We start from the raw sequence: 112,881 nt of genomic DNA on the forward strand, positions 1-112,881 counted from the left end.
GGACGGATCCGGTCCCTGAGCCTGTCGGAGCGCGTTACGCGAGCGATGCCTGTCGGGCGACGACCTGCGCGAGCACCGCGGGAGCCAGCGGGTGCTCGGGAGCGAGGCCGGTGACCTCCTCGACGAAGGTGCCCGGAGCGAGCTCGTGGAGCTTCGCCTGCAGGTGGACGCTCTGCTCGTCGTCGGCGACGTCGAACTCGAGCGCGGCGCCGATGGCCGAGACGAGGGCGTCGTGGGCCATGCCGCGCTCCGCCAGCTCTGCGGCGGGTCCGATGAACCGCTCGGTCCGGCTCAGCTTGCGCAGCGGCTGCCGACCGACGCGCTCCACGGTGTCGGGCAGGTGCACGTTCGCGAAACGACGGAGGATCGTCTCGCGGTACTCGCGTTGCGCGTCGACGTCGAGCCCGTGCTTGGCGACGAGCAGCGCGGAGGTCTCCTCCAGCACCGCGCCGACGGCCGCGGCGATCGACGGCTCGGCGAGCGCTTCGGCGATCGTCCCGATACCGGCGCGCGCACCGAAGTAGGCGACGGAGGCGTGGCCGGTGTTCACGGTGAAGAGCTTCCGCTCGATGTACGGCGCGAGCTCCTCGACGAAGTGGGCACCGGGGATCGACGGCAGCGAGCCGTTGAACGCCGGGGTCTCGATGGCCCACTCGTAGAAGGTCTCGACGGTCACGTCGATGCCCTGCCCGGCGGGCTGGCCTGGGACGATGCGGTCCACGGCCGTGTTCGCGAACACGGCCCGGGCCGACAGGGACGCCCAGGCCTCGTCGCCGACCGCCTGGCGCACCTCGGTGGCGAGGAGGTCGGTGGCGTTGATCGCGTTCTCGCAGGCCATGACGGCGAGCGGAGCGGCATCGGCCGGACGGGCGGCGATCCCTCGCGCGATGACCGGAGCGACGAAGCGCAGGATGGTCGGCCCGACGGCGGTGGTCACCACCTCGGCGGCGGCGATCTCCTGGACCAGGGCCTCCTCGTCGGTGGCGCTGTTGATCGCGCGGAACCCGGTGACGACCGTGTCCTTCGCGCCGTCGCCCACCTCGTGCACCGTGTAGCTGTCGGCCGCGGCGATCGCATCGATGAGCTCGGCGTTGACGTCCGCGAAGACGACCTCGTAGCCGCCCTCGTGGAGGAGCAGGCCGACGAAGCCGCGCCCGATGTTGCCGGCGCCGAAGTGGACGGCTCGCATCACTCGTTGACCTCGCTCAGGAGCGAGTAGAGCTCCTCAGGCGTCTCGGCTGCGAGCAGCTTGGCGACCTCGTCGTCCTCGGAGAAGATGATGGCGATCTTGGAGAGGATCTCCATGTGCCCGCCGTCCTTGCCGGCGATGCCGACGACGAAGCGGACCTCGTCGCCGTCCCAGTCGATGGGGGTCTCGTAGCGGGTGAACGACAGGGCGGAATCACGGACCGCCTCCTTCGCGTCGTTCGTCCCATGCGGGATGGCGAGGAGGTTGCCCATGTAGGTCGACACGGACTGCTCGCGGGCGAGCATGGCCTCGAAGTACTCGTCGGTCACGGCTCCGGCTGCTTCGAGGGCGTCGGCAGCGCGGCGGATGGCCTCCTCCTGCGTCACCGTCCCGGTGACGATGGTGATCCGATCCTGGGTCAGTACCTGCGACATGTCTTCCTCTGCATTCGTCGTGCGGGGCTCCGCCGGTGCGGTCCGGAGCCGGGTGAAGGGCGGTGGATGGAGGCCCGGGGCGCACGCCCTTCACGTGCGCCCCGGGATCGTTCCGTTGCTAGTGTGCTCCCTCTCCGCGGAGCAACTCCACCACTTCGTCGTACTTCGGAGAGTTCATGAAGTTGTCGACCGACATGTGCACGGCACTCGGGGTCTTCTCCTTCGCACGCTCCGTCAGCTCGCGCTGGGTGATGACGAGGTCGACGTCGTCGGCGAGGTTCGCGATCGCCTTGTTGGTGACGGTGATCTCGTCGATGCCGGCCTTCTTGATCTTGTTGCGGAGCACCGAGGCGCCCATCGCACTCGAACCCATACCGGCGTCGCACGCGAAGACGATGTTGCGGATCGGGCCGCGCTCGAGCGTCGTGACGACGCCCTCATCGACGACGTCGGCACCGGCTGCGGCGCTTCCGGCGGAGAGGTTGCCGAGCACGCTCGACTTCTTGCCCTTGGCGGCTTCGGTCGCGGCGACGGCGGCCGAGAGGTCGCCGGCGTTCTCGTTCTCGAGGTCGCGCTTCCGGCTGGCCCGCAGGATGATCGCGGAGATCGCGAACGAGACGGCTGCTGCGACGATGACCGACAGGATCACGCCGAAGTAGCTGTCGGGAGCCGTCTGGATGAGCACGGCGATGATGCTTCCGGGCGAGGCCGGGGCACGGAGACCCGTGTTGAACGCGACGTTCGTCGCGACACCGGCCATTCCGCCGCCGATCGCAGCCAGGACCAGCATCGGCTTCATGAGCACGTACGGGAAGTAGATCTCGTGGATGCCACCGAAGAACTGGATGATGACCGCGCCGGGGGCCGACGCCTTCGCGAGACCGATGCCGAAGAAGCAGAACGCGAGCAGGATGCCGAGGCCCGGGCCGGGGTTCGCCTCGAGGAGGAACAGGATCGACTTGCCGGTCTCCTCGGACTGCTGGACACCGAGCGGGGTCAGCACACCGTGGTTGATGGCGTTGTTGAGGAAGAGGATCTTGCCGGGCTCGATGAAGATGCTCGCGATCGGCAGGAGCGAGTTGGCGACGAGCCAGTCGACGATGCCCTCGAGGAAGCTGCTGAGCGCGGTGACGATCGGTGCGATACCGAAGAACCCGCCGATGGCGAGGAGGGCTCCGAGGATACCCGCGGAGAAGTTGTTGACCAGCATCTCGAAGCCGGCCTTGATCTTGCCGTCCCAGATCCGGTCCACCTGCTTCATGAGCCACGCGGCGAGCGGGCCCATGATCATCGCACCGATGAACATCGGGATCGCGCTGCCGACGATGACACCCATGGTCGCGATCGACGCGACGACGCCGCCACGCTCACCGTAGATCATGCGGCCACCGGTGTTCGCGATGAGGAGCGGGAGCAGGTACGTGATCATCGGGCCGACGAGGCCGACGTACTGCGGGAAGGTCGTACCGTCGTCGGCCTGCGCGAGCGCCGTCGCGGCACCCTGCCAGCCGATGAGGTCGGCGTTGCCGAAGCCGCCGAGGATCCCGTTCGGGAACCAGCCGGTCGCGATGAAGAACGCGGTGATGAGGCCCCAGGCGATGAAGGCCGCGATGTTCGGCATGACCATGCCGGAGAGGAAGGTGCCGAATCGCTGAACGCCGACTCGTGCACCTCCCGGCTTCTTGGGAGTAGACGTCGTTGTCATGATGATGTTGCCTCTTTCATTTCGCGAGTCGTTGCAGCGGTGGCCGCTGCCCTGGCTTCGGCCGCACCGTCGGCGGCCAGTGCTGCTGCCGCGATGCGCCGTGCATCGTCGAGCGTGTACTGCTGGAGGGAGTGACGGACGTCGGCGAGCGCCGACGGTGACATGGACAGGGTGGTGGCGCCGAGTCCGACGAGGACGACGGCGAGGAGCGGGTCGGCGGCTGCCTCACCGCAGATGCCGACCGGCTTGCCGTGGTGCTGGCCGGCTTCGCCGACGAGCTGCACGAGACGGAGGACCGCCGGGTGCCACGGGTCCTGGAACGCGCCGACGGAACCGAGCAGGCGGTCCGCGGCGAGCGTGTACTGCGTGAGGTCGTTGGTCCCGATCGACGCGAATCCGGCGTGGGCGAGGACGCGGTCGGCGAGGAGCGCGCTCGACGGCACCTCCACCATGACGCCGGGCGTCTTCAGGCCGTACTCGGCGGCGATCGCCATGAAGTACTTCGTCTCCTCGACGGTCGACACCATCGGGGCCATGACCCACAGGTCGGCGTCCGTCGCCGCGTCGGCCTGGGCGAGCGCCGTGAGCTGCTCGCGCAGGATGTCCTCGCTCGCCCGCAGCGCACGGAGGCCGCGGAGTCCGAGCGCCGGGTTGTCCTCGTGCGCGTCGTTCAGGAACGCCAACGGCTTGTCGGCACCGGCGTCGAGGACGCGCACGACGACCTTCTGGCCGGGGAAGGCGTTCAGGAGCTTCTCGTAGTGCGCACGCTGCTGCTCGACCGTCGGCGCGAGCGCCTGATCGAGGAAGAGGAACTCGGTGCGGAACAGACCGACGCCCTCGGCGCCGAGCTCTGCAGCCGCGGCGGCGTGCTCGGCGGAGCCCAGGTTCGCGAGCAGCGGCACCGCGGTGCCGTCGGCCAGCGCACCGGGGACGACAGGTGCGTTCACGAGCGCGAGGCGGTCGGCGATGCGCTGCTCCGTGGCGGCGACGAGCTCGGGCGTCGGATCGACCGTGACCTCACCGGCTGCCGCGTCGACGACGAGCGTCGTGCCGTCGGTCAGCTCGGCTGCTCCGACGACGCCGACGATCGCGACGATCGACTTCTCGCGGGCGAGGATCGCCGTGTGCGAGGTCGGGCCGCCGTCGCTCGTGACGAGGCCCAGGACCAGGTCGAGGTCGAGGAGAGCGGTGTCGGCCGGTGCGAGGTCGCGGGCGACGAGGATGAACGGGTGGCCGGGCGAGGGCACGCCGGGGGCCGGCACGCCCATGAGGTCGGCGATGACCCGCTGCGACACGTCGTCGAGGTCGGCGGCGCGCTCCCCGAGGTAGCCGCCCATCGCGGCGAGCTGGTCGCGGAACGAGGCGAACGCGGCGTGGACGGCCCACTCGGCGGTCTTGCCGTCCGCGAGCCGCGTGGCGATCTCCTCGGCGAGGGTCGGGTCCTCCGCCATCATCGCCTGGGCCTCGAGGACGTCACGAGCGGCACCACCGGCGGCGGCGCCTCGGGCCTCGAGTTCGCGGGCGACCGCGGCGAGGGAGGTGTTCGCGCGCTCGGTCTCGGTCGCGAGGTCGAGGGTGCTGGCGACGTCGGCGGGCGCGGGGAGCGGGTCGGCCATGCGGGCCACCGGGCCGACGGCGACGCCCTGGCCGATACCGATGCCCTGGAACGCGGTCATCGGACTACTGCTCGTCATGGTCGGTCACCAGGAGCTCGGAGAGCGTGTCGAGGGTGCCCTCGGCTGCGGCGCCCTCGCCGTCGACGGACAGGGTCACGTAGTCGCCGTGCTCGACGGCGAGCGCGATCACGCCGAGGATGCTCGCCGCGTTGACGGGCTTGCCGCTGCCCTTCGCGATCGTCACCGGGACCCCGGCGTCCTTCGCAGCCTGCGTGAACAGCTTCGCGGGCCTGGCATGCAGGCCGTGCGACGAGCCGATGCGGACGGTTCGAGTTGCCATGGGGTTACCTCCTGGTTGGTGATTGGATCGAGAGGACGAGTTCGAGGGCTCGCGCGCCACCCTCGACGCCGAAGACGTCGCCGGGCAGGACGGCGACGGCGGTGCCGGTGGGCTCGGCCGCTGCGCGCAGCGCGGACTCGTGGTCGGCGAGGTGGGCGCCGACGAGCAGGACGTCGACACCGTCGAGGGCGATCACGCCGCTGAGGACCTGCGATTCGGCACCGGCCGCGACGGAGACGTCGATCGATCGGTCGACTGCTGCGCGACGCAGGCGTTGGGCCATGAACGTGCTCGACGCACCCGCGCCGCAAATCACCAGGATCTTCATCGAACCTTCTCCAGAACCGCCGATTGCCTACCAACCCATCATTCCGTCGCGCCCCTCGCGGCTCCACCAGAAGCTCTTCCGCCGGGGCGGAAAGGTCGTCGAACGCGCGGAAGCAGCCGGGAAGGTGGTTGACTCGGTGGAGCGGTTCGCCCGGACCGCGCGACGGCCGACCGACGGAGAGGGCATCGTGGCACGCGAGAAACACGACCGCATGCTCGGCTACCTCGCGGGACGGGACGGCTGGACGACGGCCACGGAGGTCGCGGAGGTGCTCGGCGTCACACCGCGCAGCGTCCGCAGCTACGTCACGGCGGTCAACACCCGCACGGCACCGCACGACGTCGTCGAGTCCGGGCCGAACGGGTATCGGCTGAACGCCGACGGCTACGCGGTCTACCGGCGCCGAGCCGCATCGGCGTTCGAATCGGAGACGCCCCGGGATCGGCTGTACGGGCTCGTCCGGTTGCTCATCAGCGCCCCCTCGGGAATCGACGTGCACGAGACGGCACAGCGGCTCCACGTCAGCGAGTCGACCGTCGAGGGCGACCTGGGCCGGGTCCGCGCCATGCTCGCCGACACCGCCCTCACGCTCGACCGTTCCGGATCGACGGTGATGATGGCGGGCGGCGAGACGGAGCGGAGACGTCTCCTCAGCCGGATGTTCCGCGACGAGACCGACCGCGGCATCGTCGAACTCGAGGCGCTCCAGCGGGCGTTCGCGCCGAACGAGTTCAGCCCGTTCAAGGGCGAGCTGCTCGAGGCGTTGACCGCGCGGGGCTACTACGTGAACGAGTACGGCATCGCGAACGTCCTGCTCCACATCGCGATCGCCATCGACCGCGTCACGAAGGACCGCCCGGCGGAGCCCGCAGACCACGCTCCGCGCACCCCGGAGGTCGAGGCGGTCGCGGAGGATCTGGCGCGGCTCGTCGACGCCCACTTCCACGTCGCGCTCGGCGAGGGCGACCTCGTGTACCTCAGCTACCTGCTCGTGACACGGGTGGTGACGCCGGGCAGTGGGGCTCCCGCCGAAGTCCTCGTCGACGACTACGTCAACCAGGACGACCTCGCCGCCGTCCGTCAGGCCGTCGACCGTGCCGGCCGCGAGTACCTCGTCGACCTCTCCGACGAGGACTTCATCGTCCGGCTCACCCTCCACGTCCAGAACCTCATCCGTCGTGCACAGGACCAGTCCTACTCACGCAATCCGCTGACCCGCTCGATCAAGACCTCGTACCCGATGATCTACGAGCTCGCGGTCTTCATCGCCAGCCAACTGCAGCGGCACGGCTCGATCATCATCAACGACGACGAGATCGCCTACATCGCGATGCACGTCGGCGCTCAGCTCGAGCAGAAGGCCCGCAAGGAGGCCCTCCTCGGCTCCACGATCGTCTCCGCCGGCTACTACGACATGCACGAGGTGCTACGCCGACGCGTCGAATCGCAGCTCGGCGACGTCCTCGACGTCCGATCCGTCATCACCCGCACCGATGTCGACTGGGCCGCCATCGACACCGACCTCGTGCTCACGACGATCGAGCCACCGGCCCCTGCCGACGGCATCGTCGTCATCCAACCGTTCCTCACCGCGGCCGACGTGGAGCGCGTCCGCACCGCGGTCAGCCGCGTCCGTCGATCGTCCCGCTTGTCGGAGATCACCGACGAACTGCTGCAGTACTTCCACCCGGACCTCTTCCTCCGGAACGCGCATGCCGATGACGAGGAGGGCATGATCCGCTTGCTCGGCGAGCGCATGATCGCCCGGGGGATCATCGACGAGAGCTACCTCACCGCGGCGATCGAGCGGGAGCGCATGTCGTCGACGGCGTTCACCGACACCTTGGCCGTGCCGCACGCCATGGCGATGACCGCGTACTCGACGGCCATCGCGATCGCCGTGAACGAGACGCCGATGGAGTGGGGCGGCGCCCGCGTGAGCGTCGTCGCACTCGTGGCGTTCAGTGAATCGGGTCGCGCCGCGTTCCAGACGGTGTTCGACCAGTTCGTGGAGGTGTTCTCGGAGCGCTCGAGCGTCGCCCGGATCATCCGTCGTTCCGAGGACTTCGCCGGCTTCATCGACGAGCTCGTGCACGTCATCGACGGCTGAGCACCCGTCGCGCGGTCTCGGTCACCGAGCTTGTCGAGGTGCTCAGACGTGCTCGGTGACCACCACGGCGGTCGTGCCCGGCTCGAGTGCCTCGAAGACGTGCGGCACGTCCCCGGCGTGGGCGAGGTAGTCCCCCGGGCCGAGTTCGACCTCCTCGCCGACAGGTCCGATGGACGCGCGACCGGTGCTGAGGATCCAATGCTCGACGACGCCCGGCATGTGCGGCTCCGAGCGCCTCGGCTCCCCAGGTTCGACGACGATGCGGTAAATGTCCCGTCGGGCGTTCGGCGGGCAGGCCGACAGCACCGTCGCGACGTAGTCCGCCCCGGACGCGGCGAGGGTCGGTCCCTCACCGGCACGGATGACCTGGACCGGCCGTCGCACCGGCTCGACCAGGCGGGCGAACGGGACGTCGAGGGTGACGCTGAGTGCCCAGAGGGTCTCGAGACTCGGGTTTCCGAGCCCCGCCTCCAGCTGCGAGAGGGTCGACTTCGCGATCCCGGCTCGACGGGCCACCTCCGCGAGTGACAGGCCGGTGCGCTGCCGCTCGCGGGTCAGCGCCGCCGCGACCGCGGCGTGCGGTGCTCCATCGTCGGATGGTTCGACCTGCGTCATGCGTTCGCTCCAAAGTGTTACACGTTCGATTTGACGAACGCTCGATCGGCGTTCAATATAGTGTACGTGCGTTCGATATGGAGTCACCTCGGTCGGCCGACCACGCGGGCCATCGCGCTGGTCTGCATCGCCGACGGGCTGGTCGGCATCTCCTACGGAGCCGTCGCCGTGCACTCGGGCATCCAGCCCTGGGTCGTGCTGTCGCTCGCCCTGCTCGTCCTCGCCGGCGCATCGGAGATCCTGTTCGTGGGGATCGTCGCGGCCGGCGGGAGTCCGCTGACCGCCGCCCTGGCAGGGCTGCTCGTGAACGCCCGCCACCTGCCGTTCGGCCTCGCGATCCACGAGGTCGTCGGCACGGGCTGGCGCCGCGTGCTCGGCACACACCTCCTCAACGACGAGTCCGTCGTCTTCGCGCTCGATCAGGACACCCTGGAGCGGAAGCGCGCAGCGTTCTGGGCGTGTGGCCTCGGCATCCTCCTCTGCTGGCCGGCGGGCGCCGCACTCGGAGCCTTCGCCGGCACCGTGATCGAGGACACGGACGCCTTCGGACTCGACGTGATGTTCCCCGCCGTCCTGCTCGCCCTCATCTTCCCCGCCCTCCGCGAGCGCCGCACACGCCGAGCCGCGCTCGTCGGTGCCGTCGTCGCCGTCGCCGCGACGCCGTTCCTCCCGGCGGGGATCCCCGTCCTGTTGTCGCTCGTCGGTCTCCTGTTCGGCTTCGGCCGGAAGCAGCCGAAACCGGAGGTCACCGCGTGAACCAGTCGACGCTCGTGCTGGTCGGGATCCTGATCCTCGCGGTGGGCACCTACACGTTCCGCCTGGCCGGGCCGCTCCTGCGCACCCGCGCCGAGGTCTCGGAACGGGTCGAGACGCTGCTCGCGGACGCCGCCATCGTCCTGCTCATGGCAGTCCTCACGACCACGGCCCTGACCCAGGACCAGCAGTTCGCGGGATTCGCGCGACTCTCGGGCGTCCTGGTGGCCGGCGTCCTCGCCTGGAGGAACGCGCCATTCGTCGTCATCGTCCTCACAGCAGCCCTCACCACGGCGCTCCTCCGCCTGGCGGGCGTCGCCTGAGCCGTCAGATGCCCTGCCAGGCGGGCTTGTTGACGTACGCGTAACGGTAGTAGTCGGCGTGCTGCAACTCGGACGCCGCCGCTTCGTCGAGGACCACCGTGGCGCGCGGGTGCAGCTGCACGGCCGAACCGGGGAGGTTCGCGGAGAGCGGTCCCTCGAGCGCGGCGGCGATCGCAGCGGCCTTCCCCGCGCCGAAGGCGAGGAGGACGAGGTGTCTCGCGCGGAGGATGGTGCCGAGCCCCTGGGTGATGCAGTGCATGGGGACGTCGTCGATCGAGTCGAAGAACCGTGCGTTGTCCCGGCGGGTCTGCTCCGTCAAGGTCTTCACGCGGGTGAGCGAGGCGAACGACGAGCCCGGCTCGTTGAACCCGATGTGGCCGTCGGTCCCGATGCCGAGGATCTGCAGGTCGACGCCACCGGCGGCCTGGATCGCCGCTTCGTAGTCGGCGCCGGCGTGCTGGATGGTCTCGGCCGCACCGTTCGGCACCTGGATGCGCTCGGGCACGAGGCCGAGCGGCTCGACGACCTCACGCGTGATGACGGAACGGTACGACTCGGGGTGCCCGGCCGGCAGGCCGACGTACTCGTCGAGGGCGAACCCGCGGACCTGGGAGAGGTCGAGGCCGCGGGACCGGGTCGCGAGGGCCTCGTAGACGGGGAGCGGTGTCGAACCCGTCGCCAGCCCGAGGACGGCGTCTGGACGCTCCTCGATCAGGGCGACGATCGCCTCCGCGACGAGGGCGCCTGCGGCACCGCTGTCCCCCACGATCACGACTTCAGCCATGCGACGGTTCTCCTCTTCCCACGAGCGCTGCGCCGATCGCCGCGACGGGGGATCCCGTCGGCACGAGGCGCACACGCTGTTCCAATTGCAATGATGCGACGAATCGAGACCCGGCGGCGGATTCGGCCAGAGCCTCGCGGATGACGACGAGCAGTCGCTCGCCGAGAGCGGTGAGTCCTCCTCCGAGGACGATGTCGTCGGCGTCGACGGTGAGGGTCAGGATGCGGACGGCCGCGGCCGCACCGTGACCGAGGCGTGCGCGGAGAGCGATGGCCCGCGGGTCCCCGGCGTCGGCGTGGTCGAAGAGGTCGAGCACCGGCAGCGCCACGTCGGCTCCCCAGGCGGCGGAGACCGCGCCGCCGGCGGCCATGGTCTCGACGCACCCGCGCTGTCCGCACCCGCAGCGATCGCCGAGCGGATCGACCGACAGATGCCCGACCTCGCCGGCGACCCCGCTCGAGCCCTGCCAGAGCCGGCCGTCCGTGACGATACCGGCAGCGACGCCCGTGCCCAGATTGAGGTAGGCCATCGTGCCGGAACCGTCGAGCAGCTGCCAGGCGCCGAGGGCGGCCGCCTTCACATCGTTCTCCACGGCGACGGGGACCCTGAGTCGCTGGGCGAGGATCGCGCCGAGCTCGAGTTCCTCCACGTCGAGGTTGACGGCGTGGGTCACCCGGCCGGTGCCCGGGACGGTGAGGCCGGGGATACCGACGCCGACCGAGGTGAAGGCGTCGATCGGGCGCGCGACGGCGTCGGAGAGCCGGCTGACGGCCTCGACGGCGGTCTCGACGACCGCGTCGGGCCCGCGTCCGGTGACCAGCCTGAGCCGGTGCAGGAGCGCGCCGTCGTCCGTCACGACGACGGCATCGGTCTTCGTACCGCCGATGTCGAGTCCCACCCTCACGCGGTTCGTCTCCGGAGGGCGTCGTGGCGCGTCTGCATGCTGTGGTTCCTTCGATCCGTGGAGCGACCCGCTCGCACCACCGGTTTGTTCGCCAAGCTTACAAATAAACGGGGCTCGCGTCCATGTCGGCGACGACCGCGTCCCGGGATCAGACGGCTCACACCTGCGGGTGGCGGGCTCCACCGGGTAGCCTGGAGGCCGACCCGCAGCGCGCGGGCGGGCCCGTCACGGGCACCGAACACGGGGGAATCACACCACCATGAAGAAGAACGCAGCAGCATTCCTCGGCGCGATCGCCGTCTCGGGCCTGCTCCTCACCGGTTGTGCCGGCGGCGCCCAGAGCAAGGAGGATGCGTGCAAGCTCATCCAGTCCGAGGTGACGGAGTCGGCTTCGCAGCTGCAGTCGGGCCTGAGCTCGCTGTCCTCCGACCCCGAGGCGGCCGTCACCCAGCTCGACGACTTCTCCGGAACGTTCAAGGCTGCGGCCGACAAGGTCACGAACGACGAGGTGAAGACCGCGGCGAACGACTCGGTGAAGGCACTCAACGACTTCATCGACGTCGCGAAGACGGCTGTCGACGACCCGCAGAACGTCGACCAGACCGGGCTCACCGATTCACTCACGAAGCTCCAGGACGAGTTCACCACGCTCGGCAACACCTGCAGCCTCTAGCTCGACACGACTGACGACGGGCCCCGGATCGGCTGATCCGGGGCCCGTCGCCGTCTCCGGGCCGACGGCTACTTCACGGATCCCTCGGTGAGCCCGCCGCGCCAGAAGCGTTGCAGCACGATCATCGCGATCGCCAACGGGATGATCGACAACAACGCGCCGCCGGTCGTGAGCTCGTAGAACTCCGGCAGGCGGTCGACCTGGCTCCGCCAGTTGTTGAGGCCCAGGGTGATCGGGTACAGCGTGCTGTCGGACAGCATGACGAGTGGCAGGAAGTAGTTGTTCCAGATCCCGACGAGCTGGAAGAGGAAGACGGTCACGAGCGCGGGCGTGAGGATCTTCAGCCCCACGGTGTGGAAGATCCGCAGCTCGCTCGCGCCGTCGATCCGTGCGGCCTCGATGAGCGAGTCGTCGATCGTCGCGTCGGCGTAGATCCGGCAGAGGAACAACCCGAACGGCGAGACGAGCGACGGCAGGAGCACCGACCAGTACGTGTTCGCGAGCCCCATCTGGCTGAAGAGCAGGAACAACGGGAGCGCGGTGGCCGTCCCCGGCACGAGGACCCCGCCGAGGATGGTGCCGAAGACGAGGTTGCGCCCGCGGAACCGGTACTTCGCGAGCGCGTACCCACCTGCGGCGGCGAGGTACGTCGCGATGAGTGCTCCCACGCCCGCATAGAGCACCGAGTTGCCGAACCAGCGGACGAAGATGCCGCCGTCGTAGGTGAGCACCTCGTGGAGGTTCGACCACAACGAGAACTCGGAGCCGAGGAGGAACCCGTTGCTGCCGAACAGGTCCTCGGTGCTCTTGGTCGCAGCGATCACCACCCAGTACACCGGCACCAGGAAGTAGACCGCGACGACGACGAGGATGCCCGTCACGAGCACCCGCATCCCCCTGGACCCACCTGGGCGTCCCTGCTGATCGCTCAGCCGCTGGGCTCGCTTCGCCGAGGTCGCGGTCGTGATGCTCCGGGTCTCGCTCATGATGCCCTCCTCGACGTCAGGCGCAGGAAGATGAACGACAGCGCGAACGCGACCACGGCGATGAGCACCGCCTGCGCTGCGGCGACGTTGTAGTCGTTGTAGGCGAACGCGGTCGTGTAGGCGCTGAGGTTCGGCGTGTACTCGTTGTCGATCGCGGGCGACACGGTCTGCAGCACCTGGGGCTCGGCGAAGAGCTGGAGCGTGCCGATGATGGAGAACACGGTCGTGAGGATGAGCGCCGGCCGGATGAGCGGGAGCTGGATGCTCATCGCGACGCGGAACGGCCCGGCGCCGTCGACCTTCGCGGCTTCGTACACCTCGCCGGGGATGGCCTTCAACTGGGCGACCACGATCATCATGTTGTAGCCGGTGTAGGTCCACGTCACGATGTTGGCGATGGACCAGAGCACGGTGCCTGCGCCGAGGAAGTCGAGTTCGATCCCCATCGCGCCGGCGATGTCGATGATCGGGCTGAGTCCCGGGACGTAGAGGAACGACCAGAGGATCGTCGCGATGACGCCGGGGATGCCGTAGGGCAGGAAGTACACGGCCCGGAAGAACCCCGGCCATTTCGCGGAGGCGGACTCGAGGAGGAGCGCCAGCAGGGTGCACAGGGCGATCATGACCGTGACCTGCACGACGCCGAAGAGGAGCATCCGGCCGATCGAGGCGATGAAGTTGCCGTTCTCCAGGGCCTGGGCGTAGTTGGAGAACCACGCGAACTCGGTCGTGACGCCCTCCTCTCCGAAGACCCCCTTCCGCGAGACGCGGAGGAAGCTGCTGCCGATCGCGACGATGATCGGCAGGATGAAGGTGAGGACGAACAGCGCCAGGAACGGTCCGAGGAGGACCCACGGAGCCGCGACCGAGGTCCGGCGTCGGCGCTGCGCCCCCGACCGCGACGGGTCGTCCGCCACTCCACGCGCCGGGCGTTCCGTGACGGCGCTCACGACGCCGCCTCGATCCGGAGGCCCTTGTTGCGGAACGCGGTGATGACGTCGCGCTGACCCTGTACCACGGCGTCCACGAGGGTGCCGCCCGAGGCCTTGGCACGGAACCCGTCGGCGAGGATGTTGAAGGTCTGCTGGGTCAGTGGCCACCACTGCCACTCGTTGTTCTGTTCCTTGGCCGCCGGCACGAAGACCTCCTCGTTGTAGTTCTGGCCACCGAAGAACTCGCTCGGCTGTTGTCGGCGGGCACCGATGTAGGCGTCGTTCGGCGACCACCCGATGCCGGAGTGCTCGATCATGGCGTCGATGCCGGCGTCGCTCGTGGTCATCCACACGGCGAACTCGAGCGCCTCCCTCGGGTGGGCGCTGTTCGCCAGGACGGCAGCCGTGGACCCGCCCTGGAAGGTCGAGCCGTACCCCTCACTCCCCCACCGCGGCAACGGCGCGACCCGCCACTTGCCCTCGGCCCCTGAGACGCCCTGGAGGAGGGCGTCTCCCCAGCTGGCCCCGGCGAGCGACGCGATCGAGTCCTTCGCCGCAGCGGCGAACCAGGCCGGTGAGAACTGGCTGTAGGAGGTGGTCATGACGCCCTCGTCGATGGCCCGGTCGAAGAATCTGGCCGTCTCCAAGGTCGCGTCGTCCGTCATGTCCACGATCCACCGGTCGCCGTCGACACGGAACCAGGACGCGCCGGCCTGGGTCGCCATGGCTGCGAACCACGAGGCGTCGTCGAGGGCGAAGCAATCCAGGTACATGTCGGCCTCGCGCACCGCCCCCGCCACCTGGAACCAGTCGTCCCAGGTGGCCGGAGGCTTCGCGCCCACCCGGTCGAGCAGGTCCGGTCGGTAGTAGAGCGCCATCGGACCGGAGTCCTGCGGGATCCCGTAGACCCCGTCGACGTAGGAGACCTGGTTCCAAAGGGTCTCGTTGTACCGCGATGCGACCTCGTCCGCGCCGTAGCGCCGGAGGTCGACCAACCCGTTCACGAGCAGGAACTCAGGAAGCGTCCGCATCTCGACCTGCGCGAGGTCCGGACCGCCACCCGCGGCGAGCGCCGAGTAGAGCTTCTGATACCCACCGTCGTTGCCTCCGGGGATCCACACGGCCTCGACCTGCACGTTCGGGTGGTCGGCGTTCCAGACGTCCGCGACCTTCTGGAGGTCCTTCAACCAGGCCCAGTACGTGAGCGTGATCCGTTCCCCGGCGGCGGCCGGGGCGATCGTCGGACCGGTGTTCGGCGACACCGTCCCCGGGGTGGAACAGCCCGCCAGGAGTGCGGTCGCACCACCCGCTGCAGCCCAGGCGAGCAACTGTCTTCTCGTCATCGGTGACATCGATGGTCCTCACTTCGTCGTCGAGGTGGTCCATCGACGCTAACACGACCGTTCGCACCGGCGTCGAGACCCGAACGACGGACGGGGCCCGGGAGCGTGTGCTCCCGGACCCCGTCCGAGTGGTGCCGGTGTCGGTCAGGCCGACGTCATCAGGCCAGGCGCGCCTTGAGGTTCGCCGAGATGGTCTCGAGGAACTCCTCGGTGGTCTGGTAGGCCTGGTCGGGGCCGACGAGGAGTGCGAGGTCCTTCGTCATGGCGCCGGACTCGACCGTCTTGATGACGACGTCCTCGAGGGTCGCCGCGAACTCGATGAGCTCCTGGTTGCCGTCGAGCACGCCTCGGTGCTGCAGGCCACGGGTCCACGCGAAGATCGAGGCGATCGGGTTCGTCGACGTGGGCTTGCCCTGCTGGTGCTGGCGGTAGTGGCGCGTGACGGTGCCGTGTGCGGCCTCAGCCTCCACGATCTTGCCGTCGGGCGTGGCCAGCACGCTCGTCATGAGGCCGAGCGAGCCGAAGCCCTGGGCCACGGTGTCGGACTGGACGTCGCCGTCGTAGTTCTTGCAGGCCCAGACGTAACCGCCCTCCCACTTCATGGCCGAGGCGACCATGTCGTCGATGAGTCGGTGCTCGTAGGTGATGCCGGCAGCCTCGAACTGCTCCTTGAACTCCGCGTCGAAGATCTCCTGGAAGATGTCCTTGAACCGGCCGTCGTAGGCCTTGAGGATGGTGTTCTTCGTGGAGAGGTACACCGGGTAGTTGCGGTTCAGGCCGTAGTTGAGGCTGGCACGCGCGAAGTCGCGGATCGAGGCGTCGAGGTTGTACTGCACCTGTGCGATGCCGTCGCCGGGCGACTGGAAGACCTCGAACTTCTGCGGCTCCGAGCCGTCGTCGGGCGTGAACTCGACCGTGAGCTTGCCCTCGCCCTTGAACAGGAAGTCGGTCGCGCGGTACTGGTCGCCGAACGCGTGGCGGCCGATGATGATCGGCTTGTTCCACCCGGGCACGAGACGCGGGATGTTCGAGATGATGATGGGCTCGCGGAAGATGACGCCGCCGAGGATGTTGCGGATGGTGCCGTTCGGGCTCCGCCACATCTTCTTGAGACCGAACTCCTCGACACGGGCCTCGTCCGGGGTGATGGTCGCGCACTTGACGCCGACGCCGTGCTTCTGGATGGCGTGTGCGGCGTCGATCGTGATCTGGTCGTCCGTCTCGTCACGCTTCTCGATGCCGAGGTCGTAGTACTCGAGGTTCACATCGAGGTAGGGGTGGATGAGCGAGTCCTTGATGAACTGCCAGATGATGCGAGTCATCTCATCGCCGTCGAGTTCGACGACGGTGCCTTCGACCTTGATCTTCGACACTGGTTGTCCTTTCTGATGCCGCCCTGAGCCGAGCGGCCTACGGAGGTGCGCACGCGGTGGAGTGCTCCGCATGGCATGGAGGAGACCGCATCCGAAAGGTGGACGGCACGGCCACGCCCTAGCTTACAAGACCTGCCAGGTCTCTTGACATCGAGACAGTTGGATCCGACGGCACCCGGACGCCCCGCTCCCCGCCTGTGGGTCGGCCGTGGATGTCGCCGCGAGGAGCGTGTCGGCGGTCCGGCGGACTATCCGCGGTCCGCCGGACAGGTTAGCCTGGGCTCATGGCTGAGCTGCGTCTGGAAGAACTGTCCGCATCGACGATCGTGGCGGTCAACGCGCTCACCATGAAACCCGGGCAGGAGCAGTTCATCGCCCCGGTGTCGTACGCGGTCGCGGCCGCGGTCGTGAACCCCGCCACCTCCTGGCAGCGCGTCGTCCTCGACGGCGACGAGGTCGTCGGATTCGTCTCCGCCAACTTCGACCACGAGTCGACGCAGGAGGAGTTCCGCTCCGCCCTGTGGCGCATCAACGTCGACGCCGACGACCAGGGCCGCGGCGTCGGCCGGTTCGCGGTGGCCTCGCTCATCGAGGAGGCCAAGCAGCGCGGCTTCGACCACGTCAACGTCATCTACGAGCCTGGCGACCTCGGTCCCGAGGCGTTCTTCCTCCGCGTCGGGTTCTCCCCCGTCGGCGAGACCCAGTACGGCGAGACCATCGGCAGCATCAGCCTCTGAGACCGTGAGCGGGTCGTCTCCGACGGACTCGGCTGAGGCGTTCGCCGAGGCCGTGCTGGCCGTCGTAGCCGACATCCCCGAGGGCTGCGCCCTGAGCTACGGCCAGGTCGCGTCCATCATCGGGTCGAAGTCTGCGCGCGGCGTCGGTCGCGTGATGGCGCAGTACGGGCACGCCGTGCCCTGGTGGCGGGTCGTCCGGTCGGGCGGTCTCCCTCCGACGGGGCACGAGGATCGCGCGCTCGAGCACTACGAGGCCGAGGGCACACCGATCGTCCCGATGAGCGGCGGGCGATACCGCCTGGGCCGCGAAGCACTGCTGTACTGACCGGCTTCGCGCCCGATCAGCCGGGAAGGTGGATCGAGACGACCGTCCCGGCACCGACCGGGCTCTCGACGCGCATCGTCCCGCCGACGGCGTCGACCCGGTCAGCGAGGCCGCGCAACCCACTCCCCCGCGCAGGATCGGCACCGCCGACCCCGTCGTCCGCGACGACGACCCGGAGCCCGCCGTCGGGGTCGTCGGAGACGACCACCTCGCAGCTGGACGCCCCGGAGTACTTCGTGACGTTGGCCAGGCACTCCGAGACGACGTAGTAGACGGTCGCCTCGATGAGCTGCCCGGGCCGCTCGCGAAGCTCGACGGTGACCTTGGTGACGACGGTGCACCGGCGCCCGAGTTCGGCGATCGCCGGTACCAGTCCGCCCTCGGCCAGGAGCGCCGGATGCAGTCCTCGGGCGAGCTCGCGGAGCTCCTTGATGGCGCTCGCGAGTTGATCGATGGTGGTCTCGAGGCCGTCGGCCAGGGCGAGTTGGCCATCGGCGCGTGCCGCGTCGCTCGCCATCCGGAGCCGCAGTGCGACGGAGAACAGCTGCTGCTGCGAGCCGTCGTGCAGGTCTCGCTCCGCCCGCCGTCGCGCTTCGTCGGCCGCCTGCACGATGCGCAACCGCGACCGACTCACCTCGCGCAACGAGTGGCGGAGTTCAGCGGTGAGTCGTTCGTTGTCGATCATGATGCGCAGCGACGCCGACACCGACCGGAGCAACTGCGGGTTGTCGAGCAGTGCCGCGTCGTGCTCGATGTACACGAGCGGCGCGTCCGCATCGCCGACGCTCGACATCGCCCGACCGCGTGGGTCCCGGTCGGTGGTCCGCTGCGATCCCGGCCAGACGAGCCGGGCGGTGCGGTCGCCGAGGACGGTCTTCACGGCACCGTCCCAGCGGTCGTGGCCGGTCTCGCTCAGCTGTCCGGTCTGCACCAGGTCGACGGCCCTGGCGCGGATCGTCCGCATCCGGATGAGACCCGTCGCGTACGCCGCGGGAACGAGCACCACCGAGAACGCGTTGAGGTCCTCGACGACGAGCCGGAGGTGCTCCGGCCATCCCCCGAGGCGGACGAGGGACCACGCCACCCCGATGACGAGCCACAACACGAACGCGACCGGCATGATGAAGGCGACCTGTCTGGCCGCTCCGCTGCTCCGCGCCCACCTCAGGAGCACGACACCCGCGACCACGACCGCGAATGCCCCCATGACGCCCGCGTGGACCCGCCCGAGCACGTCGGCGACGTCTCCGGTCGCGAGGACCGCGTAGCGACTCCGCTCGTGGCTCGCGTCGAGCACGTGGTTCGGCGTCACCAGGAGCGTCACGATCGCATACGTGACGAGGTAGACAGACGCGGTGATGACGAGCCGCCGGTCGAAGCCGCGCCGCAGCCGGCCGGCGGGGAAGGCCAGCGCGAGCCACACCAGCGCGACCCCCGGGAGCACGGAGATCGACATGAGGAGCGGCCAGAGCCAGCCCGCGTCGACGCCGTACGCCCACATGTAGGCCGTCTCGGCCAGCGCGTACCCGACGATCACCCAGCCCGGAGTGGCCGTCGGAGCCAGCCACCAGATCAGCCCCGCCGCCACCAGCGCCGCGAGGTGGCCCACCAACCAGGGCAGACCGTTGCCGTCGGCGACGCCCGGCTGGACGACGCCGAACACGACCGACAGGACGCACACGAGCGCGGCGGCGAGCAGGATGCCGAGTCTCAGCGGCCACGGCAGTCGACCGCGGCCGGCCGGTGCCGGGATCGGCAGCGATGTCGCCCGTCCGTGTGGGCGACCGTCAGCCATCCGTGTGTTCCAGCCATCGCACGACGGCGAGGACGCGGCGGTGGTCCGCCGGAGAGTCCTCGAGTCCGAGCTTGGCCAGGATGCGGCTGATGTGTGCTTCGACGGTCTTCAGACTGACGACCAGCGCCTTCGCGATGCCGGAGTTCGACCGCCCCTCGGCCATGAGGGTGAGGACTTCACGTTCCCGCTCCGTGAGGTGGTCCAGGCCGTCGGACCGGGTCCGTTCCGCGACGAGGAGGGAGACGACCTCGGGATCCACCACGGACTCACCTGCCGCCACGCGCTCCACGGCGTCGACGAGCGTCCCGGAGTCGGCGACGCGGTCCTTCAGCAGGTAACCGGTGCCACCTCCGGAACCGAGCGCGCGGACCGCGTAGGAGGGCACAGCGTACGTGCTCAGCAGGAGCACCCCGGCCGCGAAGCCCGACGCCCGCAACTGCTCGAGGGCGACGATGCCCTCGTCGGTGTGGGTGGGCGGCATCCGGATGTCGAGCACCACGGCGTCGAGCTGCAGCCCCGCGTCGATGCGGTCGACCAGGTCGACCGCCGAGCCGAACGAGCCGACCACGTCGTGACCACCCGCCTTGAGGATCTGCGCGACACCCTCACGGAGGAGCACCGCGTCGTCCGCGGCGGCGACACGCAGCGAACGCGGTTCCAGACTGGTCATCCGCTCATTGTGGCAGGTCGACGAGACGAGGTGTAGTGCCCACGGGGTCACTCCGTCAGCGGAGGACCCCGTGGACACGCCTGCGCGGTCCGGGTCAGCCGACCGAGGACCGCCAGGCGGCGTGCATCGCGGCGAACCGACCCGTCCCGCCGATGAGCTCCGCGGGCGCGCCGTCCTCGATGACCCGGCCGTGCTCCATCACGAGCACCCGGTCGGCGATCGCGACGGTCGACAACCGGTGCGCGATGATGATCGCGGTGCGGTCCGCGAGCAGGGTCTGCAGCGCCTCCTGGACGAGTCGCTCGCTCGGGATGTCGAGCGAGGCGGTCGCTTCGTCGAGGATCAGCACGGCCGGATCCGCGAGGAACGCCCGCGCGAACGACAGGAGTTGCCGCTGGCCGGCCGAGACCCGACCACCGCGCTTGTTCACGTCGGTGTCGTAGCCGTTCGGCAACGCCTCGATGAAGGTGTGCGCGCCGACGGCCTTCGCTGCGGCGGTGATCGCCTCGATCGTCGCGTCGGGCTTGCCCAACGCGATGTTGTCAGCCACCGAGCCGGAGAACAGGTAGGCCTCCTGCGTCACCATGACGATCGCCCGACGGAGGTCCTTCGGGTGCAGGTCGCGCAGGTCGATGCCGTCGAGGCGCACCGCACCGTCGGTCGGGTCGTAGAACCGACTGATGAGCTTCGCGAGCGTCGACTTGCCCGCGCCCGTCGTGCCGACGAGCGCGATGGTCTGGCCCGCGGGGATCTCGAGGTCGAACTTCGGGAGCACCACCCGGTCGGCGGCGTACGCGAACGTCACGTCGTCGAAGGTGATGCGTCCCTGCGACGTCCACAGGTCGACCGGCGCGACCGGGTCGGGTACCCCGGGACGCTCCTCGAGCACGCCGGAGATCTTCTCGAGCGCCGCAGCGGCCGACTGGTAGGAGTTGTAGAACATCGCCATCTCCTCCATCGGGTCGAAGAACCGACGCGTGTAGAGGAGCGCCGCGAGCAGCGCTCCGATCGCGAGCTGTCCGTCCGCGACCCGGAACCCGCCGACGAGGAGCACCACGGCGACGGAGACGTTGCCGATGAACACCAGTCCCGGATCGAACACCCCGAACAGCTGGATGACCCGGGCGTTGGTGTCGCGGTACTGCTCCACGAGCTCGCCGAACGCGCGCTCGTTCCGCCGCTCCTTCCGGAACGCCTTCACGGCACGGATGCCGGTCATCGCCTCCACGAAGAACACGATGAGCTTCGCCGAGCGGACCCGCGACTCGCGGAACATCCGCTGCGAGCGGAGCTGGAACCAGCGGGTGAGCACGAACAGCGGGATGAGCGATCCGAGCAGCACCAGACCGCTGACCCAGTCCACGAGGACGAGGGCCGCGGCGGTGAACCCCATGTAGAGCACACCGGACACGAGCTGGTTGATCCCGGAGTCGAGCAGCTCGCGGATGGAGTCGAGGTCGCTCGTCTGCCGGGAGATGATGCGACCCGAGGTGTAGCTCTCGTGGAAGTCGAGGCTGAGCCGCTGTGTCTGCAGGAACACGCGCTTCCGGAGGTCGATCAGGATCGCCTGGCTGATCCGTGCGGCGAGCACGGTGTACCAGGAGATCAGCGTCGCACCGGCGGCGCCGGTCAGCAGGTACGCGCCGACCACGAGGAAGGCCGGCATCCAGTCGGCGCGTTCCAGGACGGCCGGGAGGGCGCGGTCGATGCCGAGGGCGATCAGCGCGGGCCCGGCGACCTGGGCGGCGGTCGACACCACGACGATGGTCATGGCGGCGATCACGCGCAGGCGCAGGGGCGCGAGCAGGGATCCGAGGAGTCGCAGCGAACGGCGCCGGATGTGCGCCGACTCGTCGCGGGTGAGGTCGTCGCGCTCCTCACCCTCCACTCCGTGGACGGTCGTCGGCGGGGTCACAGGTTCACCTCCTGGCGGTTGGACTCTCGTTCGTCGTCTTCCAGACTCGAGATCACGTAGCGGTAATGGGCGTTGTGCTGCAGCAGCTCACTGTGGCGACCCACCGCGGTGATGCGACCGTCCTCCAGGAGGGCGACGCGGTCCGCCAGGGCGACGGTGCTCGGCCGGTGGGCGACGATCAGGGCCGTGGTCGAGGCGAGCACTCGGCGGAGCGCCGCCTCGACGAGCGCCTCGGTGTCGACGTCGAGCGCCGACAACGGGTCGTCCAGCACGAGCACCTCCGGTCGGGCGGCCACCGCGCGGGCGAGTGCGAGCCGCTGACGCTGCCCACCGGACAGGCTGAGCCCCTCTTCACCGACCATCGTCTCCACGCCGTTCGGCAGGTCGTCGACGAACCCGGCCTGGGCGATGTCGAGCGCCTCGCGCAGGATCCGATCGGCCTCCGCGGAGTCGAGGTCGATGTCGTCCCGCCCGAGGAGGACGTTCTCCTTGACGCTCGCCGAGAAGAGGGTCGCATCCTCGAACGCCATGGCGATGTGGCGGCGCAGGTCCTCCCGGGTGAGCGCCCGGATGTCGACCCCGTCGAGCAGGATCCGCCCGCCCGTGACGTCGTACAGGCGGGTGGTCAGTGCCGTGATGGTCGACTTCCCGGAACCCGTCAGACCGACGAGTGCCATGGTCTCCCCCGGCTCGAGCCGGAGGTCGACGCCGTCCACCACGTCCGCGTAGCGGTCGGGTGCGTCCTGGTAGCGGAAGTGCACGTCCTCGAACACGAGCTCACCGCGCGGTTCACGGATGCGTTCGGGGTGCTCGGGGTCGGTGATCGTGTTGACCGAGTCGATGACCTCGAAATACCGGTCGGTCGCCGTCCGGGTGTCGAAGGTCATCGCGAGCAGGAAGCCGATCGACTCGATCGGGAACCGCAGGATCGTCGCCGTCGCGAAGAAGGCGAACAGCTGACCGACGGTGAGTTCACCGATCGACGCGAGCCAGACCCCCGCCAACAGGCAGAGCGCGAACGCGACGTCGGGCAACAGAACGAGCCAGAACCAGATCCCCGCGATGGCCTTCGCCTTCTCGATCTCGGTACCCCGCAGGTCCTCGGCGCGCGACGCGAAGCTCCGCAGCGCGTGCTTGCCGCGACCGAACGCCTTGAGCACCCGGATGCCGTGGACGGACTCCTCGACGGCGGTCGCCAGGTCGCCGGCCTGGTCCTGACTGCGCCGGGCGATCACCGAGTACCGCCCCTCGAAGGTGAACCCGAACACCCACACGGGGATGGCGAGCGCGATGAAGATGAGCCCGAGCAACCAGTTCCAGGTGAACAGGATGACCGCACCGATGACGATCGTGACGCCGTTGACGATCAGGAGCACGAAACCGAACGAGATCCACCGGCGGATGAGTCCGAGGTCGCTGACGGCGCGGGAGAGCAGCTGTCCGCTCTGCCAGCGGTCGTGGAAGGTCACGGGGAGGTCCTGCAGCTTGGCGAACAGCGCATTGCGCATCCGCGCCTCGACATGCGTTCCGGGGGTCAGCACGAACCAGCGGCGCAGCGCGATCATGACCGCCTCGAGGACGCCGAGCGCGAGGACCACGAGGACCGCCGGCCAGATCTGTGAGGAGTCGCCGGTCGAGAGCGGACCGTCGACGAGGGCCTGCAACACGAGCGGGATCGCGAGCGCCACCAGGCCGGCGACGAGCGCGGCGACCATGCCGAGCACGATCCGCGGCATGGCCGTCTTCGCGAACGGGTAGATCCGCATCAGGGCACGGAAGGTGCTCTGGCGCGGTTGGACAGGACGGCGGTCATCGCCGAGCGGAGTCATTGAAGGGAATCCTTGCGAGAGCGCCGGTGAAGTCGATCACCGACGGAATGATGGTCGTGGAACTGCCGGACGGCGAGGTCGCTGTGCGAGGTCGCAGCATCCGGGGTGACGGGCCCGGACAAGGCCGGACGGATGGTGAGGTGGACTGCCTGGCGCTAGTGCGATGCGTCGGCGTCCGCTGCGGCGGCGCGTCCGGCTGGCGCCGGGACGACCACAGGGCGGCGGCTCGAGGCGGAGCGGGCACGATCGACCGTCGGCGCGAGCGCGGTGTGGTTCGAGAGCGTCATGGCATCCTCCTCATCCTGTGGGGCGAGAGCCGCGGGCCGGGTGCACAGGTCGCACTCGAACGCGGGCGGCGACGGATCCCGGTGATCGAGGTTCGGCGCAGCAGACCAGACTATGGGTATCGGCCATCAGGCTGCAAGGGATCCATGCGGTTGCACGCACAGCACCGGGTGGGCTGGTCGTCAGGAGGTCGGTTCGTCGACGATGCCGACGAAGGCTCCGATACCGTCGACCTCGCGCCGACGCGCGCCCTCGGGCACCGGCGGCAGCTCGTCGGCGCCGTGCCAGGAGCAGCTCACCATCGAGAACTCCGGCCACCACTTCTTGGGGCGCAGCGTCTCGCTCGTGCCACAGATGGTGCAGCGCAGCTCGACCCAGACCGGCCGCTTCCCGGTCCGGTTCGCGCGGGACTGCACGTACCAGGCGGGCGGCTCGGCCAGGAACGCCGCCAACTGGTCAGCCGACCAGAACGGCGGGATCCCGTGGTGTCTGGCCATCTCGAGTGGGATGTCCAACCGCTGGGCGACGGTCCTCCGGCTCAGATCCCGACCGCCGCGCGCTCCAGCCTGCTGCTCCACGATCGGCTCAGCTGACCCGCACGGACAGGCAGGTCACGCAGCCCTCGAGCTTCTCGAACTCGCTGATGTCCACCTGGACCACGGTGTAGCCGCGGTCCTCGAGCAGCGCAGCCGTCTTGGGAGCGGCTGCGGAGATGAGCACGGTGTCCTCCGCGAGTTCGACCACAGCGACGCCCTCACGCTCTGGCACGACGAGGTGGCGACCGAAGAAGGACGGGTCCTCGACGAGGTCGGGGTGGACGAGCACGGTCCCGTCGGGGAGCGCGGTGACCGTCGACTTCAGGTGAAGGGCGGTCGTGACGGGGACCGCCACGACGTCGAACCCGAGCGGCGCGAGGATTGCTCGGAGCTGCCGGACGCCTTCGGCGTTGGTGCGGCCGCTGCGACCGACGTAGACGGTCGTGCCGACCCGGAGGACGTCGCCGCCCTCGAGCGTGCCGTCACCCTCGATGCGGTGGATCCGGAGGCCGAGCTCACGGGCGGTGGTCTCGGCTGCGACGACCTCGGGGCGACGGCTCTCGGCGCCAGGACGGGTCACGACGGCGACGTCGCCGATCACGATGACGGCGTCCTCGATGAAGACGGAGTCGGCGAGCTGGTCGGCCCAGGAGACCTCGGTGGTGTCCCAGCCGGCGGCGTCGAACGCGGCGACGTACGCGTCCCACTGCTTGTCGGCGAGCTCGGTGTCGATGGGCGTGCGCTCCAGGTGGGTCACGAGGCCTTCGGCGAGGTTGGAGGCGGGCATGCGCACGAGTGCGATGCGGCGTCCGTCGTCGAGCACGGCGTCCTGCGTGCGGACGACCATCCAGTAGACGGGGTATCCGATGAATGCCGCGGAGAGCGCGACGACGACCACGAAGACGAGGTTGAGGCTGATGAGCGTCGCGACGATGCTGCCGAGCACGGTGCTGTCGATGGGCTGCCCCGTCGTCGCCACCTGGACGATGAGGCCGAGGAGTGCTCCGATGACGGCGAGGGCGGCGCCGCCCAGCAGCGCGAGGAGTCGGTACCGGTACAGTCCGACGATCCCCACGATCAGGAGCAGCACGAAGGTGATGATCGTGCTCTCGAAGAAGTACGGGCTCGCCTGGGCGAAGATCGTCCCGGCGAACTGGTAGCCGACGAACGTGACGAACATGACCCCCAGGAAGCCCACGACGATGGTCGCGACGGCGGCGGCGGCGGATGCGATGAGCTTGCGGCTCCAGGTGGCAGTCATCAGACAACCGTAGCCCAACGACACAGCGGCGTCGGGCCACGTGGGCCCGACGCCGCTGGGAGATCACCAAGAGCCTGCCCAGAACCCCCAGAGGGGCGGGCGACGCGGCCTAGTGGAAGAAGTGACGCTCCCCCGTGAAGTACATGGTCACGCCGGCGGCTTCGGCCGCAGCGATGACCTCTTCGTCGCGGACGGAACCACCGGGCTGCACGACCGCGCGCACGCCGGCGTCGAGCAGGACCTGCAGGCCGTCGGCGAACGGGAAGAAGGCGTCCGAAGCCGCGACCGAACCGGCGGCACGGTCACCGGCTCGGCTCACGGCGAGGTGGCAGGAGTCGACGCGGTTGACCTGGCCCATCCCGACGCCCACGCTCGCGCTGCCCTTGGCGAGCAGGATGCCGTTGGACTTCACCGAGCGGCACGCCTTCCACGCGAAGATGAGGTCGAGCAGGGTGTCGTCGTCGGCCGGTTCGCCCGTGACGAGCGTCCAGCCCTTGGCGGTGTCCTGCGGGTCGTCGGCGAAGCGGTCCGCGTCCTGGTAGAGCAGACCACCGGAGATCTGCCGGACCTCGCGGTCCTCGCGCACGAAGTCCTCCGGCAGCTGCAGGAGCCGCAGGTTCTTCTTCGTCTTGAGCACCTCGAGCGCGGCGTCCTCGAAGCCCGGGGCGACGAGCACCTCGGTGAAGATCTCCTTGACCGTCTCGGCCATGCCGAGGGTCACGACGCGGTTGGCGGCGATGACGCCGCCGAAGGCGGACACCGGATCGCACTCGTGCGCCCGGCGGTGGGCCGAGGCGATCGGGTCGGGCGCCTTCGGGTTCGCGAAGGCGATACCGCACGGGTTCGCGTGCTTGATGATCGCGACGGCGGGGTTGGCGAAGTCGTAGGCCGCGCGGACTGCCGCGTCGGCGTCGACGTAGTTGTTGTACGACATCTCCTTGCCGTGCAACTGCGTCGCCTGGGCGATCCCGGCACCGCCAGGACGGACGTACAGCGCCGCGGCCTGGTGCGAGTTCTCGCCGTAGCGCAGCACCGCCTCGCGACGACCGGTGACGGTCAGCGTGCTGGGGAAGGCCTCCGCCTCGGTCGTCTCCGTGCTCGCGAACCACGCGGACACCGCCGCGTCGTAGGAGGCGGTGTGGTCGAACGCCTGCGCGGCGAGCGAGCGGCGCTGAGCGAGCGTGGTGCCGCCGGCGGCGACGGCCTCGGTGATCAGCCCGTAGCGTTCCGGAGAGACGACGATCGCGACGTTGGCGTGGTTCTTCGCCGAGGCGCGCACCATCGCCGGTCCACCGATGTCGATCTGCTCGACGACGTCGTCACCGGCGGCGCCGCTCGCGACCGTCTCGACGAAGGGGTACAGGTTCACGACGACGAGCTGGAACGGCTCGATACCGAGCTCGGCGAGCTGGGCTTCGTGGGACTCGAGCCGCAGGTCGGCGAGGAGCCCCGCGTGCACCGAGGGGTGCAGGGTCTTGACCCGACCGTCGAGCGACTCGGGGAATCCGGTGACCTCGGACACGTCGGTCACCGTGTGGCCCGCACCGCGGATGGTCGCGGCGGTGGACCCGGTGGAGACGATCTCGACGCCCGCTGCGGCGAGTGCGCCGGCGAGCTCGAGCAGCCCGGTCTTGTCGCTGACCGAGATCAGCGCCCGGCGGACGGGGACGAGGTCGCGTTCGCGGTAGAGGCTGTGGTCGTGGCTGGGACCGCTCATGACTGGGGTGCTCCTTCTGCTGGCGGGCGGGACGCCGTGGAGAGCGCCTCGAGGTCGATGGTTCCGGTGGCGAGGTCGCGGACGGCCTGGACGAGGAGCCGACGCTCCACGGGCTTGATCCGCTCATGGAGGCTGTGCTCCGTGTCGTCGGGCAGCACGGGGACGCGCTCCTGCGAGATGATCGGGCCCGCGTCGACGCCGTTGTCGACGACGATGATCGATGCCCCGGTCTGCGAGGCTCCTGCCGCCAGGGCGTCCCGGACGCCGTGCGCTCCCGGGAACTCGGGGAGGTACGCGGGGTGCGTGTTGATGATGCGCGGCGAGAGGGCGTCGACGACCACGGGTGGCAGGAGGCGCATGAGGCCGCTGAGGACGAGGACGTCCGGGTTCCAGATCCGGATCTGCTCGAGGAGGGCTGCGCCCCACTCCGCCCGCGAGTCGAAGGACGAGTAGGGGACGGTGAACGACGGGATGCCGAACTCCTCGGCGTGAGCGAGACCGTCAGCCTCCCGATCGGCACCGACGGCGATGACGCGAGCGGGGAAATCCGCGTCGCGTGAGGCTTCGAGGAGGGCGCGGAGATTGGATCCGCCACCGGAGATCAGCACGACGAGTGACAGCACCAGAGCATCCTATCGGTCGCGGGCACCCCGGCCGCTCGGCTGGGCGTGCAGCTCCGGAAGGTGGTCCTCCTCTGCGAGATGCGTCGGACCGGCCGCCATGCCGACCACGGCTGCGATCCCGACCGTCAGGGTGGTCCACAGGCCCGTCGCCCAACCGTTCGGGCCGACCTCGATGAGGCGACCTGGGCCTGCCGCGCCCGCCGAGAGGGCCGCGAGGACTCCGACGATGATGCCTGCGGTGACCCCGACGCCGAGACCGACGACCGCCAGCCGTGCGAGCCCGCCACGCCCGTCGAGGTCGACGAGCAGACGACGGCGCAGCACCACGGCGGCGGCGAATCCGATGACGACCGGGACCACCAGGACCGCGAAACCGAGTGGGCTCTCCCCCGTCGGGATGGCGCCGAGGACCGGCACGGCCGGCATGGGCCCGACGAGCGTGCCGATCGGTGAGATCGCCGTGCCGCTGCCGATGGCGAAGCCCGCGCCGGTGATCCAGCTCATGGCCCAGATCACGAGGTTCGGGAGGTACAGGAGTTCGGCGCCGGTGACGATGGCACCGCCCAGGATGCCGAACTGCGCGCTCTCGTGCAGGGAGATGATGGCGCCGTAGCCGACGGCGATGAGGATGGCGGTCAGGACCGCGGACACCGCCACGAGTCCGGTGGCGGCGAGTGCTCCACCGCGCAGCGCCGCGACGACCATCGACCAGGTCCCGTCCGGCATCCGGTCCCGCATGGCGCGGAGTCCGTCGAGGATCGGATCGGCCGCGTCCTGCTCACGGAACCGGACCCATAGCGCGGCGACCACGACCCCGCCTGCGAAGCGCACGGTCGGCGCGAGGGTCCCCTGGACGATCGAGGGACGCACCGCCGGGTGGAGGGCGGTGAGGGTCACGAGGAAGGACAGCAGGGCGAACACGAACACCGACAGCACGACGGCACCTTGCCACCAGGTGCTGCGCGCCGCGCGGGCCCCGGTGCGCAGACCGAACAGGACCGTGCCGATCGTGAAGGCGAGGGGCGCCAGGGAGACGAGGAACGGCTCCATCCCGGCAGGCAGGCCGAGCTGGGTGACGAGCGCCGTGTCGAGGGTGATGCGCATGCTCGAGCCGTTGCCGAGCGCCCAGATGTCGACCGCCCCCCGCCAGAGCGCGGCCGGATCGACGTCCAACTGGAAGTGCAGGGCCCACAGGGCGAGGAGTGGGACGAGTGCGACACCGATGCCGATGGCCACGGCGAGGGTGGCATCGAGGGCGGCGAGGAGGGCGACGGTCAGACGGTTCATGCGCCTTCGACCCTACCTGGAGCCGCGCGTGCGGACGGTCAGGCACACGGCGTACGAGGACCCAAACGCCACGACGCGACGCCCGAACCGGGCGCCGCGTCGTGGTCGCAGTCGAGCTGCGGAGGTTACAGCGAGGCGATGATCTCGCGCATGAGGTCGGCGGTCTCGCTCGGCGTCTTGCCGACCTTGACGCCGGCGGCCTCGAGAGCCTCCTTCTTGGCCTGCGCGGTGCCTGCGGAGCCCGAGACGATCGCGCCGGCGTGGCCCATCGTCTTGCCCTCGGGCGCGGTGAAACCTGCGACGTAGCCGACGACCGGCTTCGTGACGTTCGCCTTAATGAAGTCGGCCGCACGCTCCTCGGCGTCGCCACCGATCTCACCGATCATGACGATGGCCTTGGTCTCGGGGTCGGCCTCGAACGCGGCGAGCGCGTCGATGTGCGTCGTGCCGATGATCGGGTCGCCGCCGATGCCGATCGCCGTCGAGAAACCGATCTCGCGCAGCTCGTACATCATCTGGTACGTGAGGGTTCCCGACTTCGACACGAGGCCGATGGGGCCCTTGCCCGCGATGTTCGCCGGCGTGATGCCGACGAGCGACTCCCCCGGCGTGATGATGCCGGGGCAGTTCGGGCCGATGATGCGGGTCTTCGAACCCTTCGACTGGGCGTAGGCCCAGAATTCGGCGGAGTCGCCGACCGGCACACCCTCGGTGATGATGACGAGGAGCGGGATCTCGGCGTCGATGGCCTCGATGACCGCGTCCTTGGTGAACGCCGGGGGCACGAAGGCGATCGACACGTCTGCGCCGGTCTCCTTGATGGCCTCGGCGACCGTGCCGAACACGGGCAGCTCGACGCCGCCGTCGTGGGTGACGGTCGTGCCGGCCTTGCGGGCGTTGACGCCGCCGACGACCTGGGTGCCGGCCTTCAGCATGAGCGCCGTGTGCTTGGTGCCCTCGCCGCCGGTGATGCCCTGGACGATGACCTTGGAGTCCTTGTTGAGGAAGATTGACATGCTTGTGCGATCCCTTACTTCGAAGCCAGCTCGGCGGCCTTGTCGGCGCCTTCGTCCATGGTTGCGGCGAGCGTGATGAGCGGGTGCGCGGCGGCGGCGAGGATCTCGCGGCCCTCCGCGACCTTGTTGCCGTCGAGGCGGACCACGAGCGGCTTCGTCGCTGCGTCACCGAGGATCTCGAGCGCCTTCACGATGCCGTTCGCGACCGCGTCGCAGGCGGTGATGCCACCGAAGACGTTGACGAACACGCTCTTCACCTGGGCGTCGCCGAGGATGACGTCGAGACCAGCTGCCATGACTTCGGCCGAGGCGCCGCCGCCGATGTCGAGGAAGTTGGCCGGCTTCACGCCGCCGTGCTGCTCGCCTGCGTAGGCGACGACGTCGAGCGTGGACATGACGAGTCCAGCCCCGTTGCCGATGATGCCGACCTCGCCGTCGAGCTTGACGTAGTTGAGGTCGTTCTCCTTGGCCTTGAGCTCCAGGGGGTCCTCGGCTGCGGTGTCTTCGAGTTCGGCGTGGTTCGGGTGACGGAAGGCGGCGTTCTCGTCGAGCGAGACCTTGCCGTCGAGGGCGACGATGCGCCCCTCCTCCGTGAGGACGAGCGGGTTGACCTCGACGAGCGTCGCGTCCTCACCCTTGTAGACGTCGTAGAGCTTCACGAAGACGTCGGAGACCTGGTCGACGAGCTCCTCGGGGAAGTTCGCAGCCTTCGCGATCTCCACCGCGGCAGCCTTGTCGACACCGGTGAGCGGGTTCACCTCGATGCGCGCGAGCGCCTCGGGCTTCTCGACCGCGAGCTGCTCGATCTCCATGCCGCCCTCGACGCTCGTGAGCGACAGGTAGGACCGGTTGGCGCGGTCGAGCAGCACCGAGAAGTAGAACTCCTGGGCGATGCGTGCGCCTGCCGCGACCATCACGCGCTTGACGACGTGACCCTTGATGTCGAGTCCGAGGATGGCCTTCGCCGCCTCGTAGGCCTCGTCGGGGGTCTTGGCGACCTTGACGCCGCCGGCCTTGCCGCGGCCTCCGACCTTCACCTGGGCCTTGACGACGACCACGCCGCCGAGACGCTCGGCCGCGGCACGCACCTCGTCCGGGGTGTCGGCGATGATGCCGGCGAGGACCGGCACCTCGTACTGCTCGAACAGGTCTCGTGCCTGATACTCGTAAAGATCCACGTGTCATTCCCATCCGCGCTTCGCGCGTTCTGCTGTGATTGTCGTGGCGATTTTCGGCCGCGCGTTATCTCGGCGGCGAGAGAAAAAGGGCCAGTGACGACTCTACCCCCAGCGCTGCGCCGCAACCGGACGTTCACAGTGAACGACTAAGGTCGGGTCCATGACCGGCATGGCGGACCTCGCTCGCGAGGGCATCCTCGTCGCCGGCGCCGGACGGGCCATCCTGCTGCAGATCGCGGACCCCTCGGTCGCCGCCGGGGTGGCGCGGCACAGCGACTTCGGTTCCCGCCCGCTCGACCGGCTGCACGCCACCCTCACCTTCGTGTACGCGCTCGCCCTCGGCACGCCGGACGAGCAGCGCAGCGCGGCCCGACGGGTGAACCACGCCCACGCGCCGGTCCGTGCCCAGCCGGGCGAGGCCGCTCCCGGGTACTCGGCGTTCGACCACGAGGCGCAACTCTGGGTCGCGGCGACGCTGTACGACACCGCCGTCCAGGTCTACGAGCTCGTGTTCGGCGCGCTCGACGAGGAGTCGCGGGAGCGCCTGCACCGTGAGTACGCGATCGTGGGGACGAGCCTGCAGCTCCCGCCCGACCGTTGGCCTCCGACCCGCGCCGCGTTCGACGAGTACTTCGCGGCCCGGGTCGCCGGACTCGAGGTCACCGCGGAGGCGCATGCCGTCTCGGTCGAGCTCATGACCGCGCGCGCGGCACCTGTCGCCGTCCGGTGCCTACTCCCGCTCGTCCGGCTCGTGACGGCGGGGCTGCTACCCGACGGCTTGCGGGCCGCGTACGGGTTCCGGTGGACGCCGCGGCAGCAGCGTCGCTTCGCACGGCGGGTCGCCGTCGCGCGAGCAGTCTGGCCGCGTCTTCCGCAGCGGCTGCGCGCGGCACCCTCCGCCTGGTACCTCCGCGCGATGCGAGAGCGCGATCGCACGGAAGCGGCCCGCCACCTCAGCTGAGGACGTTCGAGCACCGCCCTCCACAGCCCAGTGACGGAGCCGTCCCGTCCACATTCGGATCCTCACGCGGCTGGTCGCTGCACCGCGGTTCGCACGATGGGGGCATGACAACACACCACCTCCCCCAGACCAGCCGTATCTTCGACGGCAGACCACGGATACTCCGTCTCCTCGCCGCCGTCCCGATCCTGCTGACGCTCGTCCTCGGCATCGTCCTTGGCGGCGCCACCGCGTCCTCCGCACTGACCGCCACCGGTGCGGCCTACGGCCACCGCGACGCCTCGAACGGCCGCTGGCTCGGCTCGTGGGCCTTCGACGACGGGACGGTCGGATTCTGCATCAACCTTGACCTCCCGATCCCGCCGGGTCACGCCTACGAACACGTCGACGGAGACTCGCTCGGGTGGTTCACCCCGGAGGATGCCGCACGCCTGGCCTACCTCTCGCGTCATTGGGGTGCCAGCCAGGACGCCGACGAAGCGGCCGCCGGTCAGCTCGCCACCTGGATGATCACCGGCCTGAACGGCATGACACCGGCGCAGATCGCCGCGAGAGCCGGAGCGAGCGCCGACCGGGTGCTCTCCCTCGCCCAGCAGATGCTCGCCGAGGCGGACGGCCCCGGGGGCGCGAGCCGGGGAGCGAGCGCCACCATGTCGATCGAACGCGGCGAGGACGGATTCGACCTCGTCCGAACGGAACTCGCCGTCGACTTCATCTCATCCGGGGTCACCACGCTGCCGCCGGGTACCCACACCGGGACGGTCTCCCTCGACGGCGCGACCTTCGAGGACGGCACCACCGAACGGGTCGTCGGGAACGGCGAGAGCCAGCGGATCCTGCCCGCCACCGACGGGGCCGTCGTGTCGTTCTCGGCGAGTGCGACCTTCGGCGAGCTGCCGTACGGTTCAGGACTCACGATCGCCCGCAGCGCGGCCAACGTGCAGAGTGTCCTCGTCGCCCGCCCCATCACGGTCTCGGCCGGGGCGAGTGCCGACCGGGAACGGCCGACGCCACTCCCGTTCCAGCCGATCGTCGCCACCACGACCTCGCACGCGACGGCGACTCCGGGAGCGGAGATCACCGACCGGCTGTCGGTCGGGATCGCGACCGGCGCCGGCCTGGCCGCGGAGTGGGGCCTCGTCGGCCCGGAGGGCGGACCGTACACGCCGATCCCGGTGACCGTCCGAAGCCAGCTGCTCGGTCCCTTCGCGGAGCGCCCGGTCGAGGCACCAGAGGTCCCGCTCGGAGCACCGGTGGTCTGCGAGGTCGAGACGCTCGTGGATGCAGGCCCCGGTGAGTACACGACGCCGTCCTGTGTCCTGCCCGCGGACGGCTACTACGTCTGGGTCGAGCGCATCGAACCGAGTGACACCCTGCCGGAGGACGGTGGCGCGATGATCCGTCCCTGGCGGTCCGCCTTCGGGGTCGCGTCGGAGATCACGCTCGCGTCGACACCGCCCGTCCACGAGAAGCGCCTCGCCGAGACCGGTGCCGACGACCGGTCCCTCCTCCTCGCAGGTTCGGCGGCGATCGGAGCGCTCGCCCTCGGTGGTGTCCTGCTCGCTCTCCGTCGACGGATCACTCCGAGTGGAGCGGGTGCGGCGCTCAGCGCACGTCGAGGAGGGGTGCGAGCTGGGCGCGGTCGACGTCCAGCCACGGCGCCGCTGGGTTCACGATGATCCCGGTGATGCCCTCGTCGCTGCGGAGCGCGGCCGCCAATTCCGCGGCGGTCACGGGATACGCGTCGTCGCCGCGGCCGAGCGCCGCGATCTCGATGGGCGAGGTGAAGACCTCCAGCAGACGACGCTCGCCGAGGCGGGTCTCAGCAATGCCGACGGACTTGCGGTTGCCGTCCTCGTCGACCTCGGCGCGACCGGCCACGAACCCGCCGTGCGCGGCGAGGGCGGCGACCAACCGCTGGAGGGCATCGGGTTCCCGCGGCTGGGCGAGCGCCTGCTTGGCGAGGTCGTTGTTCCGGCCGTCACCGAAGAGACGGGCGATGAGTGTCTTCGGGACGACGGCACTCGCCTTCCCGTCGGCGGGGTTCAGCACGATACCGGCGTAGCCTTCACCAGCCGCCTGACGCAGCGCCCACACCGCGTCCACCGCGACCCCGGAGACGGGGCCCTCGGCAGTCCGCGTCTTCTCGAGCTCTCGCGGCGAGGTGAAGGCGAGGAGGTAGACGGCTCCCTCCGGGTCGCGGTGGACGCCGAGCGGGACGCGTCCCGCGGCCTTGTCCTCTTCCGAGACACCGTCGAGGCTCGTGGACAGCAGGAGCTTGCCCTGGATGCTCTGGCGCAGGACGTGCATCATCGCACGCTCGTCACCGCCTTCGGCCAGGGCTGTGAGCGCCTGGGCGAGGTCGACGTTCGTGTCGGGCTCCCCGGCCGCGGGCGCCGGAGCGGCCGCCGGGGCGGCCGGTACCGACACGGGGGCCTCAGGTGTCCGTGCCGCGGAACTGACCGTCGTGACCGAGATGGGCACGTGCGGAACCGATTCGGCGACCGCGGGGGTCGCGTCCTCCTCGGTTTCCCGGGCGGAGGTCGCTGCCTCCGCCGCTGCGGATCGGGCATCGGACGCGTTGCGCTTGGAGAACAGAGCCATGATGCCTCAGCCTAGAGGCTTCGCCGGGACTGGGGAACCTGATGCCGCCGGGGACGGCCGACGGGACCGGGGTTCACTCCACCTTCTCGATCGGGGCGATCTTGATCAGCAGCTTCTTGGCTCCCGCCGACTCGAACTGCACGTGGGCGATGCGTTTCGCGCCCTCGCCGGTGACGGCGTTCACCCGCCCCACACCGAAGTCGGCGTGGGAGATGCGGTCGCCGGGAGCGAGCTCGAGATCGCCGTTGTCGCGGACCTTCGCCGTGATGCGGTTGGCCCAGGCCGTCTCCGGCTTGCTCGAACCGCCGGAGAACCGGGTGTCGCCCGCGGAGGCGCCCTCGGGGAGGGAGCGGACCGACCAGCGGTCGCTCGAGGGGGCACGACGGGCGTTCAACGCACGCGACTGCGTGCCACCACGACCGTTGACGTTGCCGGGCGACTGGCGCCACTCGATGAGTTCCGCCGGGATCTCCTGGAGGTAGCGGCTGGGCATCGCGACGGCCGTCTCGCCGTACTGCGCACGCGTCATCGCCAGCGAGAGGTACAGGCGCTTGCGGGCGCGCGTGATGCCGACGTAGAACAGACGTCGCTCCTCAGCTGGGCCGCCAGGCTCGTTCGCCGACATCCGGTGCGGGAGGAGGTCCTCCTCGATGCCCGTCAGGAAGACCGCGTCGTACTCGAGGCCCTTCGCCGTGTGCAAGGTCATGAGCGACACGCTGCCCGTCGCGTCGTCGAGGTCGTCGGCCGCGGCGACGAGCGAGACCTCGGTCAGGAAGTCGACGATGCCGCCGTCGGGGTTGTTCTTGGCGAACTCCTTGGTGACGGCGATGAGCTCGTCGACGTTCTCGGCTCGTGCCTCATCCTGCGGGTCGCGACTGTTGCGCAGCGAATCGAGGTAGCCGCTCTTCGTCATGAGGAGCGACAGGACGTCGCCGACCGCGGTAGCGGACGCCGTCGGGCGGTCGGCTGCAGCGGCCTCGTCGAGCGCAGCCTGCGCTTCGTCGAGGAGGGCCGACAACTGCAGGATCGCGCTCGTGACCTTCGGCCCGAGCCCGAGGGCGTCGGCACGCCGCATGGCCTCGCGGAAGGTGACGCCGTTGTTCTCGGCGAAGCTCGCGAGTGCCGTCTCCGTCGCCGGCCCGATGCCACGTTTGGGCGTGTTCAGGATGCGCCGCAGCGCCATGATGTCGGCCGGGTTCGCGACCGACACGAGGTAGGCGAGGGCGTCCTTGATCTCGGCGCGTTCGTAGAACTTGGTGCCGCCCATGATCCGGTACGGGAGGGCCGCGCGGATGAAGATCTCTTCGAGCGCACGGGTCTGGGCGTTGGTGCGGTAGAACACGGCGATGTCGCTGTAGGCCGTACCGGCGTTCCGGAGCTTCTCGATCTCGTCGGCGATGAACTGCGCCTCGTCGTGGCCGGAGTACCCCGTGAAGCCGACGATCTTCTCCCCGTCGCCGACGGCCGTCCAGAGCTTCTTGTCCTTGCGGTCGAAGTTGTTGGAGATGACCGCGTTGGCCGCCGAGAGGATGTTCTGCGTGGAGCGGTAGTTCTGCTCGAGCAGCACCACCTTGGCGCCCGGGAAGTCGCGCTCGAATTCGGTGATGTTCCGGATGTCGGCCCCGCGGAAGGCGTAGATCGACTGGTCCGAGTCGCCGACGACGGTGAGCGAGGCACCCTCGGTGCGGGTGACGGCGAGCTGATCCGTGCCGGCCTCAGGTGCGCGGGTGAGCTCCCGGATGAGCGAGTACTGGGCGTGGTTGGTGTCCTGGTACTCGTCGACGAGGATGTGGCGGAACCGCTGCTGGTACTGCGCGGCGACGTGCGGGAACGCCCGGAAGAGGAACACCGTCTGGCTGATGAGGTCGTCGAAGTCGAAGGCGTTCGCGTCGGCCAGCGCGCGCGTGTACTTCCGGAAGACCTGCAGGAACACGAGTTCCTGGGGGTCGTTCGTGTTGATCGTGCGGGAGTACGACTCGACGTCCGACAGCTCGTTCTTGAGCTTCGAGATCTTCGCCGAGGTGTTCGACGGCGTGAAGCCGTATGCGTCGGCTTCGAGCTCCTTGATGATGCGCTTCAACAGGGCACGTTGGTCGCCGCTGTCGTAGATCGTGAAGTTCTTGGTGAAGCCGAAGTGCTCGGCCTCGCGGCGGAGGATGCGGACGCAGGCGGAGTGGAAGGTGGAGATCCACATGCCCTGAGCGGCCTGGCCGACGAGCGCTTGCACCCGCTCGCGCATCTCAGCGGCGGCCTTGTTGGTGAAGGTGATCGCCAGGATCTGGCTCGGCCAGGCCTCGCGCTGTTCGAGCAACAGCGCAACGCGGCGGGTGAGCACACTCGTCTTGCCGGACCCGGCACCGGCGACGATGAGCAGGGCCTGGCCCCGGTACTCCACCGCGATCCGTTGCTGCGGGTTGAGCCCCTCCAGCAGCCGACTCCCGCCGGCACGCTCGTCGGAGGACGACTCGGGGACGGTTGCCGTGGGCCAGCCGACGATCACCGGTTGCACGGCGTCGGCGTTCGAAGAAGGAGAGCTCGCCATATCGCCTGCAAGTCTAGGCGCTGCCTCCGACATCGCTCGGCCGAGCACCGCCGTCGCGGTGATCCGCCCGGTCGCCGGCCGCCGACCGTGCGGCGACACCGAGGTCGGCCTGGTCGACGAAGCAGCCGTCGACCCCCGAGGAGAGCACCAGGACGAACTCCTCGAGCCATCGACCGACCGCCGCTGGATCGGCCCCGTCCCGGAAGGGTGGCGCGAGGAACCGGTTCTCGGGGCGGAGGGTCCAGGTGTAGACGCGCAGGCCCGCCGCGTGGGCGCGCTCCACGAGGTCCGTCGGCCGGGCGCCGTCGTCGTCGCCCAGGTCGATGAGCATCGCCTTGTCCACGCTGATGGCGTCGACCTCGAGGGCGAGCGCCGCGAGTCCGGCGTCGGTCATCGCGTCGGCATAGGACGGGGCCTCATCCCCCAGGCGGGCGACGAGGTCGCTCGGCCTGCCGGACCGCTCGATGAGGTAGACGAACTCCGCCTGCACCCGACGGGCCTGCAACGCCGTGAGGACCGACTGCTCGAACGACTCGACGATGAGCGGCTCGGCATCGGGATCGGCGCCGAAGCCCAGGGCGGCGAGCTCCTCCGCCAGGAGCCGGTCGAGCGGGAGGCCGATCGACGCGAAGTAGTCGGCGTGCTTCACCTCGGCCACGATGCCGACGGGTCGTCGGTGCGCTTCGGCCGCACTGCGCACGACCGCGACGAGGTCGGCGAACCGCAGGATGCCCTCGGTGCCGTCGAATCCCGCACTCACCGTCCGTACCTCGGGGATCCGCTCACGTGCGGTCAGGGTCGACAGCTCGGCCCAGGTGAAGTCCTCGGTGAACCACCCGGTCAGCTCGTGGCCGTCGACGCGCTTCGTCGTCCGCCGATCGGCGAACTCCGCTCGGGCGGCGACATCGGTCGTCCCGGAGATCTCGTTCTCGTGTCGGACCACGAGGACTCCGTCCTTCGACGCGACGAGATCGGGCTCGACGGCGTCCGCACCGAGCGCAACGGCCAAGCGGTAGGAGGACTCGGTGTGCTCGGGGCGGTAACCGGGAGCCCCGCGGTGTCCGATGACGAGCGGGTTGGGCAGGGAGTCGATGCGCACGCCATCAGCCTAGGACGACGCTCCGGCGTGCGCGCAGGGTGCCGGCTGTCAGCCCGCCGCGAACATCGGCGTCCGTTCGGGGTTTTCCACGCGCGACCCGGCTGATTCAAAGGGAACTCGGATACTCTGGGTGTCAGCAGCGCCGCTTGGCGCGACACAGCCTCCACGACTGAGAGTAGGAATCAGCCATGGCCCTCGACAATCCCGCGTTCTCGAAGAACCCGGCATTCGCGAAGCAGGGAGGCGGGACGCTGCAGGCAGCTCAAGCAGCGAACCCCTCGCTGACCGCAGAACAGCTCCGCAAGATGTACGAGCAGCCCACCGCACCGGCGGGCGTCGGCACCGCCGACCGCATGACGATCGAGAACACGCTCGTCAAGACGCTCGGCTCGTTCGCCGTCCTCGTCGTGTTCGCCGTCATCTCCTGGATGTGGACGACCTCCCTCCTGCAGGCAGGCAGCGGCTACGCCCTCCCCATGATCATCGGCATGATCGGTGGCCTCGGCCTCGGTCTCGTCAACTCCTTCAAGAAGGAGCCGGTCCCGGCGCTCATCCTCGGATACGCCGTCTTCCAGGGACTCTTCGTCGGCGGCATCTCGCGCGTCTTCGAGGCGAACCCGGCCTGGTCCGGCGTCGTCGTCCAGGCGGTCCTCGCGACCCTCGCCGTCGTCGGCGTGACCCTCGCGCTCTTCGCGAGCGGCAAGGTCCGCGCCTCGAAGAAGCTGACGAAGGTCTTCCTCGTCGCCATCATCGGCTACGGCGTCTTCCAGCTCCTCAACCTCGTGCTCATGTTCACGGGCGTGCTGAACAACCCGTTCGGCCTCTACGGCGCGACGATCTTCGGCATCCCGCTCGGGATCGTCATCGGCATCTTCGCGGTGCTCATGGGTGCGTACTCGCTGGTGCTCGACTTCGACTTCATCCAGCGTGGCGTGCAGAACCGCGCACCCGCCAAGTACGGCTGGACCGGCGCCTTCGGCATCATGGTCACGGTCATCTGGATCTACGTCGAGATCCTGCGTCTGCTGGCCATCTCCCGCAACTAGGAGCGCACGCAGTGCAAGGCCCGTCCCGTTCGCGGGGCGGGCCTTCGTCGTTCCCCGCCCCGGTCCCTGAGCCTTCCCCGGTCCCTGAGCCTGTCGAAGGGCGCGAAAACGACGGAAGACCGCCCCGCGAACGGGACGGCCTTCCGACGACTCAGGGAGCGATCACTCCCACTCGATGGTCCCCGGTGGCTTCGACGTGACGTCGAGTACGACGCGGTTGACGTCCTTCACCTCATTGGTGATGCGGTTGCTGATGCGCGCGAGGACGTCGTACGGCAGGCGGGTCCAGTCGGCGGTCATGGCGTCTTCAGACGAGACCGGTCGCAGCACGATCGGGTGGCCGTAGGTGCGGCCGTCGCCCTGGACGCCCACGGAACGGACGTCCGCCAGCAGGACCACGGGGCACTGCCAGATCTCCTGGTCGAGCCCGGCCGCGGTCAGTTCCTCGCGGACGATCGCGTCGGCGTCGCGGAGGAGGTCGAGACGCTCGGCCGTGACCTCACCGACGATGCGGATACCGAGTCCGGGACCGGGGAACGGCTGACGGCCGACGATCTCCTCCGGGAGGCCCAGCTCGCGACCGATCGCCCGGACCTCGTCCTTGAACAGGGTGCGCAGGGGCTCGACGAGTTCGAACTGCAGGTCTTCCGGCAGGCCGCCGACGTTGTGGTGGCTCTTGATGTTGGCCGTACCGGATCCGCCGCCGGACTCGACGACGTCGGGGTACAGCGTGCCCTGGACGAGGAAGCGGATGGGCTCACCCTCGCTCTGGGCCTCCTTCACGAGGTCGATCTCGGCCTGTTCGAAGGACCGGATGAACTCGCGGCCGATGATCTTGCGCTTCTGCTCCGGGTCGCTGACGCCGGCGAGGGCCGACAGGAACTGCTCGCGGGCGTCGACCGTGACCAGCCGGACACCGGTCGAGGCGACGAAGTCCTCCTCGACCTGGCGTCGCTCGTCCTTCCGGAGCAGGCCGTGGTCGACGAAGATGCAGACGAGCTGGTCGCCGACGGCCTTGTGGACGAGCGCCGCGGCGACGGCCGAGTCGACACCGCCGGAGAGCCCGCAGATGACCTTCGCGTCGCCCACCTGGGCGCGGATGCGGTCGACCTGTTCGGCGATGACGTTGCCGCTGTTCCAGTCGGCCGGGATGCCGGCCGCCCGGTGGAGGAAGTTCTCGAGCACCTGCTGGCCGTAGGCGGTGTGCTTGACCTCGGGGTGCCACTGGACGCCGTAGAGGCCGCGTTCCGCGTTCGCGAAGGCGGCGACCGGGGTCGAGGCGGTCGAGGCGAGGACCTCGAAGCCCTCGGGGGCCTTGGAGACGGAGTCGCCGTGGCTCATCCACACGTTCTGCTCGGTCGGGACGCCGTGCAGGAGCGTGCCAGGGACGTCGACGACGCTGGTCGCGTCGGTCGAGCCGTACTCCCGGAGACCGGTGTGCGCGACCTCTCCGCCGAGCTGCTTGGCCATGACCTGGAAGCCGTAGCAGATGCCGAAGGTCGGGACGCCGAGCTCGAGGATGTCCTCGTCGAGCGACGGGGCGCCCGGCTCGTACACGCTGGACGGACCGCCGGACAGCACGATCCCGACAGGGTTCTTGGCGGCGACCTCGGCGGCGGACACGGTGTGCGGCACGATCTCGGAGTACACGCCGGCTTCGCGGACGCGCCGCGCGATCAGCTGCGCGTACTGCGCGCCGAAGTCGACGACGAGGACCGGTCGGGCGGCGGTCTGCTCCGCTGCGGCGGCGGGGGTGGTTTCACTCACTGCATGGACTCCACGGGTTCGGCGGCCGCTGCTGCTTCGCGGCCGGAGAGGTAGCCCTTCACTTCCCGCGGGATGCGGCTCTCGAAGAAGAAGGACAGGAACGGGATGATGCCGCCGAGCGCGAGCCAGAGCAGACGCAGGACGTTCCACCGCATGAGGCTCCAGAGCCGGAACGCGGCGAACAGGTACACGACGTAGAACCAGCCGTGGATGATGAGGATGCCCGTGCTGAGGTTGACCGCGGTGGCGGTGCCGGAGGGCACGAAGGCGAGGAAGCCGTAGGCACCGCCGAGCTCGAGCTCGAGGCCGAACGCGTACTTCATGAGCATCTCGGCGCAGAGCGACAGGAGCAGCACACCGGTGATGGGGGCGGCCACCTGGTAAAACTTCAGCGCGCCTCGGATCGCGGGAAACGTCGACGGTTTCGGCTGGAGGGGCATGCCCCCATCCTACCCGCGGCCGCCCGGCGACCGGACATCACGGACGGAGCGCTGCGGCTTCCTCCTCGGCGTCCTCGAGCTCCTCGATCTCGCGCTCCCAGGCGTCCTTGGCGAGCCGGAACCAGAGGAACACGGCGAAGCACGCGAAGACGACCCACTCGGCTGCGTAGAAGATGTTCAACCAGTTGAGCTGGATCTCCTGGCTGGGCGCGGGTGACGAGATGGGCTCGAGTCCGTCGACGGCGACGTCGTCCACGACGAACGCGCTGAACACCCGCAGGCCGTCGGCGTCGTTCCAGCGGTTCAGCAGGGCGGCGACCGACATGTTGTCGAGGTCGGTCGGTGCGGCGTCCGCAGCCGGCTCCTCCGGGCCCTCCGGCGGGTTCAGTCGCCCTTCGAGCTCGACGGCGCCGGTGGGGGCGTCCGCGTTCAACGCCTCTGCGACGCGGTCGGCGGTCTCGCGGTCCTTCGTCCACCCGAGCGCGACGGCGAGACCGGCCTGGTCGGGGCGGTCGGTCGCCAGGTGGCCCGTCACCCAGTACCCGAGCGTGCCGTCGTTCACCCGGTTGCCCACCACCAGGTAGTCCTCCGGTACCCACGTGCCCGAGACGCTCACCCGCTGGCCGGCGTCCGCCTCTCGGATGCCGACGCCCGGCTCGAGGACGTCTGCGAGCGGCCGGACCGACTCGGTCTCAGTCGGTACCACCTGCCCGGATTCGATGGCGCGAGCGAGCTGCCACTGCCCGAGCGCGGCGAACGCGCCCGCGACGGCGAGACAGAGGACGAGGACGCCGATCCACCGCGGACGCAGCATGACGGAGCGGAGCGTCGGACGGACCTGTCCGTGGTTGTCGGGGCCTGGTGCCGACGGGGCGGTGCTAGTAATCGGGCTCTCGCTTTCGTGCTGGTGGTTCCTGGTCGTTCATCGCCTGTTCGACGAGTCGGTCGATGGCCGCCTGATCGGTTTCGACGGACGTCGTGTCCTGGTCGTCGCCCGCACCCTCGACGAGCGCGATGGCCTCCTCCGCCGTCGTGTCGAGCTGCTCCGCTGGGCGCGCCTTCCTGCGACGCGGACGGAGTACGACGGCGCCGATCTGCTCGGACCGACCGGCGACGATCGGGCCCATCACGGCCATGATGAGCACGTAGAGCCCGGCGAACGGTTGGATGAGCGGATTGAGACCGGCGCTCAGTGAGAGCGTCGCGAGGATGAGGGCGAACTCGCCGCGATTCTGCAGGATGACCGCGGCGTTGATCCCAGCTTGCGGCCCGAGTCCGTTGAGCCAGGCGACGAACTGACCGGCCACGACGTTGAGGACCACCGTCATGAGGACGGCGAGGAGCACCGGGACGAGGACGCTGCCGAACTTCGTCGCGTCGAGCGCAAGGCCGAAGTTCAGGAAGAAGAACGCACCGAACACGTCGCGGAGCGGGATCGCGATCTGCTCGATCTTGTTGCGGAACCGGGTGGCACCGAGGACCAGGCCGATGAGGAACGCGCCGATCGCGTCGGTGACTCCGAGGAGCTCCCCGATGCCGCCGAACGCGACCGCGAGGCCGAAGAACAGGATCGTGAAGAGCTCGTCGTCCTTGGTGCGGAACAGCCTCGACACGAACCGTCCGCCGAACCGCGCGATCGCGAACATCACGAGGATGAACGTGAAGGCGATCGCGAGCTTGCCGATGACGGGCCACACCTCGGTCTCGCCGCTCAGGACGACACCGACGATGGCGAGGTAGATCGCGATGAAGATGTCCTCCACCACGGTGACGCCCAGGATCATCGGCGTCTCGTCGTTCGTCAGCCGTTTGAGCTCGATGAGGAGCTTCGTGACGATCGCGCTCGAGCTCGTCGCCGTGATGCCGGCGATGATGAGCGCCTCCCGCGTGCCCCACCCGACCAGGAACCCGAACACCAGCCCGGCGGCCATGTTGACGAGGATGTAGGAGCCGCCGGAGACGATGAGCTTCCCGGCGTTGCCGAAGAACTCGTCCTGATCGAACTCCAGGCCGAGATTGAACAGCAGGAGCACCAGGCCGAAGACGGCGATGAGTTCGATCTGTGCGCTCGCGAAGTCGAGCGGGAACCAGCCCGTGTACGGACTCGCGAGCAGGCCGACGAGCATGTAGACGGGGATCGACGGGAGGCCGATCAGCTTGCCGAGGCGGCCGAGGATGTAGGCGATGACGAACAGGACGCCGAGGATGAGCAGATCCTGGCCGAGGTGGGGGTTGTCGGTCGCGGCGTGCAGCATGCCTACCCTCCGGGCGGAGCGTCGACGGCGACCTTCTTGACGGCGCCCGAACGGAAGTAGGCGAAGGCCTTGGCGACCTTCTCGGGGCTGCCCGCGACGACGAGGGTGTCTCCCGGGAAGACCCGGAAGTCCGCCGCGGGGGCCGGGTTGGCGGAGTCGCCGCGCACGACGGCGACGACGGTCAGCCCCACCATGCCCTTCTCGGCGGGGTTGCCGAGCGGCTGCCCGGCGATGTGGTCTTCGTAGTCGACGGTGAACCAGTCGATGCTGAGGCCGGGGATCTGGTCGAGCGCACTGAGCGACTCGGTGATCTGCGTGCCACCGAGGAGTTCGGCCAGCGTGTGCGCCTCGTCCTCGTTGAGCCGGAGCGACACCTTGCCGGCATCGGCACCGTCCTCATGGTCGGCGAAGGTGATGAGGTCACTGTGGCCGGACCGGTGGGCGATGACGCCGACCTTGCCGCCGTCGTCCGTGACGAAGGTGTGGAGCACACCGACCCCGGGAAGTTTGACCCGCCGAACATCCACCATGGCTGTACTCCTCAGGCTTGTTGTGGCAGTCCTCCTAGTCTATCCGCCACACCTGGCCCGCTCGCCCGAGGCGCCCGCAGCCGTTGCGCTGCGGGCGATCACCGCCGGTTCAGGCCCCTGGGACGATGTCCGGTGCCTCCAGGCGCACGCGGTCGGCGGCCTCGTCGTTCGGCTGCTCCTGCGAGGCCCGCTCCGCCGCGACGCGCGTGAGGTAGTAGGAGACCTCCTTCTCGATGCGCTCCTCGTCCCATCCCAGGACCCCACCCATGAGCTTCGCCGCGACCGGGGCCGCCGAGACACCGCGGTCCCAGGCCTCGATGGAGATGCGCGTCCGACGGGCGAGGACGTCGTCGAGGTGGAGGGCACCCTCGTGGGAGGCCGCGTAGACGACCTCCGCCCCGATGTAGTCGTCCGCCCCCGGAAGCGCTTCGGCGAGCGTCGGGTCCTCCTTGATGAGGTCGAGCAGTTCGTCCGTCAGGACGCCGTAGCGGTTCAGCAGGTGCTCGATGCGCGCCGTGTGCACCCCGAAGGCCCGCGCGATCTTGCCACGCTTGTTCCAGGCCGCCTGGTACCCCTCGGCTCCGAGGAGGGCGATGTTCTCCGTCGCACTGGCCGGGATCTTGCCGTCGAGTGCGTCCACCGCGGCGTCGATCGCGTCCTTCGCCATGACCCGGTAGGTGGTCCACTTGCCGCCGGCGATGACCACGAGACCGGGCACGGAATGGGCGACGAGGTGCTCGCGCGACAGTTTCGACGTCTGCTCCGATTCGCCGGCCAGCAGCGGACGGAGGCCGGCGTAGACACCCTCGACGTCCTCTCGGGTCAGCGGCACGGCGAGGATCGTGTTGACGTGGTCGAGCAGGTAGTCGATGTCGGCCGCGGTCGCCGCCGGGTGCGCCTTGTCGAGGTGCCAGTCCGTGTCCGTCGTGCCGATGAGCCAGTGCCGACCCCAGGGGATGACGAAGAGGACGCTCTTCTCCGTGCGCAGCAGGAGACCCATGTTCGACTGGAAGCGGTCGCGCGGGACGACGAGGTGGATGCCCTTCGACGCGCGGACCTTGAACTGGCCCCGCTCCCCCACCATCGACTGCGTGTCGTCGGTCCACACCCCGGTCGCGTTGACGACCTGCTTGGCGCGGATCTCGAAGCGCTCGTCGGTCTGCAGGTCGTGCGCCTTGACGCCCACGACGCGCTGTCCGACCTTGACGAACCCCTCGACCCGTACGCGGCTCGCGACGTGCGCGCCATAGGCCGACGCCGTCCGCGCGAGTGACGAGACGTATCGGGCGTCGTCGACCTGGGCGTCGTAGTAGGTGAGTCCGCCGACGAACGCGTCCGACTTGAGGCTCGGGATCGAGGTCAGGACCTGGCGCTTGGACAGGTGGCGGTGGTGCGGGACGCCTGGTGGACGGCCACCGCTCCAGCTGAAGAGGTCGTAGAGCAGCATGCCGGCGCCGATGTAGAGGCGCTCGAAGACCGGCTTGTTGAGCGGGTACAGGAACCGGACCGGCTTCACCAGGTGCGGCGCGATGCGCTGCAGCAGCAACCCGCGCTCGATGAGCGCCTCTCGGACGAGTCGGAAGTCGAGTTGTTCGAGATAGCGGATACCCCCGTGCACGAGCTTCGAGGACCGGCTCGAGGTGCCGCTCGCCCAGTCGCGTGCCTCGAGCAGACCGGTGCTCAGACCGCGCGTGACGGCGTCGAGCGCAGCACCGGTGCCCACGATGCCACCACCGACGACGAGGATGTCGAGCTCTTTCGACTTCAACGCTTCGATCGCGGCGTCGCGCTCCTCCATCCCCAGTTTGGTGGAACGTGACACGTTGTTGTGGGTGGTGGCCATCGTCGAACTCCGCTCGCTGGAACCGCCCTCGCGATGATCCTGCCGGAGGCAGGTGCTCGTCCACGAGGCTCTGCCTCAGAGGCTAGTCGGCGCGATGCGACCCGACAACCGCTTGCGGAAGCGACTCGCTTCCGGCAGGGCTAGGCGCCCTGGTAGGGCGCGACGACGACCTCGACCCGCTGGAACTCCTTGAGGTCGGAGTAGCCGGTGGTGGCCATCGAGCGACGGAGCGCGCCGATGAGGTTGGCCGTGCCGTCCGACTTCGGCGACGGGCCGTACAGGATCTCCTCGAGGGTCGCGACGGTGCCGACCTCGACCCGGCGTCCGCGCGGCAGGTGCAGGTGGTGCGCCTCGGCACCCCAGTGCCAGCCACCGCCGGGTGCGTCCGTGGCGCGGGCCAATGCGGTCCCGAGCATGACGGCGTCGGCACCCATCGCGACGGCCTTGACGATGTCACCCGAGGTCCCGAGACCGCCGTCGGCGATGACGTGCACGTAGCGGCCGCCGGACTCGTCGAGGTAGTCGCGACGCGCACCGGCGACGTCGGCCACGGCGGTCGCCATCGGGGCGTGGATGCCGAGCGAGGCCCGCGTGGTGGAGGCGGCACCGCCACCGAAGCCGACGAGGACGCCCGCTGCACCGGTCCGCATGAGGTGCAGGGCCGCGGTGTAGGTGGCCGCGCCTCCGACGATCACGGGGACGTCGAGCTCGTAGATGAACTTCTTGAGGTTGAGCGGCTCCTGGTTCTTGGAGACGTGCTCGGCGGACACGGTGGTGCCGCGGATGACGAAGAGGTCGACTCCTGCGGCGACGACCGTCTCGTAGAGCTCCTGCGTGCGCTGCGGCGAGAGGGCGGCGGCGACGGTGACTCCGGCCGCGCGGATCTCGGCGAGCCGAGCGGTGACGAGTTCGGGCTTGATGGGCTCCGAGTAGATCTCCTGCATGCGCGCGGTCGCTCGGCCGACCGGCAACGACCGGATCTCGGCGAGCAGCGGCTCGGGGTCTTCGTACCGCGTCCAGAGGCCCTCGAGGTCGAGGACGCCGACGCCGCCGAGCTGGCCCATCATGATCGCGGTCGTCGGCGAGACGACGGAGTCCATCGGTGCTGCGAGCACCGGGATCTCGAACTGGTAGGCGTCGATCGACCAGGACACCGAGACGTCCTGTGGGTCGCGGGTCCGCCGCGACGGGACGACGGCGATGTCGTCGAACGCGTAGGCGCGCCGTGCGCGCTTTGACCGGCCGATCTCAATATCCATGCTCACCGCACCAGCCTACCGGTCGCCCGGAACGAGGACGGTCCGGCAGGCGGAAGCCTGCCGGACCGTCGGTGTTCGTGCGGGTGCCTACTTGCGGTAGTTGGGCGCCTCGACGACGATCTGCACGTCGTGTGGGTGCGACTCCTTGAGGCCTGCCGAGGTGATGCGGACGAACTTGCCCTTGGCCTTCAGCTCGCCGATGTTGCGCGCGCCGACGTAGAACATGGACTGACGCAGCCCGCCGATGAGCTGGTACGCGACGGCCGACACCGGGCCGCGGTAGGGCACCTGGCCCTCGATGCCCTCGGGGATCAACTTGTCGTCGCTCGGGACGTCGGCCTGGAAGTAGCGGTCCTTCGAGTACGAGGTCTTCTCGCCACGCGTCTGCATGGCTCCGAGCGATCCCATGCCGCGGTAGTTCTTGAACTGCTTGCCACCCACGAACACGAGGTCGCCGGGGCTCTCGTCGGTGCCGGCGAGGAGCGAGCCGAGCATGACGGTGTCCGCACCCGCGACGAGCGCCTTGGCGATGTCGCCGGAGTACTGCAGACCGCCGTCGGCGATGACCGGGACGTTCGCCTCGCGCGCAGCGAGCGACGCCTCGTAGACGGCGGTGACCTGCGGGACACCGACACCCGCGACGACGCGCGTGGTGCAGATGGAACCCGGACCGACGCCCACCTTGATCGCGTCCGCGCCGGCCTCGATGAGGGCCTGCGCGCCGGAGCGGGTCGCGACGTTGCCGCCGATGACGTCGACACCGGCGAACGCCGGGTCGGCCTTGAGCTTGCGGATGATGTCGAGCACGCCTGCGCTCTCACCGTTGGCCGTGTCGACCACGATGACGTCGACGCCGGCGTCGAGCAGCTGGCCCGCACGGGACCAGGCGTCGCCGAAGAAGCCGATGGCCGCACCGACCCGCAGACGACCGGTGTCGTCCTTCGTGGCCAGCGGGTACTTCTCGCTCTTGTCGAAGTCCTTGACGGTGATGAGGCCCTTGAGCTTGCCCGCCTCGTCGACGAGGGGCAGCTTCTCGATGCGGTGCTGCGCGAGGAGCGCCATCACCGCGTTGCGGTCGGTGCCGACGGGAGCGGTCACGAGACCGGTGCTCGTCATGACCTCGCTGACGCGGGTCGTGGCCTTCTCGAACGGCGACACGAAGCGCATGTCGCGGTTCGTGATGATGCCGACGAGCACACCCTTGTCGTCGACGACCGGGAGGCCCGAGATGCGGAACTGGCCGCACAGCTCGTCGACCTCGGCGACGGTGGCGTCGGCCGTGGTGGTGATCGGGTTCGTGATCATGCCCGACTCGCTCCGCTTCACGCGGTCGACCTGTTCGGCCTGGTCGGAGATCGACAGGTTGCGGTGCAGGATGCCGATGCCACCCTCGCGAGCCATCGCGATCGCCATGCGAGCCTCGGTCACGGTGTCCATCGCGCTCGACAGCAGCGGCGTGTTCACGGTGATCCGCTTCGTCAGGCGGGACGAGGTCTCCGCCTCGCTCGGGATGACGTCGGTGTGCCCGGGCAGCAGCAGCACATCGTCATACGTGAGTCCTACGAATCCGAACGGATCAGGCTGGTCCATTTATCCCTCTCATAGCCACGAACACACCGGAGAAACGCAGACCTGCCGGTATCACCATCGTAACCGAGCACGGCCTACCCCTATTCCACGATCCCGACAAATCGATGCGGAGAAATACGCACGGGCGAAACATGTAGGCAATAATCAGGTTCTATCGTCGAACAGCGTTGTCCGACGCAGGAGAACGGTCCACGGAAGTGGCCCGGCACTGGAGGTGCAGTGAAGTTCGCTGGAACGACCCGAAACCCGAGACTGGCACGGAGATTCGTGCTCCTCATCGCCCTGTTGTTCGGGGCCATCACCCTCACGTCCGTCATGAGCGCCGTCCCGGCTCATGCTGACGAGGTGGGCGAGGAGTACGACTTCTACTTCGCTGGGAACGTCAAGTACGACGACAAACCACTCGAAGGCGTGAACATCACGGTCGACGGCAACGGCTACAAGGCCGATGTCGACACCGACGCCGACGGCAAGTGGAAGATCGGCGTCCCCGAGAAAGGTACGTACAAGGTAACGCTCGACGAGGAGACCCTCCCGAAGGGCGTCATCGTCGCCGAGGGCGGCTCGACCATCGAGGCCGAGTTCGGTCTCACCCAATCGAAGTCGGTGAACTTCTTCCTCGGCGAGGGCGTCCGCGTCACCGTCAGCTTCTGGGATCAACTCGCAGAACGACTCGTCAACGGCCTGAACTTCGGGCTCATGCTGGCCCTCGCGGCCATCGGAGCCTCCCTGGTGTTCGGTACCACCGGACTCAGCAACTTCGCCCACGCGGAGATGGTGACCTTCGGCGCGATCATGGCGCTCGTGTTCGGGGTGTTCCTGCAATGGCCGATCTGGTTGGCCATCATCATCGCCCTCGCCCTGAGTGCCGCGTTCGGCTTCGCGCTCGACGCCGGCATCTGGAGACCCTTGAGACGCAAGGGCGTCGGCATCGTGCAGGTGATGATCGTCTCGATCGGCCTGTCGCTGGCGCTCCGCTACGTCTTCCTCTACTTCGTCGGCGGCGGCACGTTCCAGCTGCCCGGTTCGGGAGAGGAGAACATCAAGCTGTTCGGCACGGTCTCGCTCAGCGTGACCGACATGATCAGCATGGCGGTCAGCGTCGTGGTACTCCTCGGCGTGGCCTGGTGGCTCATCAAGACGAAGACCGGCAAGGCGACGCGAGCCATCTCGGACAACCCGAGCCTCGCAGCGGCCAGCGGCATCGACGTCGACCGCGTGGTCCGCATCGTCTGGATCCTCGCAGCGACCCTCGCCGGCCTCTCCGGCATCCTGTGGGCGTACTTCCGACCGGGCATCAAGTGGGACATGGGAGCGCAGTTGCTCCTCCTCATCTTCGCGGCCATCACCCTCGGCGGGCTCGGAACCGCCTTCGGCGCCATGGTCGGCGCCCTCATCATCGGCATCCTCGTCGAGGTCTCGACGCTCTGGATCCCGTCTGACATCAAGTACGTCGGCGCCCTCGTGGTGCTCATCGCGGTGCTCCTCGTGAGACCGCAGGGCATCCTCGGACGTCGCGAGAGAATCGGTTAGGGGCACGCGCATGGACTGGGGAAGCATTCTCTCGAACACGCTCGCTTGGGTCATCAGCCCGGAGACGATCGCGTACGCGCTCGCAGCACTCGGCTTGGCCGTGCACTTCGGCTACGGCGGTCTGTTGAACTTCGGTATGGCGGGGTTCATGGCGCTCGGCGCCTACGGTTACGCCATCTCGATCCTGAGCTTCAACCTCCCGTGGTGGGCGGGCATCATCGTCGGCTGTCTGGCCTCGGTGGTCTTCGCCTTCATCCTCGGCATCCCGACCCTGCGACTGCGGGCGGACTATCTGGCCATCGTCACCATCGCGGCGGCCGAGATCGTCCGACTCCTCTTCACCACGCAGGTCTTCGACGAGTTCACGAACTCGGCCGACGGACTCGGCAACTACCACGAGGGCTTCCGGGCCGCGAACCCGATCCCGCCGGGCACCTACGGCTTCGGGCCCTGGGAGCTCAACGCGAACCAGTGGTGGGTCCGGATCTTCGGCATCCTGCTGCTCGCCGTCGCCGCCCTCCTCGTGTTCCTCCTCATGCGCAGCCCCTGGGGCCGTGTGCTGAAGGGCATCCGTGAGGACGAGGACGCAGTGCGGGCGCTCGGCAAGAACGTGTTCGCCTACAAGATGCAGGCGCTCGTCGTCGGTGGCGTGTTCGGTGCGCTCGGCGGGGTGGTGCTGGCGCTCCCCTCCGCGGTCGTGCCCAGCGTGTACGTCACGAGTCTCACCTTCTTCATCTGGACGATCCTCCTGCTCGGTGGAGCCGCGACGGTCTTCGGGCCGTTGCTCGGCTCGGTGATCTTCTGGGTGATCATGGCGTTCCTCTCGAACGTCCTCCCGGCGCTCGTGAAGGCGGACGTCCTGCCCTTCATGAGCTCGACGCAGGCGTCGACGCTCCGCTACGTGCTGGTCGGTGTCGCGCTCATGCTGATCGTCATCTTCAGGCCGCAAGGCATCCTCGGAAACAAGAAGGAGCTGACCTTTGTCAAGTAACAGCTCACCCACCTCGCGACCGGTCAAGACCACCGGCCTCCACGTCGGCGAGATCGTCCCGGGCGTCAAGAAGGTCGACCCGATCCTCATCGCGGACCAGGTCACCCGGACCTTCGGCGGCCTACAGGCGGTGAACGTGGAGCACCTGGAGGTGCCCCGCAACGCGATCACCGCCCTCATCGGCCCGAACGGTGCCGGTAAGACCACGCTGTTCAACCTGCTGACCGGCTTCGACAAGCCGAACACCGGGACGTGGAACTTCGACGGCAAGAGCCTCGGCGGCGTCCCGGCGTTCAAGGTCGCCCGCATGGGCCAGGTCCGGACCTTCCAGTTGACGAAGGCGCTCGGCCTGCTCACCGTGCTCGAGAACATGAAGCTCGGCGCGACCGGCCAGACCGGCGAGGGCATCTTCTCCAGCCTGGTGAAGCCGCTCTGGCGCAAGCAGGAGGAGGACCTCGAGGTCAAGGCGATGGACCTCCTGCGCCGCTTCAAGCTCGACACCAAGCGTGACGACTACGCGGCCAGCCTGTCCGGTGGGCAGCGGAAGCTCCTCGAGATGGCGCGGGCGCTCATGAGCGATCCGAAGCTCGTCATGCTCGACGAGCCGATGGCCGGCGTCAACCCGGCGCTCACGCAGTCCCTGCTCGACCACATCCTGGCGTTGAAGGACGAGGGCATGACCGTGCTGTTCGTCGAGCACGACATGCAGATGGTCCGGCACATCGCCGACTGGGTGGTCGTCATGGCCGAAGGTCGTGTCGTCGCCGAAGGTCCGCCGGACACCGTCATGGAGGACCCCGCCGTCATCGACGCCTACCTCGGGAGCCACCAGGACGTCGACCTCGGGGTCGTGACCGGCAGGATCGCCGGAGAGGACAGCGCTGCAGCCGAGGAGCTGCTCGCCGAGATCGAGGATGAACGGCTCGCGGCTGGTGCCGAGCCCGAGGAGGAGCGGAAATGAGCGACGTGAAGGGTGCGCCGGTCGGCGGCACCGCGGTCAAGACCGCCGAGATGGTCGTGGAGGTCACCGATCTGACCGCCGGGTACCTCCCCGGCGTGAACATCCTGAACAGTGCCAACCTGACCGCCCGGAAGGGCGAGCTCATCGGCATCATCGGACCGAATGGTGCGGGGAAGTCGACGCTGCTGAAGGCGATCTTCGGACAGGTGAAGGTGCGCAGCGGACAGGTGCTGCTGAACGGCGAGGACATCACGGGGCTCCGGGCGAACAAGCTCGTGGCCCGCGGCGTCGGGTTCGTCCCGCAGACGAACAACGTGTTCCCGAGCCTCACCATCGAGGACAACCTCAAGATGGGGCTGTTCCAGAAGCCGAAGCAGTACAACGAGCGCCTCGAGTTCGTCACCGGGATCTTCAGCGAACTCGGCAAGCGGCTCAAGCAGCGCGCCGGTTCGCTGTCGGGTGGTGAGCGCCAGATGGTCGCGATGTCGCGGGCCCTCATGATGGATCCGCACGTGCTGCTCCTCGACGAGCCGTCCGCGGGATTGTCGCCGGTGCGCCAGGACGACGCGTTCATCCGGGTCTCGGACATCAACAAGGCCGGCGTCACCACGATCATGGTGGAGCAGAACGCACGTCGCTGTCTGCAGATCTGCGACCGCGGGTACGTGCTCGACCAGGGTCGTGACGCCTACACCGGGACGGGCCGCGAGCTCCTCTCGGATGACAAGGTGATCGGCCTCTACCTGGGCACGCTCGGCCAGGACGAGGACTGATCAGGGCGTTCCCCACTCGCGGGTCGGCGGGTACTTCGGTACCCTCGAACATGCTCGTCCCGGCCGCGTGCCGAGCGACGGGCCAGAAGCCACCGGATCCCGACCGGTGAACGAACCACAACTCCTCCCTCCCCCGAGGGGCACCGTCGTACCAAGACGGCCTCCTGAGACGGGGACGGAGGAGTTGTGCATTCTCCCTCCCCCCTTTCGCCAGCGCGGTGCGCTGACGCGAGCGCGGTCCTGGCGCGTGAGCGCGGGTCTCCGGAGGTGCGCGCTCACGCGCTGGACCCGCGCTCGCGCCGAGTCATCACCACTGCGGCACAGCGACCCGCGCTGAGGCCGACGACCAGCGCCGGCGTCAGCGCACCGCGCTGGGCACTACTCCACCCTCGCTCCACCGCAGGCTGGATGGGAGCAGTTCTCCACATCGCTTCCACGACACGAGGTGCTGGCGGAGGCGAACGGGCACGGTGAGGCGATGGAATCCTTCGATCTCAACCTGCTCCTCCGCCCGAACGGTCTCCTGCTCGTCCGCGACGCACGTCAGGTCGGTGCAGAGCGCCTGGTGAGCGCCGCCCATCGCGACGGCGACCTGGTGCGTCTGCGGAAGGGCATCTACGTCCCTGAATCGACATGGAGGTCGCTGTCCCCCGATGACCGCTACCGCGTCCGGATCGATGCGGCGGCCGTCGCGCTCCGGAAGGACGCACTGTTCAGCCACTACTCGGCAGCGCGGTTGTGGGGACTCCCGATCGTGGGTCCGTGGCCTCCCGAGGTGCACACGCTGACGAGCGGTGATCGCGGAGGGCGTTCGGCACCCGGCATCATCCGTCACACGACGCAGGGCTCCGTCGCCCGACGGATGCGGCACGGGCTCGCGGTCACGGACCCGGCTCGGACCGTCGTCGATCTCGCTCGGATCGCCCGCCTCGAGGACGCCGTCGCGGTCGCCGACGCTGCCCTCCGGCTCAAGCTCACGGACGAGACGGCGCTCCGCTCGCTCGCACGAGACCTGCCGGGCCGTCGGGGAGGACGGCAGGTGCGCTTTGCGATCGAATTCGCGGACCCCCTCGCCGCGAACGGTGGTGAATCGAAGATGCGGGTCGTGATCGCGCAGCTCGGTTTCGCCCTGCCGGTGCTCCAGCAGGCGTTCTCCGACGCGGATGGACCGGTCGGTGTGGTCGATGCGGTCTGGCCGGACGAGCGCATCATCCTCGAACTCGACGGCCGGCAGAAGTATGTGCGGGAGGAGTTCACGCAGGGACGGGACGTGGCCGACATCGTCCTGGCGGAGAAGCATCGGGAGGACCGGCTGCGCGCGCTCGGCTACACCGTCGTCCGCGCCACCTGGGAGGACCTCGTCCATCCGAGTCGGCTCGCCGCGAAGCTCGAGCGCGCGGGGCTGCAACGCGCGTTCCGTTGACCCGGCGCCCAACTGGTCGCTGTCAGCGCGGTGCGCCGGCGTGACCGCACCGCACCCTCTGTCAGCGCGGTTCGCTGGCAGGAGCCCCTCACGTCGCCAGCGCGGTGCGCCGGCGTGAGCGCGCCCCGCTGTGCCGCATGGGCTCGGAATCGGCGTGAGCGCGCGGTAGGCGCGTGGGCGCGGGTCTCCGGAGACCCGCGCCCACGCGCTGGACCCGCGCTCGCGTCAGCGCACCGCGCTGGCGTCACCACACACGAGGGACCACACAGGGCGGCGGGGTGCGTCGGGGGCCGGGCACGACGAAGGCCCCGGATCGCTCCGGGGCCTCGTCAGTCGCGTGGGCGACTAGTTGGTGCGGGTGTACTTGTTGTCGTCACCGTACTCGTAGATACCGATGGTCGCCTCGGTCGGGTCACCGTTCTCGTCGAACGTGATCGGACCGGAGTTGCCGTCGTAGTCGATCTTCTTGCCGTCGGCGATGGCCTTCGCGCCCTCTTCGAAGGTGGTCACCTTCTCGCCCTTGTCCTTACCACCGGACACGGACTGGAGCTGGGCCGCCATGTCGGCGCCCTCGGTCGAACCGGCCTGCAGCGCCGCGAGGGCGAGCAGGATGACGGCGTCGTAGGATTCAGCCGCGTAGCTGTAGTCCTTCAGCGGCTCGCCACCCTCGTCCTTCACGAACGCCTGGAGGCGGTCGGTGAAGTCACCGAGCTTCGCGGTGTCGAGACCGGGCAGCGTGCCCTTGGCGCCCGTCAGGGTGCCCGGAGCGAAGTCCGCGCTGTAGTCGGCGAGGTTGCCGTCGACGAAGTAGAGCTTGTCCGACGGGAAGCCGGCGAGACCGGGGACGATCGTCTTGGTCTCCTCGAACGCGATGATCGCGATCGCGTCGGGGTTCTCCGCCTTGACCGCGCTGATCTGCGCGTCGAACGAGGTGTCACCGGTGTTGTACGACTGCTCGGCGACCACTTCACCGCCGGCGCTCTCGAATGCCTCCTTGGTGAACTTCGCGAGGCCGGTGCCGTACGAGTCGTTCAGGTAGATGATGCCGAGGGTGGCGTTGCCGTCCTCCGCGATCAGGTTCCCGAGGACCTCGCCCTGCAGCACGTCGGACGGCGCCGTCCGCCAGTAGAGACCGTTGTCGTCCCACGTCGTGAAGTCCGCGGAGGTGTTCGCCGGGGAGAACTGGATGACGCCTGCGCCGGTGACTTCGTCGATGAAGAGCTTCGACACACCCGAGGACGCTGCACCGATGATGGCCGTGACGCCCTCGGAGAGCAGACGGGGGACCTCGGTCGCGTACGCCTTGTTGTCGGAGTCACCCGAGTCGCCGAGCGTCAGGTCGATCTTGATGCCGAGGTCGGCGTCGTTGACCTCCTTGACCGCGAGACCGACACCGGCCTCCTCGGGCGGGCCGAGGAACGCGAGGTTACCGGTCTGCGGCAACGCCGTGCCGAGCTTCAGGGTCAGGTCGCCAGCAGGCTTGCTGCTGCTGCCGCTGTCGCCGCTACCACTCGAGGCGCAACCGCTCAGAACCAGCGCGCTGGCTCCGATCAGTGCGATACCACCGAGAACGATGGAACGTGGGCGGGAGCGAGCGGCCGTGGCCTTCGAAAAGACGCTCATGGTACTCCTTGCTTGTCAGAAGAGTGGCAGCTCCAGGGGCTGCCGTTGAGTCAAGTTATCCGCTGCACGTGCGCTGGACAATGTCGTTGACGTTACAAGCGTGTAACACGACCAAATCGTTACCTCAGGAGGGCCTGTTTCGCGCTTTTCCTGCAGTGGTCGCGCGATCAGCGCTGGAATCCGCTGTTCAGACCCTCGTCGAGCGGCGCCGTTCGGCCCCGGCGGCCCGACGACCCCGGGTGGAGGCGACGAGCATGTCGACGGTGAGGATCGCGAGCGCCAGCCACACGAGACCGAAGCCCAACCAGCGCTCCGGCGGCATCGCCTCGTGCAGGACCGCGACACCGACGACGAACTGGATGATCGGTGCGAAGTACTGGATGAACCCCATCCAGGTGAGCGGGAGGCGGCGGGCCGCCGCCGCGAACAGCAGGAGCGGGACGGCGGTGATGACGCCGGCGCCGACGAGCAGCAGGGCGTGCCCGACGCCCGCGGTGCCGATGGTCAGCCCACCGGTCACGCCGACCGCGATGAGCTGGGCGATCGCGACCGGCATCAGCCACACGGTCTCGAGCGTCAACCCGGACACAGCGTCGACCGACCCACCCACGAGTTTCTTGATGTACCCGTAGAGGCCGAATGAGAAGGCCAAGATGAGGGCGATCCAGGGGACGCTGCCGTGCCCGATCGCGAGGACGAGGACCGCGATCACGCTCACGACCACCGCGGCCCACTGGGCCGGACGCAGCCGCTCGTGGAGGAAGAAGACGCCGAGGAAGACGGTCACGATCGGGTTGATGAAGTACCCGAGCGACGCCTCGACCACCTGCCCGTTGAGCGCACCGTAGACGTACGTCTGCCAGTTGACGTAGATGAGCGCCCCGGCGAGACCCATGGTCAGGACGATGCGGCGCTGGCGGAGGATGCCGAACAGCCGACGCCAGGAACGGGTCGCCAGGATGAGGACGGCGCAGAAGACGAGGGAGAACAGGATCCGCCACGCCACCACCTCGAAGGCCCCGGCCGGTGCGAGGGCGATGAAGTAGAGCGGGAGCGCTCCCCAGAGACAGTAGGCGGCGACCGCCGAGAGCAGTCCGGACCGGCTCCCCTGCTGGGGCACGGCCACGCTCGCACGTCGGTCGTCTCCCCCGTCGACGGTGACGGGGCGGATGTCGACGTCGGCTGGATCGCTGGGGTTCTGCACTGGTCCAGGCTAGACCCGCGACTCCCCGCGACACCCTCCGGAAACGGACACAGCCCGAACGGCGAATGCCATTCGGGCTGTTGAGCGGCCTGAGCCGCCGGATCCGTGCGCTGGTGACTAGCGGACGACGACTGCGAGGACGTCGCGCGCGGACAGGACGAGGTAGTCCTCACCGGCGTACTTGACCTCGGTGCCACCGTACTTGGAGTAGATCACCTTGTCGCCGACGGCGACGTCGAGCGGGACGCGGTTGCCGTTGTCGTCGATGCGACCGGGTCCGACCGCCACGACCTCGCCCTCCTGGGGCTTCTCCTTGGCGGTGTCGGGGATGACCAGACCGGAAGCGGTGGTCTGCTCTGCCTCGACCTGCTTGATGACGATGCGATCCTCGAGCGGCTTGATGGAGACCGACACGGTTGACCTCTTTCTTGAAACGAAGACGTGGTTAGCACTCACACTGCGAGAGTGCTGATTCCAGTGTAGGCATCTTCTGGCACTCATGCAATGCGAGTGCCAATCAGCGGCTGCTACCGTTGCCGGATGCATCCAGCTCCGCCCGAGGCCCGCTGACCATGGACCGTTCGGAACTCGTCGAACTCCTCACGGCCGACGGCCTCAGGCTCCTCGACTCCCTCCCGCCCTACCCGACGAAGGACGAGGCCGTCCGTCTGGTCGGGCGCCTGCGCAAGGAGGGCCACTCCCCTGAGCTGGTCGCGGCGGTCCTCACGCAGTCGCGGCTCAGGCAGAAGGCCGTCGGGAAGTTCGGTCCGTTCGCCGGCCGCATGCTGTTCACCGAGGCCGGGCTCGAGCAGGCCACGCGCCTTCCCGTCGCCGCGCTGCACGCCGGGCGGTTCGCCCGGGCCGGCCTCACGCGCATCGCCGACCTCGGCAGCGGCATCGGCGCCGACTCGATGGCCATGGCCTCGCTCGACCTGGAGGTCACGGCGGTCGACATCGACGAGGTCACCGCGGCCATCGCCAGCTACAACCTCGCTCCGTTCCCCACGGCGACCGTGCGGAACGCCGCCGCCGAGGACGTCTCCCTCGACGACTTCGACGCGGTCTGGTTCGATCCCGCGCGGCGCACCGCAGGACACGCCGACACCGCGCGGCTGTCGAGTGCCGCCGACTACACCCCGTCCCTCGACCTGGTCTTCGGTGCGGCGACCCGCCTTCCCACAGGCGTCAAGCTCGGGCCCGGATTCGACCGCTCCCTCATCCCCGACGACGCCGAGGCGCAGTGGGTGTCGGTCGACGGACAGCTCGTCGAGATGGCGCTCTGGTTCGGCTCGCTGGCCCGTCCGGATGTCCGACGGTCCGCGCTCCTCCTCGCGGACGGCGTCCACCACGAGTTGCATGCCGAGGCTGACGCCGACGACGCCCCAGTGCGGGAGCTCGGCGACTACGTGCACGAACCCGACGGATCCGTGATCCGGGCCCGACTCATCGGCGACCTCGCCATCCGGTTGGAGGCCGGCATGCTCGGCCAGGGCATCGCCTACCTGACCTCCGACACGGCGACGAGCTCGCCGTTCGCCACGACCTTCCGGGTGCTCGAACGGCTGCCGATGGACGAGAAGGTCCTCAAGCGCACGATGCGTGATCGCGGGATCGGCGTGCTCGAGATCAAGAAACGCGGCGTCGACGTCGACCCCGCGGCATTCCGGAAGCGCCTCGCGCTCAAGGGCGACGGCTCGGCCACGATCATCCTCACGAGGATCGCCGGCAAGCACAGTGCGCTGCTCGTCGAACGGGTGAAGCCGGCCGCCGACGCCTGACCCGACGGCGTCCGCCGGGCCGCAGCGCCTGTGGAGGATCAGGTCGAGACGTAGCCGATGATCACGACGACGCTGTAGACGAGCCAGCCGACCGAGCAGGCGAGGCCGACGAACCCGGTCACGAGGCCGGTGAGGGCGCGACCTCGGCCCTGCGGCTCGCGACGCCTGGCTCCGAACCCGAGCACGATCGCGGCGATCGACAGGGGGAAGCCCCAACCGACGAAGACCGACACGACGAGCCCGACGACACCGGTGATGAGCGACCAGGTGCTCCGCGAGGTCCCGGTCGACGCGGCAGGGGTCTGCGTCTGCGACTGCTGGTACGCGGCGTAGCCACCCTGGCTCGGCGCCTGGTAGACGGCCGTCGGCACCGTCTGGAGATAGGTCGCGTGATCGCCCTGCCAACCCGCCGGAGGCGCCGAGGGGGACGCCCCCTGCTGGGCAGGGCGCGTCGGCGGCGTGACGGGCGCGCCGGCGCCGCGCTGCCAGTCCGTGGGCGGCGGGGAGGCCTGACCCTGAGGCTGGTACGGCTGTTGGGGCTGAGGCTGGTACGGCTGCTGCTGGCCCTGCGGCCCGACGCCGGCCTGCTGGGAGGGCTGTGGCGGCTGGTACGGCGACCAGGGCTGCTGGGCCTGGGGCTGGGGCTGTGGCTGCTGGGGCTGGGGCTGCTGGGCCTGGGGCTGGTGCGGAGGCTGCTGCCCCCACGGCTGCTGCGGCTGCCCGTTCGGCTGCTCGGCCTGCCGCGGGCGCGACTGCCCGTCCACCGCACCGTCCTGGTGCTGAGGTCGTCCGTCGGGGTGCTCGTGCTGATCCATCGCCGCTCCTTCGATCCGTGACCGGGTACCGGCCCATCCTATGCGCCGACGTCCGCGCACCAGGTCGACGGCCGGGAGACGGCTCGTCGAGCGGTCAGTGCACCTGGATCTCGGTGACCGGCAGGGTCGAGTCGGCGCCGAAGTCGAGCGAGGACGGCTCGTGTCCGGCGGAGATGAGCTGCGCGGCGAGCGCGGCGATCATCGCACCGTTGTCGGTGCACAGCTGCAACGGCGGGATGCGGAGTTCGATCCCGGCCGAGGCGGTGCGTTCGGCCGCCACCTCACGGAGCCGCGCGTTCGCGATGACGCCGCCCCCCAGCAGCAGGCGGGGCACGCCGAGCTCGGTGCACGCCTTGACCGCTTTCGAGACGAGCACGTCGACGACGGCCTCGCGGAAGCTGGCGGCGACGTCCGCGACGGGGACCGGCTCCCCAGCATCCTGCTTCGCCTCGACCCAGCGTGCCACGGCCGTCTTCAGGCCGGAGAAGGAGAAGTCGTAGCGATGCCGCTCCATGTCCTTCGGCAGGCTGAGTCCACGGGGGAACCGGATCGCCTTCGGGTCGCCGCCGACGGCCGCCCGGTCGATCTGCGGCCCGCCCGGGTAGGGCAGGCCCAGGATGCGCGCGACCTTGTCGAAGGCCTCGCCGGCCGCGTCGTCGATGGTCTCGCCGAGCAGTTCGACATCCGACACGAGGTCCCGCACGAGGAGCAGCGAGGTGTGCCCGCCGGACACGAGCAGGGCGATCGTCGGGTACTCGATCGTCCCGTCCTCGGAGTCGAGGACGTCCGCGCCGACGTGACCGACGAGGTGGTTCACGGCGTACAGCGGTTTGCCGAGGGACACGGCGAGCGCCTTCGCTGCGCCGACGCCGACCATGAGTGCGCCGGACAGGCCGGGGCCACTCGTCACCGCGACGGCGTCGAGGTCGGCCAGGGCGATGCCGGCCTCTGCGAGCGCCGCCGTGAGCGTCGGCTCGAGCGCCTCGAGGTGGGCGCGTGCGGCGACCTCCGGGACGACGCCGCCATACCGTGCGTGTTCGTCCATGCTCGAGGCGATGGTGTTCGCCAGCAGGTGGTGTCCGCGGACGATGCCGATCCCGGTCTCGTCGCAGCTCGTCTCGATGCCGAGGACGAGCGGTTCTGCACGGTTCACGAGGTGCTCCCGGGGTGCTGGTCGGTCTGGTCGAGCGGGGACTGGCCGTGGGCGGGCATGGGCGGCCTCGGCTGGACCGTGAGTCGCATGACGATGGCGTCGACGTCGTCCGGCTGGTAGTAGCCGGGGCGGACGCCGAGTTCCTCGAAGCCGAGACTCCGGTACAGCGTGATCGCCACGGGGTTGTCGGCCCTGACCTCGAGGAAGACCTGGGCGACGTCCTGCTGCCGGGCCTGCTCGATGAGCGCCTGCATGAGGAGTCGTCCGAGCCCTCGTCCTCTGGCGTGCCCGGCGACGGCGATGGTCTGGATGTCGGCGTCGTCGGACCGGGACGGTGCGAAGAGACCGCCGTAGCCCGCGAGTGTCGCGTCGTCGGCGTCGACCTCCGTCGCGACGAGGTAGTACCCGTGCGGCGACGACAGTTCGGCGCGCATCATGTCCGCCGACCAGGCGTCGTTCACGAAGACGGTGTGCTCGAGCTCCATGATCGCGTCGAGGTCGGCGACACCGGCGCGGCGCAGCGACCAGCTCACGCCGTCACCCGCTTGGCGCCCGCGGACATCGTGACGTCGGGTGAGCGGAGGTACAACGGCTCCTCCCCCGCGAACGCGCCATCGGTGGCGAGGAGTGCGGCGGCGACCTGGCCCAACGCCCCGGCGGGGACGACCAGCGCGTCGAGGCGCACGGACTCGGAGGTCGGGAGGTCGTCGGGTTTCGCCAAGGCCGGCCCCTGCACGCGGACCGGGAGGCCGGCTGCGTCGAGTCCGGCGTAGCTCGTCCAGTAGCGTTCGCGACGGCGGGCGTCGGTGACGACGAGCAGCGTGGCGTCGGGTGCGGCGGAACCGGAACGGTAGGCGTCGAGCGCGATCGCATCGTGGCTCACCACGGGGTGCACCGGGAGGCCTGCGCCGATCCCGAAGCTGCGGGCCGCGGCGATCCCGATCCGGAGTCCGGTGAACGGACCTGGTCCCATACCCGCGACCAGCCCGGTGAGCGCGGCGACCTCGACCCCTGCGTCGTCGAGGCATCCGGCGATGAGCGTACCGATGACCTCGGCGTGCCGCATCGGGTCGTCGGAGGACCGTTCGGCCAACACCTCGCCACCAAGGGTGACGACGGCGACGCTCGAACCCGCGGATGTATCGATCGCCAACAGCACGTCGTCCAGCCTACCCGGCGTCGATCGCGGGGTGCCGCGAGAGCGTGAGGGTCCGGCGCTCGATCGGCTCCTCGCCGGCGTCGTCCGTCGCGGGCTCGTCGCCGGCTCCGGTCGGACGTTCGATGACGAGCTCGAACCACGTGGGGACCACGCCGTCGAGCAGTCCGGCTCCCCACTCCACGACGACGACGGATCGGGCGAAGTCGATGTCGAGGTCGTCGAGTTCGAGCGCCGAGCCGAGCCGGTAGGCGTCCACGTGGACGAGCGGCGGACCGCCGACGAGGCTCGGGTGCGTCCTGGCGAGCACGAAGGTGGGGCTCGTCACGGGGCCGCGGACCCCGAGTCCCTCGCCGATCCCTCGCGTGAGGGTCGTCTTGCCCGCTCCGAGCGGCCCGGTCAGGACCAGGAGCTGCCCAGCGCGCAGTTCTGCGCCGAGCCGGACGCCGTACGCGTGCATCTCTTCGGGCGTCGCCACGTCGACGGTGCCCGGGGTGAGGACGTGATCGGTCATGACCGCTCCCTGGTCGTCCGGACCACGCGCGACCCGATCCGGGTGACGAGTTCGTAGTTGATGGTGCCGGCGGCCTCCGCCCACTCCTCGACGCGCGGCGCGCCGGACGCCGGATCGCCGAAGAGCACCGCGTCGTCCCCCACCGCGACCGCGTCGTCGCCGACGTCGACGACGAACTGGTCCATCGCGATCCGCCCGGACACCCGGTAGCGGCGTCCGTTGATCACGACCGGACCGGCGTTCGAGGCGCTCCGCGGCACACCGTCGGCGTATCCGAGCGGGATGAGGGCGAGCGTCGTCGCCGTGCTGGTCCGGTAGCTGTAGTCGTAGGACACCCCGGCGCCCGGCTCGACCCGACGCACGGCGGCGACCGTCGCCCGGAGGGTCATGACGGGCCGGAGGCCGAAGGCGTCGGCCGAGCGGTCGGCGTCCTCGGTGGGTTCGAAAGGCGAGAGGCCGTACACGGCGAGTCCGAGGCGGACGGCGTCGTAGCGGAGGGACGGCTCGCCGAGCGCTGCCGCCGACGCGGCGAGGTGCAGACTCCGCGGAGCGAGACCGGCTTCCGTTGCGAGGGCCACACCGCGTTCGAAGCGGACGGCGGCCGCCCGGTCGTCGTCGGTGGAGGTGTTCGAGACGTGCGAGAACAGCCCGTCGACCCGGACGAGCCCGGCGGCCTCGGCTGCTGCGGCGGCCTGGAAGAGCTCCGGCCAGTCGGCTTCGGCCGCACCGTTCCGGCTGAGCCCGGTCTCGAGTTTGAACTGGACGACCGGCACGACGGACGGCCGATGCCGAGCGGCCTCGATCACGCGGTCGAGCTGCTCCACCGACGACAGACCGAGCTCGATCCCAGCGTCGAGCGCGGTGCCGAAGGCCGCCTGTTGACCGTGCAGCCAGGCGAGGATCGGTGCCGTGATCCCGGAGGCGCGCAGCGCGACGCCCTCCGCGATGTCGGCGACACCCAGGCGATCGGCCCCGGCCTCGACCGCCGCGCGGGCGATCGCCCCGGCACCGTGCCCGTAGGCGTCGGCCTTGACGACGACGATGAGTTCACCGACGCCGGTCAGCTCGCGCAGACGACGGACGTTGTGGCGCAGGGCGTCGAGGTCGATGATCGCCTCGCGGGTCGGTCGCTCGTCGTGCTCGGACACGGGCGTCATCCCTCCCGCTCCGCGACGACGAACGCGACGGCGACCCCGGCGTCGTGGGTCATGGTCAGGTGCATGCTCGTGATCCCCCGCTCGGCCACGACACCCGCCGTGACGCCGGACAGCGCGAAGTCGGGCTTCCCCTCCGGGCCGTTCACGATCGCCATCTCCTGCCAGCGGATGCCGTCCGAGGAACCCAGTGCTTTGATGAGCGCCTCCTTGGCGGCGAACCGTCCGGCGAGGGACCGCAGCGGGAGGTCGCGTTCCGACGGGACGAAGAGCCTGGCCAGCAGGTTCGGGGTGCGCGTGATCGCCCGTTCGAACCGTGCGAGGTCGACCAGGTCCACCCCGATGCCGATGATCATCCCTCTACTCTACGGCCGTCGTGTGCGGCCCGGAGGCCCGCTCGACGGGCCACCTCGGACCCCGCGGACCGTCCCTACTCGACCGTGACGGACTTCGCGAGGTTGCGCGGCTGGTCGACGTCGAGGCCCTTCGCCGTCGCGAGCTCCATCGCGAAGATGTGCAGCGGGATGACGGCGAGCAGGGGCTCGAACAGTGGACCGGCGAGCGGGATCGGGATGACCTCGTCGGCCGAGGGCAGGACGGCGGCGTCGCCCTGCTCCGCGATCGCGATGACCCGAGCACCACGTGCGCGGATCTCCTCGATGGTCGAGATGACCTTCGGGTGCAGGATCGCCGAGCCACGTGGGCTCGGGACGACGACGAAGACGGGCTGGCCCGGCTCGATCAGGGCGATCGGGCCGTGCTTGAGCTCGCCACCGGCGAAGCCTTCAGCGTGGATGTAGGCGAGCTCCTTGAGCTTCAGTGCACCCTCGAGCGCGATCGGGTACCCGACGTGGCGGCCGAGGAAGAGCACCGCCCGGGAGTCGGCCATCCAGTGCGCGAGCTGCGCGATCTTCTCGGAGGCCCCGAGGATGCTGGCGATCTTGTCGGGGACGCCCTGCAGTTCCTCGACCTGCGACGCCAGGAACGCCGGCGTCTGGGTGCCGCGGACCCGCGCGAGGTGCAGCCCGAACAGGTACAGCGCCGTGATCTGAGCGGTGAACGCCTTCGTGGACGCGACCGCGACCTCGGGCCCCGCGTGGGTGTACACCACGGCGTCCGACTCGCGCGCGATCGTGGCGCCCTGGGTGTTGCAGATCGACAGGGTCTTCGCGCCGGACTCGCTCGCGAAACGCACCGCCATGAGCGTGTCCATGGTCTCGCCCGACTGGCTCACCGAGATGACGAGCGTGCGCGCGTCGATGACCGGGTCGCGGTAGCGGAACTCGTGGCTCAGCTCGACGGTGACCGGGATCCCGGCCCATCGCTCGATCGCGTAGGTGCCGACCGTGCCCGCGTAGGCGGCGGTGCCACACGCGATGATCACGATGCGGTTGATGTCGAGGAAGAGCTCATCGAGACCGGCGAGTTCGGGGATGACGACCTGGCCGCCCTCGACCCGCCCGCGGATCGTGTTCGCGACCGCGTCGGGCTCCTCGCTGATCTCCTTCGCCATGAAGCTCGACCAGCCGCCCTTGTCGGCCGCCGAAGCGTCCCACTGGATCTCGAACGGCTCGGTCACGACGTGATTGCCGGAGAAGTCGGTGACCGTCACATCGTCGGGCGTGATGACGACCATCTGGTCCTGGCCGATCGCGACCGCGCGCTGGGTGTACTGCACGAACGCGGCGACGTCCGACCCGAGGAAGTTCTCGCCGTCGCCGAGCCCGATGACGAGCGGCGAGTTCCGACGCGCACCGATGACGACGCCGGGCAGGTCCTGGTGCATGGCGAGCAGCGTGAAGGCGCCGTCCAGGCGAGCGACGACGCGACGGAAGGCTTCGGTGAGGTCGCCGGTGGAACGGTACTCGCGGCCGATGAGCACGGCGGCGATCTCGGTGTCGGTGTCGCTCTCGAAGGTGAAGCCGTCCTCGAGGAGCTCCGCGCGCAGTTCGGCGAAGTTCTCGATGATGCCGTTGTGGATGAGCGCGAGGCGTCCTTCGTCACCGAGGTGCGGGTGCGCGTTGCGGTCCGTCGGTCCACCGTGGGTCGCCCAACGCGTGTGTCCGATACCGGTCGAGCCCGGCGCGATGGGGTTCGCGGCGAGGTCCTCGGTGAGGACGGCCAGCTTCCCGGCACGCTTCCGGGCGTTCAGTGAACCCGACGCGTCGAGCACGGCGATCCCGGCGGAGTCGTACCCCCGGTACTCGAGCCGCTTGAGTCCGCCCATGAGGACGTCCACCGTCTTGTCGTTCCCGACGTACCCTACGATTCCACACATGTAGAGCAGCATAATCGCGCGATTTTGCGAGGATCCTGCACCAACCTCGAGGCGCCGGCACTCAGCTTCGGAGCAGGACGGTCTTGCCGAGATCCACCGGTTCCCGGGCCCTTCCTCTGCCGCGGGTCAGAGCTTGCGGAGCAGCACCGAGGACACCGTGTGATCGGAATCCTTCCGCAGCACGAGCTTGGCGCGTGAGCGGGTCGGGCGGATGTTGTCGATGAGGTTCGGTTCGTTGATCGAGCGCCAGAACCCACGCGCCTGATCGGCCGCCTCCTCATCGGAGAGCTCGGCGAACACGTTGAAGAAGGAGTTCGGGTTCGAGAACGCGCCCCGCTTGAGCGCCATGAAGCGGTCGACGTACCAGGACTCGATGTCGCGCGTCCGTGCGTCGACGTAGATGCTGAAGTCGAACAGGTCGCTGATCGCGAGTCCGCTCGCCGTCGCAGCCGGTTGCAGCACGTTCAAGCCCTCGACGATCAGGACGTCGGGGCGCCGGACGACGACCTGCGCCGTCGGGATGATGTCGTAGCGCAGGTGCGAGTAGAACGGTGCCCGCACCTCGGCGGCACCGCTCTTCACCGCGGTGATGAACCGCAGGAGCGCGCGCCGGTCGTAGGACTCGGGGAAGCCCTTGCGATCCATGATGCCGCGCCGCTGGAGCTCCTCGTTCGGGTAGAGGAAGCCGTCGGTCGTCACGAGTTCGACGTGCGGGGTGTCCGGCCAGCGCGACAGCAGTTCGCGCAGCAGCCGCGCGATCGTCGACTTGCCGACGGCCACGGAACCCGCCACACCGATCACGAACGGCGTCCGGAGCGCCTGGTCGCCGAGGAACCGGCTCGTCGCTCGCCCGAGGTCCTGGGTGCCCTTCGCATAGAGGCTCAGCAGCCGGCTGAGCGGCACGTAGACCTCCTCGACCTCACGCATGTCGAGACGGTCGCCGAGGCCGCGGATCTGCACGACCTCGGTCTCGCTGAGCGGTGTGGCCGTCTCCGGAGCGAGTCGCGCCCATTCGGCACGGTCGATCTCCACGTAGGGCGTCGGCTGCCCGGAGGCACCGCCCGTCGTCGTCGAAGTCATGCGATCACTCTTCCACAGCTGAGGTGCCGACCCGCCGCCGGACGACTCAGATGGCGAGTCGCTCGCGGACGACGTCGGCGAGGCGGTGCGCCAGGCGATCGGCGGTCGGCTGGTCGGCCGCCTCGACCATGACGCGGACGAGCTGCTCGGTGCCGGACGGTCGCAACAGCACACGTCCGTCGTCTCCGAGCTCGGCTTCGGCAGCCTGTACGGCGGCGTCGACGACCTCGTCGCCGACGAGGCGCGTACGGTCGACACCCGTGACGTTGACGAGGATCTGCGGATACACCTGCATCACGGCGGCGAGCTCCGCGAGCGTCTTCCCGGTGCGCGCCATCTCGGCCACGATGTGCAGACCGGTGAGGATGCCGTCGCCGGTGGTCGCGTAGTCGGCCATGATCACGTGGCCCGACTGCTCACCGCCGAGCGAATAGGCGTTCGCGTTCATCGCCTCGAGGACGTAGCGATCGCCGACCCCGGTCTGGACGACGGTGATGCCGTGCTCGCGCATCGCGACGTGCAGGCCGAGGTTGCTCATCACCGTGGCGACGAGCGTGTCGTCCTTGAGCTTGCCGCGCTCCTGCATCGAGACCGCGAGGATGGCCATGATCTGGTCGCCGTCGACGACCTTGCCCGCAGCGTCGACCGCGAGGCAACGGTCGGCGTCGCCGTCGTGTGCGATGCCGAGGTCGGCACCGTGCTCGAGGACCGCCTTGGACAGGAGGTCGAGGTGCGTGGAGCCGACGCCGTCGTTGATGTTCATGCCGTCGGGGTCGTTGCCGATGATCGTGACCTTGGCCCCGGCGTCGCGGAAGGTCTCCGGCGACACTCCCGCGGCCGCACCGTGCGCGCAGTCGAGGACGACATGGATGCCGTCCAGGCGGTTCGGGAGGCTGCCGAGCAGGTGGAGGACGTAGCGGTCCTCGGCGTCGGCGAAGCGGATGATCCGGCCGACATCGGCGCCGGTCGGGCTGAGCTTGGGGCGGTCGAGGTATTCCTCGATCCGGCGTTCCACCGCGTCGGGCAGCTTCGTGCCGCCGCGGGCGAAGATCTTGATGCCGTTGTCCGGCGCTGGGTTGTGCGAGGCGGAGATCATCACGCCGAAGTCGGCGTCGATGTCGGCGATGAGGAACGCCGTCGCGGGCGTGGGCAGCACGCCGGCCTCGAGCACGTCGACGCCCGAGGACGCCAGGCCCGCCGCGACGGCGGCGGACAGGAACTCGCCGGAGATACGTGGGTCGCGTGCGAGCACGGCGACCGGGCGCTTCCCTGCGGCACGGCGGGCCTCAGCACTACGGCCTTGCCCAAGCACCACTGCGGTGGCTTGGGCAAGGCCGAGAGCGAGGTCTGCCGTCAGGTCGGCGTTCGCGAGTCCGCGTACGCCGTCGGTACCAAACAGCTGAGGCATCGAGCTTCGCTTGTCTTGAGAGCGCTTAGCGCTTCGAGAACTGCGGAGCCTTACGGGCCTTCTTGAGTCCGGCCTTCTTGCGCTCCTTGACGCGAGCGTCACGGGAGAGGAAGCCGGCCTTCTTCAGGGTGGCGCGGTTGTTCTCCTCGTCGATCTGGTTCAGCGAGCGAGCGATGCCGAGGCGCAGTGCGCCGGCCTGGCCCGAGGGGCCACCACCGGAGATGCGTGCGATGACGTCGTAGCCGCCGGCCAGGTCGAGGACGGTGAACGGGTCGTTGATGAGCTGCTGGTGCAGCTTGTTCGGGAAGTAGTCCTCGAGCGTGCGGCCGTTGACCGTGATGGTGCCGCTGCCGGGGACGAGGCGCACGCGGGCGATGGCCTGCTTGCGACGGCCGACGGCTGCGCCGGGGACGCTCAGCACGGCGCGAGGCGCGGTGACTGCTGCTTCAGGAGCCGACTCGGTGGAGTAGCTCTGCGGGGTCTCTTCGATGGAATCTGCGATGTTCGCCACTGTGTAATCCTTTTTTCTTGTCCGGTGCTTACTGGGCGACCTGGTCGAGCGTGAACGGCTTGGGCTGCTGAGCGGCGTGCGGGTGCTCGCTGCCCGTGTAGACCTTGAGCTTCTTCAGCTGGTCGCGGCCGAGCGTGTTCTTCGGCAGCATGCCGCGGATCGCCTTCTCGACGGCGCGGATCGGGTTCTTCTCGAGGAGCTCGGCGTAGGTGACGGCCGAGAGCCCGCCCGGGTAACCGGAGTGGCGGTAGGCCTTCTTCTGCAGGAGCTTGGCGCCGGTGAGGGCCACCTTGTCGGCGTTGATGATGATGACGAAGTCGCCACCGTCCATGTGGGGGGAGAAGGTCGCCTTGTGCTTGCCGCGCAGGAGCGCTGCAGCGTGGCTGGCCAGGCGGCCGAGGACCACGTCGGTGGCGTCGATGACGACCCAGTCGTGCGTGATCTCACTGGCCTTCGGGGAATACGTGCGCGTCACAATAGTGCTGCTTTCTGGTCGGAGTTGGTCGTTCGTGAATCCCGCTCCTGTTGGGTGTTCCGAACGGAACGCCCGAGGTGGAGGGCTCAACTTCGGGTACCGCGCCGCAGAAGGCGCAGGCACCAACGGGAGAGTCTACGCGACGACGTCCCGGCGGTCAATTCCCACCGGGAACCTCACTCGGCGCTCGCTTCCAGGTGCTCGTGGCTCCGCCGCTGACGGGTCTCGGCGGCCCGCGCATGCAGCAGCCCCGGCTCGGGGTAACCGACCTCGACGAGGGTGAGTCCGCGCGCCGGCATCACCCGGAAGTCGATCTCGCGGCGTCCGCCGTCGCGGAGCCGGACGACCTCGTCGAGCGACATGCGCCCCTCCCCCACGGCGACGCAGGCACCGACGAGCGCCCGCACCATGCTGTGACAGAACGCGTCGGCGGTGAGGCTCGCCACGAGCACGCCAGCTTCGTCCCGCTCCCAGCTGAAGGACTGCAGGGTCCGGATGGTCGTCGCGCGCGGTCTCGGTTTGCAGTACGCCTGGAAGTCGTGGAGCCCGACGAGCGAGGTGGCCGCCCGGTGGAGCAGCTCGACGTCGAGCGACGCCGTCGTCCAGCTCGTCGTCCGCCGGAGGATCGGGTCCTTGCGGACGTCGGCGTCCGCGAGGCGGTAGCGGTAGTGACGCCAGACCGCCGAGAAGCGCGCGTCGAAGCCCTCCGACGCCGGCTCCGCCGTGTGGATCACGACGTCGCGGTCCATCCCGAGCACACCGTTCAGTCGACGCGCGAGGAGCGAGCTCGCGGTCTCGTTCCGCGGCGTACCGTCGTGGAACTCGGCGTGGCGCCCCTGCAATCGCGTGATCTTCGCGAGCTGCGGCTCGGTGAGGTCGAGGTGCGCCACCTGACCGGCCGCGTGCACCCCGGCATCCGTCCGTCCGGCCACCACGAACCGCGGCATCGGCGGGACGGTCTTGCCGAGCACGCGATACAGCGCCTCCTCCAGGACCCCCTCGACCGTCCGGAGCCCCGGCTGCTTCGCCCATCCGGCGAAGTCCGTGCCGTCGTACGCGATCGCGAGCCGGAACCGCTGGGTCGGGAGGACGTCCGCTGCCGCGACCTGCTCAGCGCTCACGGACGTACGCCAGATCACGCGTCGTCGCGACGAAGCCCTGTCGTTCGTACAGCCCGAGTGCACCCGTGGGGCTGGCCGTATCGACCTCCAGGGTCGCCCGCTCGAGGCCGGCTGCCTGGATCCGACGGAGCGCGGTGGCCAGCAGAGCCGGTGCGAGTCGTCGGCCACGCCAGTCGCGCACGGTCCCGACGAGGGCGATGTACGCGCTGGTGAACCCCTGCGCTGACCAGCTGTCCTCGTCCACCTCGGCCAGCGTGAAGCCGACGACCCGTCCGTCGTCGTCGATCGCGACCACCGAGAGGTCGTCACGGAAGTGGGACCCGCCGACGAACTGCTCCCACATCGCCGGGACCGTCTCCAGGCTGCCCCAGTGGTCCCGGAACGAGTCGTTCCGAGCCTCCCTCGTGCGTTCGGCCACGTCCGGGTGGTACGCCTCGAGTCGGACACCGTCGGGCACGTCGATCTCGTCGACGGGCGCGGAGAGATCGCGTTCCATGATCGTGAAGTACCGCGCCACGGCGAAGCCGAACCGCTCCAACAGGCGCGCCGCCCCCGGGTTCCGTTCGTCGACGTAGGCACGGGACGAAGCTGGAGCACCCGTCTCGACGGAGGCCAGCTGCTGCTCGGACCGTTCCAGCGACCATGCGAGCAGCGCTCGGCCGATCCCCCGCTCACGCCATGCGGGATGCACGCCGCCGAAGACGTACGAATACACGGACACGTCTCGTGAGGGCGACAGGATCACCATCGCGTAGGCGACCAGCGTGCCGTCGGCGGCGATCGCCAGCAGGCTGTCCGCAGCCATGTCGATCCACGCGTGGTCGAACTGGTCCGCGATCTCGTCGCGGCTCGTCACCCGGTGGGGGTTGTCGAACGGATCCATGGCGCGGCACAAGGCCACGATGTCGTCGATGTCCGCGCGGACCGCCGGACGCCATTGGTCGACGTCGGGGTGCTGCGGCAGGGCCGGCTGGCCGGCCGGAACGGCGGGAGTGGTACTCATGTCTCCAGCCTAGGACACCGTCGCAGCGCCGCCAGGAACGACGGAACCCCGCCCTCCAGGTGGAGAGCGGGGTTCCGTTCGTGTGTCGCTGAACCTACTTGGCGTCCTTCGCGGGAGCCTCGTCGGTGGTCTCGCCGGCGTCGACGGACTCGCCGTCGGTCTCGGTCGCCTCGACGGCTTCCGTCGCCTCCGCGTCGGCCTCGACCTCGGCCGGGGTCTCCTCGGCCGGAGCCTCGTCGACCGGCGCTGCGGCGTGCTTCGCGGACTGCTTGGCCGGCTTCGCCTTCGGCGTGACGGGCTCGAGGACGAGCTCGATCACGGCCATCGGAGCGTTGTCGCCCTTGCGGTAACCGGTCTTGATGATGCGCGTGTAGCCACCCTGGCGGTCGGCGACGAGGGGCGCGATCTCCGTGAAGAGCTCGTGGACGACGCTCTTGTCGGTGATGGTCGCGAGCACCCGACGGCGGGCGTGCAGGTCGCCGCGCTTCGCGAAGGTGATCAGGCGCTCAGCGAGCGGACGCAGGCGCTTCGCCTTGGTCTCGGTGGTCTGGATGCGCTTGTGGGTGAACAGCGCAGCAGCGAGGTTGGCGAGCAGGAGACGCTCGTGGGCAGGTCCGCCTCCGAGGCGGGGTCCCTTGGTGGGAGTAGGCATTCTTGTCTCTCTTCAGGTTGGAAAGTCGTCAGGTGGATCGCGTGCTAGGAGACGGTCTCGTCGTCGTAGCCGCTGTAGAAGTGGGCGCCGTCGAACCCGGGAACCGAGTCCTTCAGGGAGAGGCCCATCTCGGTGAGCTTGTCGCGAACTTCATCCACCGACTTCTGTCCGAAGTTGCGGATGTTCATGAGCTGCGTCTCCGACAGCGCGACGAGCTCGCTGACGTTGTTGATGCCTTCGCGCTTGAGGCAGTTGTACGAACGCACGGAGAGGTCGAGGTCCTCGATCGGGATCGAGAGCTCGCCCGGCAGCACGGCGTCGACCGGCGCGGGGCCGATCTCGATGCCCTCTGCGGCGGTGTTGAGCTCGCGAGCCAGGCCGAACAGCTCGGTCAGCGTGCGACCGGCCGACGCGATGGCGTCGCGCGGCGTGATGGCCGGCTTCGACTCGACGTCGACGACCAGGCGGTCGAAGTCGGTGCGCTCACCGGCACGAGTCGCCTCGACGCGGTAGGTCACCTTGAGGACGGGCGAGTAGATCGAGTCGACGGGGATCTGACCGGCTTCGCTGAACTCGTTGCGGTTCTGCGTGGCCGACACGTAGCCGCGGCCACGCTCGATCGTGAGCTCGAGCTCGAACTTCGCCTTGTCGTTGAGGGTCGCGATGACGAGGTCCGGGTTGTGGACCTCGACGCCGGCCGGAGCCGAGATGTCCGCTGCGGTGACCTGGCCTGCGCCGGTCTTGCGGAGGTACGCCGTGATCGGCTCGTCGTGCTCGCTGGAGACGACGAGGCCCTTGATGTTCAGGATGATCTCGGTGACGTCTTCCTTGACACCGGGGATCGTGCTGAACTCGTGCAGCACGCCGTCGATGCGGATGCTGGTGACGGCTGCACCCGGGATGGACGACAGCAGGGTGCGACGGAGCGAGTTCCCGAGGGTGTACCCGAAGCCTGGCTCGAGCGGCTCGATGATGAACCGGCTGCGGAACTCCGAGATGGATTCTTCGGTGAGCGTAGGGCGCTGTGCGATGAGCACTATGGATTCCTTTCGGCTAAGTGTCCGCTATATGACACTTGCGTTGGCGAGGTAGTGAATGGTGTTCGCTGGCCCTGGTCACCAGGACCATGCCGTGATCCGTCCGCGGCGATCAGACGATCGCTACGGACGGATCACGGCCGGTGAACCGAAGGAATTAGACGCGGCGACGCTTCGGGGGGCGGCAGCCGTTGTGTGCCTGAGGCGTGACGTCGTTGATCGAGCCGACCTCGAGGCCCGCGGCCTGGAGGGAACGGATCGCGGTCTCGCGGCCGGAGCCGGGTCCCTTGACGAAGACGTCGACCTTCTTCATGCCGTGCTCCTGCGCCTGACGCGCAGCCGACTCGGCGGCGAGCTGTGCGGCGAACGGGGTCGACTTGCGCGAACCCTTGAAGCCGACGCCACCGGACGAAGCCCAGCTGATGACCGCGCCCGAGGGGTCGGTGATCGAGACGATCGTGTTGTTGAACGTCGACTTGATGTGGGCCTGGCCCACGGCGATGTTCTTCTTTTCCTTCTTACGCGGCTTCCGAACGGCCGACTTTGGTGCTGCCATGAATATCTCCTGAGTCCTATGACGAGGCGACTAGGCGGGGCCTAGCGAGCCTTCTTCTTGCCGGCGACGGTGCGCTTCGGGCCCTTGCGGGTGCGCGCGTTGGTCTTGGTGCGCTGGCCGCGGACCGGAAGTCCACGACGGTGACGGATGCCCTGGTAGGACCCGATCTCCACCTTGCGGCGGATGTCGGCGGCGACCTCACGGCGGAGGTCACCCTCGACCTTGAAGGTGCCCTCGATGTAATCGCGCAGGGCGATCAGCTGGTCATCGGTGAGATCCTTCACGCGGATGTCTCCGCTGATGCCGGTGTCGGCGAGGGTCTTGAGTGACCGCGTGCGGCCAACACCGTAGATGTACGTCAGTGCAACTTCCACGCGCTTGTCGCGTGGGATGTCTACGCCGGCGAGACGTGCCATGGTGGCTTCTCCTAGGAGTTGTGGAGGTGTGGAGCAGTTCCGGTGCTCGGGCCTCCGACCCGAGGTGTCACCCGCGGTGCACGATGTGCTGCGGGATCTGGAACTGCCGTTAGAGGGGTGGTGCTGTGGTGCTCAGGGCTGCGTGCTGCAGGTCCTCTGAGATCAACCCTGGCGCTGCTTGTGGCGCGGGTTCTCGCAGATGACCATGACGCGGCCGTTGCGACGGATGACCTTGCACTTGTCGCAGATCTTCTTGACGCTGGGCTTGACCTTCATAGTTCTCTCTTTTCGCTGTCATCGTGCCGGGCCCACCACCGGATGGTGGCGGCGCGTCCGGCCGTTACTTACAGCGCGACCTACTTGTAGCGGTAGACGATCCGACCACGGGTCAGGTCGTAGGGGGTCAGTTCCACGATCACGCGGTCCTCTGGGAGGATGCGGATGTAGTGCTGACGCATTTTGCCCGAAATGTGGGCAAGTACCTTGTGTCCGTTGGTCAGCTCAACGCGGAACATCGCGTTGGGCAGAGCCTCGACCACTTGGCCCTCGATCTCGATGACGCCGTCTTTTTTGGCCATAGCCTCACTGTCGCTCAGGTTGAGTCGCACTGGTCGTGCGGATGGATTGCGGTGCGGATGTCGGCTCGCCGAAGGCATGCAGAAAGCACCAAAGATCGATTCTATGCTATGTTTCCGGGTTTCGCCAACTCAACGTCGGCCAGGGCCTGTCAATCGGTGCGGGAGAGCAGCGCGTCGTTGATCCGCGCCGTGAGACCGGCATCCATCGGCAGCGGACGTCCGTCCACGGCACGCACCGGCGCGGCCAGTCGGACGCTGGAGAGCAACCACGCCGCTTCCGCGTCGAGCACGTCCTCCGGTGTCAGCATCCGGTACTCGTGCGGGAGCCCCTGCTCCTCGAGATGGGCCCAGAGCGCGAGCTGGGTGGTCCCGGGCAGGATGCCACTCGACGGAGGCGGTGTCACGAATGTTCCGCCGATCTGCACGACCACGGTGGAGGTGGGGCCCTCGAGGACGAAGCCGTCGCTGCTGACGAAGAGCACGTCGTCCGCTCCACGTCGGTGCGCCTCACGGAGCGCGGCCATGTTGACCGCGTACGACAGCGTCTTGGCACCGGCGAGCAGCCACGGCGAACGCTCCTGCACGTCGCTCGGGAGGCCTCGGTCGAGTAAGACGACCTCGATGCCGTTCTCGCGCTCGGGGAACCCGTCAGCCGGTGTCGCCGAGATCCACGCGGTCGGGCGTCCGCCACTCCCCCGCGTCACGACGAGTCGGACGGCGCTCTGATCGACGTCGGGGAGTTCCGCGACCGCGCGGGCGATGGCGACCCGCCACTGAGCGGGGTTCGGCGCGGGCAGATCGAGGATCGCCGCCGACTCGGTCAGCCGATCGAGATGCGCCTCGACCGACTGCGGGTGCCGGCCGACGACACCGATCGTCTCGAAGATCCCGTCCCCCCGCGCGGGGCCCAGGTCGAAGACGCTCAAGACGCCGGACCCGTCACCGGCCGGCGTGATCGTGGCCGGGAGGTCGGCGTCGTCGATGACGGTGTCTGCGGGGAGGACGTCGAGAAGGAACACGATCGGCACGCTCATGCCGAGCAACTCTACCGGGACGTGCGAGGTCTGGACGGCGACCGGGCGGCCGCTCGGTCAGGCCGGACGGACAGGGGTGACGCCGAAAGCGGCGAGGGCCGCGGCCCCGCCGTCGTGAGCGGTCAGGACCCAGATGCCGTCGCGGTGCACGGCGACGCTGTGCTCCCAGTGCGCCGCCGAGCCGCCGTCGAGCGTGGCGACGGTCCATTCGTCGTCGCGGACGAAGGTGTCGGGGCTCCCGGCGACCACCATGGGTTCGATGGCCACCACGAGGCCGGGCTTCACTTCGGGGCCACGCTGGCGGACCCGGTAGTTGAACACCGGTGGCGCCTCGTGCATCGTGCGTCCGATGCCGTGCCCGACGTAGTCCGTGAGGATCCCGTAGGGCTTCCCCTCGGGTGAGTGGTCCTCGACGTACTCCTCGATCGCGGCACCGACCTGGTTGAGGTGTCGGGCGGTCGCGAGCTCGGCGATCCCGGCCCACAGCGAACCCTCCGTCACCGCCGAGAGGCGCTCCCGTTCGGTGACGAGCTCCGGGCGAGCAGGGTCGGGCAGCACGATGGTCATCGCAGAGTCGCCGTTCCAGCCGTCGATCTCGGCGCCGCTGTCGATCGACACGATGTCGCCCGCCTGCAGCACGCGAGACCCGGGGATGCCGTGGACCACGTCCTCGTTGACCGAGGTGCAGACCGTGTGGCGATAGCCGGGCACCAGCTTGAAGTTGGAGTGCCCGCCGGCCGCGACGATGGCCGCCTCGGCAGCCGCGTCGAGTTGCAGCGTCGTCACCCCGGGGGCGACGAGCGCGCGCACCGCATCGAGCGATGCCGCTGTGGCCAGCCCCGGCGCGATCATGGCGCGGATCTGGTCAGGGGTCTTGTAGATCGACTTCCGGAACACCGTGGTGGACGTGTCGGTGCGTCAGACGGCCGGAACGATGATGCCGCGGGCGGCGAGGGCCGCGTCGATCCGCGCGGTGACCTCGTCCACCTCGCCGAGACCGTCGACGGCCACGACGAGCCCTCGGGCGGTGAAGACCTCGATCAGCGGAGCCGTCTCGTGCGCGTAGAGCTCGAGCCGGTGACGGATGACGTCTTCCGTGTCGTCGGTGCGACCCTGCTCGGCGGCACGCTTGAGGAGTCGTGCGACGACCTCTTCCGTGTCGGCCTGCAGCTGCACGACGGCGTCGAGGCTCGCGTCGCTCTCAGCGAGCAGTGCGTCCAGAGCGACGACCTGGTCGGTGGTCCGCGGGTACCCGTCGAGGAGGAATCCTTCGACGGCATCGGGCTGGTGGAGCCGGTCGCGGACGATCTCGTTCGTCAGGGAGTCGGGGACGTATCCGCCCTTGCTCACGATCGCCTGGACCTGCTTGCCGAGCGCCGTACCCTCCTTGATGTTCGCGCGGAAGATGTCGCCCGTCGAGATCGCGGGGATGTCGAAGCGCTCCGCGAGGAAGGCCGCCTGGGTGCCCTTGCCGGATCCCGGAGGACCGACGATGAGCAGACGGGGCTTACCGGCAGCCGCGCTCAACGCAGGAGCCCTTCGTAGTGGCGCTGCTGGAGCTGCGAGTCGATCTGCTTGACCGTCTCGAGCCCGACACCGACGATGATGAGGATCGATGCGCCGCCGAACGGGAAGTTGGCGTTCGCGCCCACCAGCGCCAGGGCGATGAGCGGCAGGAGCGCGATCAACCCCAGGTAGATCGATCCGGGCAGGGTCACGCGGGTCAGCACGTAGTCGAGGTACTCGGCCGTCGGGCGTCCGGCACGGATGCCGGGGATGAACCCGCCGTACTTCTTCATGTTGTCGGCGACCTCTTCAGGGTTGAAGGTGATCGCGACGTAGAAGTAGGTGAAGCCGACGATGAGCAGGAAGTACATGAGCATGTACAGCGGGTGGTCACCCTTGGTGAGGTACTGCTGGATCCACAGGACCCAGGGCGCCGGTGTACCGGTCGTCGGCTGGTTGAACTGCGCGATGAGGGCCGGCAGGTACAGGATCGACGACGCGAAGATGACGGGCACCACACCGGCCATGTTGACCTTGATGGGGATGTAGGTGTTGTTGCCGCCGTACGTCCGGCGTCCGACCATGCGCTTCGCGTACTGCACCGGGATGCGACGTTGCGACTGCTCGACGAAGACGACGAGTCCGACGATCACGAGGCCGACGGCGAGCACGAGGAGGAATACCTCGGGGCCCTTCGCGGTCCAGATGGCGGCCAGCGAACCCGGGAAGGTGGCTGCGATCGAGGTGAAGATGAGGAGCGACATGCCGTTGCCGACGCCGCGCTCGGTCACGAGCTCGGCCATCCACATGACGAGGCCGGTGCCCGCGGTCATGGTGACGACCATGAGGAGCATGCCGTACCAGGTGCCGCCCTGGGCGGTGATGAGGTCGGCGCAGACGCCGCCCTGGTTGCCGAACAGTGCACCGCTCTTGGCGACCGTGATGAGCGTCGTCGACTGGAGGATGCCGAGGAAGATCGTGAGGTACCGCGTGTACTGCGTCAGCTTGCCCTGGCCGGCCTGGCCTTCTTTGTGCAGCGTCTCGAAGTGCGGGATGACCACGCGGAGGAGCTGGACGATGATCGACGCGGTGATGTAGGGCATGATGCCCAGCGCGAAGATGGAGAGTTGGAGGAGCGCGCCACCACTGAAGAGGTTGACGAGCTCGTAGAGGCCTGATGCGCCGGCGGCCTGCTGGTTCGCGAGGCACTGCTGCACGTTCGGGAAGTTCACGAACGGAGCGGGGATGAAGGACCCCAGCCGGTAGATGGCGATGATCCCGAGCGTGAACCCGATCTTGCGACGAAGATCCGGGGTCCGGAAGATCCGGCCGATGGCGCTGAACAAAAGGGGCCTCCTGTGAGATGTTGCGGGGTCGGCCCGGGTGACCGGCATGATGCCGGCCACCCGAGTGAGCTCCTGTGCGGAGCCGGCCGAGGGCTACTTGACGCTGCCCCCGGCTGCCACGATCTTCTGCTCAGCTGAGCCGGAGACCTTGTCAACCGCGACATTCAGCTTAACCGAGATGTCACCGTTTCCGAGAACCTTGACCTTCTCGTTCTTCCGGACGGCACCCTTGGCGACGAGGTCCACCGTGGTGACGTCGCCACCCTTCGGGTACAGCTCGGCGAGCTTCTCCAGGTTCACGACCTGGTACTCGACGCGGAAGGGGTTCTTGAAGCCACGGAGCTTCGGGGTGCGCATGTGCAGCGGCATCTGCCCACCCTCGAAGCCGACCTTGACGTTGTAACGCGCCTTCGTACCCTTGGTACCGCGACCCGCGGTCTTACCCTTGGACGCCTCACCACGGCCGACGCGCATCCGGGACTTCTTGGCCCCGGCGGCCGGACGCAGGTGGTGCACCTTCAGGACCTGCTCGCGCTTCTCAGCGGGCTCGTCCTTCGCGGGCTTCTTGGCTGCAGCAGCCTTGGGGGCCGCCTTCGCCTTGGGCTCGGCCTTCGCGGCAGCCGTCTTCGGAGCTGCCTTGGCAGCGGCCTTGGGGGCCTTCTCCTCAGTGGTTTCGTTCTTCTCAGCCATTAGTCGATCTCCTCAACCTGTACGAGGTGAGCAACAGTGTTCACGTAGCCGCGGTTCTGCGCGTTGTCCGGGCGGACGACGACAGCACCGATGCGACGGAGACCCAGGCTGCGAAGCGTGTCGCGCTGGTTCTGCTTCTCACTAATTCTGCCCTTGATCTGGGTGATCCTCAGCTGGGCCATCAGGCACCTACCTTCGCAGCAGCGGCCGCCTGAACGGCCTCTGCCTCTGCACGGAGCAGGCGGGCCGGAGCGACCTGGTCGAACTCGAGACCACGACGGGCTGCAACGGCACGAGGTTCCTCGAGCTGCTTCAGCGCCGTGACGGTCGCGTGGACGATGTTGATCGTGTTGGACGAACCGAGCGACTTGCTCAGCACGTCGTGGATGCCGGCGCACTCGAGGACGGCACGGACGGGACCACCGGCGATGACACCGGTACCAGCGGCGGCGGGGCGCAGGAGCACCACGCCGGCTGCTGCCTCACCCTGGGTGGGGTGCGGGATGGTCGAGCCGACGCGCGGGACACGGAAGAAGTTCTTCTTCGCCTCTTCGACGCCCTTCGCGATCGCGAGCGGTACTTCGCGAGCCTTGCCGTAGCCGACGCCGACCATGCCGTTGCCGTCACCGACGACCACGAGGGCGGTGAAGCTGAAGCGACGACCACCCTTCACGACCTTCGAGACACGGTTGATGGTCACGACGCGCTCCAGGAACTGGCTCTTGTCGCTGTCGCGGCTACCGCGGTCGCGGTTGGGGTTGCGCTCGCGGCCTCCGCGGCGCGCCTCGCGCGGCTCGCGGTCGCCGGTGGGCGCCGTCGATGCCGCGGTCTCGACCGGGGCCTCGGCCACGGTCGCCACAGGCTCTTGCTGCTGCTTGTTGTCTTCGCTCACAGGTTCAATCCGCCCTCTCGAGCACCATCGGCAATTGCTGCCACGCGACCTGCGTAGCGGTTGCCTCCACGGTCAAATACGACATCGTCGATGCCGGCTGCCTTGGCACGCTCGGCGATGAGTTCGCCGACCTTGCGCGACTTGGCGGTCTTGTCGCCGTCGAACGTCCGGAGGGTGTCCTCCATGGTCGAGGCGGAGACGAGGGTGTGACCCTTCGTGTCATCGACAACCTGCACGAACACGTGACGGGCTGAACGGTTGACGACGAGGCGCGGACGGACCGCGGTGCCCTCGACCTTCTTGCGCAGACGCGTGTGGCGACGGCCACGTGCGGCAGTCTTCGTTGGACGAGCCATGGTTACTTACCAGCCTTTCCGGCCTTGCGACGCACGATCTCGCCGGCGTAGCGCACACCCTTGCCCTTGTACGGCTCGGGCTTGCGGATCTTACGGATGTTGGCGGCGACCTCGCCGACGGCCTGCTTGTCGATACCGGCGACCGTGAGCTTGTTGTTGCCCTCGACGGTCAGCGTGATGCCGACCGGCGGCTCGACGGTGACGGGGTGCGAGAAGCCGAGCGCGAACTCGACGGCGCTGCCCTTCTGAGCGACGCGGTAACCGGTACCGACGACCTCGAGGCCCTTGGTGTAGCCCTGGGTGACGCCGATGATCTGGTTCGCGATGAGCGTGCGGGTCAGGCCGTGGAGCGAGCGCGAGTTGCGCTCGTCGTCGGGACGCGTGACGAGCAGCTGCGCGTCTTCGAGCTTGACCTCGATGGGGCTCGCGACGGTGAGCTGGAGCTCACCCTTCGGGCCCTTGACGGTGACGTTCTGACCGGCGACGTCGATGGTGACGCCTGCCGGGATGTCGATGGGGAGTCTTCCAATACGAGACATGACTGGCTACCACACGTAGGCGAGGACTTCCCCACCCACGCCCTTCTTCTCGGCCTGGCGGTCCGTGAGGAGGCCGCTGGAGGTGGACAGGATGACGACGCCGAGGCCGCCGAGGACCTTGGGGATCTCGTTCGACTTCGCGTAGACGCGGAGGCCGGGCTTCGAGACGCGCTTGATGCCGGCGATGGAGCGCTCGCGGTTCGGGCCGAACTTGAGGCTCAGCGAGAGCGTCTGTCCGACGGCCGCGTCAGCGACCTCCCAGCCGGAGATGTAGCCCTCGGACTTGAGGATCTCGGCGATGTTCACCTTGAGCTTGGAGTGCGGCATCGACACGGTGTCGTGGTGCGCCGAGTTCGCATTGCGCAGTCTGGTCAGCATGTCTGCGACCGGATCTGTCATGGTCATATCGAGTGTTTCCTTTGTTCACCAGGTTTCGACATCCTGTGCAAGGGTGCCGACCTGTGGTGGTTGAACCGTTCTGGGCAGGAGTGCCCCGAACGGGCGGAAGCCCGGTCCTCGACATACACCGAGGACCGGGCAGAAGCTCAGCCTACTTGGACTCAGCCGCCTTGAACGGGAAGCCGAGCGCCTTGAGCAGCGCGCGACCCTCGTCGTCGTTCTTGGCCGTGGTCACGACAGTGATGTCGAAGCCGCGGACACGATCGATCTTGTCCTGGTCGATCTCGTGGAACATGGACTGCTCCTGGAGACCGAAGGTGTAGTTGCCGTTGCCGTCGAACTGCTTGTCCGAGAGACCGCGGAAGTCGCGGATACGCGGAAGAGCGAGGCTCAGCAGGCGGTCGAGGAACTCCCACGCGCGGTCGCCACGAAGCGTGACGTGAGCGCCGATGGGCTGACCCTCGCGCAGCTTGAACTGCGCGATGGACTTGCGTGCCTTGGTGACCTGCGGCTTCTGGCCGGTGATCTTGGTGAGGTCCGAAACAGCGCCGTCGATGACCTTGCTGTCGCGAGCGGCCTCGCCCACACCGGTGTTGACGACGACCTTCACGAGTCCGGGCACCTGGTGCACGTTCGTGAAGCCGAAGTCCTTCTGCAGCTGCGGAAGGATCTCAGCGCGGTACTTCTGCTTGAGACGGGGCTGGATTTTGCCAGTCGCCACTTCTGTGTCGGTCATTACAGGTCCTTACCTGACTTCTTGGCGTAACGAACGCGGACCGTCTTGGTGACGCCGTCCTTCGTGACTTCCTCGTTGCGGTGGCCGACCTTGGTCGGGCCCTTGGTCTCCGGGTCGACGAGCGCGACGTTGGAGATGTGGATCGAAGCCTCGACGGTCTCGATGCCGCCGGTCTTCGTTCCACGCTGGGTCTGGCCGACACGGGAGTGCTTCGTGACGTAGTTGACGCCCTCCACGATCACCCGGTTCTTGTCCGCCAGGACCTCGATGACGCGACCCTGCTTGCCGCGGTAACCACCGCGGTCCTGCTTCGGGCCGGAGACGACCTGAACCAGGTCGCCCTTCTTGATCTTTGCCATGACTTAGATAACCTCCGGCGCCAACGAGACGATCTTCATGAACTTCTTGTCACGAAGCTCGCGACCGACCGGTCCGAAGATGCGGGTACCACGGGGGTCCCCGTCAGCCTTCAGGATGACAGCGGCGTTCTCGTCGAACTTGATGTACGAACCGTCGGAACGACGGGTCTGCTTGCGGGTGCGGACGATGACCGCCTTGACGACGTCGCCCTTCTTGACGTTGCCACCGGGGATCGCGTCCTTGACGGTCGCGACGATGGTGTCACCGAGGCCCGCGTAGCGGCGGCCGGAGCCACCGAGCACGCGAATGGTCAGGAGCTCCTTGGCACCGGTGTTGTCGGCGACCTTGACTCGTGATTCTTGCTGAAGCATTGTTCGCTTTCCTCTCAGTAAGCCGCGAGGCCTACTTGGCCTTCTCGAGAATCTCGACCAGACGCCAGCGCTTGGTGGCGCTGGTGGGGCGGGTCTCGCTGATCAGGACGAGGTCGCCGATGCCGGCGGAGTTCGCCTCGTCGTGAGCCTTGACCTTGGAGGTGCGGCGGATGACCTTGCCGTAGAGCGGGTGCTTCACGCGGTCCTCGACCTCGACGACGATGGTCTTCTCCATCTTGTCGCTGGTCACCAGACCACGGCGGGTCTTGCGGTAGCCACGAGCAGCGGCGTCCTTGACGTCGTGCTCGGCCGACTCGTGACCCTCGGGGGCCTTGTCAGTAGCGGTAGCCATGTCTAGGCCTCCTTCGTGGTCTCGGCGTCGGCTGCAGCGGTGTCCTCGGACTTCGGTGCGGCCTTGGCCTTCTTGGTCTTCTTCTCGGCCTTGGCCTCGACGACCTCGACGGTCGGCGTGGCCCGGATGCCGAGCTCGCGCTCACGGATGACCGTGTAGATGCGAGCGATGTCGCGCTTCACGGCGCGCAGGCGCCCGTGGTTCTCGAGCTGCCCCGTGGCCGACTGGAAGCGCAGGTTGAACAGCTCTTCCTTGGCCTTGCGGAGCTCCTCGATGAGGCGCTGGTCTTCAAAGGTGTCGAGCTCGACGGGGGTGAGCTCCTTGGATCCGATCGCCATTATGCGTCGCCCTCCTCGCGCTTGATGATGCGTGCCTTGAGGGGCAGCTTGTGGATTGCACGGGTCAGCGCCTCGCGGGCCAGGGTCTCATCGACTCCGGCGACCTCGAACAGCACACGACCCGGCTTGACGTTCGCGACCCACCACTCGGGCGAACCCTTACCGGAACCCATGCGGGTTTCAGCGGGCTTCTTGGTCAGCGGACGGTCGGGGTAGATGTTGATCCACACCTTTCCGCCACGCTTGATGTGACGCGTCATGGCGATACGAGCGGACTCGATCTGACGGTTGGTCACGTAAGCGGGCGTCAGGGCCTGGATACCGTACTCACCGAACGACACCTTGGTGCCACCGGTCGCCTGGCCGGAACGGCCGGGGTGGTGCTGCTTCCGGTGCTTGACTTTGCGTGGGATCAACATGGTTATGCCTCAACTCCTGCGGCGGCGGGCGCCTCAGCAGCTGCCTTGGGGGCGCTGCTCGGACCGGCGTTCCGACGGGGGCGGTCGCCACCGTCGCGACGTTCCGGACGCGTCGACTTCTGGTTGGCCTGCTCGCGAGCAAGCTCCTTGTTGGTGATGTCGCCCTTGTAGATCCAGACCTTCACGCCGATGCGGCCGAACGTGGTCTTCGCCTCGTAGAAGCCGTAGTCGATGTTCGCGCGGAGCGTGTGCAGCGGCACACGGCCTTCGCGGTAGAACTCGGAACGGCTCATCTCGGCGCCGCCGAGGCGGCCGGACACCTGGATGCGGACACCCTTGACGGTGGACGTGCGCTGAGCGCCCTGCAGGCCCTTACGCATCGCGCGGCGGAAGGCCACACGTGCGGAGAGCTGCTCGGCGATGCCCTGCGCGACGAGCTGAGCGTCGGCCTCGGGGTTCTTGACCTCGAGGATGTTCAGCTGGATCTGCTTCTTCGTGAGCTTCTCGAGGTCGGCGCGGATGCGCTCGGCCTCGGCGCCACGGCGACCGATCACGATGCCCGGACGGGCGGTGTGGATGTCGACGCGGACGCGGTCACGGGTGCGCTCGATCTCGATGCGGCTGACACCAGCGCGGTCGAGCGAGGTCGCCAGCAGACGGCGGATCTTGACGTCTTCCGCGACGAAGTCGCTGTAACGCTGACCCTTCTTCGTGCTGTCGGAGAACCAACGCGACACGTGGTCGGTCGTGATTCCCAGACGGAAGCCGTATGGATTGACTTTCTGACCCATTACTTGCTCACCTTCTTGGCCTTGGCAGCGCCGGCAGTCTCATCAGGCGTCGAGAGCTCGACGGTGATGTGGCTGGTGCGCTTGAGGATGCGGAACGCGCGGCCCTGTGCGCGGGGACGGAAACGCTTGAGGGTTGCACCCTCATCGACGTACGCCTTCGCGATGTACAGGTCCTGCTCGTCAAGGAACACGTTGTCCTTGTCGGCCGTGACGCGAGCGTTCGCGATGGCCGAGGCAACGAGCTTGTAGATGGGCTCGCTGGCGCTCTGTGGTGCGAACTTCAGGATGGCCAAGGCCTCCTGAGCCTGCTTGCCACGGATGAGCGCGACGACACGACGGGCCTTCTGGGGGGTGACGCGGATGTGTCGCACGCGGGCGATCGACTCCACCATTTCTCTTCCTCCTTCACGTCACCGCGTTAGCGGCGACGGCCCTTCTTGTCGTCCTTCACGTGTCCACGGAAGGTGCGGGTGGGCGCGAACTCGCCGAGCTTGTGCCCGACCATCGTCTCGGTGACGAACACCGGGATGTGCTTGCGACCGTCGTGGACGGCGATGGTGTGACCCAGCATCGCCGGGATGATCATCGATCGACGCGACCAGGTCTTGATCACGTTCTTGTTGTTGGCCTCGTTCGCCGTGACGACCTTGCGGAGCAGGTGGTCGTCGACGAAGGGGCCCTTCTTGAGACTGCGTGGCATCTTCTCTTACTCCTACTTACGCTTCTTGCCGGCGGTACGACGACGAACGATGAGCTTGTCGCTTTCCTTGTTGGGGTGGCGCGTGCGGCCTTCCTTCTGGCCCCACGGGCTGACCGGGTGACGTCCACCGGAGGTCTTGCCCTCACCACCACCGTGCGGGTGGTCGATCGGGTTCATCGCGACACCACGGACGGTCGGGCGGACGCCCAGCCAGCGCTTACGGCCGGCCTTACCCCAGTTGATGTTCGACTGCTCGGCGTTGCCGACCTCACCGATGGTGGCGCGGCAGCGCAGGTCGACGTTGCGGATCTCACCGGACGGCAGACGGAGCTGCGCGTACGGGCCGTCCTTCGCGACGAGACGCACCGATGCACCCGCGGAGCGGGCCATCTTCGCGCCGCCGCCGGGACGGAGCTCGATCGCGTGGATGACCGTACCGGTGGGGATGTTCTTCAGCGGCAGGTTGTTCCCGGGCTTGATGTCCGCGCCGGCACCCGACTCGACCACGTCGCCCTGGCTGAGCTTGTTCGGAGCGAGGATGTACCGCTTGGTGCCGTCCACGAAGTGGAGCAGCGCGATACGCGCGGTGCGGTTGGGGTCGTACTCGATGTGAGCGACCTTGGCGTTGACGCCGTCCTTGTCGTTGCGACGGAAGTCGATCAGACGGTACTGGCGCTTGTGGCCACCACCGATGTGACGCGTCGTGATGCGGCCCTGGTTGTTGCGACCACCGGTCTTCGACAACGGACGAAGCAGCGACTTCTCCGGCGTGGTGCGGGTGATCTCCGCGAAGTCCGCGACAGACGAACCGCGACGACCAGGAGTCGTGGGCTTGTACTTACGAATAGCCATTTCTTATTCCTCTTCGTTCCCGGCCGTCTTAGCCAACAGCCGTGAAGATGTCGATGGAACCCGACTTGAGCGACACGATGGCGCGCTTGGTGTCCTTGCGCTTGCCGGTGCCGAACTTGGTGCGACGGGTCTTGCCCTGACGGGTGAGGGTGTTGATCGAAGCGACCTCGACACCGAAGATCTTCTCGATGGCGAGCTTGATCTCGGTCTTGTTCGAGCGCGGGTCGACGAGGAAGGTGTACTTGCCCTCGTCGATCAGGCTGTAGCTCTTCTCGGAGACGACCGGCGCGAAGATGACGTCGCGGGGGTCCTTGTTGATCGCGGTCATGCCGAGACCTCCTCGGTTGCGGCCGTGTTGCCGGTCTTGCTGGCGACGAATGCCTCGAAGGCGGCCTTGGTGAAGACGATGTCGTCGGAGACGAGCACGTCGTATGCGTTCAGCTGGTCGTACGACAGCACGTGCACGTTCTGCAGGTTGCGGACGCTGCGGAGGCTGACCTCGTCGTCGCGCTGGAGGACGATCAGGACGTGCTTCGAGGAAGCGACGTTCGTCAGGTACTCGGACACGGCCTTCGTCGACGGCTTCTCACCGATCGAGAGGGAGTCGACGACGTGCAGGCGGCTGCCGCGTGCGCGGTCGGAGATGGCGCCGAGGAGAGCCGCGGCGATCATCTTCTTGGGGGTGCGCTGTGCGTAGTTGCGGGGCACTGGACCGTGGACGATGCCACCGCCGGTCATCTGAGGTGCACGGATGGAGCCCTGACGAGCGTTACCCGTACCCTTCTGCTTGAACGGCTTGCGGCCGGCACCGGACACTTCGCCGCGGCGCTTGGTCTTGTGCGTCCCCTGGCGGGCGGCAGCGAGCTGCGCGACGACCACCTGGTGGATGAGCGGGATGTTGGTCTGAACGTCGAACACCTCGGCAGGAAGGTCGACGGTGCCGGCCTTCTTGAGCTTGGTGTCGAGCACGTCGAGAGTAGCGATAGCCATGGAACTACGCTCCCTTCACTGCGGTGCGGACGAATACGATGCGGCCACGAGCGCCGGGAACGGCACCCTTGACGAGCAGCAGGCCCTTCTCGGCGTCGATGGCGTGAACCCGGAGGTTCAGCACGGTGACGCGCTCGCCACCCATACGACCGGCCATGCGCATGCCCTTGAAGACACGGCTCGGGGTCGAGGAGGCGCCGATGGAGCCCGGCTTGCGGTGGTTGCGGTGAGCACCGTGAGATGCGCCCGTTCCCTTGAAGTTGTGACGCTTCATGACACCGGCGAAACCCTTACCCTTCGAAGTGCCGACGACGTCGACCTTCTGGCCGGCCTCGAAGACACCGTCGACGGTGAGCTCCTGGCCGAGCGAGTACTCGGATGCGTCGGCGGTGCGGACCTCGGTGAGGTGGCGACGCGGCGTCACGCCGGCCTTGTCGAAGTGACCCGCGTCAGGCTTGCTGACCTTGCGGGGATCGATCTGGCCGTACGCGATCTGCACGGCGTCGTAGCCGTCGACCTCGGGGGTGCGAACCTGCGTGACCACGTTGGGCGTGATCTCGATGACGGTGACGGGAACGAGCTTGTTGTTCTCGTCCCACACCTGGGTCATGCCGAGCTTGGTGCCGAGCAGACCCTTGCTGGTCTTCGTGTTAGACATGTCTTCCTTCCGTCTCTACCGAGCTCAGAGCTTGATCTCGATGTTGACGTCCGCCGGCAGGTCGAGACGCATGAGCGAGTCGACGGCCTTCGGGGTCGGGTCGATGATGTCGATCAGACGCTTGTGGGTGCGCATTTCGAAGTGCTCCCGGCTGTCCTTGTACTTGTGCGGCGAACGGATCACGCAGACCACGTTCTTCTCCGTCGGAAGCGGCACGGGGCCGACGACGGTTGCGCCTGCACGGGTGACCGTGTCGACGATCTTGCGCGCCGAAGTATCGATGACCTCATGGTCATACGACTTCAGTCGGATGCGGATCTTCTGTCCCGCCATGTGTGACTCACTCTCTGTCTCGCGTCGTGCGGATCGCTCCGTATTGGACGCATATCGTGCGCTTTGCAACGTTCGGTTGCTCCGCGCCATTGGCACTACTGGTGTCGCACCACTGTTCTGCTGTCAACGACCACTCGTGTCTTGCGACCCTCGTGGTCATCCACCGGCTTCCACCCCGACTCGTGGTCGGCGCTGGGCGTAGCACTGCTACGACCTGGATTGCGATGAAGTGATTGGTGTTCTGCTACCCGCGGCCTAGGCTCGATCCCTGTCGCGTTGCCGCGTCTGGGAGCTCCTATGCACTACCTGGCAGTGATCCGCCGGAGCGCGCACAGGCACGCTCGTCCGAAGTACTGAACTGGACTAGTTTGCCACGGATCCACCATGCGTGCAACCCGGGCGTGTCGCGGGCGGCGGATGGTCAGGATCCGCCCAGTCTCGGGCGTCGTGAGCGCCGAGGCGCCGCTGCTCAGCAGGGCTCGACGACGTTGTCGACCTCGACCGGACGCACCCCCGGGGTGCCCGCGAACCGCACCGCGTCGACCGTCGCCCCGGACACGTCCGCATCGACGTCGAGCGTCACCGTCGCGCCCGGGGCGATCGTCACCACCACGTAGGCCACGGGGCGTCCCTCGTCCGATCCGGCCGTGTACGGGACCTCGGCACCGTCAACGCGAACCGAGCGGATGTCTGCACCGTCTGGCGCGTAGGCCATGACCCGCAGGCGCATCCACCCACGTGGGAGCCCCTCACGCTCGTGGAACCCCGCGATGTAGTCGAACGCCTCCGTGTCGAGCTCCGGCTCCGTGTCGATCGTGTTGGAGAGTTCCGACGTGACCATCACCGTGCGGGTCCCGTCGACGTCGCACGACCCCGCACGGACACGGACCTGCTGTCGGAGGTAGTACTCGAGCTTGGACCCGACCGCGTCCGAGAGGTACAGCCCGAACGGCACCGAACGAGATGAACGCACGGGCAGGGCGCCGCCGATCCCGGCGAGCACCAGCGCCCGCTCCTCGACGCGGTCGGGACTCCAGGCGAGCAGACGCCGCTCGTCGACCGCCTGGACCCAGCCGTCGATCGCCCGGGGCACCTCCATGGACCCCGCCTGCAGCTGCGACGTGAGCGCGTGCACGACCGCGGTGAAGGTCGCGTCCTGCGCCCGGTTCGCCTCGTCGCTGAGACCGGGGTGGTCTCGGTACACGCCGTTCAGGAGCGCGTCGACGACCGTCCCGCTCGACACCTCCGTGCCGTCCGCCGACACCACGGGGCCGGTCGCTCGCAGCAGGTGGGACAACGCGACCGGATCCACGGCCAGCACCAGGTCCGGCACGACGCCCTGGCTCTCCTGCCACAGCCGCGAGGCCACCTGCGCACCGTACGGGAAGTCCGGCCGCGCCGTCACCTCATGGATGGAGGTGCCTGCGGCAGCGTAGCCCTCGGTCCGGTAGAGCGCGTCGGCATCGGCCGGCAGGGGCACCACCGGATCGGCGTGCGACACGAAGTCCGCGCCGCCGAGGGTTCTGGTCACACTGAGTACCCCCTCCTCGACGTGAACGAGCACCGAAGCTCCCGCGATGCCACCGAGGGCTCGGCTCTCCGCCGAGTTCTGGAACAGGACGACCACGTCTCGCGGCCCCTCCTCCCCCAGGAACCCGGGCAGCGCCCGCAGCACCGGTGCGAGCCGCGAGGCGAGCGATGAGGCCTCGCGCAGCGGTCCGTCGAGTCCGGCCAACGCCGACGCCACCTGCGGCAGGAGCACCGACCGCTCGAGGCGGTCGAGGCGCGCGACCTGCTCCTCGAGTCGCTCGAGCGCGTGCGCCGAGGTGCGCGCCAACCACCCCACTCGCTCCGTGTCCAGCCGCCCGTCGACCGCGAGTCCGTCGAGGGACAGGGCGAGGACCGGCTCGACGACCTCGTCGACGACCACGTGGGCCGCCTCGACGGCCGTGCGCACCGCCTCGAAGTTCGCCCCGGAGACGGGCACGCGTTCGGCGAGCCACCAGTCAGGCCGCCGGGTCGACGTCAGGGCCCGCTCGACCGCGTCGCCGGCGCGCTGCACGGCGGCAGGATCGATCGCGTCGGCGCCGTCACCGACGACGCCCGCACGGATCGCCTCGAGCTCAGGCAGGACCGTCGTGAGCTCCTCCCGGACGGACATGGCCTCCACCGCCGCCGACACGGTGGCTCCAGCGATGCCGAGCAGGACGGACAGGGCGACGATGCCCGGGATCAGGACACGTGGGCGGAGCAGGCGACGCGGACGGATGGACGGACGGGACACGGTCACCTCGGGCGGCTCGATGCAGAATGGGTCGCCCGATATCTTACATATGAGTCGACGGTTTGCCGACCGGCCGACGGCGCGCACGACGAAGGGCCCGGAGCGAAATGCTCCGGGCCCTTCGTGTGGAACCGTGTCGACCCTGAGGTCGATCAGGGGTTCGCGTCAGCGGATGCTTACGCGAGCACCTTGGTGACGGTGCCGGCGCCGACGGTGCGGCCACCCTCACGGATGGCGTAGCCGAGGCCGACCTCCATGGCGATGGGCTGGATCAGCTCAACGGTCATGTCGGTGGTGTCGCCGGGCATGACCATCTCGGTGCCCTCGGGCAGCGTGATGACGCCGGTGACGTCGGTGGTGCGGAAGTAGAACTGCGGACGGTAGTTCGCGTAGAACGGGTTGTGACGCCCACCCTCATCCTTGGACAGGATGTACGCGGTGCCCTCGAAGTTCGTGTGCGGCGTGACCGAACCCGGCTTCACGACGACCTGGCCGCGCTCGACGTCTTCACGCTTCGTGCCACGGAGCAGGAGACCACAGTTCTCGCCGGCCCATGCCTCGTCGAGCTGCTTGTGGAACATCTCGATACCCGTGACGATCGTCTTCTGCGTCGGGCGGATGCCGACGATCTCGACCTCGGAGTTGATCGCGAGCGTGCCACGCTCGGCGCGGCCCGTGACGACGGTTCCACGACCGGTGATCGTGAAGACGTCCTCGATCGGCATGAGGAAGGGCTTGTCCTTGTCGCGCACGGGGTCGGGGACGTTGGCGTCCACGGCGTCCATGAGGTCGAGGATGCTCTGCACCCACTTCTCGTCGCCCTCGAGCGCCTTGAGGCCCGAGACGCGGACGACCGGTGCGTCCTCAGCGAAGCCCTGCGAGGCGAGCAGCTCGGAGACCTCGAGCTCGACGAGCTCCAGGATCTCCTCGTCGTCGACCATGTCGGACTTGTTCAGCGCGACGAGCAGGTACGGGACGCCGACCTGCTTGGCGAGCAGCACGTGCTCACGCGTCTGAGCCATCGGGCCGTCAGTGGCGGCGACGACCAGGATCGCGCCGTCCATCTGCGCAGCACCGGTGATCATGTTCTTGATGTAGTCAGCGTGACCGGGGGCGTCGACGTGCGCGTAGTGGCGCTTCGGGGTCTCGTACTCGACGTGCGAGATGTTGATCGTGATACCACGCTGACGCTCTTCCGGCGCGGAGTCGATCGACGCGAAGTCGCGCTGCACGTTGGTCGCGGACGGGAACTTGTCCGCCAGGACCTTCGAGATCGCCGCGGTGAGCGTGGTCTTGCCGTGGTCGACGTGACCGATCGTACCGATGTTGACGTGCGGCTTGGTCCGCTCGAACTTGGCCTTTGCCACTGTGAGTCCTCCTCAGGACGTTGTGCGGGACGCCGGGCACCATTCGATGCCCGACGCACTGCAGGGATGTGTATTCATGTTACGCGATCCGCCCGGGTGTTCGCACACCCGGCCGGACCGCGGTGAAGAGAGAGTGAGTGACTACTCGCCCTTGTTCTTCTGGATGATCTCGTCGGCGACAGCCTTCGGGACCTCCGCGTAGCTCTCGAACGTCATCGAGTACACGGCACGACCAGAGGTCTTCGACCGGAGGTCGCCGATGTAGCCGAACATCTCGGAGAGCGGCACGTTGGCACGGATGACCTTGACGCCGGTGGCGTCGTCCATGGACTGGATCTGTCCACGGCGCGAGTTGAGGTCTCCGATGACGTCGCCCATGTACTCCTCAGGAGTACGCACCTCGACCGCCATGAGCGGCTCGAGGAGGACGGGGTTGGCACGCGAGTAGGCCTCCTTGAGACCCATCGAGCCGGCGATCTTGAACGCCATCTCCGAGGAGTCGACGTCGTGCGCCGCACCATCGGTGATGATCGCCTTGACACCCACGACCGGGTAGCCGGCGAGGCCACCGACCTGCAGGGCGTCCTGGAAACCGGCGTCGATCGACGGGATGTACTCGCGCGGGATGCGACCACCGGTCACGGCGTTCACGAACTCGTAGGTCGTCTCCGGAGTGACGTCCATCGGCTCCAGATCGAACTGGATCTTCGCGAACTGACCCGAACCACCGGTCTGCTTCTTGTGCGTGTAGCCGTACTTCTCGACCTTGCGCTTGATGGTCTCGCGGTACGCGACCTGCGGCTTGCCGACGTTGGCCTCGACGTTGAACTCGCGCTTCATGCGGTCGACGAGGATGTCGAGGTGGAGCTCGCCCATGCCCTTGATGACCGTCTGGCCGGTCTCGGTGTTCTGCTCGGTGCGGAACGTGGGGTCCTCTTCGGCCAGCTTCTGGATCGCGGTGCCCAGCTTCTCCTGGTCGGCCTTGGTCTTCGGCTCGATCGCGACCTCGATGACGGGCTCCGGGAAGCTCATCGACTCGAGGACGACCTGGTGCTGCGGGTCGGACAGGGTGTCACCGGTGGTGGTGTCCTTCAGGCCGATGACCGCGTAGATGTGACCGGCGGTGACGAAGTCGACCGGGTTCTCCTTGTTGGCGTGCATCTGGAAGATCTTCCCGATGCGCTCCTTCTTGCCCTTGGTCGAGTTGATGATCTGCGCACCGGAGTCGAGACGACCCGAGTAGACGCGGACGTACGTCAGGCGACCGAAGAACGGGTGCACCGCGACCTTGAACGCGAGCGCGGTGAAGGGCTCGGTCGAGTCGGGGTGACGCTCCACGACCTTCTCCTCGTCGCGCGCGTCGTGGGCCTCGATGGCCGGGACGTCGAGCGGGGAGGGGAGGTAGTCGATGACGGCGTCGAGCATCGGCTGGACGCCGCGGTTCTTGAACGCGGAGCCGCAGAGGACCGGGTACATCGTGCTCGTGATGGTGAGGTGACGGATCGCGGCCTTGATCTCCGCGACGGTCAGCTCTTCGCCACCGAAGTACTTCTCCATGAGTGCGTCGTCGGTCTCGGCGACGGCCTCGAGGAGCGCGGTGCGGTACTCGGCCGCCTTCTCCTTGAGGTCTTCCGGGATCTCCTCGATGGCGTACTTGGCGCCCATCTCGACGTCACCCTTGGCGTCTCCGCGCCAGGTGAGCGCACGCATCTCGACGAGGTCGACGACGCCCTCGAAGTTCGACTCGGCACCGATCGGCAGCTGGATGACCAGCGGCTTCGCGCCGAGGCGGCTGATGATCGTGTCGACGGTGAAGTAGAAGTCGGCGCCGAGCTTGTCCATCTTGTTGACGAAGCAGATGCGCGGGACGTCGTACTTGTCGGCCTGACGCCAGACGGTCTCGGACTGGGGCTCGACGCCCTCCTTGCCGTCGAACACCGCGACCGCGCCGTCGAGGACGCGGAGCGAACGCTCGACCTCGACCGTGAAGTCGACGTGGCCGGGGGTGTCGATGATGTTGATCTGGTTCTTGTTCCAGAAGCAGGTCGTCGCGGCGGACGTGATGGTGATGCCGCGCTCCTGCTCCTGCGCCATCCAGTCCATCGTCGACGCACCGTCGTGGGTCTCGCCGATCTTGTGGTTGACGCCCGTGTAGAACAGGATGCGCTCGGTGGTGGTGGTCTTGCCGGCATCGATGTGGGCCATGATGCCGATGTTGCGGACCTTGTTCAGGTCGGTGAGCACGTCTTGTGCCACGGGGTCCTCCGGGGATAGGTAAGGGTGAGCTGATTCACTCGGTGACGCGAGGGCGGGCGGATCGCCCGCCCTCGCATCGGGCGGCGACTACCAGCGGTAGTGCGCGAACGCCTTGTTCGACTCGGCCATCTTGTGCGTGTCTTCACGACGCTTGACGGCTGCACCGAGACCGTTCGATGCGTCGAGGATCTCGTTCTGGAGACGCTCGGTCATCGTCTTCTCGCGGCGACCCTTCGCGTAGCTCACGAGCCAGCGCAGGGCGAGGGTGTTGGCGCGGTGAGGCTTGACCTCGACCGGCACCTGGTAGGTGGAACCACCGACGCGGCGCGAACGCACCTCGAGGGTCGGGCGGACGTTGTCGAGCGCCTTCTTGAGCGTGACGACGGCGTCGCCCTGGTTCTTGGCGGTGACGCCTTCGAGTGCGTCGTAGACGATGCGCTCAGCGAGGCCCTTCTTGCCGTCCAGCAGGATCTTGTTGACGAGCTGGCTGACGATGGGGGCGCCGTAGACGGGATCGGCGACGACGGGACGCTTCGGAGCTGGACCCTTGCGAGGCATTACTTCTTCTCCATCTTCGCGCCGTAGCGGCTGCGAGCCTGCTTGCGGTTCTTGACGGCCTGCGTGTCGAGGGCGCCACGGACGATCTTGTAACGGACACCCGGGAGGTCCTTCACACGACCACCACGGACCAGGACCAGCGAGTGCTCCTGGAGGTTGTGGCCCTCACCGGGGATGTACGCGGTGACCTCGGTGCCGTTGCGCAGCTTCACGCGGGCGACCTTGCGCATCGCCGAGTTCGGCTTCTTCGGGGTGGTGGTGTACACGCGGGTGCACACGCCGGCCTGCTGGGGGTTGCTCTTCAGGGCGGGCGCCTTGGTCTTGACGACCTTGGGGCTGCGGCCCTTCCGAACCAACTGCTGAATGGTTGGCACTACTTGCTCCTTGATGATGACTGCACGGTGACAGTGGTACTGCAGCATTCGTGGACCGGTCTCCCGGATCACGAGGTCGTATGGACCCACCGGCGCCGCGCGAGTGCGCGTCGCTTTCGTGGTGGGTATGCCGTGGGGGCGATCTGCAACCGGGACCAGCCCGGCGGGGATCAACCCGATGGTGCAAGACTGCTGTCCACTCCCCCGAGCCAGGCTCCGGAGAACGTGGACAGCACGAGAGCGCACGACAGCGCGCACACCCAACCAAGACTAGCCCGCCGACAGGCTGTGGTCAAACGATGACGGCCCCTGGGAGCATCGCTCCCAGGGGCCGTTCAGCTCGGCGTCTACGGGGACGGGACGAAGGTCGCGCCCTCGTCGGTGAAGCCCTCGATCGTGCCGCCGACGACGAAGTCGACGGGGTTGATGCTGTAGCCCGGGCCGGTCTGGCCGGTGGCCGGGTCGGTCAGCGTGCAGGTCATCGACATGCGTCCGACGGTCTCGGAGTCGACGGTCCAGCCGCCGCCCGCGAAGTCGCCGACCGTGAAGGTCGGGCGCGTGTCGAACTTCCAGGTCACGCCGGAAGGCGTGAAGCCGGTGTCGTTGCGGATCTCGAAGGGGCACCCCTCGGGGGCGAGCTCCGTCGCCGCGCCGCAGCCGTCGATGTACGCGTTGACGGCCTCCTCGACGGCGGTCGTCCCGGCGTCGGTGAGGGCGACGGCGAGCGTCGCGGGTTCCGCGGCCTGACCGAAGCCCACGGCCGTCGTGGTCGTCGCCTCGGCGGTGTACCAGTCGCTCTCGCTGAGGGCGACGTCGTAGGTACCCGGGAGGGCACGCAGCTGGTACGAACCCTCGGCGATCGGTTCGACGTCGGTGAGGTCGACGCCGCCGACCGTCGCGACCGCGTCCTCAGGGGCGACCACGTCGACCTGGACCGTGCTCAGTTCGGGTGCCTCGAGCTTCCACTTGTCGAAGAGCACGGCGTCCTTGCCGACCTTGGTGAGCGTGAACTCCTGGTCGACGCTCTCGCCACCCTGGGTGAGACGGGCCTCGACGGTCGCGGTGTTCCCGCTGGTCGTCGTCTTCCCGATCGTGTAGCCGGAGACCTTGCCGGACGCCGCCTTGTACGCGTCGTCGGTCAGCAGCACGTCGGCCGCCGACACCTCGGTACCGGAGAGCTTGAGCGCCTGTTCGGCGTCGCCCGACTTGAGGGCGTCGAGGTAGCTCTTGACCGTCACCTCCGGGGCGTGGAGGGCGTTGCCGACGCTGACCCCGACGATGCCACCGACGATGATGAGGAGGAGGGCGCTTCCGCCGGCGATGATGCCGGTGAGCCCCTTCTTCGAGAGCTTCTTCTTGGGCGGCTGCTGGCCGCCGCCGTAGCCGCCGGCCCCCTGCGCGTACGGCGCCTGGCCGTACTGCTCGGTGGGCTGCTGGCCGTACTGCCCCGTGGGCTGCTGGCCATACTGTCCGGTGCCCTGCTGACCGAACTGCTCGGTCGGCTGCTGGCCGTACTGCGCCGTCTGACCGTATTGACCGGTCTGCTGGCTGTACTGACCGGTCTGCTGGCCGTACTGACCCGTCTGCTGGCTGTGCTGGCCGGACGACTGCTCACCGTACTGGCCGGACTGCTGCCCGTACTGCCCTGACGGCTGGGTCGGCGACTGCCCGTACGGCGACTGCTGTCCGTACTGACCCGTCTGCTGCTGGCCTGAGCCCGACTGCTGTGGGCCGTTCCCCTGCCATCCCTGCTGCGGGTCGGGCTGGGCGGGCGGTCGCTGCCACTGGGGCTGCTGCGGGTTCTGATCTCCGGGATCGGTCATGGTGTTGCGCCCCCAATGAGCATGGATCGTGCTGATGACAAGTGCTCGAAAGTATAGTGACGGGTGTCGGACAGCACGATGGGGAGATCTCCCCTCCTGCGTCCGGGTGGACCCCGACGGCTACCAGGGCGAGGTGGGGGAATCGAGCTCGAGCGCGAGGTCGTCGAGGAGCGCGGTGACCTGCGGTTCGACGTACCGCTCGACGGCGTCGTGGATGGCGAGGCGGTGCCCGACGAGCAGTTCGCAGATGCGGCGCCCGGTCTCGTTCGCGCACTGGTCGGCGAGGGCGATCTCGGTGCGCAGCGCCTCCTTCGCGTCGTCCGACAACGGCGGGGGTGGTGGGACGGTCCTCGCCTGGGACTCGCCGAGCTCGGCGAGGGTGAAGAGGTAGGGCTGCCCGGGATCCGGGTCGGGGTCGAGCTGCAGGCCGTCGAACTCCGGGTCGAGCCCCTCCCCCGGACGGTAGGAGCGCTGCGCCTCGCGCAGGTCGGCGGCACGCAGTTCGGCACGGAGGACGGGGAGGTTCTGCTCGGTGTACTCCGCCACCGCGTGATCGACGAGGGCCTTCATCCGGGTGGCGAGACCGTGCTGCACCTGGTGCGGGACGTCGTCGACGAGGCCGGCTGCGCGCAGGATCGGGGAGCCGATGCACCGGCGGCAGATCCGGGTGCGTCCGCGGTGGGCGGCGGGGTGCCAGCGCGGCAGCCACCGGAGCCAGGCGTCGACGGCCTGGCTCACGCTGGTCTCGAGCGAGCGCTCCATACTGACCGAGGGTAGCGCCTCGGCGGCTGTATCGGCCTCAGCGACCTCCGGTGGCGCGCTGGTCGCGTGCTGCTCGCCGGGCGAGCGAACCGGTCGGCTGCAGCCGACTCACGAGACTCCGCTTCGCGCGGTAGCGGAACCGGCTCCGCTGGCGGGCGAACCAGCCGAGCGCTCCCTGCGCCCGTGACGCCTCGGCCTCCGACCGCTGCCACAGCTCGTCGGCCGTCGTGTCGTCCACGTCACGACCGGAGAAGACGACGTCGTCGGTCGTCCCCGCGAGCGCGGTGAGCGTGGTCGCGCCCTCCGGTTCCTGGGCTCCGAGCGCGGATGCCGTGGTCAACCGCGTGGCGGCCGGGGGCACCGTGTACCCGAGCTCGGCGTAGCGGTCGATCAGCTCGTCCCACGCACCGGCGGCACTGCGATCACCACCGCCCGCGCGGCGACGCTTCGTCCGCCGACGCTTCGCACCCGAGATGGCGAGGAGCGGGATGAAGTACAGCGACACCGGGACACCCACGATCAGCGCGAGCCACCACACCCATTCCGGGATCACGAGTCCGTCGTTCTTGTCCTTGTCGTCGCCGTCGTCGATCGAGGCCTCGGTGAGGAGGCTGTCGTCGAGGTTGTCGCTGCGCGGCGGCTGACGCACCTGCGGCTGCGGCTCGGTCTTGGGCTTCGGGTCCTGGTCCTGCGGGATCTCGGTCTCATCGGGGGTCGGTGAGAACGCCACCCAGCCGTAGCCCTCGAAGGGCACCTCGACCCACGCCGTCACGTCGTCTCCGACGACCTGCACCGAACCCTGGCCCTCGGTCACCTCGGGCGCGAAGCCCATGACGACCCGTGCGGGGTAGCCGAGCGAGCGGGCCATGAGCGCGAACGCCGACGCGTACTGCTCCTCGTCGCCGACCATCGGAGTGCGGGTGAACAGCTCCGACATCCGGTCGGCACCGTGGCCGGCGCGCGACGGAGAGCTGTCCGAGGCGAGCCCGTGGCTGAGGAACCCGGTGGTGCGGAGGGTCTGCTCGATCGCGCGCAGCTGCCCCATGGGCGTCGTCTCGGTACCGACGAACTCCGAGGCCTTCGCGACCACGATGTCCGGGATGTTCGTGACGGGCGGCAGCTCGACCGCTGCGGTCGGCGTCGTCGCGAGGGCCGTGTCGCTCGGGACCGCCTGCGTCGTGGTCCGCTCCTCGTAGTCGTCGCCCGTGCCGATGCCCGAGGTGATGACGGCCGCGCCACTCTCGGCGTTGTAGCGGATGTCCTCGGATCGCTCCGCCGCCTTGCCGTCGAGGGTGAGCGCGCTCGGGTACCCGACGCTGGGCACCCAGATGTCGTCGTAGCCGGTGATGTCGATCGACACCCGTCGGTCGCTGCCCGGTGTCATGAGCTGCGGTCCGGGAAGGTGATCGCCGACGAGCTCGAAGGCACCGGACCCGTCGGTCGCCGTGGAGGGCCCGGAGACGGTCCACAGGCGTCCGTCGTAGCTGTCCATGGCCGCCAGACGGATCCGATCCCCCGGCTCGAGACCGGTGGCGGTGAAGAGCTTCGTCTCGGCGAGGTCCTTCGTGTACTCGCGGAACCCGGCGAGCGGGCTCGGGTACTCCAGGGGGTCGAACGGCGGGGTGACGACCTCGCGGAGGACGAACCGGGAGTCCGCGGGTGGCGAGGCGACGACGGCCGCGCCGCCGCCGACGACGACCGCGACCGCGGCGAGGACCGCCGTACCGATGATCTTCTTGCGACGGAGGACGGCGGTGGTCGACGCTGCCGCGTTCTCGCCACGACCGGCACCCGGCCTCCACCCGAGCCAGAGAAGGGCGATGAGCGCGAACGCGATCCCGCGGACGGCCGCCAGGAAGGGCGTCTGCGTGCCGAGGAGGACGCCGAGGGCGTACAGCACGGTCGGGCCGACGAGCACGATGGCGCAGCGGACGGCGATCTGCGGACGCCGTGGCAGCCAGCGGACGGCGAGCACGGCGGAGACGACACCGACGAGCAGCCCCGCAACGTAGGGCAGGGTCATGATGTACGCGGGCGCGCTCAGCGGGGTCTGCAGGGTGACGAAGTCCTTCCACCCGAACACGGCGCCGATGCTGATGCCACCGAGGGTCCGCAGGTTCGGGAGGACCGCGAACGTCGCCACGGACGGCATCGCCAGGGCACTGCCGAAGACGTAGAAGACGAGGACGGTCGAGAGGCCGGTCAGGAGGGCGTTCAGCCGGAGGGCGTGGGAGGCGACGCCCACCGCCATGCCGAGGGCGAGGCCACCGAGACCGGCGAGGAGGAACCCGGTGCCGCTGAGCGCCGCACCGAAGCCGAGCAGGCCGAGGGCCGCGAGGACGAAGACGACCGCGAGGTCGATCCAGGAGCGGCCGGGCAACGGCCACGGCGCGACGAAGGTCGGGACGATGCCCTGGACGTCGACGTCCGCGGCGGACCCGGCAGCCGCGCGTGGCGGGCGCACCGTCGTGCGCTCGTCGACCCCGCTCACAGCGCCCTCGACATGACCTTGGCGAGGTCGCTCAGTGCCCCGACCGTCATGACGTTCATCCCGGCGACGTCCTTGATGCCGGCCCGTGCACCGCGTTCGACGCGGATGCCGAACACGTTGACGTCGGGACCGAAGAGGCGCTGGATGCCCCGGTACTCCTGCGCCTCGAGTCGCGAACCGGCGACGATGATGACGACGCTCGGTGCCGGCAGGCGCTTCGTGGTCTCCCGGGCGAAGGTGCGCGGGGTGTCGAAGGTGCCCTCGGCGAGCTGCAGACGGCAGCTGTCGTCGAGGAAGGAGGTCACGGTGTGGGTCCGCAGCGCGAGCCGGTCGGTCACGACGCTGATCGGGACCTGGTCGAGGATCACCTGGGTCGCGATCGACGCGGTGAGCGACACCGCCAACTCGAACTCGTCCTCGTCGTCGGCGTAATAGCGGGAGTCGGTCGTCATCACCATGGTGAGCTGCGACCGCCGCGTCTCCTCGAACTGCCGCACCATGAGCTGGCCCGTCTTCGCGGAGGACTTCCAGTGGATGTAGCGGCGGTCGTCGCCGGGGACGTACCCGCGGAGCGCATGGAAGGAGATGTCGTTGTTCGTGATCGTCTTCGTGACGAGGCCCTCGAGGTCGCGGATGAGACCGGCGGCCGTCGGGTGGAGGCGCGTGGTCTCGGGATGCACGAAGAGCTCGACCGGTTCCGTCCAGCGCACCTCGCGGCGCAACAGGCCGAGCTGGTCGCCACGGACCGACACGGCGGGCCCAGCCGGGATGACGGCTCGCCGGTTCGTCGGAACGGCGAACAGTTCCTCGTGTTCGCCGTCCTTCGGGATCGCCGGAATGGCGAACTCCGCGAGGCCGTAGCCCACGGGGACCTCGAGGCGCGTGGGCGTCGTGGCGCGGTTGCCGGGGTTGGCGATGAGGACCTGCCCGATCGCGCGCTCGCCGACGGTCACCCGGGTGGGGTTCAAGTGGATGGAGATACGGAAGGTCGACCGCCCGAAGAGGTAGGCCACGGAGGCCAGCAACGCGGCCAACGGCACGAAGCCGAGGAACACGAGTTCCGTCCATCCCAGGATGAAACCGGCGACGGTCGCGATGACGCCGATCGCCAGGACGACCCAGCCGAGGCCGCTGACCACAGCGAGCACGGGTTGCGCAGCCGACCAGACGACCCGGGCCCAGGGCACGACGACGGCACCGATGCCGTCGAGCGCGCTGCGGAACGGGTTCGGCCGCCGAGCGGGAGCCTGCGCACCGTCGACGTGCGCATCGGGGCCGTCGGCGCCTGCCTCGGCAGGCGCGCCGACCGTCGCCGTGCGGACCGGATCGGGTCCGTCCGGCGCGGCGGCGGCGCGCTGCTCGAGGGTCTCGCTCATGCTGCGCGGTACGCCGGCGGAGCGATGCTGACGAGGACCCGGGCGACGACGTCCTGCGCGGTCACGCCGGCGAAGTCGGACTCGGGGTCGATGATGATGCGGTGCGCCAGGACGGCCTGCGCGAGGTCGTTGACGTCGTCGGGGGTGACATACGTGCGTCCCTGCGAGATCGCCCAGGTCTTGACCGCGCGCACGAGGGCGAGGGCACCACGCATGCTCACGCCGAGCGCGACGTCCTGGTCGTCCCGCGTCGCCGCGACGACGTCGGCGACGTACTCGAGGATGCTGCCGTCGACGTGCACCTCGGTGGCGAGCTGCGCCATGGTGACGACCGCGCTGGAGGCGATGATCGGCTGCACCTTCGTCGCGCGTGCCCGGTTGGAAGCGTCGAGCAGCAGGTTCACCGAGGTCTGGCGGTCGGGGTAGCCGAGCGTCGTCTTGATGAGGAAGCGGTCGAGCTGCGCCTCGGGCAGCTTGTAGGTGCCCGCCTGTTCGATCGGGTTCTGCGTCGCGATGACCATGAAGGGCTGGCCGGCCTCGTAGCTCGTGCCGTCGATCGTGACGATGCCCTCCTCCATGACCTCGAGGAGTGCCGACTGCGTCTTCGGCGAGGCACGGTTGATCTCGTCCGCGAGCACGATCGAGGCGAAGATCGGCCCCTTGTGGAACTCGAAGATCCCCTTGCCCTGGTCGTAGATCGTCACACCGGTGACGTCGGACGGCAGGAGGTCGGGCGTGAACTGGATCCGCGAGCTCGTGCCGTCGAGCGTGTTCGCGAGGGCCTTGGCGAGCACGGTCTTGCCGGTGCCCGGGTAGTCCTCGAGGAGCACATGGCCCTCCGAGAGCATGGCCGTGACGACGAGCTTGATGACGTGCTCCTTGCCGAGGATGGCCTGCTCGACGTTGCCGACGAGCTTGCCGAACGCGTCGGCGAACCAGGTGGCCTGTTCCTGCGTGACAGTCATGGAGGTGTTGGTTGCTTTCGTGTAGGAGGGAGAGGTGGACGGTCGAGCCGCTACATCGCGTTCCATGCGGCTGCTGAGGTGGCCCCGATGCTGAACGTCTCGCCCGTCGCCGTGTTCCGGAAGAACGCGGTGATCGTCTCACCGGCGGGGATGACGCCGAGGTGGTTGTTGTGGACGAAACTGCCCGTCCCGCTGGCGTTGATGTTCGAGGTCGAACCCACCGCCGAGCCATTGCGCTGGATCTGCACGTCGTAGTTGCCATTCGGGACGTCGGCGTAGCGGACTCCGACGTCGTAGCAACCGGTACCGCCGCTCTGACATGCGTGCGGTTGACCGGACTTGTAGAGCGAGCCGCTCGGCTTCGGCGGCGGCGGATTGTTCACCGTCACCTCGGCCGGCCCGCCTTCAGGTCCGGTACCTCCGGGACCCTCCGCAGAGACGTAGACCTGGTAGGTACCGGCGCCGATGCCACCCACCGAGTCACTGGTGCCACCTGTCGTCCCGGTCTGCACCGTGCTGGAGCCGCTCATGATCCGCCAGTGGTACTTGTCGACCTGTCCACCGGTGTCGGCGGGAGCATTCCACCGCATGGTCAACGTCGCCGGCGCATCACCTGACGACTTCAGCGAGACGTTCTGTGGCGCACTCGGCACGCCGTAGGCGGTCGCCGAGATCTCGTTCGAACCTGCGCTCGGACCCACGGCGTTGTGGGCATAGGCGGTGAAGGTGTAGCTCTGCCCGTTCGTCACGTCGAAGGTGCAGTCGTTGCCGGGGGCGCACTGCTTCTCCCCGCCGCCGCTCCACTTCACCGCGTGGTAGTCGATGGGCGAGCCGTTGCTCGCCGGCGAACCGCCGACGACGACGGTGATCTTGCCGCTCTTCGCACTCTTCAGGCTGAGCGACGGCGGATCGGGCACGTCCTTCACGATGACGGTGATGCGACCCTGCACGCGTCGGTTCGGGTCGTTGGTCGCATCTTGAATCGTGTAGATGACGCTGACGGTACCGCTCTTGGACGACCCGGGCGTGACCGTGACCGAGCCTCCGGAGACGGTGGCCGTCGCCCCACCCGCCGGAGCACTCTCCACCGTGGCGTCGAGGACCTTGAGCGGGGTGTCGGGGAACGGGTTGTAGTCGTTCGCGAGGACGTTGATCGACTCGGCCTTGTTCTTCCGGCCCTCCTCGACGCGGTCGTCGATCGCCCGTGGGAGGGGACGGCTCGAGGACACAACCTGCACCTGCACCGATCCGGGGATCGAGTACTCCTTGTAGGTCACCGTGAAGTTCAAGGTCGCCGAGGTCCCGGGCTGCGTGCCCTGCGGAGCGGACACCGTGAGCTGCGACCCGGACAGACTGCCCTGGACACCGGCCGTCGTCCCGGTGAGGCCCTGGTAGGACAGAGCAGCGAGGATCTTCGGGTTCGGGTGGTCGCTCGAGGCGCGAAGGTCGACGACGATCGCCGGTTCACCCGCTTCGACGGGGATCGTCACCGGGGTGAACGTCGGTGGTACGTCCTCGAGGTCCGGGTCTCCGACCGTGATCGGCAGTGTGAGCAGCTTGCTCTCGCGACCGTCCGTGGCCTCGAAGCTCACCGAGGCGGGGCCGCGGTAGTCCTTCGCCGGGGTGAACGTGATCGTGGCGTCGTCGACGTAGCTCGAGGTCCCGTTGCTGCGGAAGTTGACGACGCTGCCCTCTGAGGCGATCGTGACGGGCTTGCCGGACGGCGCCTCGGTGATGTCGGAGAGCTTCCAGGTGCGCGTCTCATTGACCTTGACGATCTGCTCCGGCAACGGACTCTTCATCCGAGGCGGTTCGCCGTCGGTCGCGGCCGGCACGATGATGAACGCGGCGCCGCTCAGCTGCGTGACCGGGTCCGTCAGGCGGTAGGCGATCGCCTGGCGTCGGTCGGTGAGGGTCACCCGGATGGTGCCACCGTCGCGGACCTCGCCGGAGGCGGCGTTCACACCTTCGACGCTCGGCTGCAGGTCGTCGATCAGCCCACCGGGGTTCTGCGCGCCGTCGAGCACGTCGATGTCGATGGTCTTCTTGCCGACGATGTCGGCGTCCTCGAGGACGTGGTCATCCGCCTCGGGGAACTGCGGCTTCGCGTCCTTCGTGACCTTGACCTGGATGTAGGCGCTGTCGATGCCACCCTTGCCGTTGGTGATCTGGTACCGGACGGTGAAGAACGCCTCCTCCTCCGGCACTTCGATGACGACACGGCTCTTGCTGACCTCGGCGGTGAGGCCGTCGTCGACCGATAGCAGCTTCGGTTCGAGTTTGAGCGTGTACCCGTTCGGATCGGAGTCGTTCGAGAGCACCGGTACGGAAGCGACCTTGCCCGGGAGGACCTCGATGTAGTCGTCGACCGCGTTCGGCTGGCCGTCGACCTCCGGGCGTCCGATGACCCCGATCTTGATCGTGCCGACGGCGACCGCACCGTAGGTGTCCTTCACCCGGTACTGGAAGGTGTCGGTCCCGGAGGAGTCCGGAGCCGCCTCGTAGACGAACCACGTACTCCCTTGCTCGATGACCCGACCGAGCAACGGTGCCGAGGCGATGTCGTCGACGACGACGGAGTCACCGTTCGGGTCCAGCCCGTCGAGCGGGACGTCCACGCGGACCGTCGCACCCGCGAACACGCGCGAGGTGAGCAGCTGCGGCACGGGCGGCTGGTTGTTCTTTTTGTCCTCGCCGACCACGTTGAACGTGACCGTCGCCGTGTCGGCCTCACCGAAGGTGTCGTACACGCGGTACGTCGTCGTGTAGGTGCCCGGTTCGCTCGGCGCCTGGAAGCGGACCTCGTCGTCGTCGACGAACGCGAGGCCGGCGGTCGGATCCTCGACGAGCTCGCGATCGACGAGCATGACCGCCGCGTCCGGGTGGTAGTCGTTCTCGAGCACCGCGACGTTGGCGATGTCGCCCGCGCGGACGACGACCGCGTCATCGGTCGCGACCGGTGCCTGATGCTTCGGCAGCGGTGGCACCGGGACGATGGTCACCGCCGCCGTCGCCGACGAGGTGCCGTCGGACACGACGTAGGTGAACTGCAGCTGCTGCTCGATCGGCGCGGAGGAGGAGACGCGGATGACCGCGCTGTCGAGGACCTCGACGGACAACGAGGTCGACTCGTCGGGAACGGAGACGGACTGCACGGCGAGCACCTGCCCGCCCGGTGACTCGTCGTTGGCGAGGACCGGGATCGTGATCGTCTCGTTCGGCCGGAGATATCCCTCGTCCTTCACGGCGACCGGCGGCCGCACGTCGGTGGGCTTCTCGAGGACGTCGACGCGGATGAGCCCGATGCTGGAGGCGATGCCGGCGCCGAGTGTGTACTTCAGGTAGTAGGTGCCGGGCTCGTTCGAGGACACGGTGACCGACTGCTTCTCGAGGCTCGGCGAGGACACGAGTCCGCCCTGCAGGGCCTCGACACCGATGAGGCCGAGCGGGGCCCCACTCGGGGACTGGTCGTTCGCCAGCGGTTGGACGAGCGCGGACTCGCCGACGAAGGTCGAGACGAAGTCGGGTGTCCCGATCGGGCTCAAGGCTCCGGCGGGCTGCACGTCGACCTTGAGGGTGCCCTCCGCCGAGGTGACCCCGTCGGACACGACGAACTTGACGTCGCGCGGGCCCATCTCGGGCGAGGCGTGCGTGAACGTCACGAACCCGTCCGGGGTGAACCGGACGAGGTCGCTGGACGCCGGCGACGCCGACTGGAGGAAGATGTCGTCGCCGTCGGGATCACGCCAGTCGGCGAGCACGTTGTAGGTGACCGTCTGCCCGGCCTCGACCGACACGGCGGCCTCGCGATGGGACGTCGGCGGCTCGTTGACCTCGGGCGGTTTGATGGCGATGCTCACGTTCGCTTCGGCCACGCCGCCTGGGCGGCCGTCGTTGACGGAGTAGCGGAACGACGTCGTCCCGGCCACGAACCCCTCGGCCGGGGTGAACTGGAGCGCACGCCCGCCGTCGATGTACTCCAGCTTGCCGGTCTCCGCCGCGACGTCGCTGGTGTTCTGGATCGTCAGGACGTCGCCGTCCGCATCGGAATCGTTGTCGAGCAGGGGCAGGACCGTCGCGCGACCCGGACGGACGCCGAACGCGTCGTCGCGGGCGATCGGCGGACGGTTCTCCTCGGTGCGCTCGGCGAGCGTGTCCTCGAAGGACTGCTCGGACGCCTTCTCGTCGCCGTCCTCGCCGTCCTCCTCCTGCGGGGGTGTCACCTCGTCCCAGTTGTCGACGAGGCGCATGTTCGCCTGGACGAGCCAGGAGTTGCCGGTCTGGACGTTGTTCAGGGCGATGACCGAGCGGTTCACCCGGAAGACGAGCTGCTGGCCGATGGTCTCCGGGTTGATGTCCTCGATGACCGGCTTCTTGTCGGCGCACTCGGCGGCGTACCGACTCGAGGAGGCCCAGGCTCCGTGCATGCAGCCGTCGAGGTTGACCGGTGCCGTGACCTCGGCCGCACTCGTCGCCGCTGTGGTGACGTCCGCGTCGAGCACCTCCGGGTCGCCGCCGCCGAGTGGGACGCGGACGAGCGAGTCACCGGTCGCGATGACGGCGGCGTCGTCCGATGCCGACGGCTCCTGGATCTTCAGCGGCTTGCCCGGCAGCTCGACGACGGAGCCGTCCTGCTTCACGAGTTCGCCGGACTTCAGGTCGAGGATGACCGCCTGCTCACCGGCAGCGCTCAACTGGTAGTCGTCGAGCTTCGGGAGCTTCGACTCGGTCTTCGTGCCGTCGGGCAGGATGCGGTAGAGGAGCCCCTTCGCGGGTGCGACCGCGAGGATGGTGCCCGTCGAGGTGACGACCGCTTGACCTGCCTTGCCGATGGAGACGATCGGCTTCGTCTCCGTGGGGTCGAAGCGGAGCTCCCCCGCGGCATCGACGGACCAGAGCTTGCCGGTCTCCCCCGCGACGACCGAGAGTCGGTCGCCGCCGTAGTGCACCGTCGCGCCGGTCGGCAGCGAGACACGCTGGATGAGGCTCGTGAAGGCCGGATCGATGCGTTCGAGCGAGGAGAGCGCCTTGTCCTGGAGGAAGACGTCGTCGCCGTCCTGCAGCACGTCGGCGTTGTTCGACGCCGTCGACACGGCACCGTCGAGTTCGGAGATCTGATCGTTGAGACGCCCTGCAAGGAGCGACTCGCCGTTGGTGACCCAGACGTCGCGGGACTCGAGGTCGACCTCCGTGACGGGGAAACCCTGGTGGATGAGCGCGGCGGTCACCGGTACGGCGACGAGGACCGACAGGGCCGTGATGGACGCCGCCGTCTTGCGCTTGCGCAGCCAGGCGCTCCAGTTGCTCACGGTCCCCCAGGTGATGTTCGGTCAAGCATCGGTCGATGCGCCACGCTGCAAACGCGGAGTCACTCTAACAAACAAGTCGGCAATGGAAAACGGTTGCGGGGGTCAACCGCGAGCGGGTTGTCCCCCGCCGACATCCGCCTGATCGGCGTGGTCGAGGAGCGGGAGGTCGCTGGCGTCCACGAGTCGGGTCGAGACCGCGTACTCGACGAGCCGTGCACGACGGCCGGTCGCGAGCTTCCCCGGCCCGCCGCGCAGCCCCTGGACACCGAACTTGTCGAGCTTGTCGCAGACGTTGTCGAGCTTGCGGTTGAAGGTGGTCTGGCTCCAACCGAGGCGGGCGGCAGCGGCGGCGGACGCCGGGATCTCGCCGCGACCGGGCGACGCCTGGCGCAGGACGTCCTCTGCCAGGGCCACGATGAGGAGGCGCTGGCTGCTCGTCAGGTGGATCGGCCCGACCGTCGTGGTTCCGGCGGTGGTCGTCGAGAGCTGCGACGGACTGAAGTACTCGAGGTCCGAGGTGATCGTGAAGTCGTAGGTCGTCGTCCCGGCACTGAACAACACCTGCAGCTCGGGGAACACGATCGGGAGCCGGGCACCGGGCGCGAGCCACGCCTGCACGTTACCGGTCGTGTCCGTCACCGTCGCGGAGAGGGTGTTCCCGATGTTCGTGAGCCACCAGAGCCCGGCATCGAAGGTCACACTGAGGAAGGTGCGGTGCAGGAAGGGGTTCTCGTCGACGACGAGGTCGCCCTCGCGCCCGATCAGGAACGGCTTGCGTGCGTCCACGGCGTACTCCTCGCCGCAGAACTCGACGCGCACCGCCGTCTTCGTCGTCGCGGTGTCCGTCGCCTCGTCCGTGCTCATCGTCTGGTCCCCCTGTGGTCGGTCATCGTCTCGCTCCCGCTACTGCTGCGAGCACATCTCGAGTGGATCGGGTGAGGTGACGCCGCCTCGGACAATCACCACCTCGATACACAGCTGCGCGCCCGGAGCGCTCGGCTTCAGGTCGACCGCGTACGTCGAGGTCGGTACCTTCGGCGAATTCTTGCCGCTGCTCGTCACCTGGTAGATGTACGAGTCGCCGTCCTGCGGGTCCGGGTTGTCCCAGATGAAGGTGACGACGCTGCCGTCCTCGCTGATGTTCACGCCGAACGGCTTCGGCGAGGGGACGTCGCTCAGTTGGATCGGCGCCCCGGTCGCGGCGGCCGTGGGCTTCGGGTCGGCGGCCGCCCCCTGCCAGATGATCCCGGCCGCGATCCCGCCGACCGCCAGCACCGCGACGCCGCCCACGACGAGGAGGCGGGTCAGCCGGCGGCGTCCGCCTCGTCCGGCCGCATCGGCATCGGGGTCCTCCGTGGGAACTGCGGCCGCGGTCTCGAGGCGGTCGCGGCGGATCGTCTCGGAGGGCACCGAGGCCGCTCCGACGATGATCGGGGCCGAGGGCTGGATCGGCTGCACGAGCGGTCCCGCCGAGCGGACGACCGTCTCGTCGCCGACCGACGGCTGCACGCTCGGCACGCCGGGTCGGGGCTGGGCCTCGACCGTCGGGACCTGCCGGACCCGCGTCTCGTCCGACGCACTGCTGGACGTGTCCGGTCGGGGGGCCTGCGACTGCGGCTGCACGAGGTTCGGGATGTCGATGGGCGTCGGCGCGTAGGCCAGCTCCATCTCGACGCGCTGCAACGCCCGAGCGAAGTCGACGGCGCTCTCGAAACGGTTGGCGCGGTCCTTCGCGAGGCCCTTCTGCAGCGTCGCGACGAGGGAAGCCGGTGCGTCGTCGCGCCCGAGCGGGGTGACGGTCCCGCGCTCGATCCGGCTGATGAGGTCGGCCGCACCGTTCGACTGTCCGGGGATCTCGAACGGCGTCCGTCCGGCGAGCAGCGTGTAGACCGTCGCGGCCAGGGAGAACACGTCGGACCGCACGTCCGGATGCGGCTCGTCCTCGAACATCTCGGGCGGCGACCAGGGGATGGAGAGACCGACCGTCTGCGTGCCCGAGGCACCGGTGGAACCGACGTCGCCCGGGCGCCCGGGGCCGGCGGTCGTCGGAACCTCGAGTTCGACGGCCTGCGAGATGCCGAAGTCGGTCAGCGCCGGCCAGCCGTACGCGTTGGTGAGCACGTTGGCCGGTTTGATGTCGCGGTGGAGGATGCCGGCCGCGTGTGCGGTCGCCACCGCACTGGCCAGGCGGACGCCGGTGCGCAGTGCATCGGCGACGGCGAACCGCCGCAGCTTCGCCTGCTCCGCGAGACTCGGCCCCGCGCAGTACTCCATCGCGAGGTACGGTCGTCCGTCCGGAGCGACGTCCGCCGTGTAGATCGTGACGATGTAGGGGTGCGCGGAGAGCTGCGCCATGAGGTTCGCCTCGGCGACGAAGGCCTCGCGGGTCTGCTCGCTGAGGTGCTCGGCGAGGAGCACCTTGACGGCGACCTGACGCCTCGGCAGCTGCTGCTCGTACAGGAAGACGTCGGAGAACCCACCGGCTCCGAGCTGTCGTTCGAACCGCAGCCCGGGGATGGCCGGCGGTTGCGAGGGTGAACGGCGCACGTCAGCCCTCTCGGACGCGCAGCGCGACGCCGCCGCCGAGGTCGATGACGGTCCCGACGATCACCGGCGTCGGCTCCCCTGGTCGCAAGGACTGCGGTGCCTGACCGGGCAGGACGACCTGCGTGCCGTTCCGCGAGTGGAGGTCGGTGACGACGACCGTGCCGCCCTCGACCGCGACACGCACGTGGCTCCGCGAGATGTCGTCACCCGTGAGCGTGACGAGTGTCGGGACGACGGACGCCGGGACCTGCGAGACGCTCGGCGCCCGGCCGAGGACGACGGGCGAGGCGAGCGACTGGCGAGTGCCGCCGGGGAGTTCGAGGTAGGTGAGCGGCGTGGCTGACGGGGTGGTCGATCGAACGGGTGGGGTCTCGGCCGCGCGACGCGCACGCAAAGCGGCGAGATCCTCGGCGAGGATCGTGTGGCCGTCGTGGTCGCCGAGGTCCGATGGTTCTGCTGCTGCGGGTTCCGGCGCGGCGACCGCGGTGGCTGCCGCCTGCTGGTGCGCCGACGCCTCGGCCGCGGCGCGTTCGGCGTCGCCCGCCTCGTCGACCGCCGCCGCACCGACCGGACGCAGCACGGTCTGGCCGAACAGGAAGTCGTAGCCCTCGTCGACGGGCTCCTCCGGGGTCGTCGGGGTCTCGTCCGGGTCGTCCTCGTCGTGGAAGAACTGGGTGTCGGAGACGGACGGCACGACGTGGAGCGGCTGAACAGGCTCGACGTGCGCAACCGGGGTCGCCTCGTCGCCGTTCGTCCCGTCGTCCGAGGTCGCCGCGGATGCAGCGGGCTCCGCGGGGGCCGGGGCGGGCGGGGCCGCGAGCTGCTCCGCCGCCGTCGGCGCATTCGTGGACGACTCGGTCGGCCGGCGCTCGTCGGTGGTCGGAGTGGCGAGCGAAGCCGTGGCCTCCTCGTCGAGGGTCGCCGTGATGGAGGTCGTCCAGACGGCTCCCGACCCGAGCGGGAGGCGCACGCCGGACGGGTTCGGCTGGTCGCTCCGGAGCGTGACGCTCACCGCGTCGGCGTGGTGTTCCTCGACCCAGGTGGTCGCGCGGGCGCCCAGGACCGTCTCGGTCCCGGCGGCGCTCGTCACGACGGCGGCCGCGAGCCCGCGCACGATGACCGTCGCGCCCGATTCGTCCCAGACGGCCGCGGCGAACGCGGGCGTGTTCGAGAGACCGCCGGCGGCCAGCCGGTCGACGATCAGCGACAGCGAGGCGTCGCCCGGGAGGTCTGCGGCGAATGCGGCAGCGGCGGTGTCGTCGCCCTGGGCGTCGACCAGCACCAGTCTGCCGGGCCCCGCCACAGCGAGCCAACGGCGGACCTCGGCCGGTTCCATTTCGTACGAGTACACGGCCACTCCTCTAGCCTCGCGGCATCGTCTCTTCAAGATACCCGA

At 68.6% G+C, this 112,881-nt stretch carries 113 protein-coding genes (1 of these 113 cut by a window edge); 15 read left to right on the forward strand and 98 right to left on the reverse strand.

Annotation, left to right across the window (positions count from 1 at the left end):
- Positions 1-34: 34 nt before the first annotated feature.
- The 6 genes from ITJ62_RS11765 to ITJ62_RS11790 all read right to left on the reverse strand — a co-directional run bounded on the left by ITJ62_RS11765 (position 35) and on the right by ITJ62_RS11790 (position 5,612).
- Positions 35-1,189, reverse strand: a complete 1,155-nt coding sequence (locus ITJ62_RS11765; protein WP_071259440.1) for a mannitol-1-phosphate 5-dehydrogenase — start codon at positions 1,187-1,189, stop codon at positions 35-37.
- Positions 1,189-1,623 carry a PTS sugar transporter subunit IIA gene (locus ITJ62_RS11770; RefSeq protein WP_194602153.1) on the reverse strand — a complete coding sequence of 145 codons (435 nt, stop codon included), beginning with the start codon at positions 1,621-1,623 and terminating at the stop codon, positions 1,189-1,191. Before ITJ62_RS11770 ends, ITJ62_RS11765 begins: the two co-directional genes overlap by 1 nt.
- 118 nt (positions 1,624-1,741) lie before the next feature.
- Complete coding sequence (locus ITJ62_RS11775; protein WP_137242126.1) at positions 1,742-3,328, reverse strand: PTS mannitol transporter subunit IICB; 1,587 nt, start codon at positions 3,326-3,328, stop codon at positions 1,742-1,744.
- A complete protein-coding gene (ptsP, locus tag ITJ62_RS11780) occupies positions 3,325-5,004 on the reverse strand; it encodes a phosphoenolpyruvate--protein phosphotransferase (protein WP_194602156.1) in 1,680 nt (559 codons plus the stop codon). The genes ITJ62_RS11775 and ptsP overlap by 4 nt, the downstream gene beginning before the upstream one ends.
- Positions 5,005-5,008: 4 nt before the next feature.
- The gene (locus ITJ62_RS11785; protein WP_064296634.1) at positions 5,009-5,284 is read right to left on the reverse strand and encodes an HPr family phosphocarrier protein; all 276 of its coding nucleotides are present in this window, start codon (positions 5,282-5,284) and stop codon (positions 5,009-5,011) included.
- A 4-nt stretch (positions 5,285-5,288) separates the two neighbouring features.
- A complete protein-coding gene (locus ITJ62_RS11790) occupies positions 5,289-5,612 on the reverse strand; it encodes a PTS sugar transporter subunit IIB (protein WP_194602159.1) in 324 nt (107 codons plus the stop codon).
- Between the two features lie 124 nt (positions 5,613-5,736).
- Here ITJ62_RS11790 and ITJ62_RS11795 point away from each other — a divergent pair, with 124 nt between their 5' ends.
- On the forward strand, positions 5,737-7,722 hold the full coding sequence (locus ITJ62_RS11795; protein ID WP_370581902.1) for a transcription antiterminator: 1,986 nt from the start codon (positions 5,737-5,739) through the stop codon (positions 7,720-7,722).
- A 42-nt stretch (positions 7,723-7,764) separates the two neighbouring features.
- Here ITJ62_RS11795 and ITJ62_RS11800 read toward each other — a convergent pair whose 3' ends face one another.
- Positions 7,765-8,337, reverse strand: coding sequence for a helix-turn-helix domain-containing protein (locus ITJ62_RS11800; protein WP_071259444.1), 573 nt, complete (start codon positions 8,335-8,337; stop codon positions 7,765-7,767).
- Positions 8,338-8,403: 66 nt separating this feature from the next.
- Here ITJ62_RS11800 and ITJ62_RS11805 point away from each other — a divergent pair, with 66 nt between their 5' ends.
- Both ITJ62_RS11805 and ITJ62_RS11810 read left to right on the forward strand, forming a co-directional pair.
- Entirely contained in the window at positions 8,404-9,093 is a 690-nt protein-coding gene (locus tag ITJ62_RS11805) for an AzlC family ABC transporter permease (RefSeq protein ID WP_193555821.1), read from the forward strand.
- Positions 9,090-9,413 carry an AzlD domain-containing protein gene (locus ITJ62_RS11810; protein WP_194602162.1) on the forward strand — a complete coding sequence of 108 codons (324 nt, stop codon included), beginning with the start codon at positions 9,090-9,092 and terminating at the stop codon, positions 9,411-9,413. The genes ITJ62_RS11805 and ITJ62_RS11810 overlap by 4 nt, the downstream gene beginning before the upstream one ends.
- A gap of 4 nt (positions 9,414-9,417) precedes the next feature.
- Here ITJ62_RS11810 and ITJ62_RS11815 read toward each other — a convergent pair whose 3' ends face one another.
- Positions 9,418-10,197: a glucosamine-6-phosphate deaminase gene (locus ITJ62_RS11815; protein WP_194602166.1), complete on the reverse strand. Its 780-nt coding sequence runs from the start codon at positions 10,195-10,197 to the stop codon at positions 9,418-9,420.
- On the reverse strand, positions 10,190-11,101 hold the full coding sequence (locus ITJ62_RS11820; RefSeq protein WP_194602169.1) for an ROK family protein: 912 nt from the start codon (positions 11,099-11,101) through the stop codon (positions 10,190-10,192). The genes ITJ62_RS11815 and ITJ62_RS11820 overlap by 8 nt, the downstream gene beginning before the upstream one ends.
- A gap of 259 nt (positions 11,102-11,360) precedes the next feature.
- Between ITJ62_RS11820 and ITJ62_RS11825 the strand changes: the two genes are divergently transcribed.
- Complete coding sequence (locus ITJ62_RS11825) at positions 11,361-11,774, forward strand: hypothetical protein (protein WP_064296639.1); 414 nt, start codon at positions 11,361-11,363, stop codon at positions 11,772-11,774.
- A gap of 68 nt (positions 11,775-11,842) precedes the next feature.
- On the opposite strand, the gene ITJ62_RS11830 is transcribed toward ITJ62_RS11825, so the two are convergent.
- From ITJ62_RS11830 to ITJ62_RS11845, 4 genes are all read right to left on the reverse strand, one after another.
- Positions 11,843-12,760: a carbohydrate ABC transporter permease gene (locus ITJ62_RS11830; RefSeq protein WP_194602172.1), complete on the reverse strand. Its 918-nt coding sequence runs from the start codon at positions 12,758-12,760 to the stop codon at positions 11,843-11,845.
- Complete coding sequence (locus ITJ62_RS11835) at positions 12,757-13,710, reverse strand: carbohydrate ABC transporter permease (protein ID WP_085510284.1); 954 nt, start codon at positions 13,708-13,710, stop codon at positions 12,757-12,759. The genes ITJ62_RS11830 and ITJ62_RS11835 overlap by 4 nt, the downstream gene beginning before the upstream one ends.
- Positions 13,707-15,044, reverse strand: a complete 1,338-nt coding sequence (locus tag ITJ62_RS11840) for an ABC transporter substrate-binding protein (protein WP_194602175.1) — start codon at positions 15,042-15,044, stop codon at positions 13,707-13,709. Before ITJ62_RS11840 ends, ITJ62_RS11835 begins: the two co-directional genes overlap by 4 nt.
- Before the next feature lie 149 nt (positions 15,045-15,193).
- The gene (locus tag ITJ62_RS11845) at positions 15,194-16,408 is read right to left on the reverse strand and encodes an NADP-dependent isocitrate dehydrogenase (RefSeq protein ID WP_079705296.1); all 1,215 of its coding nucleotides are present in this window, start codon (positions 16,406-16,408) and stop codon (positions 15,194-15,196) included.
- A gap of 284 nt (positions 16,409-16,692) precedes the next feature.
- Here ITJ62_RS11845 and ITJ62_RS11850 point away from each other — a divergent pair, with 284 nt between their 5' ends.
- Together ITJ62_RS11850 and ITJ62_RS11855 are read left to right on the forward strand one after the other, a co-directional pair.
- Positions 16,693-17,145 (forward strand): GNAT family N-acetyltransferase, encoded by a 453-nt coding sequence (locus ITJ62_RS11850; protein WP_191940650.1) that lies wholly within the window; start codon positions 16,693-16,695, stop codon positions 17,143-17,145.
- 4 nt (positions 17,146-17,149) lie between these two features.
- Positions 17,150-17,470 (forward strand): MGMT family protein, encoded by a 321-nt coding sequence (locus ITJ62_RS11855; protein WP_064296644.1) that lies wholly within the window; start codon positions 17,150-17,152, stop codon positions 17,468-17,470.
- A gap of 16 nt (positions 17,471-17,486) precedes the next feature.
- Here the strand turns inward: ITJ62_RS11855 and ITJ62_RS11860 are convergent, their stop codons facing one another.
- From ITJ62_RS11860 to sucC, 12 genes are all read right to left on the reverse strand, one after another.
- On the reverse strand, positions 17,487-19,265 hold the full coding sequence (locus tag ITJ62_RS11860) for a histidine kinase (protein WP_194602178.1): 1,779 nt from the start codon (positions 19,263-19,265) through the stop codon (positions 17,487-17,489).
- Positions 19,258-19,935, reverse strand: coding sequence for a response regulator transcription factor (locus ITJ62_RS11865; protein ID WP_194602182.1), 678 nt, complete (start codon positions 19,933-19,935; stop codon positions 19,258-19,260). The genes ITJ62_RS11860 and ITJ62_RS11865 overlap by 8 nt, the downstream gene beginning before the upstream one ends.
- A gap of 94 nt (positions 19,936-20,029) precedes the next feature.
- On the reverse strand, positions 20,030-21,850 hold the full coding sequence (locus ITJ62_RS11870; protein WP_194602185.1) for an ABC transporter ATP-binding protein: 1,821 nt from the start codon (positions 21,848-21,850) through the stop codon (positions 20,030-20,032).
- Positions 21,847-23,679, reverse strand: a complete 1,833-nt coding sequence (locus tag ITJ62_RS11875) for an ABC transporter ATP-binding protein (RefSeq protein ID WP_194602188.1) — start codon at positions 23,677-23,679, stop codon at positions 21,847-21,849. The genes ITJ62_RS11870 and ITJ62_RS11875 overlap by 4 nt, the downstream gene beginning before the upstream one ends.
- Positions 23,680-23,834: 155 nt before the next feature.
- Complete coding sequence (locus ITJ62_RS19190) at positions 23,835-23,966, reverse strand: hypothetical protein (RefSeq protein ID WP_255515222.1); 132 nt, start codon at positions 23,964-23,966, stop codon at positions 23,835-23,837.
- 180 nt (positions 23,967-24,146) lie between these two features.
- A complete protein-coding gene (locus ITJ62_RS11880) occupies positions 24,147-24,461 on the reverse strand; it encodes a hypothetical protein (protein ID WP_194602575.1) in 315 nt (104 codons plus the stop codon).
- Positions 24,462-24,549: 88 nt separating this feature from the next.
- A complete protein-coding gene (gene ddaH, locus ITJ62_RS11885) occupies positions 24,550-25,761 on the reverse strand; it encodes a dimethylargininase (protein ID WP_194602191.1) in 1,212 nt (403 codons plus the stop codon).
- 109 nt (positions 25,762-25,870) lie between these two features.
- A complete protein-coding gene (gene purH, locus ITJ62_RS11890; RefSeq protein WP_137242136.1) occupies positions 25,871-27,478 on the reverse strand; it encodes a bifunctional phosphoribosylaminoimidazolecarboxamide formyltransferase/IMP cyclohydrolase in 1,608 nt (535 codons plus the stop codon).
- Positions 27,475-28,101, reverse strand: coding sequence for a phosphoribosylglycinamide formyltransferase (gene purN / locus ITJ62_RS11895; RefSeq protein ID WP_194602193.1), 627 nt, complete (start codon positions 28,099-28,101; stop codon positions 27,475-27,477). The genes purH and purN overlap by 4 nt, the downstream gene beginning before the upstream one ends.
- Positions 28,102-28,110: 9 nt before the next feature.
- A complete protein-coding gene (locus ITJ62_RS11900) occupies positions 28,111-29,388 on the reverse strand; it encodes a DUF6350 family protein (RefSeq protein WP_194602196.1) in 1,278 nt (425 codons plus the stop codon).
- Positions 29,389-29,513: 125 nt separating this feature from the next.
- Complete coding sequence (gene sucD, locus ITJ62_RS11905) at positions 29,514-30,404, reverse strand: succinate--CoA ligase subunit alpha (protein ID WP_064296653.1); 891 nt, start codon at positions 30,402-30,404, stop codon at positions 29,514-29,516.
- A gap of 14 nt (positions 30,405-30,418) precedes the next feature.
- A complete protein-coding gene (sucC, locus tag ITJ62_RS11910) occupies positions 30,419-31,582 on the reverse strand; it encodes an ADP-forming succinate--CoA ligase subunit beta (RefSeq protein WP_124768842.1) in 1,164 nt (387 codons plus the stop codon).
- Positions 31,583-31,742: 160 nt separating this feature from the next.
- On the opposite strand from sucC, the gene ITJ62_RS11915 reads away from it, so the two are divergent.
- Together ITJ62_RS11915 and ITJ62_RS11920 are read left to right on the forward strand one after the other, a co-directional pair.
- Positions 31,743-32,543, forward strand: coding sequence for an oxygenase MpaB family protein (locus ITJ62_RS11915; protein ID WP_194602198.1), 801 nt, complete (start codon positions 31,743-31,745; stop codon positions 32,541-32,543).
- Positions 32,544-32,647: 104 nt separating this feature from the next.
- Positions 32,648-34,222, forward strand: a complete 1,575-nt coding sequence (locus ITJ62_RS11920; protein ID WP_194602201.1) for a hypothetical protein — start codon at positions 32,648-32,650, stop codon at positions 34,220-34,222.
- Here the strand turns inward: ITJ62_RS11920 and ITJ62_RS11925 are convergent.
- The 3 genes from ITJ62_RS11925 to ITJ62_RS11935 all read right to left on the reverse strand — a co-directional run bounded on the left by ITJ62_RS11925 (position 34,149) and on the right by ITJ62_RS11935 (position 38,782).
- Complete coding sequence (locus ITJ62_RS11925) at positions 34,149-35,147, reverse strand: SseB family protein (protein WP_194602204.1); 999 nt, start codon at positions 35,145-35,147, stop codon at positions 34,149-34,151. The two genes, ITJ62_RS11920 and ITJ62_RS11925, sit on opposite strands and share 74 nt — an antisense overlap.
- A gap of 73 nt (positions 35,148-35,220) precedes the next feature.
- The gene (locus ITJ62_RS11930) at positions 35,221-37,689 is read right to left on the reverse strand and encodes an ATP-dependent helicase (RefSeq protein ID WP_194602206.1); all 2,469 of its coding nucleotides are present in this window, start codon (positions 37,687-37,689) and stop codon (positions 35,221-35,223) included.
- Between the two features lie 13 nt (positions 37,690-37,702).
- Positions 37,703-38,782: a glycerophosphodiester phosphodiesterase family protein gene (locus ITJ62_RS11935; RefSeq protein WP_194602578.1), complete on the reverse strand. Its 1,080-nt coding sequence runs from the start codon at positions 38,780-38,782 to the stop codon at positions 37,703-37,705.
- A gap of 194 nt (positions 38,783-38,976) precedes the next feature.
- Here ITJ62_RS11935 and ITJ62_RS11940 point away from each other — a divergent pair, with 194 nt between their 5' ends.
- Positions 38,977-39,834: a Bax inhibitor-1/YccA family protein gene (locus ITJ62_RS11940; protein ID WP_064296659.1), complete on the forward strand. Its 858-nt coding sequence runs from the start codon at positions 38,977-38,979 to the stop codon at positions 39,832-39,834.
- 162 nt (positions 39,835-39,996) lie between these two features.
- Here the strand turns inward: ITJ62_RS11940 and guaA are convergent, their stop codons facing one another.
- From guaA to guaB, 8 genes are all read right to left on the reverse strand, one after another.
- Complete coding sequence (gene guaA / locus ITJ62_RS11945; RefSeq protein WP_194602209.1) at positions 39,997-41,601, reverse strand: glutamine-hydrolyzing GMP synthase; 1,605 nt, start codon at positions 41,599-41,601, stop codon at positions 39,997-39,999.
- Positions 41,598-42,041, reverse strand: a complete 444-nt coding sequence (locus ITJ62_RS11950; protein WP_056778703.1) for a DUF3817 domain-containing protein — start codon at positions 42,039-42,041, stop codon at positions 41,598-41,600. Before ITJ62_RS11950 ends, guaA begins: the two co-directional genes overlap by 4 nt.
- 37 nt (positions 42,042-42,078) lie before the next feature.
- Positions 42,079-42,855 carry an SURF1 family protein gene (locus ITJ62_RS11955; RefSeq protein ID WP_079001734.1) on the reverse strand — a complete coding sequence of 259 codons (777 nt, stop codon included), beginning with the start codon at positions 42,853-42,855 and terminating at the stop codon, positions 42,079-42,081.
- Between the two features lie 64 nt (positions 42,856-42,919).
- On the reverse strand, positions 42,920-44,296 hold the full coding sequence (locus ITJ62_RS11960) for a cation:proton antiporter (RefSeq protein WP_194602212.1): 1,377 nt from the start codon (positions 44,294-44,296) through the stop codon (positions 42,920-42,922).
- Positions 44,297-44,298: 2 nt separating this feature from the next.
- A complete protein-coding gene (locus ITJ62_RS11965) occupies positions 44,299-44,826 on the reverse strand; it encodes a cation:proton antiporter regulatory subunit (RefSeq protein WP_056008027.1) in 528 nt (175 codons plus the stop codon).
- Between the two features lie 109 nt (positions 44,827-44,935).
- Positions 44,936-46,669 carry a glycerol-3-phosphate dehydrogenase/oxidase gene (locus tag ITJ62_RS11970; RefSeq protein ID WP_191940639.1) on the reverse strand — a complete coding sequence of 578 codons (1,734 nt, stop codon included), beginning with the start codon at positions 46,667-46,669 and terminating at the stop codon, positions 44,936-44,938.
- Positions 46,670-46,809: 140 nt separating this feature from the next.
- A complete protein-coding gene (locus tag ITJ62_RS11975; protein ID WP_064296664.1) occupies positions 46,810-47,928 on the reverse strand; it encodes a GuaB3 family IMP dehydrogenase-related protein in 1,119 nt (372 codons plus the stop codon).
- Between the two features lie 87 nt (positions 47,929-48,015).
- Positions 48,016-49,518, reverse strand: a complete 1,503-nt coding sequence (gene guaB, locus ITJ62_RS11980; RefSeq protein WP_079705279.1) for an IMP dehydrogenase — start codon at positions 49,516-49,518, stop codon at positions 48,016-48,018.
- 315 nt (positions 49,519-49,833) lie between these two features.
- On the opposite strand from guaB, the gene ITJ62_RS11985 reads away from it, so the two are divergent.
- The 5 genes from ITJ62_RS11985 (at position 49,834) to ITJ62_RS12005 (ending at position 55,199) form a co-directional block, all read left to right on the forward strand.
- A complete protein-coding gene (locus ITJ62_RS11985; protein ID WP_079706237.1) occupies positions 49,834-51,051 on the forward strand; it encodes a branched-chain amino acid ABC transporter permease in 1,218 nt (405 codons plus the stop codon).
- A gap of 10 nt (positions 51,052-51,061) precedes the next feature.
- A complete protein-coding gene (locus ITJ62_RS11990; protein WP_064296667.1) occupies positions 51,062-52,042 on the forward strand; it encodes a branched-chain amino acid ABC transporter permease in 981 nt (326 codons plus the stop codon).
- Positions 52,032-53,003, forward strand: a complete 972-nt coding sequence (locus tag ITJ62_RS11995) for an ABC transporter ATP-binding protein (RefSeq protein ID WP_064296668.1) — start codon at positions 52,032-52,034, stop codon at positions 53,001-53,003. Before ITJ62_RS11990 ends, ITJ62_RS11995 begins: the two co-directional genes overlap by 11 nt.
- Entirely contained in the window at positions 53,000-53,776 is a 777-nt protein-coding gene (locus tag ITJ62_RS12000; protein WP_064296669.1) for an ABC transporter ATP-binding protein, read from the forward strand. The genes ITJ62_RS11995 and ITJ62_RS12000 overlap by 4 nt, the downstream gene beginning before the upstream one ends.
- Positions 53,777-54,254: 478 nt before the next feature.
- A complete protein-coding gene (locus ITJ62_RS12005; RefSeq protein WP_194602215.1) occupies positions 54,255-55,199 on the forward strand; it encodes a hypothetical protein in 945 nt (314 codons plus the stop codon).
- Between the two features lie 345 nt (positions 55,200-55,544).
- On the opposite strand, the gene ITJ62_RS12010 is transcribed toward ITJ62_RS12005, so the two are convergent.
- From ITJ62_RS12010 to groES, 3 genes are all read right to left on the reverse strand, one after another.
- On the reverse strand, positions 55,545-56,822 hold the full coding sequence (locus ITJ62_RS12010) for an ABC transporter substrate-binding protein (RefSeq protein ID WP_194602218.1): 1,278 nt from the start codon (positions 56,820-56,822) through the stop codon (positions 55,545-55,547).
- A gap of 187 nt (positions 56,823-57,009) precedes the next feature.
- On the reverse strand, positions 57,010-57,948 hold the full coding sequence (gene rarD / locus ITJ62_RS12015) for an EamA family transporter RarD (RefSeq protein ID WP_194602581.1): 939 nt from the start codon (positions 57,946-57,948) through the stop codon (positions 57,010-57,012).
- A 195-nt stretch (positions 57,949-58,143) separates the two neighbouring features.
- Positions 58,144-58,440, reverse strand: coding sequence for a co-chaperone GroES (gene groES, locus ITJ62_RS12020; protein ID WP_056008047.1), 297 nt, complete (start codon positions 58,438-58,440; stop codon positions 58,144-58,146).
- Between the two features lie 158 nt (positions 58,441-58,598).
- On the opposite strand from groES, the gene ITJ62_RS12025 reads away from it, so the two are divergent.
- A complete protein-coding gene (locus ITJ62_RS12025) occupies positions 58,599-59,804 on the forward strand; it encodes a class I SAM-dependent methyltransferase (RefSeq protein WP_194602221.1) in 1,206 nt (401 codons plus the stop codon).
- Between the two features lie 38 nt (positions 59,805-59,842).
- On the opposite strand, the gene ITJ62_RS12030 is transcribed toward ITJ62_RS12025, so the two are convergent.
- The 59 genes from ITJ62_RS12030 to ITJ62_RS12320 form a co-directional block, all read right to left on the reverse strand.
- Positions 59,843-60,619, reverse strand: a complete 777-nt coding sequence (locus ITJ62_RS12030; RefSeq protein WP_194602223.1) for a DUF4190 domain-containing protein — start codon at positions 60,617-60,619, stop codon at positions 59,843-59,845.
- Positions 60,620-60,713: 94 nt separating this feature from the next.
- Positions 60,714-61,772, reverse strand: a complete 1,059-nt coding sequence (gene tsaD, locus ITJ62_RS12035; RefSeq protein ID WP_079705274.1) for a tRNA (adenosine(37)-N6)-threonylcarbamoyltransferase complex transferase subunit TsaD — start codon at positions 61,770-61,772, stop codon at positions 60,714-60,716.
- Complete coding sequence (rimI, locus tag ITJ62_RS12040; protein WP_370581903.1) at positions 61,769-62,305, reverse strand: ribosomal protein S18-alanine N-acetyltransferase; 537 nt, start codon at positions 62,303-62,305, stop codon at positions 61,769-61,771. Before rimI ends, tsaD begins: the two co-directional genes overlap by 4 nt.
- The gene (gene tsaB, locus ITJ62_RS12045; protein WP_194602226.1) at positions 62,302-62,931 is read right to left on the reverse strand and encodes a tRNA (adenosine(37)-N6)-threonylcarbamoyltransferase complex dimerization subunit type 1 TsaB; all 630 of its coding nucleotides are present in this window, start codon (positions 62,929-62,931) and stop codon (positions 62,302-62,304) included. The genes rimI and tsaB overlap by 4 nt, the downstream gene beginning before the upstream one ends.
- Positions 62,932-62,941: 10 nt before the next feature.
- On the reverse strand, positions 62,942-63,442 hold the full coding sequence (tsaE, locus tag ITJ62_RS12050; protein WP_194602247.1) for a tRNA (adenosine(37)-N6)-threonylcarbamoyltransferase complex ATPase subunit type 1 TsaE: 501 nt from the start codon (positions 63,440-63,442) through the stop codon (positions 62,942-62,944).
- On the reverse strand, positions 63,439-64,590 hold the full coding sequence (gene alr / locus ITJ62_RS12055) for an alanine racemase (protein ID WP_370581904.1): 1,152 nt from the start codon (positions 64,588-64,590) through the stop codon (positions 63,439-63,441). Before alr ends, tsaE begins: the two co-directional genes overlap by 4 nt.
- Positions 64,591-64,595: 5 nt before the next feature.
- Positions 64,596-64,952 (reverse strand): holo-ACP synthase, encoded by a 357-nt coding sequence (locus tag ITJ62_RS12060; RefSeq protein WP_064296680.1) that lies wholly within the window; start codon positions 64,950-64,952, stop codon positions 64,596-64,598.
- Positions 64,953-65,026: 74 nt separating this feature from the next.
- On the reverse strand, positions 65,027-66,874 hold the full coding sequence (gene glmS, locus ITJ62_RS12065; protein ID WP_194602252.1) for a glutamine--fructose-6-phosphate transaminase (isomerizing): 1,848 nt from the start codon (positions 66,872-66,874) through the stop codon (positions 65,027-65,029).
- A 126-nt stretch (positions 66,875-67,000) separates the two neighbouring features.
- A complete protein-coding gene (gene coaA / locus ITJ62_RS12070; protein ID WP_064296681.1) occupies positions 67,001-67,954 on the reverse strand; it encodes a type I pantothenate kinase in 954 nt (317 codons plus the stop codon).
- Positions 67,955-68,000: 46 nt separating this feature from the next.
- Positions 68,001-69,362 (reverse strand): phosphoglucosamine mutase, encoded by a 1,362-nt coding sequence (glmM, locus tag ITJ62_RS12075; RefSeq protein WP_194602255.1) that lies wholly within the window; start codon positions 69,360-69,362, stop codon positions 68,001-68,003.
- A 25-nt stretch (positions 69,363-69,387) separates the two neighbouring features.
- On the reverse strand, positions 69,388-69,873 hold the full coding sequence (rpsI, locus tag ITJ62_RS12080; protein WP_064296683.1) for a 30S ribosomal protein S9: 486 nt from the start codon (positions 69,871-69,873) through the stop codon (positions 69,388-69,390).
- Positions 69,874-69,901: 28 nt separating this feature from the next.
- On the reverse strand, positions 69,902-70,348 hold the full coding sequence (gene rplM / locus ITJ62_RS12085; RefSeq protein ID WP_071259493.1) for a 50S ribosomal protein L13: 447 nt from the start codon (positions 70,346-70,348) through the stop codon (positions 69,902-69,904).
- A 176-nt stretch (positions 70,349-70,524) separates the two neighbouring features.
- Positions 70,525-71,469 carry a tRNA pseudouridine(38-40) synthase TruA gene (gene truA, locus ITJ62_RS12090; RefSeq protein ID WP_194602258.1) on the reverse strand — a complete coding sequence of 315 codons (945 nt, stop codon included), beginning with the start codon at positions 71,467-71,469 and terminating at the stop codon, positions 70,525-70,527.
- Positions 71,459-72,472 (reverse strand): GNAT family N-acetyltransferase, encoded by a 1,014-nt coding sequence (locus tag ITJ62_RS12095; protein WP_194602261.1) that lies wholly within the window; start codon positions 72,470-72,472, stop codon positions 71,459-71,461. The genes truA and ITJ62_RS12095 overlap by 11 nt, the downstream gene beginning before the upstream one ends.
- A gap of 94 nt (positions 72,473-72,566) precedes the next feature.
- Positions 72,567-73,124, reverse strand: coding sequence for a 50S ribosomal protein L17 (gene rplQ, locus ITJ62_RS12100; protein WP_064296687.1), 558 nt, complete (start codon positions 73,122-73,124; stop codon positions 72,567-72,569).
- A 44-nt stretch (positions 73,125-73,168) separates the two neighbouring features.
- Positions 73,169-74,161 carry a DNA-directed RNA polymerase subunit alpha gene (locus ITJ62_RS12105; RefSeq protein WP_056008091.1) on the reverse strand — a complete coding sequence of 331 codons (993 nt, stop codon included), beginning with the start codon at positions 74,159-74,161 and terminating at the stop codon, positions 73,169-73,171.
- 157 nt (positions 74,162-74,318) lie between these two features.
- The gene (gene rpsK / locus ITJ62_RS12110) at positions 74,319-74,717 is read right to left on the reverse strand and encodes a 30S ribosomal protein S11 (protein ID WP_056008094.1); all 399 of its coding nucleotides are present in this window, start codon (positions 74,715-74,717) and stop codon (positions 74,319-74,321) included.
- Between the two features lie 41 nt (positions 74,718-74,758).
- Positions 74,759-75,133 carry a 30S ribosomal protein S13 gene (gene rpsM, locus ITJ62_RS12115; protein WP_064296688.1) on the reverse strand — a complete coding sequence of 125 codons (375 nt, stop codon included), beginning with the start codon at positions 75,131-75,133 and terminating at the stop codon, positions 74,759-74,761.
- A gap of 162 nt (positions 75,134-75,295) precedes the next feature.
- Positions 75,296-75,409, reverse strand: a complete 114-nt coding sequence (rpmJ, locus tag ITJ62_RS12120) for a 50S ribosomal protein L36 (RefSeq protein ID WP_021759549.1) — start codon at positions 75,407-75,409, stop codon at positions 75,296-75,298.
- Between the two features lie 80 nt (positions 75,410-75,489).
- A complete protein-coding gene (gene infA / locus ITJ62_RS12125; protein ID WP_017885304.1) occupies positions 75,490-75,711 on the reverse strand; it encodes a translation initiation factor IF-1 in 222 nt (73 codons plus the stop codon).
- Positions 75,712-75,860: 149 nt separating this feature from the next.
- Positions 75,861-76,745, reverse strand: coding sequence for an aminodeoxychorismate lyase (locus tag ITJ62_RS12130; RefSeq protein WP_228498177.1), 885 nt, complete (start codon positions 76,743-76,745; stop codon positions 75,861-75,863).
- Positions 76,746-76,802: 57 nt separating this feature from the next.
- Entirely contained in the window at positions 76,803-77,642 is an 840-nt protein-coding gene (gene map, locus ITJ62_RS12135) for a type I methionyl aminopeptidase (protein WP_194602264.1), read from the reverse strand.
- A 21-nt stretch (positions 77,643-77,663) separates the two neighbouring features.
- Positions 77,664-78,272: an adenylate kinase gene (locus tag ITJ62_RS12140; RefSeq protein ID WP_194602267.1), complete on the reverse strand. Its 609-nt coding sequence runs from the start codon at positions 78,270-78,272 to the stop codon at positions 77,664-77,666.
- Positions 78,269-79,597, reverse strand: a complete 1,329-nt coding sequence (secY, locus tag ITJ62_RS12145; protein ID WP_064296691.1) for a preprotein translocase subunit SecY — start codon at positions 79,595-79,597, stop codon at positions 78,269-78,271. The genes ITJ62_RS12140 and secY overlap by 4 nt, the downstream gene beginning before the upstream one ends.
- A 93-nt stretch (positions 79,598-79,690) precedes the next feature.
- Entirely contained in the window at positions 79,691-80,287 is a 597-nt protein-coding gene (gene rplO, locus ITJ62_RS12150; RefSeq protein ID WP_079705265.1) for a 50S ribosomal protein L15, read from the reverse strand.
- Positions 80,287-80,469 carry a 50S ribosomal protein L30 gene (rpmD, locus tag ITJ62_RS12155; protein WP_079001710.1) on the reverse strand — a complete coding sequence of 61 codons (183 nt, stop codon included), beginning with the start codon at positions 80,467-80,469 and terminating at the stop codon, positions 80,287-80,289. The genes rplO and rpmD overlap by 1 nt, the downstream gene beginning before the upstream one ends.
- Positions 80,469-81,137, reverse strand: coding sequence for a 30S ribosomal protein S5 (gene rpsE, locus ITJ62_RS19050; protein ID WP_229939737.1), 669 nt, complete (start codon positions 81,135-81,137; stop codon positions 80,469-80,471). The genes rpmD and rpsE overlap by 1 nt, the downstream gene beginning before the upstream one ends.
- A gap of 38 nt (positions 81,138-81,175) precedes the next feature.
- Positions 81,176-81,535, reverse strand: coding sequence for a 50S ribosomal protein L18 (gene rplR / locus ITJ62_RS12165; RefSeq protein WP_064296693.1), 360 nt, complete (start codon positions 81,533-81,535; stop codon positions 81,176-81,178).
- 2 nt (positions 81,536-81,537) lie between these two features.
- Entirely contained in the window at positions 81,538-82,074 is a 537-nt protein-coding gene (gene rplF / locus ITJ62_RS12170) for a 50S ribosomal protein L6 (RefSeq protein WP_064296694.1), read from the reverse strand.
- A 6-nt stretch (positions 82,075-82,080) separates the two neighbouring features.
- A complete protein-coding gene (gene rpsH, locus ITJ62_RS12175; RefSeq protein ID WP_064296695.1) occupies positions 82,081-82,479 on the reverse strand; it encodes a 30S ribosomal protein S8 in 399 nt (132 codons plus the stop codon).
- Positions 82,480-82,624: 145 nt separating this feature from the next.
- Positions 82,625-83,209, reverse strand: coding sequence for a 50S ribosomal protein L5 (rplE, locus tag ITJ62_RS12180; protein ID WP_056008119.1), 585 nt, complete (start codon positions 83,207-83,209; stop codon positions 82,625-82,627).
- A complete protein-coding gene (rplX, locus tag ITJ62_RS12185) occupies positions 83,209-83,568 on the reverse strand; it encodes a 50S ribosomal protein L24 (protein ID WP_056008121.1) in 360 nt (119 codons plus the stop codon). The genes rplE and rplX overlap by 1 nt, the downstream gene beginning before the upstream one ends.
- Before the next feature lie 3 nt (positions 83,569-83,571).
- Positions 83,572-83,940 carry a 50S ribosomal protein L14 gene (gene rplN, locus ITJ62_RS12190; RefSeq protein ID WP_064296696.1) on the reverse strand — a complete coding sequence of 123 codons (369 nt, stop codon included), beginning with the start codon at positions 83,938-83,940 and terminating at the stop codon, positions 83,572-83,574.
- A 31-nt stretch (positions 83,941-83,971) separates the two neighbouring features.
- The gene (gene rpsQ / locus ITJ62_RS12195) at positions 83,972-84,292 is read right to left on the reverse strand and encodes a 30S ribosomal protein S17 (RefSeq protein ID WP_056008125.1); all 321 of its coding nucleotides are present in this window, start codon (positions 84,290-84,292) and stop codon (positions 83,972-83,974) included.
- A gap of 2 nt (positions 84,293-84,294) precedes the next feature.
- The gene (gene rpmC / locus ITJ62_RS12200; protein ID WP_064296697.1) at positions 84,295-84,630 is read right to left on the reverse strand and encodes a 50S ribosomal protein L29; all 336 of its coding nucleotides are present in this window, start codon (positions 84,628-84,630) and stop codon (positions 84,295-84,297) included.
- Positions 84,630-85,049 carry a 50S ribosomal protein L16 gene (gene rplP, locus ITJ62_RS12205; protein ID WP_056008131.1) on the reverse strand — a complete coding sequence of 140 codons (420 nt, stop codon included), beginning with the start codon at positions 85,047-85,049 and terminating at the stop codon, positions 84,630-84,632. Before rplP ends, rpmC begins: the two co-directional genes overlap by 1 nt.
- Positions 85,050-85,051: 2 nt before the next feature.
- On the reverse strand, positions 85,052-85,840 hold the full coding sequence (gene rpsC, locus ITJ62_RS12210) for a 30S ribosomal protein S3 (protein WP_064296699.1): 789 nt from the start codon (positions 85,838-85,840) through the stop codon (positions 85,052-85,054).
- On the reverse strand, positions 85,840-86,232 hold the full coding sequence (rplV, locus tag ITJ62_RS12215) for a 50S ribosomal protein L22 (protein ID WP_056008137.1): 393 nt from the start codon (positions 86,230-86,232) through the stop codon (positions 85,840-85,842). Before rplV ends, rpsC begins: the two co-directional genes overlap by 1 nt.
- Positions 86,233-86,258: 26 nt before the next feature.
- Entirely contained in the window at positions 86,259-86,540 is a 282-nt protein-coding gene (rpsS, locus tag ITJ62_RS12220; protein WP_064296700.1) for a 30S ribosomal protein S19, read from the reverse strand.
- A gap of 12 nt (positions 86,541-86,552) precedes the next feature.
- Positions 86,553-87,392 (reverse strand): 50S ribosomal protein L2, encoded by an 840-nt coding sequence (gene rplB, locus ITJ62_RS12225; protein WP_064296701.1) that lies wholly within the window; start codon positions 87,390-87,392, stop codon positions 86,553-86,555.
- 28 nt (positions 87,393-87,420) lie between these two features.
- A complete protein-coding gene (rplW, locus tag ITJ62_RS12230; RefSeq protein WP_056008147.1) occupies positions 87,421-87,720 on the reverse strand; it encodes a 50S ribosomal protein L23 in 300 nt (99 codons plus the stop codon).
- Positions 87,717-88,382 (reverse strand): 50S ribosomal protein L4, encoded by a 666-nt coding sequence (gene rplD / locus ITJ62_RS12235; RefSeq protein WP_079705263.1) that lies wholly within the window; start codon positions 88,380-88,382, stop codon positions 87,717-87,719. The genes rplW and rplD overlap by 4 nt, the downstream gene beginning before the upstream one ends.
- 4 nt (positions 88,383-88,386) lie before the next feature.
- Entirely contained in the window at positions 88,387-89,040 is a 654-nt protein-coding gene (gene rplC, locus ITJ62_RS12240) for a 50S ribosomal protein L3 (protein ID WP_056008154.1), read from the reverse strand.
- Positions 89,041-89,064: 24 nt separating this feature from the next.
- Entirely contained in the window at positions 89,065-89,373 is a 309-nt protein-coding gene (rpsJ, locus tag ITJ62_RS12245; RefSeq protein ID WP_005050520.1) for a 30S ribosomal protein S10, read from the reverse strand.
- Between the two features lie 469 nt (positions 89,374-89,842).
- On the reverse strand, positions 89,843-91,663 hold the full coding sequence (locus tag ITJ62_RS12250; protein ID WP_194602271.1) for a DUF4012 domain-containing protein: 1,821 nt from the start codon (positions 91,661-91,663) through the stop codon (positions 89,843-89,845).
- 170 nt (positions 91,664-91,833) lie between these two features.
- Positions 91,834-93,024, reverse strand: a complete 1,191-nt coding sequence (tuf, locus tag ITJ62_RS12255) for an elongation factor Tu (protein ID WP_064296705.1) — start codon at positions 93,022-93,024, stop codon at positions 91,834-91,836.
- A gap of 141 nt (positions 93,025-93,165) precedes the next feature.
- A complete protein-coding gene (gene fusA / locus ITJ62_RS12260) occupies positions 93,166-95,280 on the reverse strand; it encodes an elongation factor G (RefSeq protein ID WP_064296706.1) in 2,115 nt (704 codons plus the stop codon).
- Between the two features lie 87 nt (positions 95,281-95,367).
- Entirely contained in the window at positions 95,368-95,838 is a 471-nt protein-coding gene (gene rpsG / locus ITJ62_RS12265) for a 30S ribosomal protein S7 (protein WP_064296707.1), read from the reverse strand.
- A complete protein-coding gene (rpsL, locus tag ITJ62_RS12270; protein WP_056008169.1) occupies positions 95,838-96,212 on the reverse strand; it encodes a 30S ribosomal protein S12 in 375 nt (124 codons plus the stop codon). The genes rpsG and rpsL overlap by 1 nt, the downstream gene beginning before the upstream one ends.
- 347 nt (positions 96,213-96,559) lie before the next feature.
- On the reverse strand, positions 96,560-98,035 hold the full coding sequence (locus tag ITJ62_RS12275) for a hypothetical protein (RefSeq protein ID WP_194602274.1): 1,476 nt from the start codon (positions 98,033-98,035) through the stop codon (positions 96,560-96,562).
- 120 nt (positions 98,036-98,155) lie between these two features.
- On the reverse strand, positions 98,156-98,797 hold the full coding sequence (locus ITJ62_RS12280) for a spermidine/putrescine ABC transporter substrate-binding protein (RefSeq protein WP_194602278.1): 642 nt from the start codon (positions 98,795-98,797) through the stop codon (positions 98,156-98,158).
- Positions 98,798-98,834: 37 nt separating this feature from the next.
- The gene (locus ITJ62_RS19340) at positions 98,835-101,288 is read right to left on the reverse strand and encodes a transglutaminase-like domain-containing protein (RefSeq protein WP_194602281.1); all 2,454 of its coding nucleotides are present in this window, start codon (positions 101,286-101,288) and stop codon (positions 98,835-98,837) included.
- The gene (locus tag ITJ62_RS12290; RefSeq protein WP_194602285.1) at positions 101,285-102,664 is read right to left on the reverse strand and encodes a DUF58 domain-containing protein; all 1,380 of its coding nucleotides are present in this window, start codon (positions 102,662-102,664) and stop codon (positions 101,285-101,287) included. Before ITJ62_RS12290 ends, ITJ62_RS19340 begins: the two co-directional genes overlap by 4 nt.
- Positions 102,661-103,629, reverse strand: a complete 969-nt coding sequence (locus ITJ62_RS12295; RefSeq protein WP_191940624.1) for a MoxR family ATPase — start codon at positions 103,627-103,629, stop codon at positions 102,661-102,663. Before ITJ62_RS12295 ends, ITJ62_RS12290 begins: the two co-directional genes overlap by 4 nt.
- A 50-nt stretch (positions 103,630-103,679) precedes the next feature.
- A complete protein-coding gene (locus ITJ62_RS12300; protein WP_194602287.1) occupies positions 103,680-108,938 on the reverse strand; it encodes an Ig-like domain-containing protein in 5,259 nt (1,752 codons plus the stop codon).
- A gap of 102 nt (positions 108,939-109,040) precedes the next feature.
- Positions 109,041-109,802 carry a hypothetical protein gene (locus tag ITJ62_RS12305; protein WP_194602290.1) on the reverse strand — a complete coding sequence of 254 codons (762 nt, stop codon included), beginning with the start codon at positions 109,800-109,802 and terminating at the stop codon, positions 109,041-109,043.
- Positions 109,803-109,841: 39 nt separating this feature from the next.
- Complete coding sequence (locus ITJ62_RS12310; RefSeq protein WP_194602293.1) at positions 109,842-111,485, reverse strand: serine/threonine-protein kinase; 1,644 nt, start codon at positions 111,483-111,485, stop codon at positions 109,842-109,844.
- 1 nt (position 111,486) lies between these two features.
- Positions 111,487-112,836: an FHA domain-containing protein gene (locus ITJ62_RS12315; protein WP_194602296.1), complete on the reverse strand. Its 1,350-nt coding sequence runs from the start codon at positions 112,834-112,836 to the stop codon at positions 111,487-111,489.
- Positions 112,837-112,846: 10 nt separating this feature from the next.
- Positions 112,847-112,881: the 3' end of a PP2C family serine/threonine-protein phosphatase gene (locus tag ITJ62_RS12320; protein ID WP_194602299.1), read on the reverse strand. Its footprint extends 787 nt past the window's final position; only the last 35 of its 822 coding nucleotides appear in the window; its start codon lies off the right edge, out of view; its stop codon occupies positions 112,847-112,849.

The sequence above is a fragment of the Plantibacter sp. VKM Ac-2876 genome (genome assembly GCF_015350715.1).
GTDB lineage: Bacteria > Actinomycetota > Actinomycetes > Actinomycetales > Microbacteriaceae > Plantibacter > Plantibacter auratus.

What these genes read in the sequence shown, in the direction of transcription:
- rplP (WP_056008131.1), bottom strand. Translation starts at nt 85,049, where the DNA reads ATGTTGATCCCACGCAAAGTCAAGCACCGGAAGCAGCACCACCCCGGC.
- ITJ62_RS12060 (WP_064296680.1), bottom strand. Translation starts at nt 64,952, where the DNA reads ATGATCATCGGCATCGGGGTGGACCTGGTCGACCTCGCACGGTTCGAA.
- tsaE (WP_194602247.1), bottom strand. Translation starts at nt 63,442, where the DNA reads ATGACCGATCACGTCCTCACCCCGGGCACCGTCGACGTGGCGACGCCC.
- rplE (WP_056008119.1), bottom strand. Translation starts at nt 83,209, where the DNA reads ATGACCGACACAGAAGTGGCGACTGGCAAAATCCAGCCCCGTCTCAAG.
- ITJ62_RS11975 (WP_064296664.1), bottom strand. Translation starts at nt 47,928, where the DNA reads ATGGATATTGAGATCGGCCGGTCAAAGCGCGCACGGCGCGCCTACGCG.
- ITJ62_RS11970 (WP_191940639.1), bottom strand. Translation starts at nt 46,669, where the DNA reads ATGGCCACCACCCACAACAACGTGTCACGTTCCACCAAACTGGGGATG.
- ITJ62_RS11985 (WP_079706237.1), top strand. Translation starts at nt 49,834, where the DNA reads ATGAGCGCCGTCCCGGCTCATGCTGACGAGGTGGGCGAGGAGTACGAC.
- ITJ62_RS11940 (WP_064296659.1), top strand. Translation starts at nt 38,977, where the DNA reads ATGGCCCTCGACAATCCCGCGTTCTCGAAGAACCCGGCATTCGCGAAG.
- ITJ62_RS12030 (WP_194602223.1), bottom strand. Translation starts at nt 60,619, where the DNA reads ATGGATCAGCACGAGCACCCCGACGGACGACCTCAGCACCAGGACGGT.
- ITJ62_RS12005 (WP_194602215.1), top strand. Translation starts at nt 54,255, where the DNA reads ATGGAATCCTTCGATCTCAACCTGCTCCTCCGCCCGAACGGTCTCCTG.
- ITJ62_RS11880 (WP_194602575.1), bottom strand. Translation starts at nt 24,461, where the DNA reads ATGGCCAGACACCACGGGATCCCGCCGTTCTGGTCGGCTGACCAGTTG.
- ITJ62_RS11875 (WP_194602188.1), bottom strand. Translation starts at nt 23,679, where the DNA reads ATGACTCCGCTCGGCGATGACCGCCGTCCTGTCCAACCGCGCCAGAGC.
- ITJ62_RS11990 (WP_064296667.1), top strand. Translation starts at nt 51,062, where the DNA reads ATGGACTGGGGAAGCATTCTCTCGAACACGCTCGCTTGGGTCATCAGC.
- ITJ62_RS11925 (WP_194602204.1), bottom strand. Translation starts at nt 35,147, where the DNA reads ATGGCTCTGTTCTCCAAGCGCAACGCGTCCGATGCCCGATCCGCAGCG.
- purH (WP_137242136.1), bottom strand. Translation starts at nt 27,478, where the DNA reads ATGAGCGGTCCCAGCCACGACCACAGCCTCTACCGCGAACGCGACCTC.
- ITJ62_RS11915 (WP_194602198.1), top strand. Translation starts at nt 31,743, where the DNA reads ATGACCGGCATGGCGGACCTCGCTCGCGAGGGCATCCTCGTCGCCGGC.
- ITJ62_RS12130 (WP_228498177.1), bottom strand. Translation starts at nt 76,745, where the DNA reads ATGAGCGTGCCGATCGTGTTCCTTCTCGACGTCCTCCCCGCAGACACC.
- rpmC (WP_064296697.1), bottom strand. Translation starts at nt 84,630, where the DNA reads ATGGCGATCGGATCCAAGGAGCTCACCCCCGTCGAGCTCGACACCTTT.
- infA (WP_017885304.1), bottom strand. Translation starts at nt 75,711, where the DNA reads ATGGCCAAAAAAGACGGCGTCATCGAGATCGAGGGCCAAGTGGTCGAG.
- rpsJ (WP_005050520.1), bottom strand. Translation starts at nt 89,373, where the DNA reads ATGGCGGGACAGAAGATCCGCATCCGACTGAAGTCGTATGACCATGAG.
- rplW (WP_056008147.1), bottom strand. Translation starts at nt 87,720, where the DNA reads ATGACCGCGATCAACAAGGACCCCCGCGACGTCATCTTCGCGCCGGTC.
- rplO (WP_079705265.1), bottom strand. Translation starts at nt 80,287, where the DNA reads ATGGCTGAGAAGAACGAAACCACTGAGGAGAAGGCCCCCAAGGCCGCT.
- rpsC (WP_064296699.1), bottom strand. Translation starts at nt 85,840, where the DNA reads ATGGGTCAGAAAGTCAATCCATACGGCTTCCGTCTGGGAATCACGACC.
- ITJ62_RS12295 (WP_191940624.1), bottom strand. Translation starts at nt 103,629, where the DNA reads ATGACTGTCACGCAGGAACAGGCCACCTGGTTCGCCGACGCGTTCGGC.
- ITJ62_RS12290 (WP_194602285.1), bottom strand. Translation starts at nt 102,664, where the DNA reads ATGAGCGAGACCCTCGAGCAGCGCGCCGCCGCCGCGCCGGACGGACCC.
- sucD (WP_064296653.1), bottom strand. Translation starts at nt 30,404, where the DNA reads ATGTCAATCTTCCTCAACAAGGACTCCAAGGTCATCGTCCAGGGCATC.
- ITJ62_RS11850 (WP_191940650.1), top strand. Translation starts at nt 16,693, where the DNA reads ATGGCTGAGCTGCGTCTGGAAGAACTGTCCGCATCGACGATCGTGGCG.
- rpsH (WP_064296695.1), bottom strand. Translation starts at nt 82,479, where the DNA reads ATGACCATGACAGATCCGGTCGCAGACATGCTGACCAGACTGCGCAAT.
- rplC (WP_056008154.1), bottom strand. Translation starts at nt 89,040, where the DNA reads ATGTCTAACACGAAGACCAGCAAGGGTCTGCTCGGCACCAAGCTCGGC.
- rpmJ (WP_021759549.1), bottom strand. Translation starts at nt 75,409, where the DNA reads ATGAAGGTCAAGCCCAGCGTCAAGAAGATCTGCGACAAGTGCAAGGTC.
- ptsP (WP_194602156.1), bottom strand. Translation starts at nt 5,004, where the DNA reads ATGACCGCGTTCCAGGGCATCGGTATCGGCCAGGGCGTCGCCGTCGGC.
- ITJ62_RS11960 (WP_194602212.1), bottom strand. Translation starts at nt 44,296, where the DNA reads ATGCTGCACGCCGCGACCGACAACCCCCACCTCGGCCAGGATCTGCTC.
- ITJ62_RS11770 (WP_194602153.1), bottom strand. Translation starts at nt 1,623, where the DNA reads ATGTCGCAGGTACTGACCCAGGATCGGATCACCATCGTCACCGGGACG.
- rplX (WP_056008121.1), bottom strand. Translation starts at nt 83,568, where the DNA reads ATGGCAAAGATCAAGAAGGGCGACCTGGTTCAGGTCGTCTCCGGCCCG.
- rplR (WP_064296693.1), bottom strand. Translation starts at nt 81,535, where the DNA reads ATGGCTCGTCCAACGAAGACTGCCGCACGTGGCCGTCGCCACACGCGT.
- ITJ62_RS12010 (WP_194602218.1), bottom strand. Translation starts at nt 56,822, where the DNA reads ATGAGCGTCTTTTCGAAGGCCACGGCCGCTCGCTCCCGCCCACGTTCC.
- ITJ62_RS11900 (WP_194602196.1), bottom strand. Translation starts at nt 29,388, where the DNA reads ATGAACCGTCTGACCGTCGCCCTCCTCGCCGCCCTCGATGCCACCCTC.
- ITJ62_RS11860 (WP_194602178.1), bottom strand. Translation starts at nt 19,265, where the DNA reads ATGGCTGACGGTCGCCCACACGGACGGGCGACATCGCTGCCGATCCCG.
- rpmD (WP_079001710.1), bottom strand. Translation starts at nt 80,469, where the DNA reads ATGGCCCAGCTGAGGATCACCCAGATCAAGGGCAGAATTAGTGAGAAG.
- ITJ62_RS11930 (WP_194602206.1), bottom strand. Translation starts at nt 37,689, where the DNA reads ATGGCGAGCTCTCCTTCTTCGAACGCCGACGCCGTGCAACCGGTGATC.
- guaB (WP_079705279.1), bottom strand. Translation starts at nt 49,518, where the DNA reads ATGGACCAGCCTGATCCGTTCGGATTCGTAGGACTCACGTATGACGAT.
- ITJ62_RS19190 (WP_255515222.1), bottom strand. Translation starts at nt 23,966, where the DNA reads ATGACGCTCTCGAACCACACCGCGCTCGCGCCGACGGTCGATCGTGCC.
- ITJ62_RS12025 (WP_194602221.1), top strand. Translation starts at nt 58,599, where the DNA reads ATGGACCGTTCGGAACTCGTCGAACTCCTCACGGCCGACGGCCTCAGG.
- coaA (WP_064296681.1), bottom strand. Translation starts at nt 67,954, where the DNA reads ATGACTTCGACGACGACGGGCGGTGCCTCCGGGCAGCCGACGCCCTAC.
- ITJ62_RS11825 (WP_064296639.1), top strand. Translation starts at nt 11,361, where the DNA reads ATGAAGAAGAACGCAGCAGCATTCCTCGGCGCGATCGCCGTCTCGGGC.
- ITJ62_RS11775 (WP_137242126.1), bottom strand. Translation starts at nt 3,328, where the DNA reads ATGACAACGACGTCTACTCCCAAGAAGCCGGGAGGTGCACGAGTCGGC.
- ITJ62_RS12000 (WP_064296669.1), top strand. Translation starts at nt 53,000, where the DNA reads ATGAGCGACGTGAAGGGTGCGCCGGTCGGCGGCACCGCGGTCAAGACC.
- ITJ62_RS11840 (WP_194602175.1), bottom strand. Translation starts at nt 15,044, where the DNA reads ATGTCACCGATGACGAGAAGACAGTTGCTCGCCTGGGCTGCAGCGGGT.
- rpsM (WP_064296688.1), bottom strand. Translation starts at nt 75,133, where the DNA reads ATGGCACGTCTCGCCGGCGTAGACATCCCACGCGACAAGCGCGTGGAA.
- rpsK (WP_056008094.1), bottom strand. Translation starts at nt 74,717, where the DNA reads ATGGCAGCACCAAAGTCGGCCGTTCGGAAGCCGCGTAAGAAGGAAAAG.
- glmS (WP_194602252.1), bottom strand. Translation starts at nt 66,874, where the DNA reads ATGTGTGGAATCGTAGGGTACGTCGGGAACGACAAGACGGTGGACGTC.
- ITJ62_RS11765 (WP_071259440.1), bottom strand. Translation starts at nt 1,189, where the DNA reads ATGCGAGCCGTCCACTTCGGCGCCGGCAACATCGGGCGCGGCTTCGTC.
- glmM (WP_194602255.1), bottom strand. Translation starts at nt 69,362, where the DNA reads ATGCCTCAGCTGTTTGGTACCGACGGCGTACGCGGACTCGCGAACGCC.
- ITJ62_RS11815 (WP_194602166.1), bottom strand. Translation starts at nt 10,197, where the DNA reads ATGGCTGAAGTCGTGATCGTGGGGGACAGCGGTGCCGCAGGCGCCCTC.
- rplB (WP_064296701.1), bottom strand. Translation starts at nt 87,392, where the DNA reads ATGGCTATTCGTAAGTACAAGCCCACGACTCCTGGTCGTCGCGGTTCG.
- rplF (WP_064296694.1), bottom strand. Translation starts at nt 82,074, where the DNA reads ATGTCTCGTATTGGAAGACTCCCCATCGACATCCCGGCAGGCGTCACC.
- ITJ62_RS11800 (WP_071259444.1), bottom strand. Translation starts at nt 8,337, where the DNA reads ATGACGCAGGTCGAACCATCCGACGATGGAGCACCGCACGCCGCGGTC.
- ITJ62_RS12305 (WP_194602290.1), bottom strand. Translation starts at nt 109,802, where the DNA reads ATGAGCACGGACGAGGCGACGGACACCGCGACGACGAAGACGGCGGTG.
- rplQ (WP_064296687.1), bottom strand. Translation starts at nt 73,124, where the DNA reads ATGCCTACTCCCACCAAGGGACCCCGCCTCGGAGGCGGACCTGCCCAC.
- ITJ62_RS11955 (WP_079001734.1), bottom strand. Translation starts at nt 42,855, where the DNA reads ATGCTGCGTCCGCGGTGGATCGGCGTCCTCGTCCTCTGTCTCGCCGTC.
- ITJ62_RS11785 (WP_064296634.1), bottom strand. Translation starts at nt 5,284, where the DNA reads ATGGCAACTCGAACCGTCCGCATCGGCTCGTCGCACGGCCTGCATGCC.
- ITJ62_RS11965 (WP_056008027.1), bottom strand. Translation starts at nt 44,826, where the DNA reads ATGGTGGATGTTCGGCGGGTCAAACTTCCCGGGGTCGGTGTGCTCCAC.
- ITJ62_RS11830 (WP_194602172.1), bottom strand. Translation starts at nt 12,760, where the DNA reads ATGAGCGAGACCCGGAGCATCACGACCGCGACCTCGGCGAAGCGAGCC.
- ITJ62_RS12275 (WP_194602274.1), bottom strand. Translation starts at nt 98,035, where the DNA reads ATGACCGATCCCGGAGATCAGAACCCGCAGCAGCCCCAGTGGCAGCGA.
- rpsS (WP_064296700.1), bottom strand. Translation starts at nt 86,540, where the DNA reads ATGCCACGCAGTCTCAAGAAGGGCCCCTTCGTCGACGACCACCTGCTC.
- ITJ62_RS11950 (WP_056778703.1), bottom strand. Translation starts at nt 42,041, where the DNA reads ATGCCCCTCCAGCCGAAACCGTCGACGTTTCCCGCGATCCGAGGCGCG.
- ITJ62_RS12095 (WP_194602261.1), bottom strand. Translation starts at nt 72,472, where the DNA reads ATGAGTACCACTCCCGCCGTTCCGGCCGGCCAGCCGGCCCTGCCGCAG.
- ITJ62_RS11790 (WP_194602159.1), bottom strand. Translation starts at nt 5,612, where the DNA reads ATGAAGATCCTGGTGATTTGCGGCGCGGGTGCGTCGAGCACGTTCATG.
- ITJ62_RS11920 (WP_194602201.1), top strand. Translation starts at nt 32,648, where the DNA reads ATGACAACACACCACCTCCCCCAGACCAGCCGTATCTTCGACGGCAGA.
- rplD (WP_079705263.1), bottom strand. Translation starts at nt 88,382, where the DNA reads ATGGCTATCGCTACTCTCGACGTGCTCGACACCAAGCTCAAGAAGGCC.
- ITJ62_RS11865 (WP_194602182.1), bottom strand. Translation starts at nt 19,935, where the DNA reads ATGACCAGTCTGGAACCGCGTTCGCTGCGTGTCGCCGCCGCGGACGAC.
- rpsQ (WP_056008125.1), bottom strand. Translation starts at nt 84,292, where the DNA reads ATGGCTACCGCTACTGACAAGGCCCCCGAGGGTCACGAGTCGGCCGAG.
- ITJ62_RS12280 (WP_194602278.1), bottom strand. Translation starts at nt 98,797, where the DNA reads ATGGAGCGCTCGCTCGAGACCAGCGTGAGCCAGGCCGTCGACGCCTGG.
- ddaH (WP_194602191.1), bottom strand. Translation starts at nt 25,761, where the DNA reads ATGACTGCCACCTGGAGCCGCAAGCTCATCGCATCCGCCGCCGCCGCC.
- rplN (WP_064296696.1), bottom strand. Translation starts at nt 83,940, where the DNA reads ATGCTTCAGCAAGAATCACGAGTCAAGGTCGCCGACAACACCGGTGCC.
- rpsG (WP_064296707.1), bottom strand. Translation starts at nt 95,838, where the DNA reads ATGCCTCGCAAGGGTCCAGCTCCGAAGCGTCCCGTCGTCGCCGATCCC.
- rplV (WP_056008137.1), bottom strand. Translation starts at nt 86,232, where the DNA reads ATGGTGGAGTCGATCGCCCGCGTGCGACACATCCGCGTCACCCCCCAG.